Consider the following 110,540-nt stretch of genomic DNA (forward strand, 5'->3'; position numbering starts at 1 on the left):
CCCGGGGGTCTCGGAGGTCGGCGGGGCGATGCTCGCTCTGGGGGGCGGGGGTCGGGGCCCGGGGCCGCGGGTACCGCGCCCGGGCGGTCCGGCGGTGGGGGTGCCACTGCCGGACGGCGCGGAGGTCGGGGGTCACCGTCGACCCCCGGGGAGCGTCGACCCCACGGCGCACGTCCCCCCGTTACGGTGCCGCCCCGGCGCCGTGTCCCGCCGTCACGGCGCCGGGGCGGGCCCCGGTCAGGCGGGGACGGCCTGCCGTTCCTGCTCCCCGTCGGCGGTCTCGTCGTCGTGGCGGACGAGGCGGCTGGCGGGCAGCAGCAGGGCGGCCAGGGCGGCGAGCAGGTAGCCGGCGGCGCAGACCAGCGCTCCGGCCAGCAGCGCGGACTTCAGGACGCTCGGGTCGTAGCCGTCGTGGCTGCGGCCGAAGAAGACGACGCCGGTGACCGCGACCCCGAGGGCGCCGCCGAACTGCTGGAAGGTGCCGTAGACGCCGGAGGCGGCGCCGGCGTCGTGCACGTCCACGGTCGCCAGGGCGAGGTCGACGAGCGGTACCACGAGGAAGCCGAGCCCCAGGCCCGCCAGGGCCAGCGGCCACAGCAGGTCCCAGCCCGACAGGCCCGTGCCGTGGACGTCGACGACGTGGCGCAGCCAGAGGATGCCGCCGGTCTGCATCAGCGCGCCGGTGATGACGAGCGGCTTGCCGATCTTGGGGGCGAGCGGTGCGGAGACGCCCGAGCCGAGGAAGGCGCCGACGGTGAACGGCAGCAGGGCGAGTCCGGAGGCCATCGCGGAGAAGTGCAGGCCGAGTTGCAGGTAGAGGGCGAGGATCAGGAAGAAGCCGGCCATGGCGCCGGAGAAGCACAGCTGGACGATGCTGCCGGCGGTGAAGCCCCGGTCGGCGAACAGGTGCATCGGCGCCAGCGGCGAGCCGTCCCGGCGCATCCGGCGCCGCTGGTTGACCACGAAGGCGCCCAGGACCAGCGGGGAGGCGGCGAGCATGCCCAGGATCCACCCGGGCCACCCGGCGTCGCGGCCCTCGACCAGGGGGAAGACCAGCAGGAACAGCCCGGTGGAGACGAGCAGCAGGCCGGGGAGGTCCAGGCGCAGCGGCCGCGCGGAGCGGGTGTCGGGCACCAGGCGCCAGGCGGCGACGATCAGGGCGAGGCCGACCGGGAGGTTGATGACGAAGATGCTGCGCCAGCCGATGCCGAAGGCGTCGGCGGAGACGAGCCAGCCGCCGAGCAGGGGTCCGGCGACGGCGGCCAGGCCGGAGACGGCGCCGATGACGCCGAGGATCGCGGTGCGCTCCTTGGGCTTGTAGAGGGCCTGAACGGAGGCGAGGACCTGGGGGATCATCAGCGCGGCGAAGGCGCCCTGGGCCACCCGGGCGGCGACCAGCACGTCGCCGCTGTGCGCCAGTGCGGCGGCCAGGGAGGAGCTGGTGAAGCCGGCGACGCCGGTGAGGAAGATGGTCCGGCGCCCGACGATGTCGCCGAGGCGTCCGCCGGTGATCAGGACGACGGCGAAGGCGAGGGTGTAGCCGCCGACGACCCATTCGAGGTGGCCGGGGGTGGCGTGGATGTCCTGCTGGATGGCGGGCAGGCCGACGTTGACGATGGTGGCGTCCAGCAGGTCCATGAAGGACGCGACGATCAGGACGAGCATCGCCAGGGCGCGGTGGCGGTGGGCGGGCGGGGTGCCCGGGGAGGCGGCGGCGGGCGCCTGGGCCCCGTCGGGCGCGGGAGCGCGGTGCTTGGACGTCTTGGGCATGGCCTTCTTCGATCGCTTCGGAGGAATGGAGGGATCCCGGGCCGTCGGGGCGTGCGGGTGCCGTGGGGTGCGTGGTCGTCGGCCGCACCGGCCCAACTTGTTTCGTTCGGACGAAAGAACCATAGCAAGTAGTTCGGCCCGACGAAACAAGTACTTCGGCGAAGCGAAGCTTTTTGCTAGCCTGGGGGCATGACGACCACCGACAAGCCCTCGCGCGGCGAGCTCATCACCCGCCTCAACACGGCCGGGCGGGAGCTCAGCACGGCCGCGGTCATGTTCCACACCGCGCTCGCCCAGCTGCACGGCCTGAGCGGCACGGAGGAGAAGGCCGTCGATCTGCTCCAGCGGTTCGGCCCGCTGACCGCGCGCGAGCTGGGCGAGCACTCCGGGCTCGCCCCCGCCTCCGTCACCGGGCTCGTCGACCGGCTCCAGCGCAAGGGCTTCGCCCGCCGGATCCCCAATCCCGCCGACCGGCGCAGCGTGCTCATCGAGGCCGCCGAGGGCAGCTCCGAGGCCCTCGCCCCGTACTTCGCGCACTTCATGGAGGGCATGGAGCGGCTGTACGCGCGCTACGGCGACGCCGAGCTCTCCACGATCACGGACTTCCTCACCGCCGGCGCCGCCGTCCAGCACGAGGCGACCGCACGGCTGACCGCGACGCTGCCGGGCTCCTGGCCGCGCGGCGGTGGCGGCGGCGCGACGGTGCTCAACCGGAGCCAGAAGCTGACCGTCCAGACCGCCGCCCACGGCGTCGTCACCCTGATGGCCGCCGCCGACCCCGGGGCGTTCTCCTCCGCCCGCGCCGGCATGGCCGCCGGGAAGGCCCTCACCTCGGCCACCGGGCTGACCGGCCGCGTCCTCGCCGAGAAGCCCAAGGGCATGAAGCTCAACGGCAAGTCGACCGCCGCCCTCGCCGACCAGGTCTTCCCCGCCCTCGCCGCCGCCCTCACCCTGCTCGGGGAGATCGACCCGGCGGAGGCCGACAACTTCCGCTCCGTCATCCAGGTCGCCGTCGACGCCGCCGTGCACACCCGCGACAGCGCGAGCCCGGCCATGATCGCCATGGCGGACAAGATCGGCGCGGCGCTCGACAGCGTCTGAGCGGCGTCCGAACGGCGGGGGCCCGGGGCGGCGCGGTCAGCGGTGAGTCGTTGTCAGGCGCGGTCAGGCGCCGTCGTCGGGCGGGCCTCCGGCGCCCGGCCGCGCCGTCGTCGTCGGGAGCGGCGCGGGGTGCGGCAGGTGCACCAGCACCAGCGCCAGCCCCGCCAGGGTGACGTTGCGGATCGCCGCGTCCAGGCCGTTCCACGCCTTCGACTGCCACATGGCGAACCACTCGCCGCCGATCCCGATGAACCCGACGCCGAAGAGCAGCAGCATCAGCAGCAGGCCGAGGCTGCTGAGCCGGCGGGCCAGGTGCGGCCGCAGCCACCAGGCGAGCGTTCCCGCCGTCAGCACCAGGGCGCTCAGCGCCTCCCAGGCGATGATCGTGACGTACGCCGCGTTCTGCAGGGCCGGGGAGGTGACGGAGCGCCACATCAGCTGCCGGTCGTGGAAGGTGGTGTCCATCGCCAGCACGTGCTGGACGAACTGCTGGTTGGTGGCGAAGTCGGTGACGTTCCCGAACACCACGAGCAGCAGGTAGAGCGCGTTCGTCCCGGTGAGCACGGCCGCTGCGGCGGGCAGCGAGCCGAGCGCGAGCAGGCGGTCGCGGGCGGGGCGGCCCGGCCGGGCGGCGCTGGTGGTCGGCATGCGGAACAGGCTATCCCCTGGCGGGAGTTGGATGGTGCAACTCCCGCCGGGAGCCGGGCGCACCGGAGTTCAGGCCGCCGTGGCCAGGGTCCGGACGGGCCGGGTCTGCTCGTAGGCGTGGCCGACGCGCAGCAGGGTGGGCTCGCCGAAGGGGTGGCCGAGCAGTTGCATGCCGATCGGCAGGCCCGCCGTGTCGTGGCCGACCGGGACGGTCAGGGCGGGCAGCCCGGTGATGTTGGCGGGCGCGCACAGCCGCACGTAGGCGTCGGAGACGCCCTCGACCGTGCCGTCGGGCCAGGTGACCGTCGTCTCCTCGGCCCCGACCGCGGTCATCGGCACGCTCGGGGCGGCGATCACGTCGACGTCCTCCAGCATCCGGGCCCACGCGGCGCGCATCAGCGTGCGGGCGCGCTGGGCGCGCACGTAGTCGCCGGCGCCCATCAGCCCGCCGGCCTCCAGGAGGATGCGCACGTCCTCCTGGTACAGCTCGGGCGCGGCGCGCAGGGTGCTCTCGTGGTAGGCGGCGGCCTCCGGCACCATCAGGCCCCACTGGGTGGCCTGGATGTAGCGGGTCATCGGGATGTCGACCTCGACGAGCCGCGCGCCCAGGGCCTCCAGCTGTCCGACGGCGCGGCGGACGGCGGCCTCCACCTGCGGGTGGACCTGGTCGAAGTAGTAGCCGGCCGGCACGCCGACCCGCAGGCCCGTCAGATCGGTTCCGGGGCCGGGGCGGTAGTCCGTGGCGGGCGCGGACAGCGAGGCGGGGTCGCGGGGGTCGTGCCCGGCCAGCGCGGTCAGGACCAGGGCCGCGTCCTCGACGGTGCGGGTGAGCGGGCCGACGTGGTCCAGCGACCAGGACAGCGGGGTGACGCCGTGCCGGGAGACCAGGCCGTAGGTCGGCTTGAGGCCGACGACCCCGTTCAGCGCGGCGGGCACCCGGATCGACCCGCCGGTGTCGGTGCCCAGGGCGAAGGTCGCGGTGCCCGCCGCGACGGCGACCGCGGAGCCGCCGCTGGAGCCGCCGGCGACCCGGCCGTGGTCCCAGGCGTTGCGGGTCTGCGGGGTGGTCAGGCCGAACGCGAACTCGTGGGTGTGGGTCTTGCCGAGCAGGACGGCGCCGGCCGCGCCCAGCCGCGCGGCGACCTCGCTGTCCGCCGTCGCGCGGTGGTCGGCGCGGACCCGGGAGCTGGCCGTGGTGGCCATCCCGGCGACGTCGATCAGGTCCTTGAGGGCCATCGGGATGCCGTGCAGCGGGCCGCGGTGGCGGCCGTGCGCCAGCTCGTGTTCGGCCTCGCCGGCCGCCCGGCGCGCCTGCTCCGCGGTGACCGCGACGTAGGCGCCGAGCTGCGGTTCGACCTGCTCGACGCGGTCCAGGACGGAGTCGACCAGTTCCACGGGGGACAGCTGCCGGGTGCGGATCGCCTCTGCGGCGGCGGTGAGTGAGAGCTCATACGGTCGCATCGTGCTGCTCCTCGGTGGTGCGGTGGTCGGTGCTGCGGTGGTCGGCGGCGCGGTAGGCGGCGGCGGGTGTGACGTCGGCGAAGTCCAGCTCGCGCAGGAGCGAGACGACGCCGTGGATGTGGTCGGCGACCGCGGCGACCGCGGCGTGGCGCTCGGCGGGCAGGACGAGTCCGGCGCGGGCGGCCCAGCGGGCGGCCTCCGGCGGGGTCAGTTCGGTGGCGGGCACGGGGGTGCTCCTTCTCGGTCGGATTCTCTTCAGACGGCGGCCGGGAGTTCCCCGGCCGGCTCGGCGTGCAGCCGGTAGCGGCCGTCCTCCCGGCCGTCCTCCCGGCGGACGGTGCCGGCCGTGGGCCGCGGGAAGTGGGTGCCCAGGAGCAGGGCGTCGGTGTCGGCCAGGCCGCCGAGCAGCCGGGCCCGGGTGCGGATCGCCGCGGCGGGGTCGACGTCGACGCAGCTGTGCACGTGGGGGTGGGAGAGCTGGACGGGGTGGTGGATGCTGTCGCCGGTGATCAGCGCCCGGCGGTCGGCGCCGCGCAGTTCCACCGCGACCTGGCCCGGGGTGTGGCCGGGGGCGGGGACCAGCAGGACGCCGGGGGCGACCTCGTACCCGGGCCCGTCGGCGGGCACCGGCACCCGGGCGTACAGTCCGGCGTCGCGGACGGGGTGGACGGAGTCGCGGAACATCTGGGCGCGGGCCTCGTCGAGGTCGGTGGCGGCCCAGTGGTCCCATTCGGTGCGGCTGGCGAGGTAGCGGGCGTTGGGGAAGGTGGGGACCCACTCCCCGTCGACGAGGCGGGTGTTCCAGCCGACGTGGTCGGTGTGCAGGTGGGTGGTGATCACCAGGTCCACGGACTCGGGCGGGAAGCCGGCCGCCGTCAGGCGCTCCAGGAAGTCGGTGTCCAGGCCGTTCCAGGCCGGGTTGGCGCGGGGCTTGGCGTTGCCGATGCCGGTGTCCACGACGATCCGCAGGCCGCCGGCCTGCACCGCGAAGGCGTGGCTGGCCAGGCGGGGGACCTCGGCGTCGGCGAAGTCGGGGCGCAGCCACGGCGCCTGGTCGAGCACCTCCGGGGTGGCGGCCGGGAGCAGCCAGGGGCCGGTCTGCCGGGGCAGTTCGATCTCGTCGACGCGGTGGACGGTGATGTCGCCGAGGCTCCAGCCCGTGCTGGTGCGGGGGGCGGCCGGGTGGGACGAGGCGGTGCTCATCGGTGGGTCCTTTCGGCGGTGCGGTGCAGGTCGGTGCGGGGTGCTGCGGGGTGCTGCGGTGCGGGGTGCTGCGGAGCGGGAGAAGGGCGGTGCGGTGCGGTCAGGCGGTGCGCGGCAGCCGCAGGGTGCGGGCGAAACCGGCCAGGGCCAGCAGCAGGACGGTCGCGGCGTACGGGGTCAGGGCGGCCTGCAGGCCGTACCGGTCGGTCAGCAGGCCGGCGAGGACGGCGGGGACGCTCATGGCCAGGTAGCTGAGGACGTAGTAGGCGGCGAGCGTGCCGGCGCGTTCGGCCGGGGCGGCCGGGGGCAGCAGCAGGCGCAGGGCGCCCTGGGTGACGGCGCCGAAGCCCGCGCCCGCCGCGGCGGTGCCGGCGAACAGCGCGGCCAGGCTGTGCAGGTGGGGGGCGCTCAGGGTCAGCAGGGTCCCCGGGAGGAGGAGCGCGGTGCCGGCCAGGCTCGCGGTGCGGGCGGGCAGGGTCCGGGTGGCGTGGCCGGCCAGGGCGGCCGCGGCCGTCAGGGTGAGGAAGACCAGGCCGCCGGTGGCGCGGGCGGCGTGCGGGTCGATGAGCCGGGCGAGCGAGGGGCCCAGGGAGGAGTAGAAGCCGCCCAGCGCCCAGGCGGCGACGATGCCGGGGGCGGCGAGCACCATGGCCGGGCGGGAGGCGGGGGCGACGGCGACCGCGGGGCGCAGGGAGCGCAGGGCGCCGGGGTGGGGGCGGGCGGTCTCGGGGGTGCGCAGGACCGCGGCGGCCTGGAGGGCGAAGAGCAGGAGCAGCGGCAGGTAGACGGTGCGGGTGGGGGCGGGGGCGTACTGCGTGAGGGCGGTGGCGGCGAGCACGCCGATCGCCATGCCGGCCACCGGGGTGATGCCGTTGGTGGCCGTGGCCCGGCCCGGGCGGGCCGGGTCCTCGAAGTCGAGCAGGGCCGCTCCGGCGGCGCTGGTGGCGACCCCGGTGGCCAGGCCCTGCAGGATCCGGGCGGCGATCAGCGCGGGCACCCCTTCGGCGGTGGCGAAGGCGGCCATCGCGACGGCCTCGGCCAGCAGCGCCCCGGCGAGGACGGGGCGCCGGCCCAGGTGGTCCGAGAGGGTGCCCGCGGTCAGCAGGGCCAGCAGCAGGGCGAGCGCGTAGGCACTGAACACGACGGTGAGCGTCAGGGCCGAGAAGTGCCATTCGCCCTGGTAGAGCGCGTAGAGCGGGGTCGGCGCGCTGGAGGCGGCCAGCAGGGTGACCAGGACCGAGGCGTGCAGCCGGAAGGCGCCGCGGCGGCCCAGCGGGGACGGACGACGGACGCGGGGGCGGGCGGGCAGGGCGGTGACGCTGGTCATGGGAGCACCTCGAACCATTAAGGCAAACGCTTTGCGTTAAGCACTCTAGGCCCGCGGGCTCCCAAGACGCAAATATTTAGCTTTTAGGCCTCCGGCGGGGTCGCGGCGCCGCCGAGCGCCGCCGCCACCAGGCGGTCGGTGTAGGCCGCGGACAGGTCGGAGGGGCGGAACAGGATCCGGTACATCAGCGGGGCGACCACCACGTCCAGCAGGGTCTCCACGCCCGGTACCGCCTCCCCCCGCCCGGCCGCGCGCACGGCGACGGCCTTCAGCTGCTCGGCGGCGTAGTCGGAGCAGCGGACCGCGTTGCCCTGCTCGGGGTCGCCCAGCAGGGCGTCGCGGATGTACGTGCGCCCGGCGGTGGAGTCCATCTCCTCGGCGAACTGCACGGCCCAGGCCTCCAGGTCCGCCCGCAGGTTGCCGTGGTCGGCCGGCGGGACGTCGGGGCGCAGCCGCTCCACGGCCACGTCGGAGAGCAGTTCCCGCAGGTCCCCCCAGCGCCGGTAGACGGTGGACGGCGTCACCCCGGCGCGGGCGGCGATCAGCGGCACGGTGAGCGCCTCCCGCCCCACCTCCGCCTCCAGCTCGCGGACGGCCTGGTGCACGGACTGCTGGACGCGGGCGCTGCGCCCGCCGGGGCGTGTGGTCGGTCGGGACGTCATGGGGCCAGCTTAATGCTAAGGAGTTGCGTCTGGGCGGACACCGGCCCGGTCCCGCTCCGGGTCGGGCGCGGTACGGCCGGGGGCGGGGCGGGAGGTCGCCGTGCGGCCGGGGTCGGCGCGGGCGGCGCGGCGGGCCAGCGACAGCAGGTCGCGGGCCGGGCCCTGGGGGCGGTGGCCGGTGGGCCAGACCGCCCGCAGGGCCCGGCGCAGGTCGACCCCGGCGACGTCGACGACCACCAGCCGCCGGGCCCGCAGCTCCTCCTCGACCACGAGCCGGCTGAGCACGGCCGGCCCGCCCCCGCAGACGGCGGCGGCCTTCACGGCCGTCGAGGAGGGCAGCTCCAGCGCGGGGCCGGCCAGGCCGCCGTACGACGCCAGGACCGCCGCCAGGACCTGGCGGGCGCCCGACCCCGGCTCCCGCAGGACCAGCCGGGCGGCGGCCAGTTCCGCGGGGCGGACCCGGCGGCGGCGCGCCCAGGCGTGCTGCGGGGCGGCCACCACCACCAGTTCGTCCCGGGCCACCACGGCGGCGTCCAGCCCCGGCGGGACGGTGGCGCTCTCGACGAACCCGAGGTCGGCCTCGCCGCGGATCACCTGCTCGGCCACCGCCCGGGAGTTGCCGGCGCTCAACGAGACGGCGGTGTCCGGCCGTTCGGCCCGCAGGGCGACCAGCCAGCCGGGCAGCAGGTGCTCGGCCGGCGTCTGGCTCGCGGCGACCCGCAGCCGGTCGTCGCGCTCGCCGCGCAGCGCCTCGATCCCCGCGTCCATCGCCTCGGCCGCCTCCAGCACCCGGGCGGCCCAGCCGGTGACCAGGGCTCCGGCCGGGGTGAGGCGGGAGCCGTTGGGGGAGCGTTCGAGCAGGCCCGTCCCGATCCGCGTCTCCATCGTCCGGATCCGGGCGGAGGCGGCCGGCTGGCTGATGCCGGCCTCCTGGGCGGCCTTGCCGAGGCTGCCCAGCCGGGCGACCCCGAGCAGCAGTTCCAGGCTGGGCAGGTCGGGCACGCGGGGGGAGAGCGGCATCGCGGGTTCACAGACGTCGGGGCGGTCCCGGCGGGGAGGTGGGAAGGTGGGGAGGCGGACCGCACCTGCCCCGCCGGGGGTTCGGGTGGGGTCGGGCGTCAGTGCCGCCGGCGTCGGGCGCGGGCGACCCGGGCGGCGAGGACGACGGCCGAGCCCGCGCCGAGCGCGACGAGGCCGGCGACCAGCGGCGTGCCGACGGAGTCCGCGCCGGTGCGGGCCAGTTCGCCGCCCGGTGCCGGGGCGGCCGGGTCGGAGCCCTCCGCCCCGGGCCCGGTCCCCGCTCCCCCGCCGGGGGCCGGTGTCGCGGACGGGCTCGGGGACCCGGAGGGGCCGGGGCTCCCCGGGTCGCCGGTGGCCGTGGCCGTGGCCGTGGCCGTGGGGGACGGTTCCGGACCGCCGGTGGCGGTGGGGTCGGGGCTGGGGGTGCCGGTCGGCGTGGGGTTGCCGGTGGGCGTGGCGGTGGGACTGCCGGTGGGGGTGGGGGTGCCGGCTACGAGGCGGATGACCTTCAACGGCTGGATCCTCACGGCCTCGGTGGGGCCGAGGCCGGCGATGAGGCCGATGTCGATCCGGTCGGTGAGCGGGGCGTCCGCACGGAACTTCAGCCGGACCGGTATCTCGGTGACGTCCGCCGGGACCGGTCCCCCCTCGGCCGGGACCGGATAGTCCTGGAAGTGGTCCTCCGGGTCGTTGTCGGACGCGGTGGACCGCCACCGCCCGTCCTGGAAGTACTGGACCTCGATCTGGTCGACCTTCAGCCCCGCCGGCAGGATGTCGTGGACCTGGAAGAACAGTTCGTCGAACTGCCTCGCCGGGTCCCCGTGGTGCAGCACGGCGGTGAACTCCCGCCAGTCCCCGCCGGGCACGAACTCGCCGGGCAGGCCGCGCAGTTCCAGCGCCGGCTCCACCGCGGCCCGCGTCGGGGAAGCGCTCGGGGACGCGGAAGCGGTCGCGGAGGCGCTCGGGGACGGCTGCGCCGTCGCGACCGGGACGGCGGCCACGGCGACGATTCCGCTGACCCCGGCGGTGACGGCGGTGGCGGCGGCCATTCTTCTCAACTGCACGTGCTTCCCTCGTCCGTTGCTGGGTGGGTACGGAAGGAATCCTCCGTGCACCCACCGATCCCGGGTAGTACGCGGCTCCCTATGGGGTCATAGCCCGGGCCTCTGACCCGCCCCCGGGCTGACGGTCCGCAAGCCCCCGCACCGGCCCTTGGATAGGCTGCCGCAATGGCCTCCGACTCCCCCCGGCTGCTGCGCGCCGATGCCGCCCGCAATGCGGAGAAGATCATCCGGGCTGCCCGGGAGGTCTTCACCGAGCAGGGCCCCGACGCCCACCTCGACGAGGTGGCGCGCCGGGCCGGCGTCGGGGCCGCCACGCTGTTCCGCCGCTTCCCCGACAAGGCCGCGCTGCTGCGGGCGGTCCTGGACGCGCGCTTCGCCGAGCACGTGCGGCCCGTCATCCGGGCGGCCGCCGGGGACCCGGACCCCGCCCGCGCGCTGGCCCGGGTGCTGGAGACGGCGCTGGAGTCGGTGGCCGGCGACTTCAACGTGCTGACCGCCGCCCGCGCCGCGGGCGTGCTGACCCCGGCGACCGGCGAGGAGTTCTTCGCCGCCCTCGACGTCCTGCTGGCCCGCGGTCAGCGGGCGGGCGTGCTGCGCGCCGACCTCGTCCCCGACGACCTGCACCGCGTCGTCGTCATGCTGATGTCGGTGCTGTGGACGATGGACCCCCGCGAGGACGGCTGGCGCCGCTACCTGGGCCTGGTCCTCGACGGCCTCTCCCCCGCCGGGGCCCGCCCGCTGCCCTGCCCCGCCCCCGTGCTGCGCCGCCACACGTCCTGACCCGCCACGCGTCCTGACCCGCCGCCGGCCGTCGCCCGGAGCGAATGCGAACGGGTTTTCCCTTCATGGCGACCGGTTCGATTTCACGGCGAAAGAACCTGCCCCGGAAAGCCGATCTGTATAAAAACTGAGTTTTAATCAGAATGGCTATCGACTACGCGTTGGTCCAATTCTTTCGGCATTCCCTTATTTACCCTCGGCCTAACCACCCGGCATCCACGAAGGAGATGCAGTGACCAGAACCTTGGGAGTGCCCACCCCGTCCGGCGAGGTACGCCGATGAGAGGCGCTCGCCGCTGGGTCGGCCCGCTCATCGCACTCTGCCTGTCGGGCGGCGGCCTGCTGGCCGCCGCGCTGCCGTCCAGCGCGGAGGTGGACGCGCCCGCCCGGGCGACGTCCGCGAACCCGCCCGCCGCCGTGGCCCCGGCCGCCCCGGACGCCGCCCCCGCCGCGAAGGCCCCGGCGCCCGAACCGGCGCGCCCGGCCACGAAGGCCCTCGCCGCCGCCAAGCGTGACAACAGCGACCCGCAGTACTGTCACCTGCAGATCGTCAAGACCGCGGACCGGGACTACTACCTCCCGGGCCAGAAGATCACCTACACGATCAGCCTCACCAACGACGGCAACGTGCCGATCACCGGCGCGGTGGTGACCGACGACATCGGCGGCGACCTCGCCGACGCGGTCTACGACAACGACGCGACGGTCGGCACCGGCAAGCTGTCCTACGTCCAGCCCGTGCTGACCTGGGTCGGCGACCTGAACCCGGGCGACAGCACGAAGATCGTCTACACCCTGACGGCGAACAACCCCGACAACGGCCCGAAGATGCTGCGCGACGCGGTCACCGGACCGAAGTTCAGCAACTGCCCGACCGGCACCGAGCCGGGCTGCCACGTCGAACTCGGCTCGCCGCACTGGACGGTGGGCAAGGTCGAGGACCGCAGTGACGTCGAGGCCGGCGACACCATCCACTACACGATCACCGCGACCAACGACGGCACGGTCGACTTCGTCGGCGCCCGCCAGGCGGGCCTCGAGGACGACATGTCCCAGATCGTCGGCGAGTCCAAGTACGACGCGGACGCCCAGGCGAGCACCGGCACCATCGAGTACAAGGCGCCCTCCTTCGTGGTCTGGCGCGGCGACCTGCCGGCCGGCGCGACGGTGACCATCCACCTGTCGATCACCGCCGAGGGCCTCAAGCCCGGCAACACCGAGCTGGTGAACATCGTCCGGGCGCTCTACCCGCACCACGGCGGCACCGACCTGAGCAACCCGCTGCCCCCGGCGAACCGCTCCGGGCTGATCCCGGAGTCGTACCTGCGCGACCTGCCCCGCCCCGACGTGGCGCGGCACCGGGCCGGCAACGGTCAGATCACCGCCTGCACCATCGACCCGGCGACCGACGCCTGCTTCGTCGACGCCGACGAGCCCAACTTCGTGGTCGCCAAGACGGTGGACCACACCACCGCGAACCCGGGCGACGTCGTCACCTACACCGTCACCTACGCCAACACCGGCACCGACCAGTTCCCGGACGGCGAACTCCCCTCGGTCACCGACGACCTGAGCCAGGTGCTGCAGCACAGCACCTTCGTGGCCGGCTCGCTGAGCTCGACGGTCCCCACGGCGACCTTCGACCCGGCGGCGAAGACGATCACCTGGACCGGGCAGCTGACCTCGGGGCAGTACGGCAGCTTCACCTACCAGGTGAAGGTCAACAACCCGTACTCGGGTGACCAGTTCCTGGACAACCCGATCGTCTCGGCCAAGTCCACCGACTGCCAGGCGGGTTCCACCGACACGCGGTGCCGCGCGCACGTCGTCATCGTCGTGCCGGGCAGCGGCCCCAGCGGTTCGCCCTCGCCCAGCGGCTCCCCGTCGCCGAGCGGCTCGCCCTCCCCGAGCGGCTCCCCGAGCGGTTCGCCCAGCGGCGGCCCCAGCGGCTCCCCGTCGCCCGGCGGCTCGCCCTCGCCCGGCAGCACCCAGACCCCGTCCGGCGGACACCCGGGGCACGGCGTCCCGCCCGGCGGCGTGCTGCCGCACACCGGTGCCGGCACCATCGCCGAGATCGCCCTGGTGACGCTCCTGCTGGGCGCCGGTGGCGGGCTGTTCTGGCTCTCCCGGCGGCACGGCAAGCACTGACCCGCTGACCCGGACGCCCCCCGGGGCGTCCTGACAGCACCACGATGACGGCCGGACCCCCGTCTGCCCGACGGGGGTCCGGCCTTCGCCGTTCCCGTGCGGAGTCCCCGTCAGCCCGCCGGGCGCAGCCGCAGCGCCGAGACCGGGCACCGGGCGGCGGCCTCGCGGGCCTGGTGCGCCGCCGCTCCGACGGGCTCGGCGGTGAGCACCACGACCTGTCCGTCCTCGTCCTGGTCGAAGACCAGCGGCGCGGTCACCGCGCACTGCCCCGAGGCCACGCAGCGCGCGGCGTCGGCCTCCACCCGCTCCGTCCCGTTCACCACTGCACCGGGACCTCGCCGAGGCCGCCCGCCAGCCGTTCGGTCCGGTCGCGCAGGCTGTGCGGGTCCACCGCCAGGCGCAGGCCGGGGAAGCGGCGGAACAGCGCGGTCAGCGCGGTCTGCAGCTCGGTGCGGGCCAGCGCGTTGCCGATGCAGTAGTGGCCGCCGTAGCCGAAGGCCAGGTGGGCGTTGGGGGAACGCGACGGGTCGAAGGCGTCCGGCTCCTCGAAGGCCCGGGCGTCCCGGTTCGCGGCGTTGATCGCCACCAGCACCGCCTCGCCCCGCGCGATGTCCGTCCCCGCGACGGTGAGGTCCTCGCGGGCGAAGCGGGTCAGGCCCAGGCCGCCGGGCGCGGCCAGCCGCAGGACCTCCTCCACGGTCGCGCGGGCCGATCCCTGCGGGTCGGCGGCGAAGCGGTCCCGCCGCGCGGTGTCGCTCAGCAGGAACAGCACGCCCAGGTCGATCCGGCCCGAGGTGGTCTCGTGGCCCGCGAACAGCAGGCCCACCGCCAGCCGGGTCATCTCCTGCTCGGTGAAGGAGGGGTCCTGCGCCCGCACGGCCAGGATGTCGCTGAACACGTCCTCGCCGGGCTGCTTGCGCTTCTCCTCGGCGACGGCGGCCACGTACGCCTCGAACTCGGCCATCGCCGCGGCGCCGTCCTCCCCGCCGTAGAGCGCGGCGATCCGCTCCGACCAGCCGCGCAGCAGGTCGCGGTCGGCGATCGGCACGCCCAGCAGTTCGCAGATCACCATCACCGGCAGCGGGAAGGACAGGTGGTCGTGCAGGTTGACGGGGCGGTCCGGGTGCCGCGCGTGCTCGGCCTCCATCGAGTCCAGGCAGGATTCGGCGAGTTCGCCGATCCGCTCGCCGAGGCGGCGCATCCGGGGCGCGCTGAACGCGGGCGCCAGCATCCGCCGCATCCGCGTGTGCTCGCGGTCCTCCTCCTCGGGGGTGCCGGCGGGGCGGGTGTGCAGCGGCGACACCGAGATCCTCGGCGCGTCCTCGGTGTCGGGGCGCTGCCGGGAGAAGCGGGTGTCGCTGAGGACCTCCCGGGCTTCCTCGTAGCGGGTCACCAGCCAGGCCGGGTCGCCGGCGGGGGTGGTGACCCGGGCCATCGGGCCCTGTTCACGCAGCCGCGCGAACAGCGGTGCGAGGTCCAGGGCGTTGGGGCGCTCGAAGGGTAACCGTGGGGCGGGGGCGGTCATGGTCTCTCCTCATCGGCCCGGGGGCCACAAGAGCGTGAACGCTTGGCGGAGCCGCTCTCCCCTGGGTGTGCGGGCCGGGACGGCGAAGGGCGTCCCGGGCCGACAAGTGAGAGCTGACTCTCTTTTCCTCCGAGCGTAACACCGTCGGCACGCACCGTCAGCCGGGCCGCGGGGTTGCCCGGCTACCGGGTCGGCGGGGCCTCGTGCAGCCGGCCCGGATCCAGCCGCAGGAGGGACGGCAGGAAGCGCCCGTCGGGGCCGGGGACGGCCCGCCGGAATCCCGGATCCCCTGCTGGCTCGGCGAGTTGACCCCTGGACAGGGCGAGGACGTCGGCGGGCGTGTTCCGGCGGGGGCGGGCCTACGGGCCGGTGGGGGCGGGGCCGGCGTCGGGGCGGGGAGCGGCACCGAAGGGCCAGGCCTCGATGTCGCGGTAGTGGATCGGTCCCGGGCCGCGGCCGGTGTTGCTGCCGACCAGGTGGAGGCGTTCGGCCGGCCAGTGGCGGCCCCGGAAGCCGACCAGGCCGGCCGCGGCCCGCGGGACGCTGGTGGGGTCCCCGCGGCGGGCGCGGGCCAGGGTGAGGTGGGGGCGCAGCGGGCGGTCGGTGAACGCGATGCCGTGGGAGCGGACGAGGTCGCGGACGTCGTCGGCGAGTCGGTGCAGCCCGGTGAGGTCGCCGTCGACGCCGCTCCACAGCAGCCGGTCGTCGAAGTGGCCGCCGCCGCGCAGGCCCAGTCGCGGGGCGGGGTGCGAGGCGGCCAGGGCGGGCAGTTCGGACTGCAGCAACGGCACGGTGGTGGTGGGCAGTTCGCCGAGGAAGGCCAGGGTGATGTGCCAGTCCTCGATGCGGTTCCAGCGCAGCAGCGGGTAGCCGGTGCGGGCGGGCCGCAGGGCCCGGTCCAGTTCGTCCTTGGCGTCGTCGGGCGGGGCCAGCGCCACGAAGAGGCGCCGGGTCGCGGGCTGGGGGTGGTCGTTCACCAGGGCTTTCTAGCACCCGGGCGCCGGTCGGTGCGCCACCGGGGCGGCCGGGGCCGCCGGCCCCCGCGCGCCCCGGGAGGGGTGGGCGGGGGCCGGCGGGCGGTCAGCGGGGGCCCGGCGGGCGGGTGGTCAGTGGGCGACGATCTGGAGGTTGGCGGTCTGCCCGACGGTGCCGGTGACGTAGAAGGTGTGGCCGTCGGGGCCGAGGGCCAGGCCGGTGAGGTTGTCCTCGTCGAGGTCGCCGGCGCCGTCCGCGGGGACCGGGGCGCCGGTGGCGGTGTCGAGGGCGAGCACCGAGGCGGAGCTGGTGTAGGTGCTGTCGGTGAGGTAGATCCGGGTGCCGTCGGCGCTGACCTGCGGGCTCTCCAGGGCCTCGGCGCCGGCGCCGGCGTGGAAGGTGCCGGTGACGGTGTCGGTGGCCGGGTCGATGAAGGTGCTGGTGCCGCTGCCGATCTCGGCGAGGCCGAACAGGCGCTTGCCGTCGGGGGTGAAGGCCAGGTTGTAGTCCAGGGCGGTGGCGGTGCCCTGGACGGTGGCGGCCACGGCGGGCGCGGCGCCGGCCGTGGTCAGGTGCACCACGCCCTGGCTGGTGCCGACGTACAGGTCGCCGGTGCCCGGGCGGGCCGCGGGGGCGCCGACGTAGGGGGCCGGGATCTGCACCGAGGCGGTGAACGCCTGCTGCGCGGTGGCGAAGGCCAGGATCCGGCTCTGGCCGTTCTGCCGGTAGGCGGTCGGCCCGCTCTGGGAGACGTACAGGGTGGATCCGTCGGGGCTGAAGGCCAGTCCGGAGGTCGAGCCCTGGGTCCAGCCGGCCGGGCGGGGCTGGTCGGGCAGGGCGACGGTGGCGCGCAGGGTCAGCGTGGCGGTGTCCACCACGCTCAGGCGCTGGCCGTCGAGCACGTAGAGGCGGGAGCCGTCCGCGCTGAGCACGATGTGGGCGCCCCACTGGAGGGTGCCGAGGGCCAGCCGTGCGGTGACGGCCCCGGACTGGGTGTCGACCGCCTTGACGGTGGAGGTGTTGTCGGCCTCGGTCACCGCGACGTAGGCGGTGGCGCCGTCGGGGCTGACGACCGGTACGGCGTTGCGGGCGCCGACGGCGATGGTCGCCTCGCTGCCGGACAGCGGGGCGTCGGCCGCGGCGGCCGTGGCGGTGGCGGCGGTGCCGGTCAGGGCGAGCAGGACGGCGGCCGCAACGGCGGTGCGACGGAAGGCCGTTCGGACGGCCGGACGGGCGGCCGCCACAGGAGCGTGCTGGGACATCGGTTCCCCCTCTCGCACCGCGCGGTGCGGTGCCGGGGGCAGGCTAGTCGACGTGGATGACAATCCGGTCGACGGACGGGTGACCGTACGATGATCGCCTGCTGTTACAGGATGGTGACGATCCGTCCACAACCTGAGAGCGGGATGAGAGCGTCCTACCGGGGGACAGCGCCCGTACGGCACCGGCCGGGTCGGACGGGCGGGCGAACACCTCCCCTTGGAAGGGGTACTCCTGTGGTCATCTCCAAGCGGAACTCCCTGCGTCTGGCCGCCGTGGCCACCCTCGGCGCGCTCTCCCTCGGGCTGGCGGGCACCGCCATGGCGGCCGCCCCGGCCCCCGCGCCCGCCCTCACCCTCACCGCCTCCGCCACGTCCGCCGCGGCCTCCGGGCAGCAGGCCGCCGCGCGTGTCTCCATCACCGCCAAGCCCTCGGTCACCTCCGTCCGGGCCTGGCAGGACTTCCACGTCACCGGCACCACCACCGGCCTCAAGGCCGGGAGCACGGTGACCCTGCAGCAGAAGCAGCACGGCAAGTGGGTCACGCTGCCCGCCTCCGTGCGCACCGCCCGCAACGGCTCGTACGCGCTGCGCGTGGAGCTCGGCATCAAGGGCCTCAACGAGCTGCGCATCGTCAGCGGCAGCGCGGCCTCGCCGGTGTTCACCGTGACCGTGCGCTGACCCCGGTCCTCGCGGCCCTCGACGGCCCGTCCGCAGTCGCGGACGGGCCGTCGGGCGTTCGCCGGTGGGTGCGGCAGGCGTTCGCCGGCAGGCGGCTGTTCGGGCGGTTCTCCGCCGCCCCCACCGGTCGTGGAGCCCCCCGCTCCCCGGCCGCCGCCAGCATGGGGTGGCCGCAGCGGTCCTTCGCCCCCGGGAGCCGGGGGCGCCGCGGCGGCTCCAGGAGAGGAGAGAGTCCGATGCGCGCACTCACCCACGCGGGCCGGGCGGCGGTGGTCCTCGGTACGGCCTTCCTGCTGTTCGCCGGGACGGCGACCGGCGCCCAGGCCGCCACCGGAGCGTTCACCTTCGTGTCGCAGGACGGCACCAACGGCGAGATCTTCGACCCGCCCAACGGCCGCTGCCTGCCGATCTCCAACGGCGCCTCGTTCATCGACAACGAAACGGACACCCCCGCGTTCCTGTACCGGTCCTTCGGGTGCCACATCCTCTTCGACTCGATGGAGCCCCACACCACGAAGAGCTACCCCACCAACGGCGGCCCGTTCTTCGTCGAGTTCCTGTGAGCGGGCCCCGCTAGGGCCGTCCCGGGCGGTGCCGCGGCCCGACCCCCGAGCGGGCCGCGGCACCGTCTCCCCCGCACCCTCTCCCCCGCGCCGGGTCAGAGCAGGACGAGGAGCTTGGTGCCGGGGACCAGCTTGCGGTTGACCGAGGTGGACTGGACGAAGACGGTGTAGGCGGCGTTGTCGCCGGGCTTGACGACCGCCTCCGCCGCGGGCAGGCCGAGGAGCCGGCGGGCGGCCGGGCCGGAGAAGACCCGGCCGGTCATCCGGCCGGTGGCCGGGTCCTTCTCGGCGACGGCGAGCTGCTTGTTGCCCTGGATCTTCTCGCGCTTGGACAGCTCGTAGAAGGCGCAGCCGGTCTTGTAGGGGTGGCCGGCGCTGGTGACGAAGTCGCGGATCGGGCTCGCCTCGTCGACCGGGACCAGGATGTACTTGCCGGTGTCGAGGGCGTCGAGGTTGGCCTTGACGTCGGCGGTGTTGAGGTCCTGGCCCATGGCGAAGAGGTTCCTGGTGCCGCGCACGCCCTGTTCGCGGCCGCGCAGGAAGCTGGTGGCGGCGGACTTGACGGTGCCGATGGCCTCCTCGACGCCCTTGCTGGAGTCGGCGTCCCAGATCGCGATGTTGCCGGCCGGGAAGCCGTACTCCTGGGCGGTGCGCTTGGCCAGGGAGTTGGGGACCAGGATGGCGGAGGTCCAGTGGTCGGGGAGGGCGTCCATGGCGCCGTGGATGCGCTCGATCCAGCCGCGCAGGACGGCGCTGCCCTGGCCGCTGTTCATCCGGGTGTGCATCTGGCCGCTCTGGGAGCAGCCGGAGGCGTTCTCCTCGCCGTCGGTGACGACGACCTGGAGGAAGGAGTGCTCGCCGTAGCCCTCCCAGATGTTCTTGAGGTCGTCGACGGACTTCACGGCGGCCTCGATGAGGGCGGTGGCGCCGTTGGCGACCTCGTAGAGCCCGCGCAGGGAGGGCAGGTGCTTGACGTCCATGTCCCAGACCAGGTTCTGCACTTCGTGGTCGAAGGCGTAGAGGCTGATCCGGGTCTCGTGGCCGAGGCGGTCGGACTCCTCCTGCAGGCCCTTGACGAATTCGTCGACGACGCGGATGAGTTGGGACTGGTGCGGGCGCATCGAGCCGGACTTGTCGACCACGAGGGAGACGTGGTTGACCTTGTGCTTGATCCTGTTCGCGGACATGGCTCTCCCCTGGTTCCGGCGTCTTTTCGCGGTGGTTTTCCGCGCGCTTCCAGCGCGGTTCGCGAGGGGGTTCGCGGGTAATTCGCGGCGCCTTTCGGCGTTCCCTTCAGCGTGTTTCCACTCTAGGGGCGGGCACTGACAATCCGTCGTGGCCGCATTCCGTCGTGCCCGCGCTCCGTCGTGTCAGGGGGTGCGGGGCGGGCGGTCAGGGGGTGCCGTCGGGCGGGGCGGCGAAGGTGCGGCGGTAGGCCTGGGGGGTGGTGCCGAGGCGGCGGGCGAAGTGGTGGCGCAGGTTGTCGACGGTGCCGAAGCCGGTGCGGTGGGCGATCGCGGCGACGGGGTCGCCGGTGCTCTCCAGGTGGTGCTGGGCGGCCAGGACGCGCTGGCCGGTGAGCCACTGCAGCGGGGTGGTGCCGGTCTCCTGGCGGAAGCGCCGGGCGAAGGTGCGCGGGGACAGGTGGGCCCGGTGGGCCATCGCGGGGACGGTCAGTTCGCGGTCGAGGTTGGCCTCGATCCAGGCCAGGACCGGGGCCAGGGAGCCGGTGCGGCCCTGGGGCAGGGGGCGTTCGCGGTACTGGCGCTGGCCGCCGTCGCGGTGCGGGGGCGCGACCATGCGGCGGGCCACGGCGTTGGCGACGGCACTGCCGTGTTCCCGGCGGACCAGGTGCAGGCAGGTGTCGACGCCGGCGGCGGTGCCCGCGCCGGTGATGACCCGGCCCTCGTCGACGTACAGGACGTCCGACTCGACCCGGGCCAGCGGGTGGCGGCGGGCGAGCTCGTCGGCGTAGCGCCAGTGGGTGGTGCAGCGCCGGCCGTCGAGCAGCCCGGCCTCGCCGAGCAGGAACGCCCCGGTGCAGATGCTCACGACCTGCGCGCCGCGGTCCGCCGCCGCGCGCAACTGCTCGACCAGGAAAGGGGGCTGGCGAACCGTCAGGTCGTAGGCGGGGACGCAGACCAGGTCGGCCGCGGCCAGCCGTTCGGGGCCGTGCTGGGCGCGGACCTCGAAGCCGTGACGGGTGGGGACGCTGTCACCGGTGGCGGAGACGAGGGCGAAGTCGTAGCCGGGCAGTGCGTCCTGGCTGCGGTCGATGCCGAAGACCTCGCAGAACACGCCCAGTTCGAAGGCGTGGGCGCCGTCCAGGGCCAGCACGGCGACGTTGCGCAGCATCGGGCCGGTCTCCTCGGGGGCGGGGCAACGGGGCGGGACGGGTGGTGGACAGCGGTGGCAGGAATTTCAGCTTATCCGTCGTTTCTGCCACTGCCCGCGGGGGCCCTCCTTTGGCAGGCTCGCCGCCGTACCCCTCTTCCCCGTACGAACGGCCAGGCACCGCCATGACCCCGCACCCCGCTCCCGCCCCCTCCCCCGCTCCTGCCCCCTCCCTCTCCGACCTGTCCGCCCTCGCCGCCCTCGCCGACCCGTCCGCCGTCCCCGCGCAGGCCGCCCAGGTGCTGCGCGCCCTCGCGCTCGACGAGGACCTGAAGTGGCGCGTCCCCGCCGACCCGGTGCTGGGCCCGCCGGCCCGCCGGATCGCCCGGCGCTACGTGGCCGGCGAGACCCTGCCCGACGCGCTGGAGCGGGCGCGGGGGATCCTGGCCGCCGGGCACCGGGTGAACGTCGAGTACCTGGGCGAGAGCTGCCGCGACCCGCAGCGGGCCACTGCCGAGACCGAGGTCTTCCTGGCGGCCGCCCGGGCGCTGCCGCCCGGCTGCTCGGTCTCCCTGGACCTCTCCCACATCGGCCTGGCCGTCGACCCGGGGCTCGCGCTGGCCAATGCCGCCCGCCTGGCCCGCGCCACCGCCGCCACCGGGCGGGAGCTGATGATCTCCGCCGAGGGCTCCGGGCGCACCGACGCCGTCCTGGCCGTGCACCGCACCCTGTGCGAGGACTTCGACCACGTGGGCATCACCGTGCAGGCGCGCCTGCACCGCACCGTCGAGGACCTGCCGGAGCTGCTCACCCGGCCCGGGCGGATCCGCCTGGTCAAGGGGGCCTTCCTCGAACCGGAGCGGATCGCCCACCGGCGGGAGTCGCCGGCGCTGGCCGACGCCTACCTGGAGTACGCGCGCCTGCTGGCCGACTCCGGCCACCGCTGCTCCTTCGCCACCCACGACCGGGAGCTGGTCGAACGGATCGTCCGGCACCTGGAGGGGCGGGAACCCGCCGACGCCCCTTGGGAGTTCGAGACCCTCCTGGGGCTCGGCCCCGGCCTGCTCGACACCCTGGCCGAGCGCGGCCACCCCACCCGCGAGTACGTCGTCTTCGGCACCGAGTGGTGGCTCTACGTCTGCAACCGCCTCGCCGAGGACCCGCAGCGGCTGCTGCGGGCCCTGGTCGACGCCGCGGCGTGACCGGGGCGGCCGGCCCCTCCGCGCGGGGTCACTGCCCCTCGCCGCGGGGTCACTGCCCGTCGGCCCGGGAGAGGGCGTCGGTGATCAGGCGGGTGGCGAACTCCTGGTCGTCGCCGCGGACGCGGTTGACGTACTCCGCGAGCAGGGTGGCGGTGGCTTCCAGGGGGTTCATCTCCTCCTCGGTCCAGGGCCCGTACTGGGCGCGCCACAGGCTGGGGCTCAGGCCGCTGCCGGCGGCGACGAGCAGGCCGGCCATGGTGGGGACGACCTCGGGGCGGAAGGTCCTGGGCATCATCCGCATGGTGGCCACCAGGGTGGGGACCACGTACTCGATGACGTCCTTGCCCTGCTCCTCGCAGGCCGTCCGCAGCCAGTTCATGTACAGGTAGACCAGGGTGCAGGCGCCCTCCAGCAGGGCCGCAAACTCCTCCGGGCCCATGGACGCGGCGAGTTGGTCGACCATCCTGCGGTGTTCGGGGTCGGTCTCGGTCCGGCCGTCGTAGAGGGCCTTGAGCCGGGAGTCGATCACCATGAGCGCTGCGCTCACGTCGCCGGCGGGAGCGTACTGGGGGTCGCAGGGCGAGGACACGGGACTCCTTCTCCGGGGCGCGGCGACGGCGGGCTCCGCCGGTGCCTCCAGGAGAGCGGACGGCGGCCGGGCCCGGGGCGGGAACCGCCTCCGCGTCACCCGGACGGGAACCCCGCGCCGGCCGGGGCGTTGACGCCGGCCCGGGCGCGCCGCCCCGGTCAGGGCTTGCGGGCGACCCCGGCGTAGAAGGAGACCTGGGCGTCGGTGACGGTGTCCGGCAGCAGGCCGGCCGGGTCGTCGCCGGTGCCGTCCGGGTGCCAGCGGTGGGCGGGGACGATGCCCGGGTCCAGGAGGTCGAGACCGTCGAAGAGGGTGGCGAACTCGTCCTTGTGGCGCAGCTTCAGCGAGGTGCCGGCCCGGTTGTAGATCTCCTGGACCTGGCTGGCGCCGAGCGGGTCGAGCTCGGCGGTGGCGTGGGAGAGGACCAGGGCGGAGCCGGCCGGCAGGGGGTCCAGGAGCTGCTTGACGACGGCGTGGGCCTCGTCGAGGTCCGGGACGAAGTGCAGCAGGGCGACCATCGACAGGACCACCGGCCGGGTCAGGTCCAGGGTCTGCGCGACCTGGGGGGTGGCCAGGATCGTGGCGGGGTCGCGGACATCGCCGTGGACGTAGGCGGTGCGGCCCTGGGGGGTGCTGGTCATCAGGGCGCGGGAGTGGGCGAGCACGACCGGGTCGTTGTCGGCGTAGACGACGCGGGCGCGGGGTTCGACGGCCTGGGCGACCTCGTGGAGGTTGGGCGAGGTGGGGATGCCGGTGCCGATGTCCAGCCACTGGCGCAGGCCGCGCCGGGCCAGGGCGCGGGTGGCGCGGTGCATGAAGGTGCGGTTGGCCCGCACGGCGGTGCGCATGGTGGGGAAGACGGTCAGGACGCGGTCGGCGGCTTCGCGGTCGACGGCGAAGTTGTCCTTGCCGCCGAGGAAGTAGTCGTACATCCGGGCGCTGTGCGGGATGTCCTGGCGTATCCGCAGTCCGACCGGCTCGTCGGGGTCGGGCTCGGTCGCGGTCATCCAGGTTCCTCCCATGCGTATCCGTGTCCCTTCGTGATCAGATCATCGGACCGGGGCAGTCTAGCCAACTCGCCGATGGTGCGCGGGAAGTCGGTGGAGGTCCGCCCTCCGGGGCCGACGGCTGCCGACCGCCGGGCCACGGGGCTCGGCCGTACCGGGCAACTTCCGCCGCGTCGGGCGGCCGGTCGCGTGCGGGCGGCGCGGGGATGTGGCAGGCAGGAGGGCGGCGGGGCCGCCGCCCCGCCCGGTTCCCCACCGCCTTCGCCTCCCCCTCCCCCGACCGAACGGAGTCCCCGTGCGCCGACGCCGCGGAGTTCTGCTGACCACCGCCCTGCTGGCCCAGCTCGCCGCCGGGCCCTCGCACGCCGCGCCGGCCGACCCCGGGTGGGAGCAGGAGGGGCAGTGCGGGGTGGTGCGCAGCGGTGAGGTCCCGCTCGGCGGGGCGGAGGTGACGCTCTACCAGGCCGGGCGGGGCGGGGGCGGTCGGCCGCGGGTGCTGGCCCGGGCGCGCAGCGGGGCGGACGGGCGGTTCGCCCTGGACTACCGGCGCCCGCGCGACCCGCGGGCCGTGCTGTACGTGCTGGCCGATGTCGGCGGTCCGGCGGGCGGCGGGCGGTCGGCGGTGGTCCGGGGCGAACCGGACGGAGCAGGCGGGACGGGCGGGCCGGTGGTGCTCGCGGCGGTGCTCAGCGGCGCCGAGGCCCCGCCCGAGCTCGTCGTCAACGAGCGGACCACGGTGGCCACGGCCTACGCCCTGGCCCGGTTCACCGGCCCGGCCGGGGTGTCCGGCCCCTCCCCCGGGCTGCCGAACGCGGCGGCCGTCGCGCACAACCTGGCCGACACCGGCACCGGCGGCGTCGCCCCGCTGCTGGCCGCCCCGCCCAACGGCGCGCTCACCTCCACCCTGGCCGAGTTCAACACCCTGGCCAATCTGCTGGCCGCCTGCGTGGACAGCCCCGACGGCGAGGCCTGCGGGCGCCTGCTGGACCTGGCCCGCCGCCCCGGCCACGAGCGGCCGCGCGACACCCTGCGGGCCGCCGTGGACATCGCCCACGACCCGGGCCACAACGCCGCCGCGCTGTTCGCCCTGGCCGACACCGCCGTCCGCTACCGGCCCGCGCTGCCCGCCGCCCCCGACGCCTGGACGGTGGCGCTGCGCTACGACGGCAACGGCCACGAGCTGGACGGCCCCGGCAACCTGGCCTTCGACGCGCAGGGCAACGCCTGGGTGAGCAACAACTACCGCTACGGCCCGGACCCGACCGTCCCGGTCTGCGGCGGCGACACCGTGCTCAGGTTCACCCCCACCGGGCGGGACGCCCCCGGCGCCCCCTACCGGGGCGGCGGCCTGTACGGCGCCGGGTTCGGCGTCACCGTCGACCCGCGCGGCTCCGCCTGGGTCGCCAACTTCGGCTTCCAGGGCCGGGGTTGCCCGGTCGACCCGGCGCCGCTGGAGCGCAGCGTCGCGCAGTTCGCCCCGGACGGCACCCCGCTGTCCCCGCCCGGGGGCTGGCGCGGCGCCGGGATCCGCCAGCCCCAGGGGATGGCCGCCGACCGCTCCGGCACCGTGTGGGTCGCCAACTGCGGGACGGACAGCGTGGCCCGGATCCCGGACGGCGACGCCGCCCGGGCCCGGGAGATCGCGACTCCCGCCCTGCACAAGCCCTTCGGCGCCGCCGTCGACCCGGCCGGGCGGCTGTGGGTCACCGGCAACGGCAGCGACAGCGTCCAGGTCCTCGCCCCCGACGGGGCCTTGGAGCGGACCGTCACCGGCGCGGGCCTGCGCCGCCCGCTGGCGGTGGCCACCGACAGCCGGGGCAACGCCTGGGTGAGCAACAGCGGCATCCTCCCGGTGCCCTGCGGCGACACCACCGCGGAGGACCTCGCGGCCGCCCTGGCCGGTGAGGACGGCCCGCGCCCGGGCGCCTCGGTGACGATGATCGGGCCGGACGGGAGCACGCCGGCCGAACCCTTCACCGACGGCGGGCTGTTCCTGCCCTGGGGCGTGGCCGTCGACGGCGACGACACCGTGTGGGTGGCCAACTTCGGCGGTCACCGGATCGCCCGGCTGTGCGGCGCCGACCCGGCCGCCTGTCCGCCCGGGGTGCGCACCGGCGAGCCGATCTCGCCGCCCGGCACCGGGTACACGAGCGACGCCCTGGAGCGCAACACCGGTGTGCAGATCGACCCTTCGGGCAACGTCTGGCTGGCCAACAACTGGCGCACCGTCGCCGTGCCGGCCAATCCGGGCGGGCACGAGCTGGTCGTCCTGGTCGGGGCGGCGGCACCGGTGGCCGCTCCCCTGCTCGGCGGGGGCTGAGCCGTCCCGGACCGGGGCGTCCCGGGGCCGGCCGTCCCGGACCGGGGTGTTCCGGGGCCGTCGGGGCGACTACCCGCCGGTACGGATGGCCGGCCCCGCGCGCGCGGGAACACTGCGCCGATTCGGCGCACCACCGCGCAGGAGACCCCCGGGAGCCGTCCATGCCGCCGTCCGCCCGCCGCGTCCCCCCGGCCGCCGCGCCGCCGCCCGCCCGGCGTTCGGGCCTGCGCCGCCTGGGCGAGTGGTGCGCGCGCCACTGCGTGGTGGTGATCGTGCTGTGGCTCGTCGCCCTGGCCGGCGTCCAGGCCGCCAACCGGGCGTTCGGCGGCACCTACTCGGACGACTTCTCGCTGCCCGGCACCCAGGCCCAGCAGGGCCGGGACGTGCTCCAGGCGCACGAGCCGGCCGCCGCGGGCACCAGCTCGCAGGTGGTGCTGCACGACCCCGCGCAGCTGACCGGCTTCCAGCCGCAGATCGCCCAGGCCGTCGCCTCGCTCCAGCAGTTGCCGCACGTGCTGTCCGTGCAGAGCCCGCTGCCGCCGCCCGGGCAGAGCGCCCCGCCGGGCGGGCCGCTGGCCCCCGACGGGCTGACCGGGTACATCACCGTGCGCTTCGACACCATGCCCGCCCTGCTGGGCCACGACTACCTGGGCGGGGTGGACGCCGCCGTCGACCCGCTGCGCCGGGCCGGGGTGCAGGTGGAGTACGGCGGGCCGCTGGGCGAGCTGGCCCGGCCGGCGGCGGACGACCGCTCCAGCGAGGTGATCGGCTTCGCGGTGGCGGTGGTGGTGCTGCTGGTGGGCTTCGGCAGCGCGATCGCGGCCGGGCTGCCGCTGCTGACGGCGCTGATCGCGGCGGTGGTCGGGCTCGGGGCGCTGGGGCTGGTCGCGGCGCTGTCCACCTTCGCCACCGTCGCGCCGACCCTGGCGACCATGATCGGCATCGGGGTCGGCATCGACTACGCGCTGTTCCTGCTCACCCGTCACCGGCAGAACCTGATGGACGGCGTGGACCCGGTCGCCTCCGCCGGGCAGGCGGTGGCCACCAGCGGGCGCGCGGTGCTGGTCTCCGGCTGCACCGTGATCATCGCGCTGTCCGGGCTGTCGGTGTCGGGCGTCTCCTTCATCGCCAAGCTCGGCGCGGCGGCGGCCGTCACCGTGGTGTCGGCGGTGCTCGGCGCGCTGACCCTGCTGCCCGCGCTGATGGGGCTGATCGGCCCGCGGATGGACCGCTTCGCCGTGCGCCGGCCGATCGCCGAGGCCGGGGGCGGCGGCGAGGGCGGCGGCAGTTGGCACCGCTACGCCCGGCGGGTGGAGGCGCGCCCGTGGCGCTACCTGGTCGCCGGGGTGGTCGTGCTCGGGGTGCTGTCGATCCCGCTGTTCTCGATCCAGCTGGGCCACATCGGCGACGGCGCCGACCCGACGGGCTTCACCGACCGGCGCGCCTACGACCTGGTCTCCCAGGCCTTCGGCCCGGGCGCGAACGCGCCGCTGACCGTGGTCGTCGACCGGAGCGCGGTGCCCGCCGACTCCCGGGCGGGCGTGCAGAACGCCGTCCAGCAGGCCCTGGCCCAGTTGCCCGGCGCCGCGAGCACCACCCCGCTGCAGACCAGCCCGGACGGCGCGGTGCTGTTCGCCACCGTCCTGCCGGCCGGCGCCCCGCAGGACCGGGCCACCACCGACCTGGTCAACCACCTGTCGGACACCGTGCTGCCGGACGCGGTGGCCGGCACCGGCGCCAGGACGTACGTCACCGGCACCACCGCGGCCCAGGTCGACTTCCTCGACATCGTCTCCAGCCGGCTGCCCCTGATCATCGCGGTGGTGGTCGCGCTCGCCTTCCTGATCATCCTGGTGGTCTTCCGCGGCCTGCTCGTCGCCGTCAAGGCCGCGGTGCTCAACCTGCTCTCGATCGCGGCCTCGTACGGGGTCGTGGTGGCGGTCTTCCAGTGGGGCTGGGGCGGGCCCGCGCTCGGCGTCGCGGGCAAGGTCCCGATCGAGAGCTACGTGCCCATGATGATGTTCGCGATCGTCTTCGGGCTGAGCATGGACTACGAGATCTTCCTGCTCTCGCGCGTCCACGAGTCCTGGCTGCGCACCGGCCGCAGCCACGACTCCGTGGCGCACGCCCTGGAGATCACCGCCCGGGTGATCACCTGCGCCGCGCTGATCATGGTCAGCGTGTTCGCCGCGTTCATCGTCAGCGACAACGTGGTGATCAAGATGATGGGCCTGGGCCTGGCCGTCAGCGTGCTCGTGGACGCCACGGTCGTACGGCTGCTGCTCGTCCCCGCCGTGATGACCCTGCTCGGCCCGGCCGCCTGGTGGACCCCGCGCCCGCTCGACCGGATCCTCCCGCACATCGACACCGAGGGCACCGGCGAACGGCCCTGACGGTCGGACCGTCGGCGCTGGCGGGCCGACGGGCCGGCGGGCCGGCGGGCTGGACCAGGTGGGTCACGGCGGGGGGTCCGGCCGTTTCCCGGGGCCGCCGGGCGGTGATCCCTTGCCGCCGAGCCGTCCCCGTCACCGCACCGCCCCTCCGGAGGATCCGTCATGTCACCGCGCCCCCGCCGTTCACCGCGGCCCGCCGCCGTCGTCCTGCTCGCCGCCGCACTGGCGCTGGCCCCCGTCGGCGCCGCCGCGGCGGCCCACGGCCCGGACGGCGGCCCTTCGGACGACGGCGGGCGGGCGCTGCAGGCCCGCCTCCGGGAGCTGGTCGAGCGCCCGGACGGCCCGCCCGGCGCCATCGCCGTGCTGCGCGAGGACGGGCGGGTGCGGGTGTTCCGGGCCGGGACGGCCGAGCTCGGCACCGGCCGCGAGCCCCGGCCCGAGGACCACATGCGCCTGGCCAGCGCCGCCAAGGCGTTCAGCGGCGCGGTCGCCCTGCGGCTGGTGGACTGCGGACTGCTCGGCCTGGACGACACCCTCGCCGCACGGCTGCCCGACCTGCCCGCCGCCTGGGGCGCGGTGACCCTGCGCCAGCTGCTCCAGCACACCAGCGGGCTGCCGGACTACAGCCGGGCACCGGATTTCGGCGCGCTGCTCGACGCCGACCCGCACCACGTCTTCGACTCCCGGCACCTGCTGGACTTCGTCGCCGACCAGGGCCTGGAGTTCACCCCCGGCACCCGCTACCGGTACTCCAACTCCGACAACATCGCCGTCGCCCTGATGGCCGAGGCCGTCACCGGGCAGCGCTACGAGGACCTGCTCGCCTCCCAGGTCTACCGCCCGCTCGGCCTCACCCGCACCAGCCTGCCCTCCGGCTACCGGCTGCCCCGGCCCCAGCTGCACGGCTACGCCGTCGAGCCGCCCGCCCCGCCCCAGGACGTCACCACCCTGTACGGCGCCTCCGGCTCCTGGGCCTCCGGCGGCGTGGTCTCCACCCCCGACGACTTCAGCGCCTTCGCGGCCGGCTACGCGGGCGGCCCGCTGATCGGCGACGCCACCCGCGAACAGCAGCGGGCCTTCGTCCCGGGCGACTCCGAGCCGGCCGGGCCGGGCGCCAACCGCGCCGGGCTGGCGCTCTTCGAGTACACCACCCGGTGCGGCGTGGTCTACGGGCACACCGGCAACACCCCCGGCTACACCCAGCTCGGCGTGGGCACCCCGGACGGGCGGCGCGGCCTGACCGTCTCCGTCACCGCGCAGGTCAACCGGAGCGGCAACCCGGACCTGCTGGAGCACCTGCGGGCGGTCGAGGAGGATTTCGTCTGCGCCCTGCTGGCCCCCTGACCGGGGGGCATCGGTTACGGTCGTCGGTCCGGCCGGGCCGGGCCGGGCGGGGAGCCGGACACGAGGGAGGGACGGATGGTGGCCGCAGGGGCGGGGAGCGTCTTCCGGGGCGAGGGCGTGCCCGCGAAGGACCGGTTCGACTGCTGGCGGGAGCTGCTCGCGCGGACCCGGGCCAGCGAGATGACCAGCGCGCACGCCGACGACTTCCGGGCGGAGATGCGGCGTCTGGAGCTGGGGCCGGTCACCCTGCTGCGGTCGTCGTTCCCACCGACGCGGTTCCGGCGCACCGAGCGGATGGTGCGGCGCACGGACCCGGAGGTGTACCACCTGACGATGCCGCTGGACGGCGGGCTGGCGCTGACCCGCGGCCCCGGGGACCGGACCCGCACCTTCGGACGGGGCGACCTGTACCTGGTCGACAGCTCCACCCCGTACGACGTGCGGGCCCTGGGCGTGCACGCCCGCGGCCGCCCGGAGCGCCGGACCGAGGCGGTGGGGATCGACGTCCCGGTCGCCCTGCTGCCGCTGCCGCCGGAGCGGCTGCGCGAGGTGCTGGGCCGGGGGTTCTCGGTGCGGTCGGGTTCGGCCGCGCTGCTCTCGGACTTCCTGCTCGGCCTGGACCGGCAGGCCGCCGCCCTGGGACCGGCCGAGGCCGCCCGGATGGGCGCCGTCGTGGTCGACCTCGTCGCCGCCTGGGCCGCCCGCGAACTGGACGCCGAGACCGCCCTGCCCGACGAGGCCCGCCACCGCGCCCTCGCCCAGGGCGTCCGCTCCTTCGTCCGCCGCCACCTCCACGACCCCGACCTGACCCCCGCCGTCATCGCCGCCGCCCACCACGTCTCCGTCAGCCACCTCCACCGGGTCTTCACCCACCAGTCCCAGGGCCGCACCCTCGCCGCCTGGATCCGCGAACAACGCCTCGCCCAGGCCCACCGCACCCTCGCCGACCCCGCCCACCGCACCACCCCCGTCCACACCGTCGCCACCCGCTGCGGCTTCCCCCGCGCCGACGACTTCAGCCGCGCCTTCCGCACCGCCTACGGCCTCTCCCCCCGCGACCACCGCCGACAGGCCCTCACCACCGCCACGGAAACGGGCCCGGACGGGGCGTAGACGCATTGCCAAGGAAGCGGCGACGCAGTGCCAACCCGGCCGGGCGCCGTCCTGGCATCCTCCACGAGGAACACCGCGGTGCGCCCGGGCCGACCCGCCCGGACGCACCGCGGAACAGCCGGCGGCCCGGCACGCCACGGGGGAGCGTGCCGGGCCGCCGGCTGTTCGGTTCCGGGCAGGAGAGGTACTAGTTGCGGTAGCGGTAGCGGATCCGGCCGCGGCTGAGGTCGTAGGGGCTGAGCTCCACGAGCACCCGGTCGTGCGGGAGGATCTTGATGTGGTTCTTCCGGACCTTCCCGCTGATGTGGGCCAGCACGATGTGCCCGTTGGGGAGTTCCACCTTGAAGTTGGCGTTGCGCAGGCACTCGATGACGGTGCCCTCTACTTCGATGCCGTTCGCTGTCTTGGTCATGGTCTTCACCTCTTCTTCGTTCGATTGCGGTTCGGGTGGGCGTTCAGGGGCGGGCGGGGTGTCAACGGCGGACGAGTTCCAGGATGCTGCCCGTACGCCGGGCTCCGACGCCTTCGAGGAGCGCGAGGGCCGCTCCGTCGGACTCCGCCGCCTCGGCCTGGACGGTCCCGGTGCCACCGCGGTGCAGCGCGTCCAGGGCGTGGGCCAGCAGCGCCCGGGCGATGCCGCGCCGGTGCAGCTCGGCGCGCACCGCGAGCAGGCCGATCCGCGGCCGGCCCGGCGGGGTCACCCGGATCAGCCCCACGTAGCGGTCACCCAGACGGGCCACCGCGTACTTCGAGGGGTCCACGACCAGGGTCCCCGCCGGGCGGGGCAGCACCTGGGCCGGCACCGCCGACCACCCGGCGCCGGCCTCGATCTGCGCGTGGACGACGCGCTCCAGCTCCCGCAGCGGGCCCTCCTCGGCCTGCCCGGCGGGCACGATCACCACCCCGGCCGGGGGCCGCACCGCGCCCAGCCCGGTGGTCTCCGGGTCGGTGGGCACCAGATGGACCCACTCGCGGCGCCCGGCCGTGAAACCGGCCCGCCGCCAGGCGGACACCGCCTCGTGGTCGGCCTCGTCGGCCAGGGTGTGCAGGGGGCCGGGCAGGTCGGCCCGCAGCGCGGCGGCGAGCCGGTCGAAGGCCGCGTCGTGCCAGGCGTCGATGCTGACGAACAGCCGCCCGTCGGGCCGGCGCGACGCGTCGCCGCGGCCGACCACCAGGCCGTCCGCGACGGCCTGCCACTCGGTGTCCGAGACGCGCGTGACGGCGGGGGCGGGCGCGGGGTCGTGCTGGGGGGACTGCGCAGGATTCACGGTGTTGCCTTTCGGAAGTGCCTTGTCTGAGGCGCTCCCGGGCGACACCAACGTCAATCGCCCACCGTGACGACAAGGGGGAGCACCCACCCGGATACAGCCTTCATGGGTCTCACCTCCTCGCGTTCGTGGCACGGCTGCGCAGACCGTAGCAGCCGACCCCCCACCGGCCCAACCGGTTTCCCCGGGCAGGGTCAGCCCCGTGGTTCGGCGAGGACGGGCCGGAGCATGGACTCCAGGGCGTCGTAGGTCTGGCCGCCGAGGGCGCGGGCGGCGAGGCGGCCCCGGCGGTCGACCACCAGGGTGGTCGGGAGGAACTGCGAGTCGAGGGTGCCCTGGGGGAACTTCAGCAGCTGGGTGCCGTCCGGGTCGAAGATGCTGGGGAAGGTCAGGCCCCGTTCCTGTTCGAAGCGTTGGGCGTTGCGGACGTCCTGGTCGCGGGTGTTGACGCCGAGGAACTGCACGTCCTGGTCGCGGTAGGTCTGCCAGAGCTGTTCCAGGGAGGGGGCCTCGGTGCGGCAGGGGCCGCACCAGGAGCCCCAGATGGTGAGGACGACGACCTTGCCCCGGTAGTCGGAGAGCTTCGCCGGGCCGTCCGCCAGGGTCCGCCCGGACACCTCGGGGGCGTTCCGGCGCCGGTCGGCGGCGGCCCGCCCGATGCTGGTGCCCTTCTCGGTGACGAAGGCCGCGCCGTCCCCGGTGCCGGAGCACCCGGCGAGGAGCACGGCGGCGAGCGCGGCCGCGCCCAGGGTGGCGCTGCGGCGGCGGGGGTGCGGGTCGACTGGCATGCCCGAAGCCTCGCACGGCCTACGGGCGGGCGATCTTGAGGGGTGGTCAGGAGCGGCGGCGGGGTGTGGTGGATCATGGGTCGCGGGCGCTGCGGCGCCCCGTCGGTGTGCAAGACGCGCGAGCCGCGCACGACGCGGAAGCTGCGGAGACTGTGGAAGAGGTGGCCTGATGGTTCCCGTCGTGCCGGACCCGGGGGTGCTGCACCCGTTCCCCGAGCAGCCGCGGGTGGTGCTGCTGAAGCCGTTGGTGACCTCGCCGCTGATCGAGGTGGGCGAGTACTCGTACTACGACGACCCGGACGACCCGACGGCGTTCGAGACCCGCAACGTGCTGTACCACTACGGGCCGGAGCGGCTGGTGATCGGGAGGTTCTGCGCGTTCGCCGCGGGGGTGCGGTTCGTGATGAACGGCGCCAACCACCGGATGGACGGGCCGTCGACCTTCCCGTTCCCGATCATGGGCGGGGCGTGGGCGGAGCACGTCGACCTGCTGACCGGGCTGCCGGGGCGCGGGGACACGGTGGTGGGCCACGACGTGTGGCTCGGGTACCGGACGACGGTGCTGCCGGGGGTGCGGATCGGCCACGGTGCGATCGTCGCCGCCGGGTCGGTCGTCGCCGCCGACGTCCCGGACTACGCGGTCGTCGGCGGCAACCCCGCCCGGGTGATCCGGCTGCGCTACCCGGAGGAGGAGGTGGCGCGGCTGCTGGCGGTCGCCTGGTGGGACTGGCCGGTGGAGCACCTGACCCGCCATCTGCGCACCGTGATGTCCGGCGGCGTCGCGGAGCTGGAGGCCGCCGCGCCCGGGCGGTGAGGTGCGGCGGCCCGGGCGGGCGGGTGGCGCGGGACGGCGGGGCGGGTCAGTAGCGCAGGTCGGCGGCGATCCGGCCGGCGTCGGAGAGGGTGCCGTCGGGGACGAAGGTGACCCGGGCGCCGGTGTCCAGGGCCCGCTCGATGACCTCGTCGACGATGTCCTCGCGGGCGTCGGGCTCACCGGCCTCGGCGGGGACGAGGTGGTCGCCGTCGTCGCGGACGGTGGCGCGGTAGTTCTCCTCGACCACCAGCCAGGTGATCCGGCCCTCGGCCGCGACCTGCCAGACCTCGTCGAGGCCGGCCGCGAACGCGGAGCGGCCGCGGGCCTTGTCGAGCCGGGCGAGGGCGTCGGCGACCTCCTGCTCGGCGTGGGCGCGCACGGCGGGGTCGACGACCTTGCGGACGGTCTCGACGTCGGCCTGGGCGAGGCCGCCGTGCGGGATCTGGGCGGTGGCCTCCTTGGCGATCGGGCCGGCCGCGTCCAGCAGGGCCAGGGCGGGGGCGTCGCCGACCACGTACAGCGGGCGGGGGTCGGCGGCCAGGACCTTGCCGATCGCGGTGTCGGCCTGGCGCAGGAAGGTCTTGGTCTCCTCGTCGCGGAAGGTGCTGGGGGTGTCGCCGATGCGCTCGCGGCGTTCCGGGTCGGGGTTGTCGAAGGTGCGCACCAGCGGGAAGCCGTGGATGTTCTCCGCGGTGACCCGCTCCTGGTTGCCGCCCCACAGCACGGCCCGGTCGGCGGCGACGGCGAGCACCCAGTAGGGGCGCTCGGCGGCCTGGGCGGAGACCAGGTTGCGGGTGAGGAAGGTGTCGGACAGGACCACCCGGGCGGGGGCGGTGCGGGCGAAGGTCCAGATCCGGTGCTCGCCGGGCGCGGCGAGGATGGCCAGGCCGTCCTCGGCGTGCACGAGGTCGACCTCGGCCAGGGCCCGGTCGAGTTGCCCGACGACGTCGATCCGGTCGGCGCGGGAGACCTCGGGGTCGGCCTGGATCCGCTCCTTCGCCTCGGCCAGCAGGTTGCGCAGCCGCACCGGGTCCTGGGCGTTGTCCGGCTCGCGGCGGTGGGTGGTCATCAGGACGGAGACCGCCGGGTAGGGCCGGGGCCGGCGCAGTTCGGCGAGGACGGCGGGGCTGAGGGCGGGGTGCATGGGGACCCTTTCCGAAGGCGGTCGCCTTCTGGCGTGGACGCGCAGTGCCTGGCACAGCTGCTAAATGTCCCCAATGTAACGATTTGCACACCCGGTCGCCGGGTCGGCTCCGGCGCCGGGACCGCCCGTCCCCGCCCCTACCGGCGGGTACGGGGACGGTCGGCCCCGGCCCGGGGAGGGCGTGAGGCCCGTCAGCCGGCCACGGCGGCGGCCTGCGGCCAGGCCTCCTGGGCCGCGACCCGGGCGCGCAGCCCGCGCAGGGCCCGGGCGGCGGCGATGCCCACCGCGCCGGTGACCCGGCCGTCGCGCACGCAGGCGGCGGCGAAGCGGTGCTCGGCGAGGCTGCCGTCGACCACCTCGAAGCGCTCGGCGCCGCCGGGGCTGCCGAAGGCCTGCACCCGCAGGCCGTACTGGTCGGTCCACAGGTACGGGACCGGCCGGTAGTCCTGCCGGGCGCCGTCCGGGCCGGCCAGCAGGTCCCGGGCGGCGTGCAGGGCCTGCTCGGTGGCGTTGGTGCGCTGTTCCAGGCGCCGGCGCCGGCCGGTGTGCGGGTCGGGCCAGGCGGCCACGTCGCCGGCCGCCCAGACGCCGGGGCCGGCGGCGCAGTGGGCGTCGCAGGCCACCCCGCCGTCCGCCTCCAGCGGCACCCCGCTGCCGGCCAGCCACTCGGTGGCCGGGGTCGAGCCGATCGCCGTCAGCACGGCGTCGGCGGCCAGTTCGGAGCCGTCGGCGAGCCGCACGCCGGCCGCCCGGCCGCCGCGTTCGACCAGCGCGGCGGCCGCGCCCCGGTGGATCCGGACCCCGTGCTCGCGGTGCAGTCCGGTCAGCAGGGCGGCGGTGTCGGCGCCCAGCACGGCGGCCAGCGGGGCCGCGGCGGAGACCAGCCAGGTCACCTCGGCGCCGAGCCCGACGGCGGTGGCCGCCGCCTCGGCGCCGAGCAGTCCGCCGCCGACCACCAACAGCCTTGCTCCCGGCCGCAGTTCCTCGCGCAGGGCGAGGGCGTCGGCGAGCGTGCGCAGCACGTGGGCGCCGGGGAGGGGGGCTTGGGCGCCGGGGAGCCGGCGCGGGCGGACGCCGGTGGCCACGATGACGGCCTCGCAGCGGACTTGGCCGCCGCCGGCGAGGTGGACGGTGCGGGTGCTGCGGTCCAGGCGTTCGGCCGCCGCCCCCAGGCGCAGGTCGAGTTCCAGCTCGGCGAGCGCCTCGGGGGTGCGCAGGGCCAGTTGGTCGGGCTGCCACTGCCCGTCGAGCAGGTGCTTGGACAGCGGCGGCCGGTCGTACGGGGGTTCGTCCTCGGCCCCGACCAGGGTGAGGCGGCCGTCGTAGCCGGCCCGGCGCAGCGCCTCGGCGGCGTGCAGTCCGGCTGCGCCGGCGCCGACGACGGCCACCTCCCGCAGTGCGGTCACGCGAGTTCCAGGGTGATCGCGGCGGCGGGGCAGACCGCGGCGGCGTCCTGGACGGCCTGGTGGAGTTCGGCGGGCGGGCGGGCGTCGAGCAGGACGACGATGCCGTCCTCGTCGCGCTGGTCGAAGACGTCGGGGGCGGCGAGCACGCAGGACCCGGCGCCGCAGCACTTCTCCTGGTCGATCCGGACGAGCATGGGGGTTTCCCTTCGGGCGTGACCGGTCCGGGCCCCGGTGGGGCCCCGGCCGGGCGAACGGTGGTGGTGGGAAAGGCGGTTGGCGGCAGCGGTGGTGGTGACGGGGGCGGTGGTCGGCGCGGCGCGGGGCGGGCCCGCGCCGGGCCTGGTGTCACCAGCCGATGGGCAGCTCGTGGACGCCGTAGATGAGCATGTCGCCGCGGAAGGGGACGTCCTCGAACGGGACGGTCAGGCGCAGTTCGGGCAGGCGCCGCAGGACGGTGTCGAGGGCGATCTGGAGTTCCAGCCGGGCCAGGGGCTGTCCGAGGCACTGGTGGACGCCGAAGCCGAAGGCCAGGTGGCGGCGGGCGTCGCGGGTGACGTCGAGGTCCTCGCCGCCCGGGAACTCGGCCTCGTCCCGGTTGGCGGTGCTGACCATGCAGACGACGCCCTCGCCGGCCCGGATCAGCGTCCCGCCGATCTCGGCGTCCTGGACGGCGACCCGGGACAGGCCGGACTGGATGATGGTCAGGTAGCGCAGCAGTTCCTCGACCGCGCCGGGGATGGCCCCGGGGTTGCGGCGCAGGTGGTCGAGCTGCTCGGGGTTGCGCAGCAGGGCGAGGACCGACAGCGCGGTCATGTTGGCGGTGGTCTCGTGGCCGGCGACCAGCAGCAGCCGGCCCATCGCGCCGATCTCCTCGGTGTTGAGCTCGCCGCGCTCCACCAGGCGGCTGAGGATGCCGTCGTCGGGCTGGGTGCGCTTGGACTCGGTGAGCCGGATGAGGTAGTCGACCAGGCGGTCCTGGGCGGCGGTGACCTCCTCGACGGAGGACTCGCGGCTGAGCAGGACGCGGCTGCAGTCCTGGAAGAACTCGTGGTCCTCGTAGGGGACGCCGAGCAGCAGGCAGATGACCAGGGAGGGCAGCGGCAGGGCGAATTCGCGGACGAGGTCGGCGCCGGTGCGGCCGTCGGCGGTCATCCGGTCGAGCAGGTCGTCGGCGATGCGCTGGATCTCGGGGCGCAGCGCCTCGACCTTCTTGATCATGAATTCGCCGGTGAGCATCCGGCGCAGCCGGGCGTGCTCGGGGTCGTCCATCCGGATGAAGGTGCGCTGGCCGGTGTTGAGCTGCCGGATGCCGGCGGTGAGGAAGGGGAAGCCGGGGTTGGAGCCGTCGGCGCTGAAGCGGGCGTCGGCCAGGACCGCCTTGATGTCCTCGTGGCGGGTGAGCAGCCAGGTGGTGGTGCCGTCCCAGAGGGAGATGCGGCTGATCGGCTCTTCCTGCTGGGCCTGGGTGTAGGCGGGCGGCGGGGCGAACGGGCAGGTGCCGCGGGCGGCGGGGTGGGTGAAGCGGGGGGTCTGTGCGGCGGTGGCCATCAGGGGGCTCCCCTCTCGGAGCTGGGTGGGCCGGCGGTCGGGGCCGTACGGGTGTGCGGTGCCGTACGGGCAGGCCTGTGCGGCGTGGGGGTGTGCGGTGCCGTACGGGCCTGCGGTGCGGTGGAGCAGGCCCGGGGAATTTACGTGCCAAAAGCAACTAACTCATCGTCACGCTAACTCTCGGTTCGTGTCGGTGGAAGGGGACATCGGGCGGACGGCGAATCTGTCCGAAATCCGGTCACCGGTCGGCGCCGCAGCTGCGGTGGGCACCGGCTCGCTACAGTTCCCCCATGTCGGACGCCGCAGACGATCCCGCAGACGACCGGACAGCCACCGCAGACCTGGAGGCCGTCCTGGCCTCACTGGCGTACCTGCTGACCCGCTCCCAGGAGCACGAACGCCGCACCGCCCGGGCCGGCATCACGGCCGCCCGATCGGACGTCTACCTGCTGCGCGCGCTCGCCGAGGCGGACGGGGTCAGCCGGGTCGGCGACCTGGCCGCCCGGCTGATGGTCAAGCCCTCCCACGTGACCCGGCAGATCGACCGCCTGGAGAGCCAGCGCCTGGTGGAGCGCACTCCGGACGCGCTGGACCGCAGGGCCCGTCAGGTCGCGCTGACGGCCGACGGGCGGGTCGTGCTGGAGCGGCTGAAACAGGCCAACATCATCGGGCTGTCGGTCGCCCTGGACGGCGTTCCGGAGCCGGACGTGGCCGCGACGGTCGGCGTGCTGAACCATCTGATCGACCGGTACGTGCACCGGGTGCGCGGCGCCATGCTCGAGGAGGACGACCCCGCTCCCCCGGCGGACGGCACCGACCGGGCCCGCGAGGCGCACGGCCCGGCCGCGCCGGCGACGGGCCCGGCCCGGGTCGCGGGGGCCCGGCGGGTCGCCGCCGTCGCCCGGCGCACCGTGCGCGGCGCCGTCGAGTCCTGAGCCGCCGCGCGGGGCCGGGGGCGCGCGGGTCGACGGCGGTGCGCGGACCGACGGCGGCGCGCTGCTCAGACGGCGTGGACGGCGGCGGCGGCCTCGGCGATGTTGGCGTGGTGGGCGGCCTGGCGGGCGACGGGCAGCCAGGTGGGGCGGAAGCGGCGGCGGTAGTGGGCGCACCAGGTGCGCAGCAGTTCGGTGGGGCGGGGGTCGGGGGCGGGGGTGGCGCGGCGCAGCAGGGCGGCGGCGCGCACCGGGATGCGGTGGGCCCACAGGTCGATGCCGGCCAGGTGGGCGCGGGTGAGCGGGTGCGGGGGGTGGCCGGCGGGGGCCTGGTCCCAGGCGTCGGCGAGTTGGCGCAGTGCGGTCAGCTGGGTGTGGACGGCGCGCAGCAGCGGGGTGTCGTGGGGTGCGAGGGCGGCCGTCAGTTCGGTGAGTCGTCGGCCGCGTTCGCGCAGGTGCTCGGCGCCGGCGCGCAGGTGCCGTTCGGCGTCGTCGCCGGCGGGGGCGGGGTCGCCGAGCCGGTCGCTGGTCCAGGCGGGCACCTCGACGACGACGGTGCGGCCGCCGTGGCGCCCGGGGGCGAACCAGGTGGCGGCCCGGGCGCCGGGCGGGGCGCCGTCGGCGGGGGCGAGCATGCCGGTGGTGCTCTCCTGGTCGTCGATGTGGTGCGGCTCCATCAGGAAGACGCCGGGGGCGGCGGCGGGCAGCCGGTGGGTGTCGAAGGAGCCGGTCTCGACCGGGATGCCGAGGGCGGCGGCGGAGCGGGCGAAGGGCCCGGCCAGGGCGCTCGGGTCGGCGGTGGCCTGGAGGAAGGTGCCGCCCACGTCGGCGGTGTGCAGGGAGAGTTGGAGCGGGGGGCGGAGTTCGTCGATCAGGTCGAGCAGGATCCGGCTCTCCGGGAGGTCGCCGCCGATCGCCGGGGCCCATTCGGGCTGTTCGTCGGCGGCGGGGCGGAAGTAGCCGGCGAAGTAGGCGGGCAGGGTGCGGGCGAGCAGGCCGCCCCGGGCCAGGTGGGCGCCGTCGGGGTCGAGGCAGAGCAGGAAGTGCCAGGCCGTCGCCGGGGCGGACGGGCCCGAGGGGGCGGACGGGCCCGAGGGGGTGGACGGGCCCGAGGGGGACGGCGGGGCGGTGCGGGCCAGGGCGCGGTGGGCGAGTTCGACGACGGCGGCCCGGCCGGAGAACTCGTCGGCGTGGGCGCCGGAGACGACCAGGACGTGGGCGGCGGCGCTGCCGGGGCCGGGGCCGGGGTGGACGGACAGCAGGAGCAGCGGGCGGCCGGCCCGGGAGGTGCCGAGGGTGCGCAGCCGGCAGCGGTCGGGGTGGCGGGCGGCCAGTCGGCGGGCGGTGTCGGCGAGTTCCTCGAGGGTGGGGTAGCGGTCGTGGAGCAGCATCGCCCTGCCCGCGCTGGTCGAGGTGTCGGTCAGCATCAGGTCTCCCTGCCGTCGGCGTCCGGAGGTGGTAGTGGATCCGGTCGGGCGGGGGCCCGTCCAGGGGGCGCTCCGGGCCGGGGCGAACGGTGCGTCACCGAAGGATCGCCTACTGTCATATGCTTCTCGTATTTGCTGGTCACGGTGGGGGCACGGGTGGACTTCCGGTTGTTGGGCTCGGTGGCCGTGGTGGCCGCGGACGGGCGGGAGCTCGCGGTCGGATCGCCCAAGCGCCGGAGCCTGCTGGCGATGCTGCTGCTGCACCCCGGCCTGCCGGTCGGCGTCGACCGGCTGACCGAGGCGCTGTGGGAGGAGCAGCCGCCCCGGCACGCCCGGACCGTCATCCACAACCACGTCTCGGGGCTGCGCGCGGTGCTGGCCGCGCACGGGGCGGGCGCCGCCGGGGTCGAACTGGCCACCGACGGCAGCGGCTACCTGCTGCGGGCGCCCTGGGCGGCGGTGGACGCCGGGCGGTTCGAGCGGCTGCTGCGCTCCGCCCGCGCCGCGCGGGAGCCGGGCGTCGCGGTGGCGGCGCTGCGCGAGGCGCTCGCGCTGTGGCACGGGCCCGCGCTCGCCGGGACGGAACCCAGCCTGCCGCTGCTGTGCGCCGCCCAGTCGCTGGAGGAGCTGCGGCTGGCGGCCGTGGAGGAGCTGGCGCGCGCCCACGGGCGGCTCGGCGACCACGGCGCGGCCGCCGGGGTGCTGGCCGTCGAGGCCGCGCTGAACCCGCTGCGGGAGTCGCTGGTCGCCGCGCTGATGCTGGCGCTCGGGCGGGCCGGGCGGCGCTCGGAGGCGCTGGAGTGGTTCCGGCGCACCCGCCGCACGCTGGCCGAGCAGTTGGGGATCGACCCGGGGGCGGAACTCGCCGAGGCCCACGAGGTGCTGCTGCGCAGCGACCCGGCGCACCCGCTCCGGGCCGTGGCGGCGCCGGTGGCCGCGGCGCCGGTGTCTGCGGGGTCGGCGGTGCCGCCGTCCGCGGCGGCCGGGGCCGGGCCGGCGCCCGCGCCGTGGCCCTTCCCGCGCCGGCCCCGCGGGTTCTCCGGGCGGGAGGGCGAACTGGCCGCGCTGGACCGCACCGCGCTCTCCCCCGGCGCGATCGCCGTCGTCACCGGCGGGGCCGGGATCGGCAAGACGGCGCTGGCCGTGCACTGGGCGCACCTGCACCGGGCGGACTTCCCCGACGGGCGGCTGTTCGTCGACCTGTGCGGGCACAGTGCGCTGCCCGAGCGCCCCACCGGCGCGGTGCTGCGCGAACTGCTGCTCGCCCTCGGCCTGCCGGCCGAGCAGATGCCCTCCTCCCCCGAGGCGCTGGCCGCCCGCTACCGGGAACTGACCGCCGGGCGCCGGATGCTGATCGTGCTGGACAACGCCCGCCGCTCCGAGCAGGTGCGCCCGCTGCTGCCCGACGGGGACGGCTGCGTGACGCTGGTGACCAGCCGCGACCGGCTCGGCGGGCTGGTCGCCACGGACGCCGCGCGGCCCGTGCCGCTGGCCGAGCTGACCGCCCCGCAGTCCGTCACCCTGCTCGCCACCACCCTGGGCCCGGACCTGGGGCCCGACCTGGTCGGCGCCGAGCCCGAGGCCGCGGCCCGGCTCGCCCGGCTGTGCGACGGGCTGCCGCTCGCCCTGCGGCTGGCGGCGGCCCGCATCGCCACCAGCCCGCACCGGGGACTGGCCGCCCTCGTCGACGAACTCGCGGACGAGCAGGGCCGGTTGGGGCTGCTGGAGGTGGAGGACACCAGTGTCGCCGCCGCCCTGGCGCTGACCGTCCAGCACCTGTCCGCGCCGGCCCGCCGGATGTTTCACCGGCTCGGCACCCACACCGGCACCACCCTGGACAGCCGCACCGCCGCCGCCCTGGCCGGCTGCGAACTCCCGGAGGCGGCACGGGTGCTGGAGCAGCTGGCCACCGCCCACCTGGTCGTCGGGATCGACCGGGACGCCTACACCCTGCACGACCTCGTCCGCCTCTACGCCCGCAGCCTGCGTCCCGGGGCGGGCGAGGAGGACGCCGAGACGCTGCCCCGGCTGCTGGACCACCTGCTGAACACCCTGCTCGCGGCGAGCGCCGCCGCCGAGCCCGGCAGCGAACCGTGCTGCGAGCTGCCCGCCGACGCCCGGTTCCCGGTCGGGGTGCGGCCCTTCGCCGACCGGGCGGGCGCCCTCGCCTGGTACGCCGCCGAGCGCGACACGCTGCGCGGTGCGGCGCTGGCCGCGGTCGCCGCCGGGCGGCCCGACCGGGCCTGGCGCCTGGTGCTGCTGCAGTGGCCGCTGATCGTGTGGCAGGTCCGGGACGGCTGGGTGCCGCTGCTGGAGCACGGGCTGGCCGCCGCCGAGGCCGACCTCGCCCCCGGCGCGCAGTCCCGGGCGCGGGCCCTGCTGGGGTGGGTGCTGCTGGAGGAGGGCCGGCCCGAGGAGGCCCTGGTCCACCTGGAACGGGCGCCCGGCCTGGCCGCCCTGGCCGGCGACCGCAGCGCCCAGGCCGTCGCGCTGGTCAACCTGGCCGCCGCGCTCGCCCGGCACGGCGACGACGACGGCCGTCTGCCGTCCCGGGTACGGGAGTTGCTGGGGCGGGCGCTCGCCCTGGCGGAACGGGCGGGCCGCCCCGACCTGGTGGCCCTGGCCCGCCAGCACCTCGCCGACACCTGCCTGGACGGCGGCGACCCCGCGCAGGCCGCCCACCACGCGGCCCGCGGCCTCGCCCTCGCCGAGCCCCCGTTCCCCGCCGCCCGCCGGGTCGTCCTCCAGACCCTCTACGGCCGCGCCCTGGCCGCCACCGGCCGCCCCGAGGAGGCCGCCCACCACCTCGCCGCGGCCCTGCGCGCGGCCCGCCTCCACCACTACGGGGAGGGCGAGTCGGCGGCCCTGGCCGCCCTGGCCGCCCTGGCCGCCCTGGCCGCCCTGCCGGACCCCGACCTGCGCCCGGGCCGGCGCGGGCACCGCTGACGGCCGGCCCGGGCGGCGCGGGAGCGGCCCCCGCGGGCGGCGGCGGGTGAGCCCGCGGGCCCGTCGCCGTCAGCGGTAGAGCCCGGCCCCACGGTCCGGGCCGGCCAGGACGTTGGCGACGAAGAGGCCGAGGTCGAAGTGGTCGGGCTCGACGAACGGCGTCGGGTCGTCGGCCAGGCCGTACCACTCCGGCGGCACCGGGTAGCGCAGTTCGACGCTCCGGCCGACGGTCAGGACGCACTCCGGTTCGGCGATCCGGTGCCGGACCGGGGTGGCCGCGTCCAGCGGGAGGTCGTGCTCCCCCGCGCGGAGCCGCAGGCCGTCCGCGCCCCGGTAGAAGACCACGTCGGTGCGGCCGAGCCGGCCGTAGTGGCCGTGGACGGCCTCCGCGGGATCGACGGCCCTCCCGGAGCCGAGCCGGCCGGTCGCCGGGTCGAAGTCGGCGCCCCGCCCATACCTGTCGAAGTCGGCGATCAGCATCGCGGGCCCCCTTCTCGTGGCATGCGTCCCGGGCCGCATCCTCCCGGGGTCCGGCCCCCGGCGCGACACCGGGGGCCGGGCGCGCGCCGGGGCCCACCTGGGTACGGGGACTCAGGTGGGCCCGGGCGGTTACCCGTTCGGGTGGTGCGGGCCACCCGGGCGGGCCTTGCGGGGTGCCGGTCCCGAACGGGGGACGGGGCCGGCACCTGCTGGCGGGGGTCGCTCAGGGGGTGAGGACCCACTTCTGGTTGGCCAGGCCATTGCAGTCCCAGATGCCCAGCTGGGCGCGGTTGGAGGAGTCGAAGCCGAGCTCGTCCAGGCACTTGCCGGTGAGCACGTTCTTCAGCGAGCCGTCGGGCTGCGGGATCCACTGCTCGCCGGCGCTGCCGACGCAGGTGTAGACCTCGACCTTGGTGCCGTTGGGGCTGTCGGCGGTGCCGTAGGTGACGTTGAGACACACGCCGAGGGCGCGCACGGAGTTGTCGACGCCCAGGGTCCACCACTGGGCGGCGGTGCCGTTGCAGTCGTAGACCTGCACCGGGGTGCCCCGGTTGTCGCTGCCGTGGGCGACGTCCACGCACTTGCCGCCGTAGCCGACCAGGCGGCCCTGCTGGCCCTGCATGCCGAGGACCTGCGTGGTGATGGTGCTGGTGGCGTAGTTCCCGGGGTTGCAGTAGGCGGTGGAGGTGCCGTTGCCGGTGACGGTGGTGCCGTTGACCCAGTAGTTGACCGGCGTGGTGCCGACGGCGTAGAAGCAGACGGCCTGGGCGCGCCAGATGGTGCCGTTGGGCACGTTGTTGCAGGTCGCGGTGGCGACCGGGCCGCCGTGGCCGGTGCTGCAGTTGCCCGGGGAGTCGGCCTGGGCGACGGAGGGCAGGACGGCGACGCCCACCAGGGCGAGCAGGCCGGTGAAGAGGGTGGCGAGGGTTCGTCGCAGGCGCATACGAGGGGTCCCTTCGGGTCGGCGGGGCCCAACCGGATGTGTGGATCGTGTGGTTGGTGTCGCTTAGCGTGAGTGATGATATGAGGACACGTCAACTGTTGTGAATGCCTTGTCCGGAAACGATTCATGTCAGTTGCCTGCGGGCGGCGGGGCGGCGGCCGCCGTGAACGCGGGCTCCAGGGCGGCCAGCAGGGCCTGCGGGCCGACGGGCAGGGCCGCCGCCGACCGGCCGGTGTTGGCGGCGAACTTGGCCTCGACCTGGGCGCGGGTCAGCGGGCGGGCCGGGGAGCCGAGGGTGTCGGCGACGTGCAGGGTGCGGGTGGTGCCGTCGCGCAGGACGGCGTGCAGGGTGGCGCCCAGGTGCGCGGGGAAGGCGGCGCTCTCCCGGGCGCCGGGGCGGCAGTGCACCCGGGCGGCGAGGGCGAGCAGGGCGGGGTCGCGGACGGCGGCGTCGGGGAGGTCCTCCAGGGCGACGCCGAGCCCTCCCCCGCCGCGCAGCGCGACGGCCACCGCGAAGGGCGCCGAGAAGCGGGCGGCGTAGCCGTCGGCGGGCGCGGCCTTGGCGGCGGGCGGTTCGGCGACCGTGCGCAGGGTCGGTGCGGGCAGGTCGAGGCGGATGCTCTCGATGCGGTCGGGGCCGACGCCCTCGGCCCGCAGCCGGGTGGCGAGTTCGACGGCGGGGTGGGTGAAGCCGTTGGTCGGGTAGGGCTTGACGACGGTGTCGAGGCAGAGCCAGCGCCGGCCGAGCCCCTCGGTGAGCGCCTCGGGGCGGGCGGTGGGGCCGACGAAGGCGGCCAGGTAGCCGAACCGGCCCTCCAGGGCGGTCGGGGGGCCGGTGAGCCCGTGGGCGGCGAGGGAGGCCGCGGTGGTTCCGGCGGCGGCGGCCCAGCCGGCGTGCACGGGTTTGACGGTGCCGCCGGTGCGGTTGGCCTCCAGCAGGCCGCAGGCGAGGCTGGTGGCGATCGCCAGGGCGTGGGCGAGGCGCCCGGGGTCCAGGCCGCGCAGCAGTCCGGCGGTGACGGCGGCGCCGAGCGTCCCGCACAGCGAGGTCATGTGCAGGCCGCGCTCGAACAGCACGGAGTCGGTGCCGTCCAGCGCGGCGGCGCCGGCCCGCAGCGCGGTCTCGGCACCGAGCGCGGCCGCGCGCAGCAGTGGATCGGATTCCGTGGAAAGGGAGTTGGCGAGGGCGGTGGGGACGGCGACGGTGCCGGGGTGGACCATGGTGGGCAGTTGGGCGTCGTCGTAGTCGTGCGCGTGGGCGGCCGTGCCCAGCCACAGCGCGGCGTCCTGGCGCGGCAGTTCGCGCAGCGGGCGGCCGGGGTGCTCCTCGGCGAGGTGGCGGGCGACGGCCCGGGCGGGGTCGGTGGCCGCGCCGGCGGCGATGCAGCCGTAGGTGTCGAGCAGGGCGAGCGCGCTGCGCCGTTCGACCGCCTCGGGCAGGCCGCGCCGGTGGTGGTGGTCCGCGAACTCCGCCAACTCGGTGACCAGGGTCGGCACTTCACACCTCCACGACGGCGAGCGGGCGGACCGGGGAGCCGGTGGCGCCGAGGATCTTCAGCGGGACGAGGACGAAGAGGAACTCGCGGACGCCGTCGGCGGCCAGCTCCTCCAGGTCGAGCACCTCGACGATGTGCACGCCGTGCTCGACCAGCAGGCTGCGGTGGGCGGGCATCCGGGTGTGGCCCAGGCCCGGCCGGATGCGGTCGAAGGCGATGGTGTCGCTGCCGGCGGCGCGCACCCCGTGGGCGGCGAGCCAGTCGGCGGCCTCGCCGGTGAGGCCGGGCACGCCGGTGGCGTGGCCGACGTAGGCGGCGGGGTCGGCGTACAGCTGGGGCCAGCCGGTGCGCACCAGGGCGACGTCGCCGGGGTTCAACTCACCTCCGTCGAGGGCATGTTCGAGGTCGTCGGGGGTGATGCCGCAGCCGGGTTCCAGCCGGCTGGTGCCGTGCAGGGCGGGGATGTCGAGCAGCACGCCGCGACAGAGCATGGGCGCGACGGTGTCGACGCCGAGCGCGCGGTGGCGGCCGCCGAGGCTGTTCGCGGCGGCGTCCAGGCCGCCGTGCAGCCGGCCGTCGTGGGCGGCGTGGGCGAGGGCGTCGATGTGGGTGCCGACGTGGCCGCCGAGGGTGATCAGTTCGTTGGAGCCGGAGCCGCCGTCGGGGGTGGGGCGGTCGCCGTGGCGGCGGATCAGGGCGAAGTGGAAGCCGGGGTGGCTGGGCGAGCAGGGCATGCCGTTCTCCAGCGGCTGGGCCAGGTCGTAGACGCGGGTGCCGGCGGTCAGGGCGTCGAGCAGTCGCACGGTCGGGGTCCTCTCAGCGGGTCGGGGGTTCGGCGCGGTCCTCGGCGGCCTCGGCCTGGTCGGCCCGGTCCAGCAGGGCGCGGGCGCGGCGCACCACGGCGGCGTCGGTGAACCGTCCGTCGGGGCCGGTGCCTGCGCCGGTGCCGTGGGTGTCGGCGTGGGCCAGGACCGCGCGGGCGGCGGCCAGTTCGGCGGCGGTGGGCGCGAAGACGGCGTGGACGACGGGGACGTGGGCGGGGTGGATGACCGAGCGGCCGTGGAAGCCGCGTTCGCGCCCGCGGCGGGTGTCGGCGGCCAGGGCCGCCAGGTCGTGCAGGTCGGGGTGGACGCTCAGCGGCGGGCGGGGCAGCCCGGCGGCGCGGGCGGCGACCAGGACCCGCACGGCGCAGGCCGCGAGCACGTCCGGGTCGGTGGTGCCCAGGTCGGCGGCGAGGTCGCCGGTGCCGTACAGCAGGCCGCGCACCTGCGGGTGGGCGGTGGCGATCCGGTGGGCGCGCTCCAGGCCGAGGGCGCTCTCCACGGTCGGCCACAGGCCCACCCCGGGGGCGGCCGCGGCGACGGCCCGCACCTGCCGGGCGGACTCGACCTTGGGCAGGCGCAGCCCGGCCAGGCGGTCCGGATCCAGTGCGGTCAGGGCGGCGAGGTCCTCCCGGCCGCCGTCCTCCAGCGGGTTGATCCGGACGTGGAGGCCGGGCGGGCGGTGCTCGCGCAGGAAGGCGGCGGCGCTGCGGCGGGCGTACTCCTTGTGCGCGGGCGCGACGGCGTCCTCCAGGTCGATGACGACGGCGTCGGCGCCGGCGGCCAGGGCCTTGGGGTAGCGCTCGGGGCGGTCGCCGGGGACGTAGAGCCAACTGCGCGGCTCCGGGCGCCCGGTGGGCGTCGGGGCGGGCGTTGTGGCGGGCGTTGTGGCGGGTGTCGCGGCGGGTGTTGTGGCGGGCACTCAGACCACCCCGAGCCGGCGCAGTTCGGCCAGCTGCCCGGCACCGACGCCCAGCGCGCCGTAGACCTCGGCGTTGTCGGCGCCGCTGGGGCGCCCGGCCCAGCACAGCCGGCCGGGGGTCTCGGACAGCCGGGCGAGCGGGCCCTGGAGGACGAGGTCGCCGAGGTCGGGGTCGTCCAGGTGGACGATCGCGCCGAGGGCCCGGAACTGGGGGTCGGCGAGGATGTCGCCGGCGTGCTGGACGGGGGCGACGGCGGCCCGGGCCCGTTCGAAGGCGGCGATCACCTCGGGGGCGTCGCGCTCGGCGATCCAGGCGCCGACGGCGGCGTCCAGCTCCTCGACGTGGGCGGCGCGGCCGCGGCCGTCGGCGAACCAGGGCCGGGCGGCCAGGTCGGGGCGGCCGACCAGGTGCAGGACGCGCTCCGCGATGCTCTGGGCGCTGGTGGACACCGCCACCCAGCGGCCGTCGCGGCAGCGGTAGGTGTTGCGCGGGGCGTTGTTGACGGAGCGGTTGCCGACCCGTTCCTGGACGAGGCCGAGCTGCTGGAAGACCGTCAGCTGGGGCCCGAGGACGGCCAGGATCGGCTCCAGCAGGGACAGGTCGACCACCTGGCCGCGCCCGGTGCGCTCGCGGGCGCGCAGCGCGGCGAGCACGGCGAACGCCCCGGCGACGCCCGCGATGCCGTCGGCCAGGCCGAACGGGGGCAGGGTGGGCGGGCCGTCGGGCTGCCCGGTGCTGTAGGCGAAGCCGCTCATCGCCTCGGCGAGGGTGCCGAAGCCGGCCCGTTCGCGCATCGGGCCGACCTGGCCGAAGCCGGTCACCCGCAGCAGCACCAGGCGCGGGTTGGCCTCGGCGAGGGTCTCCGGGGCCAGGCCCCAGCGTTCGAAGGTACCGGGGCGGAAGTTCTCCACCACGACGTCCGCCTCGCGGGCGAGCCGCAGGAACAGCTCGCGGCCCCGGTCGGCGGCGAGGTCCAGGGTGACGGCGCGCTTGTTGCGGGCGACGGTCTTCCACCACAGCGACACGCCGCCGACCTGGGCGCCGTTGCCGCGGGCCGGGTCGCCGCGCGGGTGCTCGATCTTGACGACGTCCGCGCCGAAGTCGCCGAGCAGGCTCGCGGCGAGCGGGCCGGCGAACAGCGTGGCGGCGTCCAGGACCCGCAGTCCGGCCAGCGCCCCGGCCACCGGCCCGTCCGGCGGACCGGCCGATGCGCCGACCGTCGGCCCGTCGTTCCCGGGGTCGTTCTGCTCGTCGGGCATGGTGCGCCCCCTCTCTCCGTAAGCATTACCGTAAGGCTTACGGTCGGCCTTACGTTAGGCTGGCGCCGCACTCGACGCAAGGGAGTTGGTGAAGCGATGGCCGCCACAGACCCGGCACCCGCCGGCCGCACCGGGGGCCGACGGGCCCGCGGCGCCCTGACGGCCGACCTGATCGTCACCGCCGCCCTGGAGATCACCCGGCAGGAAGGCCTGGAGGCGCTCTCCATGCCCCGCCTCGCCCGGCACCTCGGCTGCGGCGTGATGACCATCTACGGCCACGTCGACGGCCGCGACCGGCTGCTCGGCCTGCTGTGCTCGCGCGTCCTCGGCGGCCTGGAGGCCGAGCGCGCCGACGGGATCGGCGGCCGCGAGGCGCTCACCCGCTTCGCCCTCGCCCTGCGCGGACGCATGCTGGAGCACCCGGCGCTGGCCCACCTGCTGACCCAGCGCAAGCTGTGGAGCCCGGAGCTCGCCGACCTCGTCGAGTGGGTGCTCGCCGAACTCACCGCCGACGGCCGCACCCTGGAGCAGGCCGTGACCGCCTACCGCCTGGCCCTCGTCCACACCCTCGGCTCGGTGCTCTACGAACTCCCGCGCACCGGCGCCGAACAGCAGGCCGAGTACGCCGCCTGGTGGCGCCACACCCTCGCCGACCTGCCCGCCGACCGCTACCCGCTGCTGCACGCCGCCGGCGACCACCTCGGCCGGGGGCCCGCCGACGACCGGTTCCGGGCCGGGCTGGACGCCCTGCTGGACGGCCTCGGCGCCCGCTGACCGACCCGCCCGGCCCGCCGACGGGCGGACGGGCGGCGCCGCGCGCCCGGGGCAGGAAGAAACCCGGCGGCAGAACCGCTGAGCACCACGTAGCACCGCATGACACCGAGCACCACGCGACGCCGAGCACCACGCGACGGCGGACCACCCGAGCGAACCGAGGACGGAACCATGGCCGAGCGGCCCCTGACGCTGATGGCAGTGCACGCCCACCCCGACGACGAGGCCACCGGCACCGGCGGCGTCCTCGCCCGCTACGCCGCCGAGGGCATCCGCACCGTCCTGGTCACCTGTACCGACGGCGCCTGCGGCGACGGCCCCGGCGGCGTCAAGCCCGGCGAGGAGGGGCACGACCCGGCGGCCGTGGCCGCGCTGCGCCGCAAGGAGCTGGAGGCCAGCTGCCGGGTCCTCGGCGTCGACCACCTCGAACTGCTCGAGTACGGCGACTCCGGGATGATGGGCTGGGCCGCCAACGACGCCCCCGGCTCGTTCTGGAGCACCCCCGTCGCCGACGGCGCCGCCCGGCTCGCCGAACTGCTGCACCACTACCGGCCCGACGTCGTCGTCACCTACGACGAGAACGGCTTCTACGGCCACCCCGACCACATCCAGGCCAACCGGATCACCATGGCCGCCCTGGAGCTGGCCCCCGGCGTGGCGCCCAAGGTGTACTGGACCACCGCGCCGCACTCGGCGATGAAGCGCTTCGGCGAGGCCATGCGGGAGTTCGGCACCGACTGGGACGAGGCCGCCGAGCCCGCGCAGCCGGACGGCGAGGCCCCCGCGGCCCCCGAGCTGCCCCCGATCGGGCTGCCGGACGACCAGGTCACCACCTGGGTGGACACCCACGCCTACGGCGGCCAGAAGTTCGACGCCCTGGCCGCCCACGCCAGCCAGGGCGAGAACATCTTCTTCCTGCGGATGGGCAAGGAGCGCTTCACCGAGCTGATGGGCACCGAGACCTTCGTGCGCGTCCGCGACACCACGGGCGCGGACCTGCCGGAGCAGGACCTCTTCGCCGGCCTGCGCTGAGCCCCCTTCCCGCCCCGGACGCCCGGACCGCTCCGGCCCCGCCCTGCCGTGCCCCGGCGCGTAGCGCCGCGCCGGCCGGACGCCGGGTCAGGCCCCCGGCGCGCCCGGGGCCGGGGCCGGGCCCTCCAGCAGGGCGCGGGGCGCCGGGGCCGGGGCCCGGCCGGTGAGGCGGTGGATCAGGGGGTTGACCGGGAGGGTGGCGGCCAGGGCCGTCAGCAGCAGGATGGTGAAGAACCGTTCGCCGATGATGCCCAGGTCGCGGCCGAGCGTCAGGATGAGCACCTCGCCCAGTCCCTTGGTGTTGAGCAGGACGGCCACGGTGGCGGCCTCGCGCCGGGGCACCCCGGTGAGGCGGGCGGCCAGCAGGGCGCCGGCGAACTTGCCGCCCCAGGTCAGGCCGAGCAGCACGGCGGCGGCCAGCAGACCGTCGGCGCCGATGCCGTGCAGGTCGACGGAGAGCCCGGTGAGCGCGAAGAAGACCGGGACGAGCAGCGCTCCGGCGTTGCGCAGCGGGAGTTGGACGGCCTGGCGCAGTTCCTCCCCCGCGTCGCGGGGCATGGCCAGGCCGAAGGCGAAGGCGCCGATCACCGCGTGCAGGCCGAGCAGGGAGGCCGTCCAGGCGGAGAGCAGGGCGCCGCTGGCGACGGCGAGCAGGATCAGCAGCGGGTGGTGGGCGAGCGCCCGCCGGGCGGGACCGAGCAGCAGGCGGCGCGCCAGCGGTCGGACCAGCAGGGCCAGGGCGGCGGCGTAGCCGGCGATGCGGGCCAGGGCGGGCAGCAGGCCGCCGTCGGCGGATCCGTGGGCGGCGGCGCTGACGGCGGCGACGGCGCACCACAGGGCGGTCTCGGTGAGGGCGCCGCAGGCGGTGGCGAGCACGCCGGTGCCCTCGGTGTGCAGCCGGTTCTCCTCGACGATGCGGGTCAGGACGGTCAGGGCGCTGGCGGACAGCGCGATGCCGAGGAAGACGGTGAACAGGGCCGGGGTGGCGGCCGCTCCGGCGAGGGCGGGGTGGCGGGCCAGCAGGACGGCGCCGAGGCCGGCGGCGAGGGCGAAGGGCAGCGCGACCGAGGCGGTGGTGACGGCCAGCACGGTGCGGACCCGGCCGGCCAGTCGGCGCAGGTCGAGTTCCCAGCCGGCGGCGAACATGAAGAGCGCGATGCCCAGTTGGGCGAGGACCGAGAGGTGGGCGCGGGCGGCGGGCGGGAAGAGCCGTTCGGTGGGGTCGCCGGGCAGCAGGCCGAGGACGCCGTGGCCCAGCAGCACGCCGACGGCGACCTCGCCGATCACCACGGGCTGGCGCAGCCGGGTGCGCAGCGGGGTCAGGGCGACGCCGGCGAGCAGGACCACCGCGACGTCGGCCAGCACGGTGGTGGCGGAGGTGCCTTCCATGGCGCCGTCCCCTTCCGGTGCCGGCCGGGGCGGTGCTGGCGCGGTGGGTTCGCGGCGGGCCCCGGGCGGCTTGTCGCACGTACACGGTCCACTGCATTGTGCGTGGTGGCGGTGCGGAATCCGTGCGGGTGGCGGGGGTCGGGCCCGGGCGGTCGGGGTGGGGCGCGGGCCGCGCGCCCCCGGTGTGCGGCGCCCGCCCCGGTCCGTGGGGGCACGGTCCGGGGCGGGCGGTGTTCGCACGTGTCGGTGTTCAACCGGTCAGGTGGGACTGGTCGGTTGGTGGTGGTGACGCCGGTTCGGGCGGCGCCGGGTCAGGCCGCGCCGGGTCAGGCCGGGACGATCGCGAAGGCGCCGTTGCTGAGCGGGGTCTGGGTGTACGGGCCGCTGTTGATGGACTGCGGCGAGTAGCTGTCGAAGACCTGGCCGTTGACGGTGACGCCGGAGAAGTCCAGCCGGCTGAAGGACGGGTAGCTCTGGCTCGGGGACTCGATGACGGCCTCGGCGCTGACGTTCTGCCCGTTGAGCTGCTGGACGGTGTTCTCGCTCCAGCCCTTGGTGGTGTCGGTGATCTGCAGGGTGTAGTTGGAGCCGCCGCTGTTGACCACCGAGGCGGTGAAGCTGTCGCCGGCGTCGACCGGGTCGTTGAAGTACTGCGGCGGGGCCGGGTACATCTCGTACCAGGCGGAGTAGACCGGGGAGCCGCTGGAGCAGTCGACCTGCACGCCGGTCTGCTCGACGGTCTGCGAGCCGTAGCCGTCGATGCCGACCCAGGGGGCGAACAGGTCGTTGGAGGTGTTGCACTGGACGGTGGGCATGGTCCAGGAGCCGGAGACGCTCTGGAAGCCGTTGCCCTGGGCGACGTAGCCGCCCCAGACGCCGCCGTCGTAGCGGGCGCCGTGGCCGTAGTGGTGGGCGCCGTAGACGTGGGCGGTGTGGGCGGGGGCGGCGCTGGCCGCGGGTGCGGCGACCGCGGCGGCCGGCAGGGCCAGCACGGCGGCGAGCACGAGGCGGCCGGTGCGGGAAAGGGCCATGGGGGGCTCCTTGGTTGGGCGTTGTGGGGGTGCCGCCCAGCTTGGGGGCGCCGCGGCCGGGCCGGGAAGGGAAGCGTGGGGACAGGAACCCGACATGGCGTAAACATGTCAAGGAGTCAATCCCTTGATTTCGGCCACCGGGTGGCGCACAGTCGCTCTGTTCCGCTGCCGGTGCGGGACGCGAGGAGGGTGTCGTGCCGGGGACGGGCATGCTCGGCGGGCTCGGGCTCGGCGCGCTGGAGGAGCAGCTCTACCTGCGGCTGCTGGGCCTCCCGGCGGCCGATCCCCAGCTGCTGGCGAGCCAGTTGAACCTGCGGGCCTCGATCGTGGTGGCCGCGCTGGCGGTGCTGGCCGAACTGGGGCTGGTGGAGGCGTGCGCGGCGGGGGCGTGGGCGGCGGTGCCGCCGGACGTGGCGCTGGAGGAGCTGCTGCTGCGGCGCGAGGTGGAGCTGCGGCGCGCCCGGGGCCGGATCGGGGAGTTGATGCGCACCTACCGGCAGGGCCGCCCGGATCCGGAGGCGGCCGGGCCGGTGGAGGTGATCAGCGGGCGCCGCTCGGTCGCCGACCTGTGGCGCACCCTGCAATTGGGGGTGCGCGAGCGGCTGCGGGTGCTGGACCGGCCGCCGTACGTGCGGCGCTCCGACCCGCAGACCGAACTCGCCCTGCTGGGGCGGGGGGTGGCGACCCGGGTGGTGTACCACAGCCGGGTGCTGCGCGATCCGGAGCGGCTGGCGGAGATCCGCACCTTCACGGCGGCCGGGGAACAGGCCCGGGTGCACACCGAGGTGCCGCTGAAGCTGGCCCTGCTGGACGACCGGTGGGCGCTGCTGCCGGTCAGCGCGGGCACCGAGCTGGAGAGCGTGCTGCTGATCCGGCCCTCGACCCTGCTGGACGCGCTGGCCGGGCTGTTCGAGCTGTACTGGGCGCACGCGATGCGGCTGCCGGAGCCCTCCGAGGAGCCTCCGGAGGACCGCCACCGGCAGTTGCTGACACTGCTGGCGGCCGGGCTGACGGACGAGTCGATCGCCCGGCAGCTGGGGGTGTCGACGCGTACGGTGCAGCGCTGGGTGCGGGAGCTGATGGACCGTTTCGGCGCCCGGACCCGCTTCCAGGCGGGCATCCAGGCGGCCCGGGCGGAGCTGCTCTAACCCCTCGGTGAGGGGGCGAGCAGGTCGGCGACCTCGGCCTCGTAGAGCCGGGCGGCGTCGAAGCCCATCCCGGCGAAGTGGCCGGCCAGCTCCAGGGACAGCACGCCGTGCAGGCGGGTCCACAGGGTCAGGAAGAGGTGCAGCGCCTCGGGCGGGGCGGGGTTGCCGAAGGTCCAGTCGCGGTGGTCGGCCAGGTGCGCGGCGAGCGGGGCGGGCTCCTGGCCGGGGGCCTGGCCGGCGAGGGCGGCGGCGCAGGCGTCGAGCAGGATCGTCATGATCTCGGCGGAGATCGCGGTGGTGTCCTCGGGCGCGTGGTAGCCGGGCACGGGGGTGCCGTAGACCAGGAAGTACCGCTGGGGGTCGGCCAGCGCCCACAGGCGCAGCGCGTGCGCCAGGGCGGGCAGGTCGGCGCCGCCCCCGGCGCCCACCGCCAGGGTGTCGGCGAGGCTGCGGTAGGCGTCCCGGACGAGTGCGGTGATCAGCTCGTCGCGGCCGGCGTAGTAGCGGTAGAGCGCGGGCCCGCTCAGGCCCATCTGCTTGGCGATGGCGTTGAGGGAGAGCGCGGAGGCCCCGGCCGTGGCGATCTGCTCCCGGGCGTGCCGCTTGATCTCCTCGCGCACCTGGGCGCGGTAGCGCTCCCTCGGGGTCTCCTCCGCCATGCTCCGACCGCCTTCCGCGCCGCTTCGGCTACAGCTTCAAGATTTAGTTAGAGGCTATCACTGAACCTGTTGACCCGGACCGGATCGAGGAGTTACAACTTCTCACGAAAGAAGGAGCATCTAGCGCTTCCTTCATCGGAGTCCAAGGGGACCACCATGTCCGGCATCCGCAGCACCCGTGCCGCCCGCACCGCCCTGTCCGCCGCCGCGCTCGCCGCCGCCCTGCTGGGCGCCGTCGCCGCACCCGCCCAGGCCGCCGACGCCCGTGCCACCGCCCGCGCCGGCTCCCCCGCTGCCACCACCACTGCCCCGCTCACCTGCCGCGGCCAGGGCGTCGACCCCGCCGCCCGGATCCGCTACCGCACCGAGGCCGTGATCCACGCCCCGCTGTCCACCGTCTGGCGGCTGCAGACCGACGTGGCCCGCTGGCCGTCCTGGCAGGGCGCCGTGTCGAGCGCCGAGCGCCTGGACCGCGGCCCGCTGCGGGCCGGCTCGGCCTTCCACTGGACCACCCCGCTGCCGCCCAACCCCGCCACCACCGCGACCGGTCTGGACATCACCTCCACCGTCCGTCAGCTCGTGCCGGGCTCCTGCATCCGCTGGACCGGCCCGGCCGACGCCGAGGGGCTGCACATCGACGGCGTGCACGTGTGGACCTTCACCCCGGTGCCCGGCGGCGTCCTGGTGCGCACCGAGGAGACCCACCGCGGGCCGCAGGTCGACGCGGACGTCCCGGCCGCCACCGCGATCCTGCGCCAGGGCCTGGACGCCTGGATGAGCGACCTCAAGGCCGCCGCCGAGGACTGCGGCTGACCGTCCGTCGACCCCGCACCGGCCCCACACCGGCCCCGCTCCTTGCGCGAGTGCGCAGGTCAGGAGCGGGGTCGGTGGCGCGCGCGGGGGCCCGGAGCCACCAGAATGGTGCGGACAGTCCCCCGAAAGTTCAGAAGAAGGACCCCCCACATGGATCTCGGCGTGCGCTGGAAGCTGCACGGTGACGGGCGCACGCCCGCACCAGGAGCGGTCGTCCGCCCCGACGAACGGCTCTCCTGGCCCCGCACGGCAGGGCTCGGCGCCCAGCACGTGGTCGCGATGTTCGGGGCGAGCTTCGTCGCCCCGGTGCTGATGGGGCTGGACCCCAACCTGGCGATCATGATGTCCGGCGTCTCGACCATGATCTTCCTGCTGGCCACCCGCGGCCGGATCCCCAGCTACCTCGGCTGCTCGCTCTCCTTCGTCGGGGTCGCCGCGGTGATCCGGGCCCAGGGCGGCACCAGCGCGACGGTGACCGGCGCGGTGCTCGTGGTCGGCGCGGCGCTGTTCCTGGTGGGCCTGGCGGTCCAGTACTTCGGCGCCCGGATCATCCACGCGGCGATGCCCCCGATCGTCACCGGCGCCGTCGTGATGCTGATCGGCTTCAACCTCGCCCCGGTGACCGCCTCGACGTACTGGCCGCAGGACCAGTGGACGGCGCTGCTGGTGATGCTGTTCACCGGGCTCGCGGTGGTGTGCCTGCGCGGCTTCTGGTCGCGGGTGGCGATCTTCCTGGGCCTGCTCTTCGGGTACGGGATCTCCTTCCTGTTCGACCGGGTCTTCGGCAAGATCCACTCGGTGGACGCGGGCGGACACCTGACCGACCACTGGCGCCTGGACCTGTCCGCCGTCGGCAAGGCGGACTGGATCGGCCTGCCGACCTTCCACGGCCCCTCCTTCCAGTGGTCCGCGATCCTGGTCGCGCTGCCCGTGGTGATCGCGCTGGTCGCGGAGAACGCCGGGCACGTCAAGGCCGTCGGCGAGATGACCGGGGCGAACCTGGACGACAAGCTGGGCACCGCGATCTCCGCGGACGGCGTCGGCTCGATGCTCTCCACCGCGCTCGGCGGCCCGCCCAACACCACGTACTCCGAGAACATCGGCGTGATGGCCGCGACCCGGGTCTACTCCACCGCCGCCTACTGGGCCGCGGCCTGCTTCGCGCTGCTGTTCGGCATCTGCCCGAAGTTCGGCGCCGTCGTGGCCGCGATCCCCGGCGGGGTGCTCGGCGGCATCACCGTCATCCTGTACGGCATGATCGGCCTGCTCGGCGCGCAGATCTGGATCAAGTCCGGGGTGGACCTGCGCAACCCGCTGAACCTGGTGCCGGCCGCCGCGGGCATCATCATCGGCATCGGCAACGTGACGCTGAAGTTCACCGACACCTTCAGCCTCAGCGGCATCGCGCTGGGGACGCTGGTGGTCATCACCGGCTACCACGCGCTGCGGGCGCTGGCCCCCGCGCACCTGAAGACGCAGGAGCCGCTGCTGGACGAGGGCACCTCCTCCTACGACGAGCCGTCGGCCGGCCCGGGGGAACGGCCCGCTCCGTAGGCGCGGTCGCAGGACAGGCAGATTTGACCTGCACATGACCTAAAGTTACTTCCGCCGGTCGATCCGCCTGGCCAGACGGACCGTCGGGTGGTCGAATCGCTCCCAGCGATCCGACCACCCGATCCCCCACTGGGAGTGGCATGTCCCCTCTGCCCCACCACCGCAGGCTCGCCGTCGGGGCCCTGGCCCTCGCCACCTTCGCGATCTCCTGCAGCTCGGCCACCGCCAGCACCAGCAGCCCGGCCGCGCCGTCCGCCTCGTCGGCGAAGGGCAAGGTGCTGTGGACCCCCAGCACCAAGACCGGCCCGTCCTCCTTCCGCGGCATCCAGTGCGCGGCCCCCGGCACCTTCGGCGTCGTCAAGGACCCGGTGAAGGGCGACGTGTGGAAGGCGTACCAGGCGGCGGGGGTGGAGCGCTGCGAGACGGTCGGCCCCGAGCTGGACGAGGGCGACACGTTCTACCTGGGCTGGTCGTCGAAGGTGGAGGTCGGCGACGACGCGGACCGCTACGTCTTCCAGCTCAAGTGCTCGCCGAGCACCGACACGGCGAACCACCCGATCGAGATCGACATCACCAACTCCCGGGTGCGGCTCCAGGAGTGGGACACCGACCACGTGGCGCACCCGCTGTGGACGGCGCCGGTGAAGAACGGCGAGTGGCACAAGTACGCGCTGAAGGTCCACCTCGGGCGCACCGACGGGACGATCGACTTCTGGTTCGACGGCAAGAAGCAGACGTTCAACACGGGTGCGGGCACCTTCAAGGGCACCACCTGGGACGGCGACACCGATTACCTCAAGTGGGGCTCGTACCACCAGAACCCGGGCGACGCGACGAACACGTTCACCAGCCCGGTGATGGCGACCACCCTGGAGACGGCCACCGCCGGCTCGTAGGGGGATGAGGATGAGGGCCCGGACCGCAGCCACTGCGGTCCGGCCCTGTTGGTGTTCTCAGACGTCGCCGAACTCCCCGCTGCGGACAGCAGCGACGAACGACTTCCAGGCCTCGGACGGGAAGACGAGCGCGGGCCCCTGAGGATCCTTGGAGTCGCGAACCGGGGCCAGGCCGGGGAAGTCGGGAGCCACCTCGACGCAAGACCCGCCGTTGTTGCTGTAACTGCTCTTGAACCATGCGGCGTCGGACAGATCTACGTGGTCAGCCACGATGCTCCTCTCACACCTCACCGAACTCGCCGCCATGGACAGCCGCAACGAACGACCTCCAAGCCTCGGCCGAGAAGACCAGAGCCGGACCCTGCGGATCCTTCGAGTCACGCACCGGCACCAGGCCGGGGAAGCCTGAAGCTACCTCGACACACTGCCCGCCGTTGCCACTGCAGGAGGACTTGAACCACTGGGCGCCGGACAGATCTACGTGGTCAGCCACGATGCTCCTCTCAGACCTCACCGAACTCACCGCTGCGGACAGCAGCGACGAACGACTTCCAAGCCTCGGGCGGAAAGATCAGGACCGGGCCGCCGGGATCCTTGGAGTCACGGACCTTGCCCGGGCGCGCATCATCGACCTCGATGCAACCACCCCCACCATTGCTGTAGGTGCTCTTGCGCCACGCGGCGCCCATCGGGTCATGCACGGTCCAACCCCCTCCAGGCTTTGGCTCAGGCCTCACCGAACTCGCCACCATGGACAGCCGCAACGAACGACCTCCAAGCCTCGGCCGAGAAGACGAGAGCCGGGCCCTGGGGGTCCTTTGAGTCGCGCACCGGTGCGAGGCCGGGGAAGTCCGCTGTCACCTCGACGCAGTTGCCCCCGTTATTGCTATAGGAGGACTTGAACCATGCGGCGTCGGACAGGTCTCCACGGTCGGCCATGGCGCTCTTCTCAGAGCTCACCGAACTCGCCGCTGCGCACAGCGGCGACGAACGACTTCCAAGCCTCGGACGGGAAAACCAGAGCCGGGCCCTGAGGGTCCTTCGAGTCACGCACCGGCGCCAGGCCGGGGAAGTCCGCTGTCACCTCAACGCAAGTACCGCCGTTGTTGCTGTAGGAGGACTTGAACCACTGGGCATCAGCCAGGTCTACGGGGGAAATCATGACATTCCTCTCACGCCTTGCTTGCGGATCTTCTCCAGCGACGCAGCCTTCGACAGTGCTTCCACCTGAAGCTGGTGGTAGTCCCGCTCCCAGGCCTGGGCAGTCTCGGCATCTCGCGCGAGGAAGCCACGCAGCTGGCACTCCGAGTATGCCAGGAGTGTTCGATCAGCCAGGGTCAGCAGCGTAACAACCATCGTGAACGGCAGCTCTTCCGCAAGCGAGAAGGGCGCCACCTGGATGGTGATGTTCGGACGGCTCGCGAGGTCTTCGAGGTGCGCCAACTGCCGTGCCATGACCTTGGTTCCGCCCACCGTCCGGAGCAGGGCGCCTTCGTCCAGGACGAAGTGCAGGCGCGGCGCCGAGGCCCGGTCGAGCAGCTTCTGACGCGTGGCCAGGAAATCGAGCCGGTCCGCGGCCTGCTCCTCGGTGATGCTGCCGCGCCGAACGGCTGCGGACGCGAAGGCCCCGGCGTACTCCATGGTCTGGGCCAGCCCGGGCACGATGCCCAGCTCGAAGTGGGCGATGCCCTGGGCTTTCGCCTCCTGCTGCGCGTACTCGGGGAAGCCTTCCAGCAAGGACGACCTACTGAGGCTCCAGTACGTCAGTTCCAATGTTCCACCGGTATCGAGCGCCTTGTCGGCACTGCGGACCCAGTCAAGTGTGGGATTGCGGGTCCCTCTTTCGAGGTTCGAAATCTGACTATCACTCAACTGCGTCCGCTCGCCGAGTTCGATCTGCGTCAGGCCTGCCGCCTTGCGCAGCCTGCGCAGTTGGGCACCGAACGCCTTGAGGGGTGATGCCGATGGGTCCAGCTGTGTCTCACGCATCGTCAGACCTCCGCCACTGTAAGGATCCCACCCAGGGAAACTGTCAAGTGGGAAAGCCTTCCGATCGTAGGGCCTGCACCCCCACCATGGCTACATCCGGTGATTCCCCGGATGCACAGCGCAACCTGCGGAGACTCCCATGCCCGACACGCAGCCCCCTCCCCCTCCCTTCCAACTCCACGAAGTCGTCCGGGACTTCAGCCGCCTGGAGGACGGGAAACCCCGCGAGGGAGTCTTCGTCGAGCTGATGCTCGGGAAGGTGGTACTCCGGCCCCTCGGGGAGACCGGGCCCGAGTGGTGGGCCGATCCGGCCCGGCTCCGGGCCCTCGACCCCCGGGAGACCGCGCCCGGCACCTGCGGGCAGCCGCGTCGGCGGCCGCTGTGACCGACCGTCACCACTCCCCCACCCCTGGAGCAGAGTTGAGCAGGACCCGCCTCATGGCCCGTCCCCCCGCCCGCCGTTCGGGCCATCAAGCCCTCGTCCTGCGCCAGGACCCCGACCGGGCGGACGACTTCGCCGTCCTCCTGGTCGACCCCGCCTACCGGGAGGGCCTGACCCTGCCCGGCGGCAGCGCCGAGCAGGACGAACTCCCCCACCTCGCCGCGCGGCGCCACCTCGAGACGGAGACCGGGCTCGTGCTCGCCCTGCGCACGATCCTCACCGTCGACTACGTCCCCGCCGCCGAGTTCCCCGAGGGCGTCGACTTCGTCTACGCGGGCGGCCTGCTCACCCACCGCCAGGCCGACGCCGTCGACCGCCACCAGGCGCCGCCGGACGTCCGCGGCCTCCACTGGATCCCCCGGTCCCGCCTGCGCGAGGTCATGGCGGACGACCAGTACCACCGCGCCGAGGACGCCTGGGACGCTTGGGAGCACGGCGCCGGCCTCCCGCTCCTCATCCGGGGCGTCCCGGTGCCGGTCGGCTGACCGGCCCCCGCTCCGCTCCGCGCCGGGCGACGACAACACCCTCACCAAGGTTTTGCGCCGCGTTCCCCGCCCCCGCACCCTCGTCCGGGGAGACCCAACTTCCCAGCAAGGAAAGGAAGTTGGCGTAATCCGAGCCCCTCCCCCGGATCTTCGGTTGACCGCCCGCACCGCCCGGGGATTGGCTCTCCCCGATGCCCGCCGTCCGGAAGCGGCGGGCGGTCGACCCGGGGAGGACACTCCGTCATGCATCCCGTCCGACGCCGCTTCGCCGGCCCCGCCACCGCCCTCGCGGCCGCCGCCGCACTGGCCCTGACCGCCGCCCCCGTCCAGGCCCAAGCAGGCCAGGACGCCCGCCGGTTCGCGACCGTCCCGGTCAGCGTCGCGCCGGGCGGGGCCGAGGCGAACAGCCAGTCCCAGTCCGGGGCCGTCAGCGCCGACGGCCGCTTCGCGGTGTTCACCTCCGGGGCGACCAACCTGGTCGCCCAGCCGTCGAAGGGGGGCTACGACGCGTTCCTGCGGGACTTCACCGACGGCCACACCGAGCGGGTGAACCTCGCCGACGACGGCTCCGCGCTCGACGGCGTCACCGTCGACGTGGCGGTCAGCGCCGACGGCCGCTACGTCGCCTTCGACAGCACCGCCGCGCACGTCGTCCCCGGCGTCCCCGCCCCGGGGCGGGCGAACATCTACGTCCGCGACCGCCTCACCGGGCACACCCGGCTGGTCAGCGCTCCGCAGGGCACCCCCGACCCCGTCACCAGCCACAGCACCTCGGCGCCGTCCATGAGCGCCGACGGCCGCTACGTCGTCTACACCTCCAACCGCACCGACCTCGTCGCCCCCGCCCCGACCCCGGCGACCCCGGCGACCGCCGGCGAACAGCTCGCCCGGCCGAACTTCGACTCGAACATCTACCTCACCGACCTGTGGACGCACACGACCCGGGTGGTGTCCGCCACCGCCGCCGGCACCGCCTCCCAGAGCCAGTCCGTCAACCCGACGATCAGCGCGGACGGCCGCACCGTCGGCTTCCTCTCCAACGCCTCCGACCTGGGCGTCACCACCACCGCGCGACGGGCCGACCCGCCCCCGCCGCTGCCCGGGGGCAAGATGCGCACGGGCACCTTCTACACCTACGACGTCCGCTCCCGCGCCATCGCCCCGGCCGGCTACGACCCCTCCGGGCAGGTCAGTTCCGACGCGGGCCTGGACGCCACGCTCAGCCCGAGCGGGCGGTACGCCGTCTACGGGCTGACGGTCCCCGTCGGCGCCCCCGGCAGCAACCAGTACCAGGACCAGGTCTTCGCCCGGGACCTGCACAAGGGCACCCTGATCCCGCTCACCGCCGGGCTGCCCGGCACGGTCTCGACCGCCTCCTCCGACGAGCCCCAGGTGACCGGCGACGACCACTGGGTGTACTTCGACTCCTCCGCCGCCAACCTGGTGCCCGGCCCGCAGCACCAGCACTGGGACGTCTACCGCTACGACCTGCACACCGGCCGCGTCGAACGGCTCACCGACGCCGCCGACGGCTCGCTCGGCAACGGCGACTCCATGACCCCGCACGTGGACGCGCACGGCGGCACCGTCCTGTTCCAGTCCTCCAGCCGCAACCTGGTGGCGGGCCCGAGCGGCCCGCCCGAGCCCGCCGACTACCAGGTCTTCGCCCGGCGCCCGGCACACTGACGCCCCCGCCGCCCGCACCGCGCCCAGGGGGCGGCGCGCCCCCGGCGCGGCCGGACGTCGTCGGCTCCGCCTAACGGCCCCGTGTCCGCGTGATCTCGATCCGCAGGGGCACCGGGAACCTCTCGCTGAACGCCTCCACGCTGCCGAACGCCCGGGCCGCGCTGTCCCCGTACTTGGCGAGCCACCTCTGGTTCTCGTGCGGCGGGGGAACGTCATCCACGCGGCGCGCGGTGCCGGTGAAGACCACGATGTCGCCGCCGTCGCCGTCGCCGTCGAAATGCAGGGCGACCCGGGGCCGGTCGGCGACATGGCCGATCCGGTTCGCCCGGACCGCGTTGTAGATCAGGATCGAGTGGTCGTCCTGGAGCAGGAACCCGACCGGGTTCGGCTGCGGAGTGCCGTCCTTGCCGACCGTGGTGATCCAGATGACCTGCTCTTCGCGCAACCGGCGCCGGACCCGCTCCCCGAACGGGGTGCCGGGATCGGGAAGCGTACTCTCCGTCATAATCCCCCACCCTAGACCGCACGTCGGCCGCGGGTGAGGGATCGTCAGAACGATCGCACCGCTTCGGACAAGGCCCTTGCGGCTGCCCGGCGGCCGGGGCGAGCACGCGGCCGGTCCGGGGCGCACCGAGCACGGCCCGGATCAGCCCTCCTCGCCGGCTACGACGCCGGGCCGGCCGACCCCACCGGCTCCCGCGCCGCGGTCCACCAGGCCAGGAGCGCGCACAGGAAGGCCGCCGCCGCGAAGACCAGCGGCCCCGCGAGGGCGTCCTCCCGCGCACCGGCGGCGAGCGCGCCGACCGCGGACAGGCCGAACGCGACGGCCCGCAGCGCGCGGGGACCGGACGTTCGACCCGGGGCGACCCCGGACGGGGCGACCGCGCCCGGGGCGACCCCGGACGGCGGCAGCAGCCGGGCCGCGAGGCCGTAGCAGGCGCAGCCCAGCAGGGTGGCTCCCAGCACGTCGCTGGGCCGGTGGTGGTAGAGGGCCTGGACGGCGCCGGCGGTGACGGCGAGCCAGAGCATGCCGGCCGCGACGAGGTGGGGGCGCACGCGGGGGGAGACGACGAGGGCGGCGCCGAGGACCAGGGCGACGGGGACGGCCGCGTGCCCGCTGGGGAAGCTCGCCTCCGTGAGCATGGCGGGGGCGCCCACCAGGTCGGGGCGGGGCAGGGCGATCTTGCTGAGCACCTCGGTGCCCCCGAAGGTGGCCAGGACGACCCCGACCGCCGCGCACCCCGCCCACCAGCAGCGCCGCAGCACGGCGACGGCCACGATGGCGGCCGTGCCCACGAGCAGGGTGGGCAGGGCGGTGAACTCCAGCGGCGGCATGGCCCCCGAGTCGAAGGCCGATCCCGACCAGGGGTAGATCCACGCCGGTTCGCCGCCGTTGTGGTTCATCAGGCCGTTCTCCGCCCGCTGCCCGAACGGGGTGCAGACGGCGACCAGGTAGACCGCCGCCAGCCCGAGGATCGGCAGCAGGACGGGTTTCCACGGCCGTCCTGCCCGCGCGGGGCGCCGTCCGGCCGGGGTTCCGCGGACCGGGCCGGTGGCGTCCGGCCGGTGCGGGGCCTGGTCCAAGTGGTGGTGCCGGGTCATCGTCGTCCCTCTTCTGCGTCCCGCCGCGCGGACTGCGCCCCGGGTCCTTCGTACCGGGCGCCACGGAGGCGGCGCCGACCGGGGCGTCCGCTCACCGGACGGCCCCCTGCACTGGACGGGACGTCCGCCCGGGGCCGACGGGTTCACCGACCGCTCCGCTTCACCGGCCGCCGTTCTGGACTTGTGGGTCCATTTTCGGCTGCCTACCGTGCTGGACGTTCCCTCCGAACGAACCCCACCCGCAACCCGTACCGCAGGAAGGTGGCACCCCCATGCACGCGATCCGGATCGAGGAGCACGGCGGCCCCGAGGTCATGCGCTGGACCGAACTGCCCGACCCCGTGCCCGGCCCCGGCGAGGCCGTGGTGCGCGTGGCGGCGGCCGGGGTCAACTACCTGGACGTCGGCGCCCGTTCGCAGGGCGGCGGCGGCTGGGACGCGCCCGCGGTGCTCGGCGCCGAGGGCATGGGCTACGTCGCCGCGCTGGGCGAGGGGGTGACGGAGGTGGCCGTCGGCGACCGGGTGGCCTGGTTCTACCACCCGGGCAGCTACGCCGAGTTGCTGGCGGTCCCGGCGGCCGCGCTGGTGCCGGTCCCCGACGGCATCGACGACGTGACGGCCGGCGCCGTGCTGATGCAGGGCCTGACGGCCAACCACCTGAGCACCGAGACCTACCCGGTCGGCCCCGGCGACACCGCGGTGGTGCACGCGGCGGCCGGCGGGGTGGGCCTGCTGCTCACCCAGTTGGTCAGGGCCCGCGGCGGCCGCGTGATCGGCCTGGTCTCGCGCGAGGAGAAGGCCGCCGCCGCCCGGGAGGCCGGCGCCGACCACGTCCTCGTCCACTCCGGCCCCGGATTCGAGGGACGGGTACGGGAGTTGACCGGCGGCCGCGGGGCCGACGTGGTCTACGACGGCGGCGGCGCCGACACCTTCGCGTCCTCCCAGCTGGCCCTGCGCCCGCACGGGGTGCACGCCTACTACGGCCCCTTCATGGGCGTGCCGACCCTGCGCCCCACCGACCTGCCGAACAGTATCCTGCTGACCTACCCGGTGGTGCACCACCACGTCCCCACCCGCGAGGCCCTGCTGCGGCGCGGCGCCGAGGTGTTCGCCCTGGTGCGGGACGGACGGCTGACCCAGCGGGTCACCGGCCGCTACCCGCTGGCCGGGGCCGCCCGGGCGCACGCCGACCTGGAGTCCCGCCGCACCACCGGCAAGCTGGTGCTCCTGCCCTGAGGCGCTCAGACCCCGGCCGGGGCGGCGCAGCCGCGCAGGAGTGCGGTCAGGATGCCGGTGAGGCGGGGCTCGACGTCGACGACGGCGTGCGCGAGTTCGGGGGTGTCCTCGTAGAAGCGGCGCAGTGCGGTGCCGGGCGCGGCCATCTGCCACAGGGCGCCGGCCATGGCGGTGGCGGTGGCGACGGCGTCGCGGCCCTGGCCGGGGGTGAGCGGGAGGGCTGCGCACAGGGCCGCGGCGACGGCGTCGGCCTCGGCGGCGGCGAGGGCCTTGAAGGCGCGGACGGCCTCGAAGGAGACGCCGCGTTCGAGGTTGAGGGGGGTGTGGGCGAGCAGGTCGCAGAAGAGCGGGCGGGCGACGAGCGTCCGGGCGAGGGCTGCGGCGGCCGCGGCGAACCGGTCTTCCGGGTCGTCCGTGCCCTCTTCCGCCGGCCGGTCGAGCCGGTCGCGGGCCTCCCGGGACCACTGCTGCCAGCCGCTCCCGGCCAGTCGCAGGAAGATCTCCTCCCGCGTCTCGAAGTAGCGCAGCATCGCCGACTTGTGCATGCCGACGGCGGCGGCGATGTCGGTGAGGGTCACCGCCCGGACGCCGCGCTCGGTGGCCAGGCGGGCGGCGGCGGCCAGGATCGCGGTCTCGCGGATGCGCTTGGCCTCGGCACTGCGGGCGCGCTCGAACTTCGGCTGGGTCACCCGCCCACCCTAGCGCAACCGTGTTGCACTATTATCGCAATGATGCTCCCCCGGGCGGCGGTGGCGCCGCCCGCCGGGGGCTTCGACGGGCACCGACAGCCGCACCGGGGAGGGGACGTGACGCTGACCCGCAAGGGCGCCGCGACCAGGCAGCGCATCGTGGAGGGCGCGGCCGGGCAGATCCGCGCGGAGGGGGTGTTCGCGCTGCGGCTGGAGGACGTGATGGCCCGCACCGCGACCAGCAAGAGCCAGCTGTTCCACTACTTCCCCGGCGGCAAGGACGACCTGCTGCTGGCGGTGGCCCGGCACGAGGCGGACCGGGTGCTGGACGACCAGCAGCCGGAGCTGGGCGCGCTGACCTCCTGGGAGGCCTGGCTGCGCTGGCGCGGGAAGGTGGTCGACCGCTACCGCGCCCAGGGCGTGAACTGCCCGCTGCACACGGCGCTGTCCCAGCTGGGCCCGACCACCGACGCGGCGCGGGCGGTGGCCGCCGGGCTGCTGGAGCAGTGGCAGGGGCAGTTGGCCGCGGGCATCCGCCACCTCCAGGCCGGCGGCGAGGTCACCGCGGCCCTGGACGCCGACCGGGAGGCGGCGGCGCTGCTGGCCGGGGTGCAGGGCGGGGTGCTGATCCTGCTGACCACCGGCTCCACCGCCCACCTGGAGGCCGCCCTGGACTCCGGCCTGGCCCGGCTGCGCGAGGCCCGCCCCGGCCGCTGAACCGCCGCCCGCCGCGCGGGCCTTCCCCGCCCGCCGGTCCGGACCAGCGCCCCCAAACGTGGCCCTTCCCACACCCCGCCGCCCCGGACGTGACCAGGGTCACCCGCGGCGCCCGCACGGGGGAACGGACGGCGGCCGGGCCCGCGAGAACTGGGAAGGGCGCCGATCGGCACGGGCCGAGGTCCTGTCCGCTTCGGGACCTTGGTCACGAATCCGGCCGACCTTCGACCCGGTGGTCACCACGCCGGACCCGGGCAACCGTGGACGGTCGCCCGGTGTGATCGGGCGATGGCGCCGTCCGGCACACGGGCGGCGCCGTTCCCTGCCGTCTACCCGGCGCACGGCCCGTGTGAAGAGCGCGCGGCCGTACGCTCCGGAGGACCCCGAAGCCCATGTCCCAAACGATCGACAACGCCCCGTATACCGCCTTCCACCGGAGGCTGGCCCTGGCCTGTTCCGGTGGCCCGCTGCTCGACGGCTACATCCTGTCCATCGTCGGCGTCGCCCTGATCGGGATGCGCCCCGACCTCGGCCTGTCCACCGCGGAGGTCAGCCTGATCGGCGCCGCCGCCCTGGTGGGCATGTTCGTCGGCGGCGCCCTGTTCGGCGTGCTGACCGACAAGATCGGCCGGGAGGTGATGTACACCGCCGACCTGCTGGTGATGGTGGCCTGCTCGGTGCTCTCGTTCTGGGTCGACTCGGTGTGGGCGATCACCGTGCTGCGCTTCGTGCTCGGCATGGCCGTCGCCGCCGACTACCCGATCGCCACCTCCCTGCTCGCCGAGTGGCTGCCCGCCAAGCACCGCGGGCGGCTGCTCGGTCAGCAGATCGTCGCCTGGTACGCCGGCTCGGTGCTCGCCTACATCGTGGGCTACCTGTTCCTGGAGCTGGCCGGACCGGGCAGCTGGCGGTGGATGCTGGCCAGTTCGACGGTGCTGTGCGTGGTGTTCCTGGTGATCCGCCGCGGCTCCCCGGAGTCGCCGCGCTGGCTGGCCGCCAACGGGCGGGTCGGCGACGCGGTGCGGGTGGTGGAGAAGCACCTCGGGGTGCGCGTCGACGGCCGCGAGCTGATGCCCGACCCGGCCGGACGCGCCCGCAGCGCGGCCGGGCTGCGCCTGCTGATGACCCCGCCCTACCGGCGCCGCACCCTGTTCTGCGGCCTGTTCTTCCTCTGCCAGGTCGGCCCGCTGTTCGCGATGCTCACCTTCGGCCCGCAGATCCTCTCCTCCTTCGGCATGCCCGGCGGCACCGTGATGGAGACCCTGGGCACCGGGCTGATCAGCCTGGTCTTCCTGCTCGGCTGCTACCCGGCGCTGCGCCTGATCGACACCAAGGGCCGACGGCCCGTCATCATCTGGTCCTTCGCCCTGATGACCGTCCCGCTGGCGCTGCTGGGCGTGTGGCCCACCGCCCCGGCCGCGATCGCGCTGACCGCGCTGTGCGCGTACGCCTTCCTGTGCGGCGGGCCGAACGTGCTCGACTGGACCTACCCCAACGAGCTGTTCCCCACCGAGATCCGGGCCACCGCCGTGGGCGTGGCCACCTCGGTCAGCCGGATCGGCGCCGCCATCGGCACCTACCTGCTGCCGCTGTCCCTGACCGGCCTCGGCACCGGCCCCACCATGCTGATCGCCGCCGGTGTGACGGCGCTGGGCCTGCTGGTGTGCGTGCTGTGGGCGGAGGAGACCCGCGGCACCGCGCTCGGCGCCGCCCCGGCCGAACCCCGCGCCGCCCAGGCCCCGGGCGTCCCGACCCAGCGCGTCCCGCAGACGGTGCGCTGACGGCTTCCGGCCACGACACGAGCGGCGCCGCCCGGGATCCTCCCGGGCGGCGCCGTCGTCGTCCACCGGCCGCCCGCCGGCCCCGGACCGGGGTCGGCGGGCGGGGTTGTCAAGTGCGTACCGGAGCCGTCCGATCGGCAGTAGCCTCGGCCCTCTGCGACGACGGCCCGGGTGGGGCGAAGGGGAGGCGGCGGTGGCCGATGGCGAGGCCGGGGGCAGCGGCGGGGCCGGGCGGGACGGCGACCCGCTGCACGAGCGGGAGGCCGAACTCCGCTCGGCGGCACAGGCGGTCGGGGCGCTGACCCGGCCCGCCGGCACCGGGGTCGGGGAACTGCTGCTGTACACCGGCGCGGCCGGGCTGGGCAAGACCGCGATGCTGACCGAGGTGCGGCGCGCGGCCAGGAACGCGGGCTGCACGGTGCTGTTCGCCCGGGGCGGGCAGCGGCAGTGCCACGAACCGTTCCACGTGGTGCGCCAGTTGGTGCGCCCGGTGCTGTCGGCCCTGTCCGACGACGAGCGGGCGCAGGTCTTCGGGCCGTGGGAGGACGTCGTCGGCCCCGCGGCGGGGCTGCTGCCGCCCGGCGGGCAGCTCGACCCGCAAGGGGTGCGCGACGGGCTGGACTTCGTCCTCACCCGCCTCGTGCAGCTGCGTTCGCCGCTGGCCGTGCTGGTCGACGACCTCCACTGGGCCGACCCGGAGTCGCTCGGCTGGCTGGCGGGCTTCGCGGTGCGCGCCCGGGAGTTGCCGGCCCTGCTGGTGCTCGCCTGCCGCGACGAGTTCCCCGACGACGCGCTGGCGCTGCAGCGCGCCCTCGCCGACCGGGCCGACCGCCGGCACGAACTGCGCCCGCTGCGGCCCGACTCGGTCGCGCACCTGGTCCGCGCGGCCCTGGGCGCCCAGGCCGAGGACGCCTTCTGCCGCCACGTCTGGGCGGTCACCGCCGGGAACCCGTACGAGACGGCCACCCTGCTGGGCGAGGTGGCCGACCAGCGGCTGGAGCCGGTGGAGGAGAGCAGCGGGCTGCTGCGCGAGATCGCCGCCACCGCCCGGGGGATGACGCTGCGGCACTGGCTGGACCGGATCGGGCCCACCGCGCTGCGCTTCGCCTGGGCGGCGTCGGTGCTGGACACCGACATCCGCCCCGAACTCGCCGCCGCCATCTGCGCGCAGGGGCCGGAGGCCGCCGCCCAGTCGGTCCGGGAGCTGCGCCGGCACCGGGTGCTGAGCAGTGCCCCGACGGGCCGGCTGGAGTTCGTCCACCCGCTGGTCGCCACCTCGGTCTACCAGTCGATGCCGCCCGCCGCCCGCACCGGGATGCACGGGGTGGCCGCCGTCGAGATCGAGAACGCCGGCCTCGGCCTGCTCGCGGCCTCCCGGCACCTGCTGGAGATCCTGCCCGAGGGGGACGGCCGCATCGTCGCCAAACTGCGCCTGGCGGCCCGGGAGCACCTGGCCATCGGCGCGCCCGAGGCGGCGCAGCGCTGCCTGCGCCGCGCCATCAGCGAACCGCCCGAGGACGAGGACCGGGCGACGGTCCTCTACGAGCTGGGCTGTTCGGCCCTGCTCACCGACCCGGCGACCACGGTCAACCAGCTGCGGCTGGCGCTCGCCGACCCGTACGGGCTGACTCCGGGGCTGCGGGTGGACGCGACGTTCCGGCTCGCCCAGGCGCTGGCCCACAGCAACCGCCTCGGCGAGGCCGCCGCGCTGTGCGCCGAGGAGGCCGGGCGCACCTCGCCCGGTCCGGGGCGGCTGCGGCTGGAGGTCGCCCACTTCATGTTCGCCGCGTTCCAGTCCGAGGACGCGGACGGCCCGGGCCGCTCCCGGCGGCTCGCGCAGTTCCACCGGATGCTGGCCACCGTGGGCCTGGCCTTCAGCGACGTCGGCGCCGATCCGGCGGCACCGGGCGAGACCGTGTTCGAACGTGACGGCCTGGCCCACGCGGTGGCCGTGCTGCGCTGCTGGGACCTCACGCTGCGCGGTGTGGACCGCACGCGGGCGCTCGCGCTGGCCGAGTCCGCGCTGCCGCAGGGCCGGCTGCCCGGCAGCCTCGGCTGGACCAACACCACCTGGGGGTTCGAACTGCCCGGGGTCCTGGGCCTCAGCTACCTGTACGCCGACCGCGTCGACCGGGCGGAGGAGCTGTTCACGGAGGCGGTGCGCGCCTACGAGGTCGCCGGGTGGAGCGGCGGCCACCTCGGCTTCGCCTACCTGCTGACCGGCATGCTGCGGTTCCGCTGCGGTGCGCTGGCCGAGGCGGAGGACTACCTGCGCCGTGCGCTGCGCAGCGCCGCCCGGATAGGGCCGGGCACCCCGCTGCACTGGGACGCGGTCGGGGCGCTGGCCGAGACGCTGGCCGCGCGCGGCCGGGTGGCGGAGGCCCTGGAGCTGGCGGGCGAGCACGGCTTCGCCCCGCCGTTCCCGACGGTGATGGTGCTGCCGGACGCCCCGACGCTGTACGGCCGGCTGCTGCTGGCCCGGGGCGACGCGGCGGGCGCGGCGAAGGTGCTGGCCGCCGCCGGGGCGACCCTGGACGCGCGGGGGTGGCGCAACACGGTGTGGGCGCCGTGGCTGGGGCACCTGGCGCGGGCGGTGGCCCCCGGGCAGCCGGACCGGGCCCGTGAGCTGGCCGAGGAGGGGGTGCTGCGGGCCCGGGAGTCGGGGACGGACTCGGCCGTGGGCAGCGCCCTGCGGCTGTGTGCGGCGGTGCACGAGCCGCCGCGGGCGGTCGGGCTGCTGGCGGAGGCCGTCCGGTGCCTGGAGCGTTCGCCGGCCCGCTACGAGCACGCCCTCGCCCTGGTCGACCTCGGCGCGGCGCTGGGCCGTGCCCCGCGGGCCGACGCCGCGCTCGCCCGGGGGCTGGAGCTGGCCGTGCGCTGCGGTGCCGACGGCCTGGCCGCCCGGGCCCGGGCCCTGCTGGACGGCGGCCTCAGCGGATAGCGCGCGCCGGGGAGCGCCGGAAGCACTGGGGAGCACTGGGGAGCACCGGGATAGCACACCGGCGAAATATACGGCTCTTGCAACTTAATCTGCGCGCAACTATTGTGGAGGTGCATAAAGGTCATCCGCAATCAGCTGCGCGCCGCCCGCCGCCGGACCCTCCCGGCGGCCACCGGCTGCCGCCCACCCCACCGGGGAGTCCGCCATGAGCACCACCCTCTTCACCCCGTACACCCTGCGGGAGCTCACCGTCCCCAACCGGGCCTGGATGCCGCCGATGTGCCAGTACAGCGCCGCGCCGGCCGGGGAGGGCGCCGGGGCGCCCAACGAGTGGCACTACACCCACCTCGCGGCGCGGGCCGCCGGCGGCACCGGACTGATCATCGTGGAGGCCACCGCGGTCAGCCCCGAGGGGCGGATCAGCCCGTACGACCTCGGCCTGTGGAACGACACCCAGCGCGACGCCTTCCGCCGGATCACCGCCTTCCTCAAGGAGCAGGGCGCCGTCCCGGCCATCCAGCTCGGCCACGCCGGGCGCAAGGCCTCCACCGAGCGGCCCTGGGTCGAGCGCGGGCGCGCCCTGGCCCCCGAGGAGGAGCACGGCTGGACCCCGGTCGCCCCCAGCGCCGTCGCCTTCTCCCCCGGCCACACCACCCCGGACGAGCTGACGGTCGATCAGATCGGCGCCATCGTGCGGCAGTTCGCCGACGCCGCCCGGCGCGCGCTGGAGGCCGGCTTCCAGGCCGTCGAACTGCACGGCGCCCACGGCTACCTGATCCACCAGTTCCTCTCCCCCCAGAGCAACCGCCGCACCGACGGCTACGGCGGCTCCTTCGAGGGCCGCACCCGCTTCGCCCTGGAGGTCGTCGACGCGGTGCGCGCGGTGTGGCCCGAGGAACTGCCGCTGTTCTTCCGGGTCTCCGCGACCGACTGGCTCACCGAGAACCCCGAGGACGACCGCGAGGGCTGGACCTCCGAGGACACCGTCCGCCTGGCCAAGGAGCTCCAGGCGCACGGCGTGGACCTGCTGGACGTCTCCACCGGCGGACTGGTGCCCGACGCCCGGATCGAGGCCGCGCCGGGCTTCCAGGTGCCCTTCGCCGAGGCGGTGCGCAACGAGGCCGGCCTGCCGGTGGCGGCCGTCGGCCTGATCACCGACCCGGCCCAGGCCCAGGCCGTCCTCGCCGAAGGCCGGGCCGACGCCGTCCTGATCGGCCGCGAGCTGCTGCGCAACCCCTTCTGGGCCCGCCACGCGGCCGGCGCCCTGGGCGGCGAGGTCCACTCCCCGATCCAGTACCACCGCGCCTGAGCACCCGGCGGGCCGCCCGCCGTGCGCCGTCCGCCACCGTCCGCACCGGGCGGCGGCGGACGGCCGTCGACGGCCCGTCCGGAGGCGCCGCAGGCGATGGGCCGTTGCGGTGAAGGCCCGTTGACGCCCTCCCCACCGCCCTCTACAACGGAGCACAGGCCCCCGCTCCCGGCGGCAGCGCACCGCGCCGGACCCCCGGCAGGGGCACCCCGACCGACTCCGAGGAGCAATCCCATGGCTCCGGACGAACCCCGCTGCCCCGTACTCGACATGACCGCCCGCACCCTGCACCGGCAGAACGCCGAACTCCGCGCCGCCGGACCCGCCGTCCGGGTCGAACTGCCCGACGGCATCATCGCCTGGTCCGTCACCCGCAGTTCGGTGATCCGCGCCCTGGCCGGCGATCCGCGCATCTCCCGCGACCCGCGCAGACACTGGCCCGCCCTGGCCGAGGTGCCGCAGGGCTGGCCGATGGGCCCGATCGCCTTCCAGCAGAACTTCTTCAACCGCTACGGCGACGAACACCGCTCGGCCCGGCGCCTGATGGCCCCCTCCTTCTCGCCCCGCCGGGTCTCCGCGCTGCGCCCCGGGATCGAGGCGACCGCCGCCGCCCTCGTCGACGCCTTCCGCACCCTCGACCCCGGCGAGGCCGTCGACGTCCGCCGGGCGCTGTCCCTGCCGCTGGCCATGACGGTGATCTGCGACCTGTTCGGCGTCCCCGCCGCCCTGCGGCCCCGGATCGGCACCGCGATGGACGCCCTGCTGATCACCACGGCGGCGAACGAGGAGATGCTGGCCGCCCGGGCGGACATGGACGTGCTGCTGGCCGAACTGCTGGAGCTCAAACGGCGCGAGCCCGCGCCCGACCTCGCCGGCGACGTCGCCGCCCTCCCCACCGGCGAGGACGGCGGCCGCACCGAGGAGGAGTCCCGCGACACCCTCTTCCTGATGCTCGGCGCCGGCTACGAGACCGCCGTCAACCTCATCACCAGCGCCGTCCAGGCCCTACTCACCCACCCCGGCCACCTGGCCGCCGTCCGGGCCGGCACCCTCGGCTGGGCGGACGTCGTCGAGGAGACCCTGCGCCACGAGGGCCCGGTCATGCACGTCCCGCTGCGCTACCCGCTGGAGGACGTCGACCTCGGCGAGGGCGTGGTCATCCGGCAGGGCGAACCGATCCTGCTCGGCTTCGGCGCGGCCGGCCGCGACCCCGACGCCCACCCCGACCGGCCCGACGACTTCGACCCGGCCCGCCCCGACAAGGACCACCTCGCCTTCGGCTACGGCCCGCACTTCTGCCTCGGCGCGCCGCTGGCCCGCCTGGAGGCCGAAGTCGCCCTGGCCGGCCTCTTCGACACCTACCCCGACACCGTCCTGGACCCCTACGGCCCGCCGCCGGCCCGGCTGGAGTCCGTGATCATCAACGGCCCCGCCGAACTGTGGATCGTCCCGACCCCGGCCCCGGCGTGACACCCGCCCCGCACGCACACCGGCCCCTCACCCCCGCGCAGGGGTGAGGGGCCCGGGGGCGGGACGGGTCAGGCCAGCAGGTCGGACTGGAGGGTGACGACCTGACGGAAGGCCGCGGCCGGCACGCCGCGGGGGTTGGTCATGGTGACGACGGCCATCACGTCGGAGGCCGACACGTAGGCCACCCGCGTGGTCGGCACGTCCTTGGCGCCGGTCTCCCGGGAGTCCTTGCGGGTCAGCTCGATGCCCTCGGGGATGCCCCAGTCGCCGTACTGCACGGTCTTCGCGTCCGGCGCGACCTTGAGCTGCGCCTCCGAGCGCAGCCGGGAGAAGGTGCTCCAGGCCTCGGCCGAGGAGCCGAAGCGCAGCAGCCGGATCCGGGTGCGGGTGCCGTCGGAGGCGGTCCACTCCCGGACGGTGGCGCCGCGGCAGACGTACTGCAGCAGCAGTTCGCGCAGCCGGGCCGGGTTCTGCAGGTCCCCCGTCATCGCGTCGCAGGGCACCCAGTCGGCCGGGGCCGCGCCGGCGGGGGCGGAGGCCGAGGCGGCCGGGCCCGCCGAGGGGGTGCCGGACGCGGTCGCGGAGGGCGCGGCGGAGGCCGAGGAGGACGCCGAGGGGGTGGCCGAGGAGGTGGCCGAGCCGGTCGGGGCCGGGAAGGACGGCGGGTTGACCGAGCCGCCGGCCTCCTTGGGGGCGGGCAGCAGCAGTTGGCGCAGGTCCGCCTGGTGGGAGCCCTTGCCCTGGTCCGCGCCGTGGCCCGAACCCTTGTCCTTCAGGTCCGGCGCGGCCTTGCCCGAGGGCAGCGGAGGCAGCGTCAGGGGCGGGAAGGTGTAGCGGCCGTCGCTCGCGGTGGCCAGGCCGGGGAGGTCGGTGCGCTCGGGGGCGGTGACGGCCAGCGCGGTGCCGGTGCCGGCCAGGGCGAACACCAGGGCGGCGCAGCTCCAGCGCACCGCGGCCCGGCGGCGCCGGGTGCGGCGGGCGGCCCGCTCCTCCTCGCTCTCCGCGCTCTCCTCCGGAGCGGCGGGCCAGCCCTGCGGACCGTCGGCGGCGTGGGCGGCGTCGGCGTGGGCGGCGTCGGCGGCCCACGGGTTGTCGGGGGCCCACGGGTTCTCGGGGGCCGGGGGCTGGTCCCCCGGCCGGGGTGCGGCGGTGTGGTCGGTCATACGGACGCTCCGGGGCGGGCGAGGCGGTCGAGCTGCAGGGTGAGGAGGGCGACGATGGTGTCCTTGGGCAGCGGTGCCACGCCCTCGACGCTCATGACCACCAGGAGGTCGCCCTCGGCGGCCGAGCACTCCAGGTAGTCGATCGGCGCGGACGGCGGCGCGGGCATCAGGTAGCAGTGCGCCTCGGGGTGGTTGGGGACCTGCGGTCCGGTGCGGAAGATGCCGGTGTCGCCGGTGAACACCGCCGTGTACTCGTTGATCCGCTGCACCTCCTGCTGGTTGAACTGGCGCAGCCGCAGTCCGACCACCAGGTCGTTGCCGCTGTTGCGGTAGCTGCGCACGCCGGTGCCCTTGACGTGCAGGCCCTCCCAGTAGGAGCGGAGCTTGTCGCGCTTGTCCTTGGGGATCTGCTGGAGTTCGGCGTCCAGTTCGTCGGAGATCTCCCCGGTGCCGAGCTCGCTGTCGTTGCCGTAGCCGCCCTGGTCGGGGCCCAGTTCGTAGCCGGCCGGGACGGGCAGCAGCAGGTCGCGCAGCGAGCCGAAGTGGCTGCCGTTGGACTTGGCGCCGAACGGGGTGGGGGTGGCCGTCGGGGCGGGGGCGCCGGTGGGGCCGGCGGCGGCCGCCGGGGCGGGGTCGTCGTACTGGGTCCTGATGATGCCCACACCGATGACGACGCCCACCAGCGCGGCGGCGACCGTCGCGGCGCCCGCGCGCAGCAGGCGGCGGGAGGCGGGGCGCGGCGCGGCGGTGCCGGGCGCGGTCCCGGTGCCGGGCGCGCTCTCGGCCCCGGCCCCGGCCCCGGCCCCGCTCTCGGGCGCGTGCTCGGGCGCGTGCTCGGCGCCGTGCTCGGTCCCGGCGGTGAACTGCGGTGCGGGACCGGCGGGTTCGGGCGTCGCGGTCACGGATTCGTCGCTCATACCAGCCGCTCCCACTGCTGCTTGGCGAGGGCCTTGAGGTCCCCGGAGTCCACCGGCTTGGGGCTGAAGACCTCCACGGTCATCAGCACCGTGCCGCGCTGGGCGGCGGCGCGCCCGTAGTAGTACGGCTCCTTGGTGTCGGACCATTGGTCGGGCTCGCTCTCCACCCGGACGCCGCCGTTGGCGTCCTCGGCGAAGGAGTCACCGTGGAAGGCCTCCGCCTTGTCGAGGTGCTCGGGCGTGTACTGGGTGAGCGTCACCCGGTAGCGGATGTCGTCCTTCTTCCAGTCGACCTCGGCGGCGCGCCGGAAGCCGGTCGAGGCCAGGTTCTTGAAGACGTGGGCCGAGTCGCTCTTGCGCTCGGCGAGTTCGCCGATCGACGTCCAGCTCGGGTGGTCCGGGTAGTCGGCCCAGGCGGCGCTGCCCGAGGGGGCGCTGATCAGCAGCTTGGTCAGGTCGCCCTCGACGGCCGGCGGCGCGGGCTGGCCGGCGGCGAAGGCGGCCGGGTCGACCGCCTCGGCCGGGTAGGACGGCAGGGCCACCTGGAGCGGCGGCAGCGGCGTGGGCGGGCGCTGGGCCTGGATCCCGTAGCCGACGGCGGTGCCGGCCAGGGCGCCCGCGACCAGGGCGCAGACGGACAGCAGCACCGGGCGGGGGCGGCGCGGGGCGCGCGGGGCGGCCTCGGGGCCGGCCGAGAGGACGTCGGCGTAGGGGTTCTGGTACGCCGTCGGTTCGGCGGGCTCGGCCGCGGCGAACGGGACGGGGGGTACCGGGGGCACCGGGGGGACCGGGGGCGCGGGCGGTGGTGGCGGGACGGGCGGGACCGGGGGCAGCGGCGGTTCGGCGGCCGCGGTCGGTTCGGCGGCCGCTGCCGGCGGCTGCTCGGGTTCGGTGGTCACGGAAGTGGCTCCAGAGGAGGAAGGGAGGACGACGTCGTGGGGCGGGCGCGGGCGCGGGCTCAGCCGCCGGAGGCGAGCCACTCGCGCTGGCGCTTCATCAGGTCGTTCAGCAGGGCCTTGTCCGGCGTGCCCTTGACCTCGACCTCGACGGTGTACTGGACGTCGCCCTGGCTGGAGATGCCGGTCATCGAGCCGGTGTAGGCCTCGTGCTTGGGCTTCTGGCGGAAGCCGTGGGCGCTGGGGTCGCCGTCGATGTCGATCGACTCCTGCGAGGCGATCGTGTAGCCCTGGAGGAACCTGCTCGCCAGGTCGGTGGAGCCGAAGTGCAGCAGGGTGACGGTGACGATGGCCTTGCCGTCGGCGGTGCGGTAGGTGCGGCCGGCGCCGTCCCGGTAGCCGAGCCGGTTGAGGATGGTGTCGATGTCGTCCGACTTGCCGAACATGTCGGCGACGTCGTCGCGGGTCATCGGCATCCCGTCCGCGGGGCCGTAGGACTCGCCGCCGGCCGGGATCGGGAGCAGGAAGTAGCGCAGGTCGCCGTCGTGCCTGCCGCCGCTGACCGTGCCCTTGACGGTGCTGGCCGGGGCGGGCTCGGTCGGGACGGCGGTCGGCACCGGGACGGGTGCGGCGGAGGGCGTGGCGCTCGCGCCGGTCGAGGCGGTGGCGCCGGCGGTGGCGCGCGGGGCGGGCGCGGCGGCCGGGCGGCCGTCCGGCTTGCCGACCGCGACGGTCACCGCGGCGCTGGCCGCGGTGACGGCGAGCAGTCCGGCGGTGGCCAGCGCGACGCCGACGGCGCGCGGCAGGCGGCGCGGGGCCGGGTCGGCCGCGGGCTCGGGCGCAGCGGGGGGCGCGGGTGTGGCAACCAGCTCGGGTGCGGCAACCGGCTCCGGCGGCGGTTCGGTGAACGCGGCGCTCTCGTTCTCGGGCGCGGACAAAGGACTCCCCCCATGGGAATGATCGGAATTTCGCACGCGAGCCACCGTCGGAATCCGCTCCCCCTGCGGCCTTCCCGGACCGTCCATCACGTGTCTCAGCAGGCATTTTGACATCCTCCCCGCGCTATTGCACAGGGATTCCGGTCACGTTTGCGGCACGGGGCTTGCGCCCTGGCCGGCTGGCGTTCCGATGGGTTCCTGTTTCAACGGGCTGTGCCTGGCGTGGGATTGCCACACCGGGTCTTACCGGCCCTCCGCAGGCGTTTAGCCTGTCCGCCCGTCCGGCGGCCAGGATGTTCCGAGCGGCGTTGAGGTCACGGTCATGGAGTACACCGCAGGCGCTACAGGCCCACTCGCGGATCGCAAGTGGTTTGGGTCCGTCGCGATGCCCGCACTCCGAGCAGAGCTGGGAGGACGGGAACGCGCGAGGCACGATGCCGACGGTGCGCCCGTACCGGGCCGCCTTGTACTCAATCAGGCGCCGGAAGGTGGCCCAGCCGGCGTCGTGGACGGACTTGGCCAAACGGCCACGGCCAAGACCGCGCACGTTCAGATCCTCCAGGTAGACGGCTTGGTTTTCGCCGATCAACCTGGTGGTCTGCTTGTGCATCCAGTCCATGCGACTGTCGGCCACCCTCGCGTGCGCCCTGGCGACCTTCCGCCGGGCCTTCGCCCGGTTCTTCGACCCCATTGCCTTCCGGGACAGTTCCCGCTGTGCGGCCTTCAGCCGGCGCTCCGCCTTCCGCAGGAAGCGCGGGTTGTCGATCACCGTGCCGTCCGACATGACGGCGTAGGTGGTCAGACCGAGGTCGATGCCAATCTCGGTGTCCAGCTCGGGCAAGTACCCGGGTTCGACGTCCACGACGAAACTGGCGCGGTACCGGCCGGACGGGTCCAGCACGATCGTCACCGACGACGGATCGGCGGGCAGTGGCCTGGACCACCGCACCCGCACGTCGCCGATCCTGGCCAGGTTCAGCTTTCCATTGCCCCGCAACCGGAACCCGTTGCGGGAGAACCGCAACGACTGCCGACTGTCCTTCCTCGACTTGAACACCGGCAGCCCGACCGGGTGACCAGCCCGCTTGCCGGATTTCGAGTCGAAGTAGTTCCGATACGCGGTATCCAGATCGCGGAGGGAGGACTGCAACGCGTCCACCGACACCGACCCCAGCCACGACCGGGCATCCGTCTTCTTTGCATCGGTGATCACCGACTTGGCCAGGGCACCGGTCGGGATCTTCGACCTGTCCGCCTTCCACGCGGCCTTCCGCAGGGCAAGCGCATCGTTGTACACCACCCGCGCGCACCCGAACGTACGGGCCAGCGCTTGCTGCTGACTCTTCGTTGGATAGATGCGACAGGAGTATCTGAGATGCACGGAATCAACCTACCGGCGGGCACTGACAATCAGATGTGGCCCACCTGCACAGCGGCCCGCCCTGACGGCGAAACGTGACCACTTGCCCTGCCCTGCGGGCAGTCCGCTTTTCCCCCGGCTAAAGCCAGGAGTATCCACGGAGGTCTCACCAACGAAACAATCACCGCACTCCCGCCAATACCCGATGATTCGGACACTCCGTGACCCAACCGCAACAGTTAGCGGCGCGGGGTCGTGCGGCGGGGTGTTCCGGCCCCGGCTTGAGTTGGAGTGCACTCCAAGTCCTACGGTTCCTTCCGTGGTCAGGGCCGGTCGGTCGGGCCTCGGCACGAGAACAGTACGAGGAGAGGACCGGGACATGAGTATTTCGGAGCAGGGGGCCGCGCTGCGGCAGGAGCGGTTCGAGCGGGGCATGGAGACCCTCACCCGGGTCGACGGCGAGGGCGGGCAGCGGGTGGTGGACGCGCTGGCCGACATCCACCCCGAGCTGGCCCACCAGGTCGTCGCCTGGGGCTTCGGCGACATCTACAGCCGCCCCGAACTCGCCCCGCGGGACCGCCAGTTGGTGACCCTGGGGATGCTCACCGCGCTCGGCGGCTGCGAGCCGCAGCTGGAGGTCCACCTCAACGCCGCCCTCAACGTCGGCCTCTCCCCCACCGAGATCACCGAGGCCCTGCTGCACGCGGCCGTGTACTGCGGCTTCCCCAAGGCGCTGAACGCGACCTTCGTCGCCAGGAAGGTCTTCGGCGAGCGCGGCCTGCTCCCGGTCACGACGGCCTGACCCGCCCCGCCGCGACCGGTGCCCGACCCGGCGTCAGTGCTGGGACTCGTAGGCGAAGATGGTCTTGCCGACGGCGTCGTGCAGCGGGCTCAGCAGGCGGACGAGCTGCTGGCGGTCGGTGGAGCGGCCGTCGGACCACTGGCCGAGGGCGACCAGCATCGCGCGGCCGCCGCTGCCGAACTCCTGGACCATGCCGCTGTCCGGCGGGAGGGTCACCAGCCCGGAGGCGGGCGGCGGGGCCTGCGCACCCACCTCGAAGTCCTCGAAGTCCCCGGACAGCCGGGTGGCCAGGTCGATCGCGTCCAGCGGGTCCTTCATGGTGAACACGGCCAGGTTGTACTGGTTGTTCCGGGCGTCCTTGTAGAGGGCGACCTGCTCGCCCACGCAGCCCTTGCCCGCCTTGATCATGGCGATCAGCGCGGGGGCGACCGAGTCCGCCTCGGTGCACGAGGGCAGGACGACGGAGGCGACCCTGGTGTAGACGGCGCCCTCGGGCGACGTCACCTCCGCGGGGAAAACCCGGTCCAGCGGGATCGGTGCCAGGCCCGCCGCCGGGGCGCCGGCGGCGGCAGCACCCGTGGCGGGGCCGGCCGCCGGGTCGGGGCCGGTGCGGGCGGCGGCCGGGGCCACGGCGGTGGCGGTCGGCGCGGCCGCCGGGGCGGCGGCCGGGTCCGGGGCGGGCTGCAGGAGCTTGGCACCGGCCAGGGTCACGGCGGCGGCGCCCAGGGCCAGCGCGGTGTTGCGCGGCCAGACCCGCTTGACCGGCGGCTCGGCGGCCCGCAGCTGCGCCTCCCGCTCCGCGGCCACGGTCTTCACGAGCTCGTCCCACTGGTCGTCATCGGACTTGTCCCGGCCCCGGCCCGGATCGTCGTTTCGCATACCGACACACGGTAGTGACCAGGGCTGACACATCCGGTCGCCGGACCATCACATCTTGATCAACTTGTCGGCGTCCGGGGCCGCCCACCGGGGCCGGGCCGGTGCGAGGATGCGGCCATGACGTTTTCCGCTGCACGTGACGCGTTGGAGGGCCTGGCACTCGGGGACGCTTTCGGGGAGCGGTGGTTCCCGCTCTTCCGCAAGCCCAAGCTGGCGTTCACCCAGATCCGGGCCCGGCAGGTGCCGCTGGAGTCGCCGTGGCACTGGACCGACGACACCGCGATGGCGCTGTCGGTGTACGGGATCCTCACCGCCTACGAGGCGGTGCACCAGGAGCGGCTGGCGCAGGCCTTCGGGGCGACGTACCTGGCCGACGCGTACCGCGGCTACGGCAACGGCATGAGCCTGCTGCTGCCCGAACTGGCCGAGCGGCCGTCGAGTTGGCGCGAGGAGTCGCGCAAGCTGTTCGGCGGCCAGGGGAGCCTGGGCAACGGCGCGGCGATGCGGGTGGCGCCGCTGGGGGCCTGGTTCCACGCGGACCTGGACGAGGCGGCGGAGCAGGCCGCGCTGTCGGCGGAGGTGACCCACGCCCACCCGGAGGGGGTGGCCGGGGCGGTGGCGGTGGCCCTGGCGGCCGCGCTCGCCGCACGCGGGCGCACGGGCGCCGGGGCGCGGCCGGGGCGGGCGGAGGCGCCGGCCGGGGCCGCGCTGCTGGCCGCGGTGGCCGGGCGCACGCCGGCGGGGCCGGTGCGCGAGGGGCTGGAGCGGGCCGCCGAACTGCCCGCGGACACCGAGCCCTGGCGGGCCGCGGACCTGCTGGGCAACGGGCAGAAGGTGCGGGCGGGCGACACCGTGCCGTTCGCCCTGTGGTCGGCCGCGCACCACCTGGACAGCCTCACCGACGCGCTGTGGACCACCGCGGAGGGCCTGGGCGACGTGGACACCACCTGCGCCGTCACCGGCGGCGTGGTCGCGGCCCGCACCGGGGTGGGCGGCCCGGCCGCGCCGTGGCTCGCCAGGCGCGAGCCGCTGCCGGACTGGGTGGCCCGGGCCGAGGACGAGTCCCCGGCCCGGCACGGGAGTTGAGCCGGGGCGACCGGCCGGCGCCGGGCGCCGGCCCCCGGGGAACGGGCGGTGCCGGGCGCGCGGCCGCCGCTACGGCTGGGGTGACCGCGGCCGCTACGGCTGGGGTGACGGGGGCGGCGGCGCGGGCAGGGTGAGGGTGGCGTGCAGGCCGCCGTCCGGGGCGGGGGCCAGGCGCAGGTCGCCGTGGTGGGCCTCGGCGATGGCGGCGACGATGGCCAGGCCCAGTCCGTGGCCGCGGCGGGCGGGGTCGCGCTGGGCGGTGCGGCCGCGCCCGCGCAGGAACGGTTCGGTGAAGGTGGCGACGGCCTCGGGGGTGAGCTGTGCACCGGTGTTGGTGACGGTCAGCCGGGCGGCGCCGGTGGCGGGGTCGGTGCCGGTGGTGACGGTGGCCCGGCCGCCGGCGGGCAGGTTGTGGCGCAGCGCGTTGTGCAGCAGGTTGACGGCGGCCTGGCGCAGCAGGACGGGGTTGCCGGTGGTGGGGGCGGGGTGCAGGTCGGCGGTGAGGGTGATGCCGTGGGTGCGGGCCTCGTCGTGGACGGCGCCCAGGGCCTGGGCGGTGGTGTCGGCGAGGTCGGTGGGGCGGGTCTCGGGCGGGGTGTGGCCGAGGTCGGCGAGTTGGAGGAGGGCTTCGCTGATCTCGATGCCGCGCTGGTTGGTGTCCTGGAGGCGGGTGACGAGGGTGGCCCAGTCCTGGCCGGCCGGGTCGGCGGCGGCGACCTGGAGCATGGTGCGGGTGATGGTGAGGGGGGTGCGCAGTTCGTGGGAGGCGTTGGCGGCGAAGCGCTGCTGGGCCTCGAAGGAGCGTTGGAGGCGTTCCAGCATCTCGTCGAAGGCGTCGGAGAGGTCGGTGAACTCGTCGCGGGGGCCGGTGAGGGCGATGCGGTGTTCGAGTGCGCCGCCGGCGGCGCGGTGGGCGGCGCGGGTGATGTCCTGGAGGGGGCGCAGGACGCGTCCGGCGATCAGCCAGCCGCCGGCCATGCCGACGGCGGTGAGCAGGGCGAGGGCGTAGCCGCTGGCGTTGAGCAGGGAGTCGAGGATCTCCTGCCGGGAGGGGGCGTCGGAGCGGTAGCGGGGGTTGGCGGAGGTGAGCGGGTAGTTGGGGACGTACTTCATGCCGACGTAGACGACGGCGAGGGAGAGGGCACCGGCGGTGACGGCGAAGAGGGTGTAGCTGAGGGTCAGGCGCAGGCGGGCGGTGAGGCGGCGCGGGCGCGGGATGCGGCTCATTCGGGGGTCCCGTCGCCCGGGGTCCCGTCGCCCAGGCGGTAGCCGACGCCGGGCACGGTGTGGATCAGCCAGGGGTCGCCGAGGCGTTTGCGCAGGCCGGAGATGGTGATGCGGACGGCGTTGGTGAAGGGGTCGGCGTTCTCGTCCCAGGCGCGTTCGAGGAGTTGTTCGGCGCTGATGACGCCGCCGCGGGCGGTCATCAGGACTTCGAGGACGGCGAACTGCTTGCGGGAGAGGGCGACGTAGCGGCCGTCGCGGTAGACCTCGCGGCGGAAGGGGTCCAGGCGCAGTCCGGCGTGTTCCAGGACGGGCGGGGTGCTGTGGGCGGGGCGGCGGGCCAGGGAGCGCAGGCGGACGACGAGTTCGGGCAGGTCGAAGGGTTTGGTGAGGTAGTCGTCGACGCCGAGTTCGAAGCCGGCGACCTTGTCGCCCAGGCGGGCGGCGGCGGTGAGCATCAGGACGCGGCAGCCGAGGCGGCGCTCGACGATGGTGCGGCAGACGTCGTCGCCGTGGGTGCCGGGGATGTCGCGGTCCAGGACGACGACGTCGTAGTCGTGGACGGCGAGGCGTTCCAGGGCGTCGTCACCGTCGGTGACGACGTCGCAGGCGATCGCCTCCAGGCGCAGGCCGGCCTGGACCGCCTCGGCGAGGTAGATCTCGTCCTCCACCACCAGGACCCGCACGCGCTGTTCTCCCTGCTCGTTTCCGTGTGTGCCGTCGCCGGACGCTGCCGGCTGTCTCCATTGGACCCGATGGGGCCTATCGAAAACGTATCGGCCTGCGCAGACGTCCTCGCAACACCGGGTTTCCTCCAATGGTCCGGCAAGGCAGATCGGACGCCGGGAGGCAGTGGTGAAGAGGATGAGCAGGTTGAGCAGCACGGCGAAGTGGCGGCTGGCGGTGGGCGCCGGGGCGGTGGTGGTGCTGGCGCTGGCCGGCGTGGCCTCGCCGACCGGTCTGGCGGGCGCCCTCTCGCCCGCCCCGTCCCGGGTTTCCGGGGCGGACGCCCTCTCGCCCGCCCCGTCCCGGGTTTCCGAGGCGGACGGCCGGGTGCCCGACGGCGTGACGCTCAGCCCCTTCGACACCGAGGCCCCGGCGGTGCGCAACCTGGACCCGGCCCTGCTGGCGGCGGTGCGCAGCGCGGCCGGCGACGCGCGGGCGCAGGGCATCGGGATGAACGTGACCTCCGGCTGGCGCAGCAAGGCCTACCAGCAGCGGCTGCTGGACCAGGCGGTGGAGAGGTACGGGAGCCTGGAGCGGGCCCGGCAGTTCGTGAACACGCCGGAGAAGTCGGCGCACGTCGCGGGCAAGGCGGTGGACCTGGGCCCGACGAACGCCGACTACTGGCTGATCCAGCACGGTGCGAAGTACGGGCTGTGCCAGGTGTACGGCAACGAGGTGTGGCACTTCGAGCTGCTGACCTCGCCGGGCGGGACGTGTCCGGCGCTGCTGCCGGACGCGGCGGGGTAGGGCGCCGCGTCCGGCCGGACGGGGGGGTGCTCGGGCCTTGCCGCGTCCGGCCGGATGGGGGGTGCTCGGGCCTTGCCGCGTCCGGCCGGGCGGGGGGGTGCTCAGGCCACCGGGGCCGCGGTGGCCAGCCCCGAGGCGGCCAGGGCGGCGGCGGCCGCGTCGCCGAGCCCGTCGGTGGTGTCGGTGCGCCAGGCGAGGTGGCCGTCGGGGCGGACCAGGGCGGCGGTGGCGGTGTCCCAGGCGGGGTGGGGGCGGGTGAGCGGGGCGCTGTGCAGGGTGAGGCCGGGGCCGGCGAGGTGGTCGAGGCGGGTGGAGCCGGTGAGGTCGAGCAGGACGGGGTGGCCGGGGCGCAGCAGGGTGAACAGGGTGGTGCCGGCCGGGTGGAGGTCGGGGGCGCGGGTGCCGGTGAGCGGGTGGGCGTCGGGGTCGGCGGCGGGGTAGCGGACGGCGAGGCCGGCCGCGCGTTCGGCCAGGTTGTCGCAGAACTGGTCGACGCCGTCGATGAGTTCGGCGAGGAGGTCGCGCAGGGCGAGGACCTCGGGGCTGTGGTCGACCATCAGGCCGCTCTGGGCGCGGGTGCTGCGCAGCAGGTCGGCGCCGACGGGGTGGCGTTCGGCGTGGTAGCTGTCGAGGAGGGTGTCGGGGGCGGTGCCGTGCAGGACGCGGGCGAGCTTCCAGCCGAGGTTGAAGGCGTCCTGGAGGCCGACGTTGAGGCCGGGGCCGCCGGCCGGGAAGTGGGAGTGGGCGGCGTCGCCGGCCAGCAGGACGCGGCCGAGGCGGTAGCGGGCGGCCTGGCGGGCGGCGTTGCCGAAGGTGGAGAGCCAGCCGGGGTCGCGCATGCCGTAGTCGGTGCCGGCGATGCGGCGGACCTTGGCGCGCAGTTGGTCGAAGCTGGGCGGGCCGTCGGGGCGGGTGCGGCTGGTGGCGGTGTCGTTGCCGACGACGCGGTGGATGCCGCCGGGCAGCGGGAAGACCATCAGGCTGCCGTGCTCGTTGGTGAGGGCGGGGGTGCGGGGCGGGGCGTCGAGGACGACGTCGCCCATCCAGGCCCAGAAGGTGGCGGGGGTGCCGGGGAAGTCGATGCCGGCGGCCCGGCGCACGGTGCTGCGGGAGCCGTCGCAGCCGACCAGGTGGGCGGTGCGCAGCCGGTAGGGGCCGTCGGGGCCTTCGGCGTGGACGGTGACGGCTTCGTCGTCCTGGGTGAGGCCGGTGACGCGGTGTCCGCGGCGCAGGTCGGCGCCGGCGGCGCGGGCGTGGTCGGCGAGCAGTTCCTCGGTGCGGGCCTGGGGCAGGCCGAGGGTGTAGCGGTGGGGGGTGTCGAGGCGGCTGTAGTCGAGGCGGGCGGGCAGGGCGGCGAAGTGGCCGCCGGGGACGTGGACGCCTTCGGCGAGGAAGGGCGCGGCCAGGCCGCGGGAGTCGAGCATCTCCAGGGTGCGCGGGTGCAGGGAGGTGGCGCGGGAGTGCGGGTCGGGTTCGGTGCGCTCCTCCAGGACGGTGACGTCGATGGCGTGCAGGCGCAGTTCGGCGGCGAGCCAGAGTCCGACGGGGCCGGCGCCGGCGATGACGACCTGGTGCGTGGGCGTGCTGACGTGCGTGTTCATGGGTGTCCCCTCCACAGTTCTTGGTCACTGACCAAGGAGCCTTGCCTCCAGTAGACTAGGTCAGTGACCAAGAAGCAAGCTCCGCCCACCGGCAAGGCCGGACTCGACACCGCCACCGTGGTGCGCGCGGCCCTCGACCTGCTCGACGACAAGGGCGCCGGCGCGGTGTCGGTGCGCGGCGTCGCCGAGCGCCTGGGCGTCCGGATGAACACCGTGCTGTGGCACGCCAAGACCAAGGGCCGGCTGCTGGAGCTGATGGCCGACGCGATCGTCGACGGGGCCCGGCTGGACGCGCTGCCCGGCCCCTGGCGCGAGCGGGTGGTCGAGCTGGCCCACCGCTACCGCCGCGCCCTGCTGGCCCACCGCGACGGCGCGCTGATCGTCGCCGGGACGTACGCCGCCGAACCGGCCACCCTGCGCTACGCCGACGCCGTGCTGGCCGCGCTGCTGGAGGGCGGGCTGGACGAGCGGCGCGCGGCCTGGACGTTCTGGAGCGTCCAGTACCTGGCGCTCGGCCTGACCCAGGAGGAGCAGGCCCTGGCCGCCCTGGACGGCGAGCACTCGCTGGCCGGGGCGCTGGCCGACGGCACCTACCCGGCGCTGGGCCGGGCGGTGCGGCACATGGAGGGCGAGGACTTCGACGGGCGGTTCGCCTTCGCCCTCGACCGGCTCCTCGGATAGCCCGGCGACGGAGGCCGGCCCCGCCGGACCGCCGCAGCCGTGTCGCAGCCCTGTCACCGTACGGGGGAAGGCCTGGTCACGGGGGCCGGAGCGGCCCCAGGATCGGGCGGGGGCCCCGGCGGCGGGGCCGCGACGTCGGGGGGCGGGACGGATGGCCGAGCAGGTGGCGGGCGGGGCGGGCGGCCGGGAGCGGTGGTGCCTGGCGGCGGCGGTGGCGGCGGTGGCGACACTGGCGACGGCCGGCTCGGCGGCGGTGTGGCGCTGGTCCCAGGACGACCCGGTGGCCGGGTGGCTGTGGTGGCTGTGCGCGGGCGCGGCGGCGCTGGCCCTGATGGCCTCCGCCGGACTGCGCGGGCGCGACCGGCAGGCACCGGCGGGCACGGGCGCCCGGGCGCTGACGGCCCTGCTGCTGGCCCTGGTCGCGGTGTTCCTGGCCGCGCAGGTCGCCGGGACGGTGCGGGAGCGGCTGAGCAGCCCGCGCAGCACGACGGCCCGGGTGACGGACTGCCGGGTGTCCGGCCAGCGGCCGGGCGTGGATGGCAACGGCCTGGGCGAGAAGACCTACGAGTGCACCTTCCACTGGAGCGCGGACGGACGGGAGTTCAGCGCGCGGCGGCCGCAGGGGCCGTACCCGGAGGGCCAGCAGGTCACGGTGTGGCTGGACGACCGGGGGCGGATGAGCACCGGGCGGCCGAGCTGGCTGTCGGTGCCGCTGTTCGCCCTGCCCGTCCCGTTCGCCCTGTACGGCGCGGTGTTCCTGGGCCGCTGGGCGGCCACGGACACGGCGGGGCGCTGGCGCCGGGCGGCGCGGGCCTGAACGGGACTGCCCGGCAAGGGACTTCGAGCGGGACGACGGAACGACGGGACGTCGGCGAGAGGCGGCGACGAGGGACGGCGGCAGGCCCGGGCACGGCCCCGCACCCGCCCCCGATAGGCCGTACATCGACATATGTCGCCTGACTGCCTATTGTGGGTGCGGCGACGCGCCATCACGCGCCGTCGCCTCCCCGTACCCGCACGCGAGAGGACCGCCGTGCCCCAACATCCGCGTACCGCACGCGCGTTGGCCGTCGCCGCCGCCACCGTGGCGCTGGCCCTGACCGCGCCGACCGCCCTGGCCGCCCCGGCGCCGGGCCCCGACGCCGACCCGGTGCCCGCCCTGGTGGAGGGCCAGGACACCGCCGCGCCCCAGCTGGTGACCGGCCTGGCCGACCCCGCCCCCGGCGACCCGGCCCAGGCCGCCCGGGCCCACCTGGCGGCCCACCCCGAGCGCTACCACGTCGACACCGGCGAGCTGACCGAACTCGCCTCCACCCCCGGCCCGGACGGCCGGCGCACCGTCAGGTTCGAGCAGCGCCACGGCGGGATACCCGTCCTCGGCGGCCAGTACCTGGTGCACCTGGCCGGCCGGGGCGCCGCCCAGCACGTCGAGTCGGCGGGCGGGCGCTACTACACCGGCCTGACCGCCCCGACCACCCCCGCCGTCCCCGCCGACGCCCTGCGCCGCGCCGCGATCGACGCGCTGAGCGACCCCCGGCAGCGCACCGGCGCCACTGCCGAGGACCTCGGCGCGGTCGTCCTGCCCGGCGGCCCGGGCCGGCTGACCGAGCACTACACCGTGCGCCCCGCGGCCGGCACCGCCCGCGAGGTGTACGTGGACGCCGTCTCCGGCACCGTCGCCGCCGCGTTCGACGCCCGCGCGCCCCGCCCCGCCCCGGCACCGGCCGCCCCGACCGGCGGCGCCACGGCCCGAGCCGACGGCCTCAAGCCCGCCACCGGCACCGCCCCCGACGCGCGCGGGCGCAGCACCGCCGTCAACATCGCCGAGCGCCCCGACGGCAGTTACCAGCTCACCGACCTCACCCGGCCCGCCGCCATCACCACCTACGACGCCGGCGGCCGCGACGAGGGCGACTTCGACCACGTCATGCCCTCCGACGCCGCCCCCGTCTCCTCCCCCACCCCCGCCTTCCCCGCCGCCACCGGGGACCACGGCGCCACCGACGCCCACGTCAACGCGGGGATCGTATACGACTTCTACCACGACCGCCTCGGCCGCGACGGCCTGGACGGCAAGGGCGGCCCGATCGTCTCGGTGGTCAACGTGTCCGACGGCGGCAAGCCGTACCCGAACGCGTTCTGGGACGGCCACAAGATGATCTACGGCGCCGCCCCCGGCCACTACCCCTACTCCGCCGCGCTGGACGTCTCCGGGCACGAGATGACCCACGCGGTCATCACCGCCACCGCCGGCCTGAACTACTTCGGCCAGTCCGGCGCCATGGACGAGGCGCTGGCCGACTACTTCGGCAACGCCATCGAGGTCACCGCCCGCGGCATCGCGATGGACGACCCCACCGCGCCGCTGCTGGGCGAGAGCCTGTGCCCCACCGGCACCCCGCAGGAGTGCGCGACCCGCCGCCTGGACGACCACCGCACCACCGTCGACGACTTCGTCGGCACCCTGAACGTCGACAACGGCGGGGTGCACCTGAACTCCACCATCTTCGGCGGCGCCCTGTGGGACGTACGGCGCACCCTCGACCCGCTCACCGCCGACCGCCTCGTCTACCACGCCCTCACCGACTACCTCACCCCCAACGACGACTTCCTGGCCGGGCGCGACGCGGTGCTCGCCGCCGGCCGCGACCAGGGCCTGGACAAGCGTCAACTGCGCGCCGTCGCAGCAGCCTTCGACGCCCACGGGATCCGGACCGGCTGGCAGCAGCGGATCGGCCTGGACGCCCGCACCCTGCTGACGAAGATCCCCGGCAGCATGTCCGTCCCGGTCGCCGCCGGCGGCCACTGGCTGATCCTGGCCGACGGGCCGGACGGCAACGGGCTGTACACCGGCACCCTCGACGGCCGCGGCGGGCCGGTCCGGCTCAGCCCCCAGGACGGGCGCTTCCACAGCTGGGCCGCCACCGACGGCACCACCGCCGTCTGGATCGCCCAGGGCGGCTCCCAGGGCCCGGGCGCGGAGATCCTCACCGCCCCGCTCAGCGGCGCCGGCCCGGTGCGCAGCCTGCTGCGCACCACCGAGGACGTCGGCGCCGTCCAGGTCTCCGGCCCGGACACCGCCTACCTGCTCTCCGACCGCACCACCCACCGCAGCCGGCCCTACCTGCTGCACGGCGGCGCCCCGGCCGTCGAACTCCCGCTGCCCGAGGGGCACTCCGCCACCGGCCTGACCGTGCGCGACGGCCTGCTCGGCTGGACCGAGAGCTGGCAGGACGGCGACCGGACGGTGTACGCGCCGACCGTGTACTCCGTCGCGGCCGGGAAGGTCACCGCCCAGTACACCGCGCACGCCCCGGCCGGCTCCGGGCCCAGCCGCACCGGCTCCACCCTGCTGGCCGGCGGGCGCCTGGTCTGGCTGGACACCCCTGTCGACCCGGCCGCGCCCGGCACCATCCGCTCCGGGGCGGCGGACGGCTCGGGCATCGTGGACGTGGTGTCCGCGGACTCCCCGCAGGCCCCCCGGTGGGACTCCACGCTGACCGCCTCCGACCAGGCCGTCAGCTACCAGCTGACCCCGCCGAGGCCGGCCGGCGAGTGGACCAACGCCGCGATGCCCAAGGTGTGGCAGGTGCCGCTGGCCGGCGGCACGCCGCAGCGGGTCTCCTGCGACCGCGGCGGCCAGTACTCGGTGGCGGCCGACCGGGGCACCCGGGTGGTGTGGCTGGACGCCACCGGTGGCCGGGCCGACCTGGTGACCCGTGAGCGCCCGGCGGGCCGCTGCTGACCGCTTCCCGCCCTGCGGGGCCGTGGGGCCGTGGGGCCGTGGGGCGACCGTGCCCCGCGGCCCCGCGGGCGTCAGGCGTACGTGATCTCGACCTTGTTGACCACCACGTCCTCGACCGGGCGCTCGCCGTCCACGGGGGCGGCGGCGATCGCGTCCACCACGGCCTTGGAGGCGGCGTCGGCGACCTGGCCGAAGATGGTGTGCTTGCGGTTGAGGTGGGCCGGGGTGCCCACCGTGATGAAGAACTGCGAACCGTTGGTGCCCGGGCCGGAGTTGGCCATGGCCAGCAGGTAGGGCCGGGTGAAGAACAGCTCCGGGTGGAACTCGTCCGCGAAGGCGTAGCCCGGGCCGCCGGTGCCGGTGCCGGTCGGGTCGCCGCCCTGGATCATGAAGCCCTTGACCACCCGGTGGAAGGTCGTGCCGTCGTAGTACGGGCCGCTGCCCGCCCCGCCGGTCCGCGGGTCGGTGTACTCCCGCTGCCCCTCGGCGAGTTCGACGAAGTTGCGGACCGTCTTCGGCGCGTGGAACGGGAACAGTTCCAGCCGGATCGGGCCCGCGGTGGTGTGCAGGATGGCGAACCGGGCGTTGGCCACGGGTGTCTCCTTCTTCGTAGCGGCTGCTGCGGTGGTCGGACGGCATCCTGGCACATGGGATGATTCGCAGCCGAACCGGCCGGGCTGAGCCGCCGGGCGGACGGGAAGGGGTGGCTGTGGTGGTCGGAGCGGTGCTGGTCGGGCTGCTGGTACTGGTGCTCGCGGGGTGCGGGTGCGTGGTGTGGGCGCAGCGGGGCGGGCCGCGCTGGGCGCGCGTGGTCGCGGCCGTGACGCTCGGCGCGGGCGAGCTGCTGCGCGGCGCGGCGCGCAGCCGGCGTCGGCGGGAGCGGCGGGATCCGCCGTTCCTCGGCGGGGGCGGGGGCGGCGACGGCGGGGGCGGCGACGGGGCCTGAGACCGGACGGGGCGGGGGCCGGGCGGTGACGGAGGACCGGGTGACGGAGGAGCAGCAGCGGCTGCGGCGGGTCTTCGAGGCGGCGCTGGCCGACGCCCTGGCCGGGCGCGGCGTGCCGGACTGCCTGGGCCTGGACGATCCGACCGACCGGGCGCTGTGGGCGGTGTACGACGCGGCGATCGGCTACGGCGCGCGGCGGCACACGGATGAGGAGCTGGTGGCGGACGCCCGCCGGGCCTTCGCGGGGCAGTTGGACGGCAGCAACGCGGCCCGGTGGCGCGAGGAGCTCGCGCGCAGGTTCGCCGGGGGCTGATGCCGTGGCCCCGGCCGCCGTGGGGTGCCACGGCGGCCGGGGACGCGCCCGGGTGTCGGCGCTCCGGTGTCGGCGCTCCGGTGTCGGCGCTCCGGTGTCGGCGCCCGGGTGTCAGCGCTCGGGTGTCAGCGCTCGGCGGAGCGGCGGCGGGAGGCGACGACCATGGCCGCGCCCGCGGCCAGGGCCGCGGCGGCGCCGCCGGCCTCCCAGCCGAGGCCCTCGGCCCCGGTGGCGGCGAGCGAGCCGGCGCCGGTGCCCGTGACGGCCGTGGTGGTGCCGGTGCTGCCGGTGCTACCAGTGGTGCCGGTCAGCGCGGCCGGCTGGACGGTCTGCGGCTGCTGGGCGCCCTGGCCCTGCTGCCCGGCACCCTGGTCGGCGGGCTTGTCGGCCGGCTTGTCCGCGGGCTTCCCGGCGGCCTCGTCGGCGGCGCGGGCCGTGGCCCAGCCCTCGGCGAGGAACTTCGCGATGTCGGCGTCGCTGCCCTCCATCGCCTTGCCCGCCGCCGCGCGCACCGCCGGGCCGCCGGTCTCCATCAGCTGGGAGACCTTGATCCGGTTGTCCGAGGCGCGCAGCTTGGGCAGCTCCTCCAGGAAGGCGGCGACGTCGGCCGGGGTGCCGGTGAGCGCCTTCTTGGCCCCCTCCAGGACGCGCGGGCCGGTGTTCTTGTCCGCCAGGGCGACGAACACCGCGACGCGGTCGTCCGAGGCCTTGGCGGCCGGCCAGCCCTCGGCGAGCCACTTGGCGACGTCGGCGTCGCTGCCGTCCAGCGCCTTCTGGGCGCCCTCGCGCGCCTCGCGGCCGCCGTTGGCCAGGATCTGGGAGACCTTCACCCGGTTGTCGTCGCCGCGGTTCTTGGCGAGCTCGACCTCCAGGAAGTGCCGCAGCTCGGCGGCCCCGCCCTTGAGCGCCTTCTCAGCCGCCGCGCGCACCCCGGGGCCGGTGTCCTTGTCGGCCAGGATCTTCTCGATCGCGGCCCGGTCGGCGTCCTCGGCCTGGGCGGCGGCCAGGCCCTCGGCCATGAACTTCACGACGGCCGCGTCGCCGTTGTCCAGCGCCTTGCTGCCCCCCGCGCGCACGGCCGGGCCGCCGACGTCCATGGCCCGGAGGAGCTCCACCCGCAGGTCGTCCATCCGGATCCTGGGCAGGCCGACCGTCAGGAAGCGCCGCAGATCATCCGCGCCGCCCTTGAGCGCCGCCTCGGCCCCCTCGCGCACGTAGCGGCTGGAGTTCTTGTCGGCCAGGATCTTCTGGACCTCGGCCCGGTCGCGCTGCTCCTGCCCGTCGGCCTCGGTGCCGGTGCCGGTGCCGGTGCCGCCGGCGGGGGCCACGTCCGGCGCGGAGCCGGAGGCGGTGTCAGGGCCGGAGACCCCGCCCGGCTGAGGGGCTTCGGCGGCCGAGGCGGAGGAGGGGAACAGCACGGCGGGGGCCAGAACGGCGGCCGCGACGACGGCGGACACCTTGGGCAGCTTCATGCAGCGGGACCTGGGTCTTCCTGTGAAGAGATCATGAACGCCGCACAGCATAGATCGTTTTTTACGTTCGCCATACCAGATATTTGCCGCCCGCCCCAGACCCTCCGCAAGCACGTCACACCCGGTCGGGAAACGCCCTAGGGTGGGGCGGGTGAGCTTCCATCTGGTCGTCGGACACGGGCCCGCCGGGGCCGCCACCGCCCGCCTGCTGGCCGGTCAGGGCCACGAGGTCCGGGTCGTCACCCGCACCGAGCACCCCGTCGCCCCCGTCGACGGCGTCGAACACCTCGCCCTCGACGCGAGCGACCCCGCACAACTGACCCCGGCCGCCCGCGGCGCCGCCGCCATCCACGGCTGCGCCGCACCGCCGCTGCCCCGGTGGGCCGACGACTGGCCCGCCCTCGCCGCCTCGCTGTGCGCGGCCGCCGAGGACAGCGGCGCCGTGCTGGTGATGCTCGGCAACCTCTACGGCTACGGCCCGGTCGAGGGCCCGCTCACCGAAGGCCTCCCGCTCGCCGCCACCGGCCCCAAGGGCCGTGTCCGCGCGGCTGTTTGGGAACAGGCCCGGGCCCTGCACGAGGCCGGGCGGATCCGCGCCGTCGAGGTGCGCGCCTCCGACTTCTTCGGCCCCGGCGTCACCGACGGCGGCCACCTCGCCTCCCGCGCGGTGCCCGCCCTACTGAAGGGCCGTCCGGTCTCCGTCCTCGGCGACCCGGACGCCCCGCACAGCTGGACCTACCTGCCGGACGTGGCCCGTGCGATGGCCGAAGTCGCCGCCGAGGAAACCGCCTGGGGCCGCCCCTGGCACGTCCCCACCGCCCCCGCCCTGCCCGTGCGCACCATGGTCGAGCGCCTCGCCGCCGAAGCCGGCACCGGCCCGGTCGCGGTGCGCCGCCTCTCCCCCGCCACCCTCGCCGTGGCCGGCCTGTTCTCCCCGCTGCTGCGCGAACTGCGCGAGACCCGTTACCAGTTCGACCGCCCCTTCGTCGTCGACTCCACCGCCTACGAGGCCGCCTTCACCGTCCGCGCGACCCCGCTGGCGGAGCAGCTCGCCGCCACCGTCGCCTGGTGGCGCGAGCGGTCCTGACCCCTGGCGCCCCTCTCGCCCAACACCCGCTCCCTCAGTGCCCCTTGAGGCCGTCCGCGCCCCGGTACCCGGCCGGCACACCCTCGGCGAGGACCACGTCGGCCACCATGTGCCGGGTGCGCAGCGGCAGGATCTCCCGGTAGGCGGGCGAGTCGTACCAGGCGCGGGCCCGCCCGTAGTCCGGGAACTCGATCAGGATCAGCCCGAGCGGGCCCCAACTGCCCTCCAGCGCCTCGAACTTGCCGCCGTGCACGACGAAGCGGCCGCCGAACGCGTCGAGGGTGGCGTCGATCCGCTCCAGGTACTCGACGATGTCGGGGCACATCTGGGCGGAGTGGACCTGGGCCAGGGCGTAGGCGGTCATGGCTGCTGCTCCCGTGGGGTCGTGGCGGGCGGTTCCCGCCGACCCCTCCGACGGTAGGCGGCCGCAGGGCCCGGCCGAATCCGTCACGTATCGGCAGGGGGTGACGTAGCCGCCGGGGGCAGGGGGTGCGGCGCGGGTCCGAGAAAGCTCGGATACCAACGGGTGACAGGCCCCTGACAGAGTGGGTGCCGGTCGGCCGGCCGTACCGCCCCGGCCCCGCTCCCCTCGACCCCCTCGACCCTCTCGACCCCCTCGACCTGGAGATCCCTTGCGCGCTCTCATCCGACGCATCGTCCTGTCGGCCGCACTCGCCCTGGGCGGCCTGGCCCTCGCCCCCGGCGCCGCCTCGGCGGACACCCCCGCGACGGTCCTGTTCAACCAGGCCTCCGAACGCTGTCCCGACGGCCGGGTGTGGGACACCCAGGACATGCACCCCTGCGCGCCCTCCAACAACCCGGGCAAGTGGGTGTTCACCCCGGTCCCGGGCTGGAGCGGCTTCTACACGATCAACAACGACGCCGACCGGCGCTCCTGCCTGACCGCCTCCGACGACCGCCCGAGCGGCACCCAGTGCTACGCGAACGTGACCAGCCAGATGTGGCGGATCACCCCGTACACGGCGGCCGGCCAGACCGCGAAGTACGACATGGTCGGGGTGCGGATCCAGAACGTGGCCAGCTCGCTGTGCCTGGACAACACCGCGAAGAACTTCGGCGGTTGGAAGCTCTACATGTTCGGCTGCAACGACGGCGCCTACCAGCAGTGGAACATCTACCGCAGCAGCTACGAGGCCCTGTTCGGCCCGGTCGGCGCCCACAAGGGCATGACCTGGGCGAACCTGGAGCAGCGCGCCGACAACGTGGTGCACGTCGGCAACGACGCGTCGAGCAACGCCTACCAGGGCGACACCCCGGCCGGCACCCAGCTGCCGGTGCTGTGCCTGCGCAAGGACGGCCGCCCCGCCCCGGCGGGCGTGCCCACCAGCGGCTTCCACAGCTGGGCCGGCGGCGAGGTGAAGGCCACCGCGCCGGTGGCCGGCACCCAGCTGGGCAGCCGGGCCGCCGCCGACCAGCTGTGCGCGACCTCCTTCGGGTCGGGCTTCCGGATGACGGAGTTCCACGACGCCTCCGGCTGGGGCCTGTGGGCCAACGGCACCCTGCCCACCCAGACCCGCTTCTGGACCGCGATCGACGACCAGCCGGCCAACCCGTGGAACTGACCACCCTGACGGCACACCACCACTGACCGACCACCCGGGGGCGGGCGCCGACCGACGGCACCCGCCCCCACCCGTTCGCCCGCACTCCTGACGGTTCGTATAGCATCCGTCCAGCTCGAACAGGTGACCAGGTGAACGGGGTGGAACGGATGCCACAGGACGACGGCAGAACGAAGCGGCGCCGACAGGCCCTGGCCGTCACGGCGGGGGCGTGCGTCCTCGGTGCGGCCGGGCTCGGCGGGGCGCTGCTGCTCACCGGCACGACGGGCACCACCCCGGCCGCACCGGACGCGGCGGCCACGTCGAGCCCCAGCCCGGCAGCCGCCCCCACCGCCTCGCCGTCGGCCTCCCCGTCCGCCGAGGCGCCGACGCCGACCGCTCCGGCCGAACTCCCCTCCGAGACGCCCACGGTGGCGCCGGCCGCCGACGAGACCGGGCCGGAGACCGAAGCCGCGCCCGAGCCCGCCGCCCCCAAGCCCGCCCCGCCCCGCCCGCGCGCCACCAACACCCCCGCGGCTCCGGCGGCTCAAGCCGCTCCGGCGACCAAGCAGCCCGCGGCCAAGCAGGCGGCCCCACCGCCGCACTTCGACCCGACCGTCCCGCCCCGGCCGGTCCCGGAAACCCCCAAGCCGGTCCGGACCGACACCCCCTGCCCACCCGGCCAGGCCATCACCTGGGACGGCTGCCGCCCGATCGGCCCCGTCATCACCCTCGGCCCGGTCACCCCACACGGCTGACCCACCGGCCCGCCGGGATGACCGTGCGTCATCCCGGCGGCAGGTCCTCCCCTACTCGTCCCGCCAGTGGACGAACCGGGGCGGCCGCTCTCCCCACGCGACGACGGCGCCGACCGGGCTCGGACTGATCCCGCCCGAGACCAGTCCGTGGAGAAACTCGACCATCCCCGCGGCGAAGACCCGGGCCGCACCGCCGTCCCGACTGAGGACAAGGACCGGCCACGCGTCGGGGTCGTCACCGACCGTCAACCAACCGAGGACGTCGGCGGTACAGGAACCGCCCCAGGCAACGATCTGCCCGGCGGAGCGCACCTCCTCGGTGGGCTCCCCGCCCTCCTCGAAGAGCCAACGCGCTTCCTCCGTCATGCCGCGCATGCCCGGCTGCGGGGCACCCGCCGGCATCAGCTCGTCGGGGGCGAACACGGCGAGGGACCGGTCGATCTCCCCCTGCCCGTACCGGGTGATGAACTCGGTGTAGTCACGCGGGAACCGGAAGCCCCACGCCTGCTCCACCGCCGCCCAGTCACCGGCCTCACCGGCCCCCTCGTGCGGGGGCATGAGCCCGATCAACCTGTTGATGTCGAAGTTGCCTGCCACGGGACCCATCCTCCACTCCGGTCCGGGCACCACGGAAACGCCGGTTCCACTTCACGGACCGTTCCGGGCTACCGCGACCGCCACTGGGGAACGGACGGGTTGATCATCTCGCGGGCATCGGGGAATTCGCCCGTCAGGAGAGCGGTGAGGAAATCGGCCATGCCACCCTCGAAGGGGATCAGCTCACTGGTGTCGAAGCGCCACACCACCACCGGCCATTGTTCGGGGTCTCCGACCGAAGTGTCCCAGCAGAAGTAGTCACACATGGTGTTGTTGGCCCAGGCGAGCAGACAGCCCTCCTTGGGGAAAGGCTCCTACGGGCGGCCGAGCTCTGGATTCCACTCGTACCATCCCCCCGCCCAGTCCACCTCCGAGCGCTCACGCCCGGGATCACCCATGATCTCCGCGAGCCGACCGATACCGCTCGTCCTCTCCTCACCCCCCTCCACATCACAGCCCGCCTGCTACTCCACCCAGTTCCAGTCACCCTGGCAACGCAACAGCGGCTCATCGGCGCCGGGCGGCGCCACTTCGTCCGTGTACGCGTACGTACCGTCGACGACGGCGAGGAGAAAGGCCGCGAAGCCGCCGTCGAAGCGGTCCCATTCCTCCAGGCTCCGGTAGAACGCCACCACCGGCCAAGCGTCCGGATCGTCGCCCTCAGTCAGCCAGAAGAACTGGTCCGCGTTGAGGTTGGACCCCCAGGAAAGCAGCCCACCAGGCTCCGGGTGGACGGGGTACGGGCAGCCGTCGTCAGCGGCCAGTTCCGCGGCGATCCCCTCCGTGGTCAGACACACGAAGCCCGGGAAACCGACGATCGACCCACCGTCGTAGGAACGCAGAGTCGGCACCGCGACGGACAGCTCGCCGTTGATCCGCACGCACCCGTACCGGTCCACGAACTCCCGGTAGTCCGAGGGGAAGGCGAAGCCGACTTCCTCGACCGACCGCTCCCAGGGGGTCGTGGCAGGCCTTCGCACCGGCTCCCCGAGGATCTCCGACAGACAGACGAGCTCCACACTCATGTTCCTTCTGACGACCTGGTGGGGTCGCCCCTCCGAATCCCCTCGAACTCACCGGACCTGGATGATCGTATCGGCGGTCATGTCCCGCTCCCCTGGCGTCGAAGGGCAGCTCCGGGGTGTGTCAGTTCCTCGGCGCGCCGGTCAGCGGGTCGAGCCTGTCGCGCCTCCGCTGCCGTTCCAGCCGCCAGTGGACGAACCGGGGGGACGCACAACCCCAGGCGTCGGTGATGCCGACGGGGCACGGGTCGATCTCCGCTCTGAGCATCGCGCGGAGGAACTCCACCATCCCCATGTCATAGACCCTGGGTGCGCCGCCGTTCCGGCCGAGGACCAGCACCGGCCACGCGTCGGGGTCGTCACCGGTCGTCAGCCAGCCCAGGGTGTCCGCGGTGCAGGAACCTCCCCAGGCGACGATCTGCTCGGCCGACCTCACCTCGTCGGTCGGCTCGCCGTCCTCCTCGAACAGCCAGCGCGCCTCCTCCGTCATGCCGCGCATGCCAGGCTGCGGGGCATCCGGTGGCACCAGCTCGTCAGGAGCGAGGACCGAGATGCAGTCCTCAATGCCTCCCTGCCCGTACCGGGTGATGAACTCGATGTAGTCACGCGGGAACCGGAAGCCCCACGCCTGCTCCACCACCGCCCAGTCACCGGCCTCACCGGCGCCCTCGTGCGGGGGCATGAGCTCCAGGAGTCCATCGATGTCGAATGTGGCTGCCATGGGCCCTATCCTCCCCTCCGGCTCGGGCCCCGCGGAAACGCCGGTTCCGCTTCCCGGACCGTTCAGGGCGAGCGCGAGAGCCACGCGTCGGCGCTCATCGACCGGTCGATCAGCTCGTCGGAGTCGGGGAACTCGCCCGTCAGGACAGCGGCGAGGAAGTCGGTCATGCCGCCGTCGAACCGGACCCACTCACTGATGCCGAAACGCCACACCACCACCGGCCACTGATCGGGCTCCCCGGCAGAGGTGTCCCAGCAGAAGTAGTCGGAGGAGGTGTTGTTCGCCCAGGCGAGCAGACACCCCTCCGCCGGAAACGGCTCGTACGGACGACCGTCCACCCCGTCCCAGCCGTACCACTCCTCCAGCATCTCCCCGACGTCCCTGTTGAACTGGTGGAGGCCGTCGAACCTCTCCCCGTCCGCAACCCCGGCCCTGAGCGACGGCGCGACCACCAGGAGGTCACCCGAGTACTCGACCCGCCCGCACCGCTCCACGAACTCCCGGAAATCCGCAGGAAGTTCGATGCCGAGCCGCTCGACGGACCTCTCCCACGGCACCTCGACGCGATCCCGCCCCGGGTCGCCCATCAGCTCCCCGAGCCGGCCGAGGGTGCTGCTCATCCCTCCGCCCTTCCCGGTCAGTCCCACCAGAAGTGCCACTGGTGGGAGTCGACCAGCAGTTCGGCATAGGCGGTGAGGGTGGGGGCGCCGTGCTGGATCTGGTCGGGGCACAGGGCGACGTGCTCGGCGGCCAGGGGCAGGGCCTCCGCGAGATTGGTGGGCGGAACCGGGACGCTCAACTGGAGGGTGTCGAAGCCGACTTCGACGACCTGGGCGCCGAAGCGGCGCTCCCAGTCGGCGAGTACGGCGGCGATCTTGGCGGTGTCGCCCACGTGGTTGGCCGGGCCGCTCCAGCCGCACACCGCCAGCGCCTCGGCGCCGCTGCGGGCCCGCACCAGGCCCAGCCGCACGTCCTTGACAGAGCACAGCGCCCCGGCCAGGCCGCGGGCCTCGGCGCCGGCCGCGCCGTCCGGGAGGGGGACGGCGGGGGCGGTGCCGGGCCAGCGCAGGCCGTAGGGGGCGAGGGCCTCGGCGAGTTCCCCGTCGTCGTCGCCGTACTCGTCGTCGTCCTCGCCGCCCGTCTCCCACCAGGTGCGCAGCAGGGCGGCCGGGTTGTACCACTCGAAGTCGGAGACCAGCTCGGGGTACAGCTCCCCGGACAGCCACGGCCGGAACGCCGGGTCCGCGTCGTCCAGCGGGCTCAGCAGCAGCGGCCACAGCCCGCTCTGCGGGTGCGCGCGGTGCAGTTGCTCCCACAGGCCGACGGGCGCCGGCCCGTCGCTGATCCACAGCAGCGGCCTCTCGTCGGCGAGGACGGGACGGCCGGGCGGCAACGGGACGGGCGGGGCGACGTCGAAAGGCCAGGTCATGCCGCCCACCGTAGGAGTGGGCACTGACACCTGCCTGTCAGTCGGGGCGTTGGCCGTGTTGGAGGAGGGGCAGGGTGCGGCCGGCCAGGGCTTCGGTGACACGGGCGGCCTGGGAGGGCGCCATCTGGCGCGGGAGTTCGCGCACGGGCACGAAGCGGGCGCCGTGCAGGCGGCTGCGGTGCTGGGGCGGAACGGTGACGGGGTGCTCGTCGCGCACGGTGCCGCCGTCGAAGACCAGGGCCAGGCGCTCCAGGTTGCGGTCGGCCGGGTTGTAGTCCAGGGCCGTGACGTGGGTGAGGCGGGCGATGATGCCGGTCTGGGCATGGAGGTGGCGGGCGGCGGCGCGGTGCGGGGGCTCGTTGGCCTTGCCGGGACCGCCGGGCAGGATCATGCCGTCCAGGTAGTCGGGGTCGACGAGCAGGACGTCGCCGCGCTGGTTGCGCAGCAGGACGAGGCAGCCGAGGCGGCAGATGGGGGGCTTGGCGAGCAGACGGGGGTCGTGCATGAGGGGGTTCACTTTCTGAGGGCACAGAGGAGGACGACGCCGAACGCGGCCAACCAGGCGATGCGCGCGAGGAGTTCAGTCGTCATAGGTGAGGCGCTCGTAGCGCAGGCCCTTGCGCAGCAGGTCCACGACGCGCAGCAGGTCGAGGGGCCGGGCGGTGAGGTGGAGCAGGTACTCGCAGCTCTGGCGGCCGGTGTCCCAGTCGACCTCGAGGGTGGGGAGTTGGACCCGGCCGAGCGCGAGGACGGTGGTCAGGTCGTCCAGGACGGCGGCGGCCTGCCGGCGCTGCTCGGCCGTGATCCGCGAGAGGGTCACCGCTCCCCCGGCCGCTTGTGGATTTCGAAGCAACGCCACGCGCTGAAGGCCGCGTTGAAGGAGGAGTAGCGGGCACGCTCGCCGGTGGCGGCGTCCAGCAGCCACTCGTCGGTCATCTCGTTGCGCACCCGGTAGCAGCGGTCACCGGTGTCCCACAGGACGCCGTAGCCGTGGAGACGGGGGACTTGGGCATGAGCCATGGCAGTCGAACTCTCTGCGATCGTAGTTTCACGTTCTGTTGCACATGGTGGCCCGGAGTCACCTAGCATCGGAAGTGGAATTGGACTTGTCCTTCAGGGCATCCAAGTTGGAGCACCCATGGTGAACATCAAGGAAATTGACCCGGAGTCAAGCCGCTGGGCCCCCTTCGGAGTGCTGCTCCGCAGGTCACGACGGGCGGTCGGCCTCACCCAGAAGCAGCTCGCGAGGCGCATGGGCTGCCACCCGTCCACGGTCTCCGTCGCTGAAACTGCCACGAAGCAGGTGTCGAGACTCTTCGCCGAGAAGGCGGATGAAGTCCTCGGCACCCACGGCTCACTGACGCTGATGTGGCTGCAGGCCTCCAACAGCGCCGGTCTCGCCGAGGGATTCGCCGAGTTCACCAAGCACGAGGCCCAGGCCACGGAGATAAGGCTGTTCGAAATCGGCGCCATCCCAGGGTTGTTCCAGACCCGGGCCTATGCCGAGGCCGAGTTGGCGGGCGCCGTGGAGCTGGGCGAGGTCACCGCCGAGCAGGCCGAGGAACGTCTCAACTACCGGATGACCAGGCAGAAGCTCCTGGAACGCGCATCTCCGCCCTTGATCTTCGTCGCCCTCGACGAGAGCGCTCTGCGCTGGCAGCTCGGCGGTCCCTCCGTAATGGCCGAACAGCTCCAGTACCTCGAAGACTTGGCCCACCGGATGCCGAACGTCCTGCTGCAGGTCGTCCCCTTCACCATGGGCGTCCACCGGTCGTTCCGCTCGGCCGTCACACTGCTGACCGTCGGAGAGGGAACCCAGATCGGATACACCGAGACCCTGCACCGGGGCTTCCTCGAACGGGATCGGGCCACTGTCGTGACGTGGCGCAGGAGATACGATCGCCTCCAAGTAGACGCGCCGCCCAGGGTCGAGTCCCTGGGCATGATCGGAAGCATCCGGAAGGAACTGGCACCATGAGCTCCAGCCTCGATCTGTCCTCCGCACGCTGGGTCAAGTCCTCCCACAGCACCGACGGGGGTCAGTGCATCGAGGTCGCTCCTGGCTTCCCGAACGTGATGCCCGTCCGCGACTCCAAGGACCCCTCCGGCCCCGCCCTCGTCTTCCCCGCCGCCGCCTGGCAGTCCTTCGTCGCCGCCGTCCGCACCGGTGAATTCGACGCCCGCTGACCGCAGTTGACGGCGCTGCCGCCCCGAGCCGGGGCGGCAGCGCCATCTCCAGCTCCTCCAACACCGAGACCAGGGTTGGTGAACCGTGCTCCTGCCCTCCCTCCTCCAGTCGAACGTCAAAACCGGGCACGACCGGGAGGTGTTCGCCGTCTACCCGTACCGCTCGGCCTGCCCCCGGTCGGTGTGGGCGCAGCTGATCGCCGAGGCGCGGTCCGACATCTTCCTCGCCGGATACACCAACTACTTCGTCTGGCTGGAGCAGCCCGCGCTCGTGCAGACCCTGCGCCGCAAGGCCGGGAGCGGCTGCCGGGTGCGCTTCCTCCTCGGTGACCCGGCATCCGACACGACGCGTCAGCGTGAGCAGATCGAGGACGTGACCCTCACCGTGTCCACCCGGATCGGGGTCACGCTGGAGAACCTGGCCGAGCTCTCCGGCACCGCGGGCGTCGAAGCCCGGTTCAGTGACCCGGAGGACGGTCCGAACCATGTCGGCCTGTCCGTCTTCCGCTTCGACGAGCATGCCCTCGTCACCCCGCACCTGGCCCGCACGGTCGGCCATGACTCCCCGCTCATGCACCTGCGGCGCAGCGCGGAGGGCGGCATGTTCGACCGCTTCGCCGGGCACATCGAGGAACTCTGGTCCCGGGGCCGCGACATCCACTCCACCCCGGCCCCCGCATAGAAAGTCGACCCTGCCGACTTCCTACTCCCCCAGGAGGCACGTCATGGCCAACGGCAAGCCGGGTGTACCGGTGCAGGTGGATCCCGCCCCGACGGGCGAGGACCACTGCGGAGTATGGCTGAGCAGCTACGAGTTCTTCAGCAGCGGCCGCGACAGCACCTTCACCGGCCTGCACCATGTCGTCCTCACCCAGCACGGCAACCGCATCACGGGCCGTTCGCTGCCCGGCGCGTCGTCCAACCCCGGTTCCCCGCTCTCCTTCGACCTGACCGTCGACCGGAACATCGTCACCGGTACCTGGGTCGAGCAGACCGCGCCGGACGGCTACTACCGGGGCGCCCGCTACCACGGGGCCGTTCAGCTGCTGGTCGATCCGACCGGTCGGCGCATGGCCGGCCAATGGGTCGGCTTCGGCAAGGAGTTCGACGTCAACACCGGCCCTTGGGACCTCCGGCTCCTCGACAGGTCCACGGCTGGCGAGACCCTGGCCCGGTACAGCACGCCGCCCTCTGAGTAGCCGGTCGCCCCCGCACAGGAAGTCGGGCCCGCCGACTTCCCACTCCGCCCCCGCCCGCCGGACGCGCCCGGTGGGGCAGGGGAATGCGCTTGTGGTGCACGGCTGTTCGCTCGTCCGGAAGCGGCCGCGTCGAAGGACGGCGCGGCGAGATCAGCGGGTCGAGGAGGAGCGTCATGGCAGGAGCAGTGGTCATCGGGGCCGGGCCGGGGATCGGGCAGGCGGTGGGCCGTCGTTTCGCCCGGGAGGGGCTGCCGGTCGGGGTCGTCGCCCGCACCGACGCGACGGCCGGGGCCGCCGCCGAGGCCGTCCTGCGTGCCGGTGGCGGCGGCGCGGTCGCGGCCCGTACGGCGGACAGCACCGACGAGGCCGCCCTGCGCGCCGCCCTGGACGGCCTGGCCCAGGAGTTGGGGCCGCCGGACGTCCTGGTCTACAACGCCGCGCTGATCCGGCCGGACACCGTCGGGGAGTTGTCCGCGCGCGAGCACCTGGACGCCTGGGCGGTCAACGTGGTGGGCGCGCTGACGGCCGCCGCGCACGTCGCCCCGGGGATGGCCGGGCGCGGCCGGGGCACGGTCCTGGTCACGGGCGGCATGCCCGACCCCAAGCCGGCGTACGTCAGCCTCTCCCTCGGCAAGGCCGGCGTGCGCGCGCTCGTGACGCTGCTGGACCAGACGTACGGCGCCTCGGGGGTCCACGCGGCGAGCGTGACGGTGGACGGGCCGGTCGCACCGGGCACGGCCTTCGACCCCGACGTCATCGCCGAGCACTACTGGCGGCTGCACACCCAGCCGCGGGAGGCCTGGGAGCACGAGGTCGTGCACCGCGGCTGAACCGACACCACCGGCCCACCGGCCCACCGGCCCGGCGGCACGACCGGCCCGGCGGCCCGGTCAGCCGAGCAGGTTCTTGTACACGCGGCCGTCCTTGATGATGACGGCGAGGTTCCCCTCCGGGTCCCCGAGTACGCCGAGGTCCCGGGTGGGGTCGCCGTCGACGAGCAGGACGTCGGCCCAGGCGCCCTCGGTGATCTCGCCGAGCCGGGCCGCCTTGTAGGGGTCGCGTTCGCCGGCGAGGCGGAAGAGCGCGGCGTTGCCGGAGGTGGCGGTCCGCAGCGCCTCGGCGGGCGGGAAGCCGAAGGTGGTGGACAGCCGGGTGAGCATCTCGTTCTGCCGGCCGGCCTTCTCGGGTTCGAGCAGCAGGTCGGTGCCGAAGGCGACCTTGGTGCCCTCGCTCCGGGCCCACTCGAAGGTGCGCGCGACGCCTTCGCAGACCTGCCGGTTCTGCTCGGCGCCGTCCGGGTCGGGGAGTTCGTGGTCGCTCTCGACGAAGGGCTGGGTGCTCAGCCACACGTCCTCGTCCGCCATCAGCCGCAGGGTCTCGCGGCCGGCGGCGAGGTGGCCGTGTTCGATCGACCTGACCCCGGCGGCGACCGCGCGGCGGATGCTCTCGTCGGTGTAGGCGTGCGCGCAGACGTAGGTGCCCCAGTCCGCGGCGGCCTCGACCGCGGCCCTGAGTTCGTCCGGCGTGTACTGGAGCGCGTCCAGCGGGTCGTAGGGGGAGGTCACCCCGCCGCCCGCCATGACCTTGATCTGGGCGGCGCCCCGCTTGAGTTGCTCGCGCACGGCCGCGAGCACCTGGTCGCGGCCGTCGGCGACCCGCAGGAAGCCGATCTGTTCGGCGCGGGAGTTCACGCCGCAGGAGAAGGTCTTCGCGTCCTCGTACACGTGGGAGAAGTCGCCGTGCCCGGAGGTCTGGGAGATCGCCGCCTGGCTGGGGTAGATCCGCGGGCCGGGGAAGACCCCCGCGTCCAGGACCTGCCGCAGCGAGGCGACGTCGCCCGCCATGTCCCGGACGGTGGTGAAGCCGCGCAGGAGCATCCGCTCGGCCTCGGCGAGCGCGCGGTAGTAGCCGGTGCCGGTGGGCCCGGCGGTCAGGCCCAGGGCGGTGTTGCCGGCCGCGAAGAGGTGCACGTGCGCGTCGGTCAGGCCCGGCATGAGGACCCGGCCGCCGCCCGCGATGACGACGGTGTGCCCGGCCGGCGGGGTCACCCGGCCGATCGCGCTGATCCGTCGGTCCTCGATGAGCACCGACGTCGGCCCGGTCAGGTCGGGGCCGGGGCCGACGGCGTCGAAGACGCGCACGTTCTCGATCAGGATCGGCGCCGGGGGCTGCTGTGGGGACACGCTCTTCCTCTCGTGGCCGGACGGCACGCGGCGGTACACGGCGGCACGCGACGGCACGCGACGGTGCGAGCCGCTCGGCGCCGGCGGGAGGGGAGGCGTGCCCGCCTGCGAGCACGACCGTGTCCGGGGAGCACAGCGTGTCGTGGCCGGGCGGGGCGGTCGACGACGTTGCTCCGAACGCGGCGTGTCCCGCCCCGCGGTCACGGGCCCCGGGTGCGCTCAGGCCCAGGGCAGCGCGGAGCGGGTGCGCCAGTAGGCGTCGGCGGGCTCGGCCATGGGGGCGAGGGCGGCGAGGTCCTCCGGCGTGAGGGGGATCCGCTCCGCGGCGAGGTTGGAGGTGAGCTGGTCGAGGGTGGCGGCGCCGGACAGCACGACGTCGGCCCAGGGCTGGGCGGCGGCCGCGGCCAGGGCGAGGGCGTCGGGGGCGGCGGCGGTGCGGGCGGCGAGGGCGCGCAGGGCGGCGGTGTCCGGACCGGTGGCGTTGCGCCCGGCCAGGCGGCCGTTGGCCATGCCCTCCTTGACCACGACCAGCCGGCCCGCCCGGTGGGCTTCGGCGAGGGCGGGGGCGGCGGAGGTCTCCAGCAGGTTCCAGGTGGCCTGGACGGCGGTGAACAGCGGGCGGCCGTCGGCCGTGACGGCCAGCGCCCGGCGGATGGTGTCGGCCTGGGCGGGGCCGCTGGTGGACAGGCCCACCCGGACGCCCTCGGCGGCGAGCGCGGCCAGGCGCCGGTGCAGCGCGGGGTCGGTGAGGGCGGGGCTGTCGGGGGTGACGGAGTGGACCAGGTAGACGTCCAGGCGCGGGCCGAGCAGAGCGCGGCTCTCGCCGATCTGACGGTCGTACACCGCCGTGCTGTGCTCCTTGACCTCGTGCGCCTCGACGCCGGTGGTGCGCCAGTCGGCGGTGTAGGTGTAGCCCCACTTGCTGCCGACCGTCACCTCGGCGGCCGCCTGCGGGTGTCCGGTGAGCCACTGGGCGAGGAACTCCTCGGCCCGGCCGTAGGAACGGGCGGTGTCGAAGTAGCGCACACCGGCCGCGAACGCGGCGTCGAGCAGGGCGTGGGTGCGCTCGCGCAGGGCCTCGACGGTGCGTTCGGCGGGCAGGTCGCCCGCGCGGCCGAGGGTGATGTAGCCGGGCCGGCCGACCGCCGCGGTGCCGAGGCCCAGGCGCGCGGCGTGCGGGCGGGCGGGGGCCGGGGTGGCGGGTTCGGTCTGCATGGTGGTTCTCCTCGGCCGGGCGCGACGGTGCTCACCTGCGACTTTAGGGGACTACCGGGAGCGGGGCGGCGGCGGGACCGGCCGCCGGGGCCGCTGCCGGCGTCCCGGGGTCGACGGCCTGCTCCAGGCGCAGCACGAAGTTGACGTAGGCCGGCGGCTTTCCCGGCCAGTGGCAGTCGTTGCTGGTGAGCAACCGGCTGCGCACGCCGTCGCGTTCGGTGAGCGGCCCGGGGGTGGTGCGCAGGTTGGGCCGCCAGGTGCGGCCGCGCGGGCGGTGTTCGAGGGTGAGGGTCCAGCTCTCCTCGTCCACCTCCAGGACGGCGCCGGGCCGGCCGGGCAGGATGCGGGTGCGGTGCGGGCCGCGGACGACGGCCCGCGGGTCGAAGTCGGCGTAGCGGCCGACCACGGTGATCCGCCACGCGCCGTGGAACCTGAGCACGTTCGCCCTCCCGTCCTCGCGGCGCGCCGCGAGTCGGACGCGCCCCTCGTCGGGGTCAACGGATGCGGGGCGTACGGAGGATCAGCGGATCAGGCGGAGGGCGAGCGGGTCGCCCCGGGCCGTGCCGACGCGGGGGCGGACGCGGGGGCGGTGCCGGGGGCGACGGCGGTGGCCGACGCGGGGGCGGTGCCGGGGGCCGGGGCGGGGGTGGCGGTGGGCCGGGCGAGGGCCGGGTAGCCGTGCGCGATCAGGACGAGGTCGGCGTAGCGCGGGTCCTCCAGCGGGACGCCGTGGCGGCGCAGCAGGTCGAACAGCTCGGCCAGGGCGCGGGGTTCGGTGCCGCGGGGCAGGCCGTCGGGGGTGGTGCCGAGGATGCCGAGGACCGGTCCGTGGACGCGGGCCGCGCGCTCGGCGGATGCGGAGCCGGCCGTCCGGACCGTCCGGGCCGTGCGGGCGGCCCGGACGGTCCGGGCGGGGACCAGGCGCAGCAGGAGGACGAGCCGGGCGGCGCCGGAGTCGGGGTCCTCGTCGGCCTCCATGGTGAGGCCGACGATGTCCTGCCAGCGGTAGCGGCGCGGGACGAAGGCCCGTACCAGGGTGAGGCCGTCGGGGTCGGCGCGCAGCCAGAAGCCGTACGGGACGGGCAGGGCGATGCCGAGGACGGCGGTGCCGGAGAGCAGGAGGGCGGGGACGGCGCCGAGGCGGCCGGCGACGCCGGTCTGGGCGAGCACGACGCCCATGGCGAGGGCGAGGACGCAGCCGACGGGTGCCCCGGCGGCCCGCCAGAGGAAGGCCAGCCGGACGGACCGCGGTTCCGGCCGGAACGGCGGCGCGGGGCGGCCGGGCCGTGTCCCGCCCGGTTGTGTCCCGGCAGGCGGCGCGGGGCGGCCCTGCGGCACGGGGCGGCCCTGCGGCGGGACGCGGCCGGGCGGCGCGGTGTGCGCGGGCGGCGCGGTGTTGGCGGGCGGTGCGACGTCCCCGGGTGGTGTGGTGTCCACGGGTGCCCCCTTCTCACGTCGTGCCGTCGGGGGTGCGGCCGGTCGGGCCGTCCCCGGCGGGCGGCGGTGCGGCGGTGCAGCGGTTCGGCGGTGCGACACGGTGCGGCACGGTGCGGTGGGTGTGCGGTGGCTGCCCGGGTCCGGTGTGTCGACGGCGTGCGGTGTCACGGGAGTCGGCCCTCCCCGACCGGGGCCCCGAGGTCGTTCGGGCGGTCCGGTGGAAACGTCGGGCGCTGCCGGGGCGATGTGAGGTGAGGGCGCGTCAGCTCGGCTCGGCGGCGCTTGCGGGCCTGCCGGTCCAGGATGTCAGCCGACGCTACGCGGGTCAACTGGCGTTGATTACGGGTATCTTCGGATCCATGCCAGCTGATGCCGTTCGGCTATCGTGACCTGGCCGGCCCTACCCGTCCATCGAGGTCGCGGCGTGGAGGGCCCGGGCGTGAGGAAGGTGGGGAATGACGGAGTCGACGGGGGACGGCGTTCAGGTGGAACCGGAGGGCGCTCCACCCGAGCTGAACGGGCGTCCGGGCGGCGAGCCGGGCCCGGACCCGGACGGCGGTCCGGACGGCGGTCCGGACGGGCAGCCGGGCGGTGCGGCGGGCGCCGAGGCGACCGGCCTGGCGGCCCGGATCGAGGCGCTGTTCCACACCGTCCGCCGTCCCGACCGCGAGCAGTACACCAACGAGGAGGTGGCCCGGGCCTGCCGCGAGGCGACCGGGGAGTCCTTCTCCACCACCTACCTGTGGCAGCTGCGCACCGGGCGCCGGGACAACCCGACCAAGCGCCATCTGGAGGCGCTGGCCCAGTTCTTCCAGGTCCCGCCCGCGTACTTCTTCGACGAGCGGCAGGGCGCGGAGATCGCCAAGGAGCTGGCGCTGCTGGGCGCGCTGCGCGACGCGGGCGTGCGCAGCCTGGCGCTGCGGGCGGTGGGGCTGTCCCCGGAGGGCCTGGACACCGTCAGCGAGCTGGTCGACGTGATCGCCCGCCGGGACTCGGCGCGCAAACGCCCCTCGCCCTGACCGCGGGCCGGGCCCCGGTCGTCCGACGGACGGTCACGGCCCGGACCACCGGAGGCCCGGACCACCGGGGCCCGGGAGGCGCAGGACCGCCCGGGGCCGGGGCCACCGGAGGTCGGGGCCGGGCGCAGGACCGGGCCGGGCGCAGGACCGCCGGACGCACGTGCGGATGCGTCGGCGATGGAACCGTAGGGGCGCGGTGGGGAGGGGAGCATCGGCTTTGTGGGGTGACTTGAGGGGTGGCCGGGACTACCGGTCCACGCTGAGGCGCTGTCGCCGGATGGCCGAACAGCTGGAGCTGCCGA

113 protein-coding genes and 1 pseudogene (1 of these 114 running past the window's edge) are annotated in these 110,540 nt (G+C 75.0%); 46 read left to right on the forward strand and 68 right to left on the reverse strand.

What is annotated here, in order from left to right:
* Positions 1-237 precede the first annotated feature (237 nt).
* Positions 238-1,770 (reverse strand): MFS transporter, encoded by a 1,533-nt coding sequence (locus AB0O91_RS16145; protein ID WP_363432780.1) that lies wholly within the window; start codon positions 1,768-1,770, stop codon positions 238-240.
* A gap of 189 nt (positions 1,771-1,959) precedes the next feature.
* On the opposite strand from AB0O91_RS16145, the gene AB0O91_RS16150 reads away from it, so the two are divergent.
* A complete protein-coding gene (locus AB0O91_RS16150) occupies positions 1,960-2,871 on the forward strand; it encodes a MarR family transcriptional regulator (RefSeq protein ID WP_363432783.1) in 912 nt (303 codons plus the stop codon).
* A 63-nt stretch (positions 2,872-2,934) separates the two neighbouring features.
* Here the strand turns inward: AB0O91_RS16150 and AB0O91_RS16155 are convergent, their stop codons facing one another.
* The 8 genes from AB0O91_RS16155 to AB0O91_RS16190 all read right to left on the reverse strand — a co-directional run bounded on the left by AB0O91_RS16155 (position 2,935) and on the right by AB0O91_RS16190 (position 10,256).
* On the reverse strand, positions 2,935-3,519 hold the full coding sequence (locus AB0O91_RS16155; RefSeq protein WP_363432786.1) for a DUF2165 domain-containing protein: 585 nt from the start codon (positions 3,517-3,519) through the stop codon (positions 2,935-2,937).
* A gap of 69 nt (positions 3,520-3,588) precedes the next feature.
* Positions 3,589-4,980, reverse strand: a complete 1,392-nt coding sequence (locus AB0O91_RS16160) for an amidase (RefSeq protein WP_363432789.1) — start codon at positions 4,978-4,980, stop codon at positions 3,589-3,591.
* A complete protein-coding gene (locus AB0O91_RS16165; protein ID WP_363432791.1) occupies positions 4,967-5,206 on the reverse strand; it encodes a hypothetical protein in 240 nt (79 codons plus the stop codon). The genes AB0O91_RS16160 and AB0O91_RS16165 overlap by 14 nt, the downstream gene beginning before the upstream one ends.
* A gap of 29 nt (positions 5,207-5,235) precedes the next feature.
* A complete protein-coding gene (locus tag AB0O91_RS16170) occupies positions 5,236-6,183 on the reverse strand; it encodes an MBL fold metallo-hydrolase (protein WP_363432794.1) in 948 nt (315 codons plus the stop codon).
* Positions 6,184-6,283: 100 nt separating this feature from the next.
* Complete coding sequence (locus AB0O91_RS16175; protein ID WP_363432797.1) at positions 6,284-7,510, reverse strand: MFS transporter; 1,227 nt, start codon at positions 7,508-7,510, stop codon at positions 6,284-6,286.
* A gap of 83 nt (positions 7,511-7,593) precedes the next feature.
* The gene (locus AB0O91_RS16180; protein ID WP_363432800.1) at positions 7,594-8,172 is read right to left on the reverse strand and encodes a TetR/AcrR family transcriptional regulator; all 579 of its coding nucleotides are present in this window, start codon (positions 8,170-8,172) and stop codon (positions 7,594-7,596) included.
* 15 nt (positions 8,173-8,187) lie between these two features.
* The gene (locus AB0O91_RS16185) at positions 8,188-9,192 is read right to left on the reverse strand and encodes a LysR family transcriptional regulator (protein WP_363432803.1); all 1,005 of its coding nucleotides are present in this window, start codon (positions 9,190-9,192) and stop codon (positions 8,188-8,190) included.
* A 98-nt stretch (positions 9,193-9,290) separates the two neighbouring features.
* Complete coding sequence (locus AB0O91_RS16190) at positions 9,291-10,256, reverse strand: hypothetical protein (RefSeq protein ID WP_363432806.1); 966 nt, start codon at positions 10,254-10,256, stop codon at positions 9,291-9,293.
* Positions 10,257-10,421: 165 nt separating this feature from the next.
* Here AB0O91_RS16190 and AB0O91_RS16195 point away from each other — a divergent pair, with 165 nt between their 5' ends.
* Positions 10,422-11,036, forward strand: a complete 615-nt coding sequence (locus tag AB0O91_RS16195) for a TetR family transcriptional regulator (protein ID WP_363432809.1) — start codon at positions 10,422-10,424, stop codon at positions 11,034-11,036.
* A gap of 279 nt (positions 11,037-11,315) precedes the next feature.
* Positions 11,316-13,184: a hypothetical protein gene (locus tag AB0O91_RS16200; protein WP_363432812.1), complete on the forward strand. Its 1,869-nt coding sequence runs from the start codon at positions 11,316-11,318 to the stop codon at positions 13,182-13,184.
* Positions 13,185-13,294: 110 nt separating this feature from the next.
* Here AB0O91_RS16200 and AB0O91_RS16205 read toward each other — a convergent pair whose 3' ends face one another.
* The 4 genes from AB0O91_RS16205 to AB0O91_RS16220 form a co-directional block, all read right to left on the reverse strand.
* Complete coding sequence (locus AB0O91_RS16205) at positions 13,295-13,507, reverse strand: ferredoxin (RefSeq protein WP_363432815.1); 213 nt, start codon at positions 13,505-13,507, stop codon at positions 13,295-13,297.
* The gene (locus AB0O91_RS16210; protein WP_363432818.1) at positions 13,501-14,709 is read right to left on the reverse strand and encodes a cytochrome P450; all 1,209 of its coding nucleotides are present in this window, start codon (positions 14,707-14,709) and stop codon (positions 13,501-13,503) included. Before AB0O91_RS16210 ends, AB0O91_RS16205 begins: the two co-directional genes overlap by 7 nt.
* A 359-nt stretch (positions 14,710-15,068) precedes the next feature.
* Entirely contained in the window at positions 15,069-15,686 is a 618-nt protein-coding gene (thpR, locus tag AB0O91_RS16215) for an RNA 2',3'-cyclic phosphodiesterase (protein ID WP_363432821.1), read from the reverse strand.
* A gap of 129 nt (positions 15,687-15,815) precedes the next feature.
* Positions 15,816-16,946 carry a YncE family protein gene (locus tag AB0O91_RS16220; protein WP_363432824.1) on the reverse strand — a complete coding sequence of 377 codons (1,131 nt, stop codon included), beginning with the start codon at positions 16,944-16,946 and terminating at the stop codon, positions 15,816-15,818.
* Between the two features lie 234 nt (positions 16,947-17,180).
* Between AB0O91_RS16220 and AB0O91_RS16225 the strand changes: the two genes are divergently transcribed.
* A complete protein-coding gene (locus AB0O91_RS16225) occupies positions 17,181-17,624 on the forward strand; it encodes a hypothetical protein (RefSeq protein WP_363432827.1) in 444 nt (147 codons plus the stop codon).
* A 236-nt stretch (positions 17,625-17,860) separates the two neighbouring features.
* Positions 17,861-18,187 (forward strand): hypothetical protein, encoded by a 327-nt coding sequence (locus AB0O91_RS16230; protein WP_363432830.1) that lies wholly within the window; start codon positions 17,861-17,863, stop codon positions 18,185-18,187.
* A gap of 95 nt (positions 18,188-18,282) precedes the next feature.
* On the opposite strand, the gene AB0O91_RS16235 is transcribed toward AB0O91_RS16230, so the two are convergent.
* Both AB0O91_RS16235 and AB0O91_RS16240 read right to left on the reverse strand, forming a co-directional pair.
* Positions 18,283-19,374, reverse strand: a complete 1,092-nt coding sequence (locus tag AB0O91_RS16235; protein WP_363432833.1) for a vWA domain-containing protein — start codon at positions 19,372-19,374, stop codon at positions 18,283-18,285.
* Between the two features lie 205 nt (positions 19,375-19,579).
* Entirely contained in the window at positions 19,580-20,542 is a 963-nt protein-coding gene (locus tag AB0O91_RS16240; RefSeq protein ID WP_363432836.1) for a helix-turn-helix domain-containing protein, read from the reverse strand.
* 164 nt (positions 20,543-20,706) lie between these two features.
* Between AB0O91_RS16240 and AB0O91_RS16245 the strand changes: the two genes are divergently transcribed.
* Positions 20,707-21,723, forward strand: coding sequence for a proline dehydrogenase family protein (locus AB0O91_RS16245; protein ID WP_363432839.1), 1,017 nt, complete (start codon positions 20,707-20,709; stop codon positions 21,721-21,723).
* A gap of 49 nt (positions 21,724-21,772) precedes the next feature.
* On the opposite strand, the gene AB0O91_RS16250 is transcribed toward AB0O91_RS16245, so the two are convergent.
* Together AB0O91_RS16250 and AB0O91_RS16255 are read right to left on the reverse strand one after the other, a co-directional pair.
* Entirely contained in the window at positions 21,773-22,312 is a 540-nt protein-coding gene (locus AB0O91_RS16250; protein ID WP_363432842.1) for a hypothetical protein, read from the reverse strand.
* A gap of 158 nt (positions 22,313-22,470) precedes the next feature.
* The gene (locus AB0O91_RS16255; RefSeq protein ID WP_363432845.1) at positions 22,471-23,319 is read right to left on the reverse strand and encodes an SAM-dependent methyltransferase; all 849 of its coding nucleotides are present in this window, start codon (positions 23,317-23,319) and stop codon (positions 22,471-22,473) included.
* 295 nt (positions 23,320-23,614) lie between these two features.
* Between AB0O91_RS16255 and AB0O91_RS16260 the strand changes: the two genes are divergently transcribed.
* The 4 genes from AB0O91_RS16260 to AB0O91_RS16275 all read left to right on the forward strand — a co-directional run bounded on the left by AB0O91_RS16260 (position 23,615) and on the right by AB0O91_RS16275 (position 30,489).
* Entirely contained in the window at positions 23,615-25,639 is a 2,025-nt protein-coding gene (locus AB0O91_RS16260) for an NHL repeat-containing protein (protein ID WP_363432848.1), read from the forward strand.
* A gap of 161 nt (positions 25,640-25,800) precedes the next feature.
* On the forward strand, positions 25,801-28,032 hold the full coding sequence (locus AB0O91_RS16265; RefSeq protein WP_363432851.1) for an MMPL family transporter: 2,232 nt from the start codon (positions 25,801-25,803) through the stop codon (positions 28,030-28,032).
* Between the two features lie 162 nt (positions 28,033-28,194).
* On the forward strand, positions 28,195-29,376 hold the full coding sequence (locus AB0O91_RS16270) for a serine hydrolase domain-containing protein (RefSeq protein ID WP_363432854.1): 1,182 nt from the start codon (positions 28,195-28,197) through the stop codon (positions 29,374-29,376).
* Between the two features lie 75 nt (positions 29,377-29,451).
* Positions 29,452-30,489 (forward strand): AraC family transcriptional regulator, encoded by a 1,038-nt coding sequence (locus AB0O91_RS16275; RefSeq protein ID WP_363432856.1) that lies wholly within the window; start codon positions 29,452-29,454, stop codon positions 30,487-30,489.
* Between the two features lie 187 nt (positions 30,490-30,676).
* On the opposite strand, the gene infA is transcribed toward AB0O91_RS16275, so the two are convergent.
* From infA to AB0O91_RS16290, 3 genes are all read right to left on the reverse strand, one after another.
* On the reverse strand, positions 30,677-30,901 hold the full coding sequence (gene infA / locus AB0O91_RS16280; protein ID WP_363432859.1) for a translation initiation factor IF-1: 225 nt from the start codon (positions 30,899-30,901) through the stop codon (positions 30,677-30,679).
* 61 nt (positions 30,902-30,962) lie between these two features.
* Positions 30,963-31,757 (reverse strand): GNAT family N-acetyltransferase, encoded by a 795-nt coding sequence (locus AB0O91_RS16285; RefSeq protein ID WP_363432862.1) that lies wholly within the window; start codon positions 31,755-31,757, stop codon positions 30,963-30,965.
* Positions 31,758-31,951: 194 nt separating this feature from the next.
* The gene (locus AB0O91_RS16290) at positions 31,952-32,545 is read right to left on the reverse strand and encodes a TlpA disulfide reductase family protein (RefSeq protein ID WP_363432865.1); all 594 of its coding nucleotides are present in this window, start codon (positions 32,543-32,545) and stop codon (positions 31,952-31,954) included.
* Positions 32,546-32,714: 169 nt separating this feature from the next.
* On the opposite strand from AB0O91_RS16290, the gene AB0O91_RS16295 reads away from it, so the two are divergent.
* Positions 32,715-33,359 (forward strand): CatB-related O-acetyltransferase, encoded by a 645-nt coding sequence (locus AB0O91_RS16295; RefSeq protein ID WP_363432868.1) that lies wholly within the window; start codon positions 32,715-32,717, stop codon positions 33,357-33,359.
* Between the two features lie 46 nt (positions 33,360-33,405).
* Here AB0O91_RS16295 and AB0O91_RS16300 read toward each other — a convergent pair whose 3' ends face one another.
* From AB0O91_RS16300 to AB0O91_RS16315, 4 genes are all read right to left on the reverse strand, one after another.
* Positions 33,406-34,503: a chemotaxis protein gene (locus AB0O91_RS16300; RefSeq protein WP_363432870.1), complete on the reverse strand. Its 1,098-nt coding sequence runs from the start codon at positions 34,501-34,503 to the stop codon at positions 33,406-33,408.
* 191 nt (positions 34,504-34,694) lie between these two features.
* The gene (locus AB0O91_RS16305; RefSeq protein ID WP_363432873.1) at positions 34,695-35,909 is read right to left on the reverse strand and encodes an FAD-dependent oxidoreductase; all 1,215 of its coding nucleotides are present in this window, start codon (positions 35,907-35,909) and stop codon (positions 34,695-34,697) included.
* On the reverse strand, positions 35,906-36,103 hold the full coding sequence (locus AB0O91_RS16310; protein ID WP_363432875.1) for a ferredoxin: 198 nt from the start codon (positions 36,101-36,103) through the stop codon (positions 35,906-35,908). Before AB0O91_RS16310 ends, AB0O91_RS16305 begins: the two co-directional genes overlap by 4 nt.
* Positions 36,104-36,254: 151 nt before the next feature.
* Positions 36,255-37,457: a cytochrome P450 gene (locus AB0O91_RS16315; RefSeq protein WP_363432877.1), complete on the reverse strand. Its 1,203-nt coding sequence runs from the start codon at positions 37,455-37,457 to the stop codon at positions 36,255-36,257.
* A 290-nt stretch (positions 37,458-37,747) separates the two neighbouring features.
* Here AB0O91_RS16315 and AB0O91_RS16320 point away from each other — a divergent pair, with 290 nt between their 5' ends.
* Positions 37,748-38,392: a MarR family transcriptional regulator gene (locus AB0O91_RS16320; protein WP_363432879.1), complete on the forward strand. Its 645-nt coding sequence runs from the start codon at positions 37,748-37,750 to the stop codon at positions 38,390-38,392.
* 65 nt (positions 38,393-38,457) lie between these two features.
* Here AB0O91_RS16320 and AB0O91_RS16325 read toward each other — a convergent pair whose 3' ends face one another.
* Entirely contained in the window at positions 38,458-39,816 is a 1,359-nt protein-coding gene (locus AB0O91_RS16325) for a M14 family zinc carboxypeptidase (RefSeq protein WP_363432882.1), read from the reverse strand.
* Positions 39,817-39,948: 132 nt separating this feature from the next.
* Here AB0O91_RS16325 and AB0O91_RS16330 point away from each other — a divergent pair, with 132 nt between their 5' ends.
* Positions 39,949-42,762 carry an AfsR/SARP family transcriptional regulator gene (locus AB0O91_RS16330; RefSeq protein WP_363432885.1) on the forward strand — a complete coding sequence of 938 codons (2,814 nt, stop codon included), beginning with the start codon at positions 39,949-39,951 and terminating at the stop codon, positions 42,760-42,762.
* A 69-nt stretch (positions 42,763-42,831) separates the two neighbouring features.
* Here AB0O91_RS16330 and AB0O91_RS16335 read toward each other — a convergent pair whose 3' ends face one another.
* From AB0O91_RS16335 to AB0O91_RS16360, 6 genes are all read right to left on the reverse strand, one after another.
* Complete coding sequence (locus AB0O91_RS16335; protein ID WP_363432888.1) at positions 42,832-43,242, reverse strand: hypothetical protein; 411 nt, start codon at positions 43,240-43,242, stop codon at positions 42,832-42,834.
* 223 nt (positions 43,243-43,465) lie between these two features.
* A complete protein-coding gene (locus tag AB0O91_RS16340; protein WP_363432890.1) occupies positions 43,466-44,185 on the reverse strand; it encodes an RICIN domain-containing protein in 720 nt (239 codons plus the stop codon).
* Between the two features lie 129 nt (positions 44,186-44,314).
* Entirely contained in the window at positions 44,315-45,682 is a 1,368-nt protein-coding gene (locus AB0O91_RS16345) for an MmgE/PrpD family protein (protein ID WP_363432892.1), read from the reverse strand.
* 1 nt (position 45,683) lies between these two features.
* Positions 45,684-46,484 (reverse strand): cyclase family protein, encoded by an 801-nt coding sequence (locus tag AB0O91_RS16350; protein ID WP_363432895.1) that lies wholly within the window; start codon positions 46,482-46,484, stop codon positions 45,684-45,686.
* A 13-nt stretch (positions 46,485-46,497) separates the two neighbouring features.
* Positions 46,498-47,424 carry a CoA ester lyase gene (locus AB0O91_RS16355; RefSeq protein WP_363432897.1) on the reverse strand — a complete coding sequence of 309 codons (927 nt, stop codon included), beginning with the start codon at positions 47,422-47,424 and terminating at the stop codon, positions 46,498-46,500.
* On the reverse strand, positions 47,425-48,684 hold the full coding sequence (locus tag AB0O91_RS16360) for a CoA transferase (RefSeq protein ID WP_363432899.1): 1,260 nt from the start codon (positions 48,682-48,684) through the stop codon (positions 47,425-47,427).
* 96 nt (positions 48,685-48,780) lie between these two features.
* On the opposite strand from AB0O91_RS16360, the gene AB0O91_RS16365 reads away from it, so the two are divergent.
* Together AB0O91_RS16365 and AB0O91_RS16370 are read left to right on the forward strand one after the other, a co-directional pair.
* Positions 48,781-49,458, forward strand: a complete 678-nt coding sequence (locus AB0O91_RS16365; RefSeq protein ID WP_363432902.1) for a TetR/AcrR family transcriptional regulator C-terminal domain-containing protein — start codon at positions 48,781-48,783, stop codon at positions 49,456-49,458.
* Between the two features lie 171 nt (positions 49,459-49,629).
* Complete coding sequence (locus AB0O91_RS16370) at positions 49,630-50,490, forward strand: PIG-L family deacetylase (RefSeq protein ID WP_363432904.1); 861 nt, start codon at positions 49,630-49,632, stop codon at positions 50,488-50,490.
* A gap of 87 nt (positions 50,491-50,577) precedes the next feature.
* Here AB0O91_RS16370 and AB0O91_RS16375 read toward each other — a convergent pair whose 3' ends face one another.
* Both AB0O91_RS16375 and AB0O91_RS16380 read right to left on the reverse strand, forming a co-directional pair.
* On the reverse strand, positions 50,578-51,879 hold the full coding sequence (locus AB0O91_RS16375) for a cation:proton antiporter (protein ID WP_363432907.1): 1,302 nt from the start codon (positions 51,877-51,879) through the stop codon (positions 50,578-50,580).
* 326 nt (positions 51,880-52,205) lie between these two features.
* A complete protein-coding gene (locus AB0O91_RS16380; RefSeq protein ID WP_363432909.1) occupies positions 52,206-52,910 on the reverse strand; it encodes a G1 family glutamic endopeptidase in 705 nt (234 codons plus the stop codon).
* 194 nt (positions 52,911-53,104) lie between these two features.
* Between AB0O91_RS16380 and AB0O91_RS16385 the strand changes: the two genes are divergently transcribed.
* Positions 53,105-54,058 (forward strand): LuxR C-terminal-related transcriptional regulator, encoded by a 954-nt coding sequence (locus tag AB0O91_RS16385; RefSeq protein ID WP_363432911.1) that lies wholly within the window; start codon positions 53,105-53,107, stop codon positions 54,056-54,058.
* Here AB0O91_RS16385 and AB0O91_RS16390 read toward each other — a convergent pair.
* Positions 54,055-54,717 carry a TetR/AcrR family transcriptional regulator gene (locus AB0O91_RS16390; protein ID WP_363432913.1) on the reverse strand — a complete coding sequence of 221 codons (663 nt, stop codon included), beginning with the start codon at positions 54,715-54,717 and terminating at the stop codon, positions 54,055-54,057. The two genes, AB0O91_RS16385 and AB0O91_RS16390, sit on opposite strands and share 4 nt — an antisense overlap.
* 156 nt (positions 54,718-54,873) lie before the next feature.
* On the opposite strand from AB0O91_RS16390, the gene AB0O91_RS16395 reads away from it, so the two are divergent.
* From AB0O91_RS16395 to AB0O91_RS16405, 3 genes are all read left to right on the forward strand, one after another.
* A complete protein-coding gene (locus tag AB0O91_RS16395; RefSeq protein ID WP_363432915.1) occupies positions 54,874-55,530 on the forward strand; it encodes an SRPBCC family protein in 657 nt (218 codons plus the stop codon).
* Between the two features lie 150 nt (positions 55,531-55,680).
* A complete protein-coding gene (locus AB0O91_RS16400) occupies positions 55,681-57,084 on the forward strand; it encodes a solute carrier family 23 protein (RefSeq protein WP_363432918.1) in 1,404 nt (467 codons plus the stop codon).
* A 140-nt stretch (positions 57,085-57,224) separates the two neighbouring features.
* The gene (locus AB0O91_RS16405; protein WP_363432921.1) at positions 57,225-57,980 is read left to right on the forward strand and encodes a heparin lyase I family protein; all 756 of its coding nucleotides are present in this window, start codon (positions 57,225-57,227) and stop codon (positions 57,978-57,980) included.
* 57 nt (positions 57,981-58,037) lie between these two features.
* Here the strand turns inward: AB0O91_RS16405 and AB0O91_RS16410 are convergent, their stop codons facing one another.
* From AB0O91_RS16410 to AB0O91_RS16435, 6 genes are read right to left on the reverse strand one after another with little or no spacing between them, the layout of a single operon-like run.
* Positions 58,038-58,250, reverse strand: a complete 213-nt coding sequence (locus tag AB0O91_RS16410; protein WP_363432924.1) for a DUF397 domain-containing protein — start codon at positions 58,248-58,250, stop codon at positions 58,038-58,040.
* Between the two features lie 10 nt (positions 58,251-58,260).
* Positions 58,261-58,473: a DUF397 domain-containing protein gene (locus tag AB0O91_RS16415; protein ID WP_363432927.1), complete on the reverse strand. Its 213-nt coding sequence runs from the start codon at positions 58,471-58,473 to the stop codon at positions 58,261-58,263.
* A 10-nt stretch (positions 58,474-58,483) separates the two neighbouring features.
* Complete coding sequence (locus AB0O91_RS16420; RefSeq protein WP_363433215.1) at positions 58,484-58,669, reverse strand: DUF397 domain-containing protein; 186 nt, start codon at positions 58,667-58,669, stop codon at positions 58,484-58,486.
* A gap of 37 nt (positions 58,670-58,706) precedes the next feature.
* Entirely contained in the window at positions 58,707-58,919 is a 213-nt protein-coding gene (locus AB0O91_RS16425) for a DUF397 domain-containing protein (RefSeq protein WP_363432930.1), read from the reverse strand.
* 10 nt (positions 58,920-58,929) lie between these two features.
* Positions 58,930-59,142 (reverse strand): DUF397 domain-containing protein, encoded by a 213-nt coding sequence (locus tag AB0O91_RS16430; protein WP_363432933.1) that lies wholly within the window; start codon positions 59,140-59,142, stop codon positions 58,930-58,932.
* The gene (locus AB0O91_RS16435; RefSeq protein WP_363432936.1) at positions 59,139-59,969 is read right to left on the reverse strand and encodes a helix-turn-helix transcriptional regulator; all 831 of its coding nucleotides are present in this window, start codon (positions 59,967-59,969) and stop codon (positions 59,139-59,141) included. Before AB0O91_RS16435 ends, AB0O91_RS16430 begins: the two co-directional genes overlap by 4 nt.
* Before the next feature lie 139 nt (positions 59,970-60,108).
* Here AB0O91_RS16435 and AB0O91_RS16440 point away from each other — a divergent pair, with 139 nt between their 5' ends.
* The 3 genes from AB0O91_RS16440 (at position 60,109) to AB0O91_RS16450 (ending at position 62,582) form a co-directional block, all read left to right on the forward strand.
* Positions 60,109-60,354 carry a hypothetical protein gene (locus tag AB0O91_RS16440; RefSeq protein ID WP_363432938.1) on the forward strand — a complete coding sequence of 82 codons (246 nt, stop codon included), beginning with the start codon at positions 60,109-60,111 and terminating at the stop codon, positions 60,352-60,354.
* A gap of 53 nt (positions 60,355-60,407) precedes the next feature.
* Positions 60,408-60,896 carry an NUDIX hydrolase gene (locus tag AB0O91_RS16445; protein WP_363432941.1) on the forward strand — a complete coding sequence of 163 codons (489 nt, stop codon included), beginning with the start codon at positions 60,408-60,410 and terminating at the stop codon, positions 60,894-60,896.
* A 243-nt stretch (positions 60,897-61,139) separates the two neighbouring features.
* Positions 61,140-62,582: a hypothetical protein gene (locus AB0O91_RS16450; protein WP_363432944.1), complete on the forward strand. Its 1,443-nt coding sequence runs from the start codon at positions 61,140-61,142 to the stop codon at positions 62,580-62,582.
* A 70-nt stretch (positions 62,583-62,652) separates the two neighbouring features.
* Here the strand turns inward: AB0O91_RS16450 and AB0O91_RS16455 are convergent, their stop codons facing one another.
* Positions 62,653-63,087, reverse strand: coding sequence for a TIGR03667 family PPOX class F420-dependent oxidoreductase (locus tag AB0O91_RS16455; RefSeq protein ID WP_363432947.1), 435 nt, complete (start codon positions 63,085-63,087; stop codon positions 62,653-62,655).
* A 158-nt stretch (positions 63,088-63,245) separates the two neighbouring features.
* Complete coding sequence (locus AB0O91_RS16460; protein ID WP_363432950.1) at positions 63,246-64,184, reverse strand: phosphatase PAP2 family protein; 939 nt, start codon at positions 64,182-64,184, stop codon at positions 63,246-63,248.
* 272 nt (positions 64,185-64,456) lie between these two features.
* Here AB0O91_RS16460 and AB0O91_RS16465 point away from each other — a divergent pair, with 272 nt between their 5' ends.
* Entirely contained in the window at positions 64,457-65,419 is a 963-nt protein-coding gene (locus tag AB0O91_RS16465; protein WP_363432952.1) for a quinone oxidoreductase, read from the forward strand.
* A gap of 5 nt (positions 65,420-65,424) precedes the next feature.
* On the opposite strand, the gene AB0O91_RS16470 is transcribed toward AB0O91_RS16465, so the two are convergent.
* Positions 65,425-66,108 carry a TetR family transcriptional regulator gene (locus tag AB0O91_RS16470; RefSeq protein ID WP_363432954.1) on the reverse strand — a complete coding sequence of 228 codons (684 nt, stop codon included), beginning with the start codon at positions 66,106-66,108 and terminating at the stop codon, positions 65,425-65,427.
* Positions 66,109-66,225: 117 nt separating this feature from the next.
* Between AB0O91_RS16470 and AB0O91_RS16475 the strand changes: the two genes are divergently transcribed.
* The 5 genes from AB0O91_RS16475 to AB0O91_RS16495 all read left to right on the forward strand — a co-directional run bounded on the left by AB0O91_RS16475 (position 66,226) and on the right by AB0O91_RS16495 (position 74,326).
* A complete protein-coding gene (locus AB0O91_RS16475; protein WP_363432956.1) occupies positions 66,226-66,825 on the forward strand; it encodes a TetR family transcriptional regulator in 600 nt (199 codons plus the stop codon).
* Positions 66,826-67,217: 392 nt separating this feature from the next.
* Entirely contained in the window at positions 67,218-68,606 is a 1,389-nt protein-coding gene (locus AB0O91_RS16480; protein ID WP_363432958.1) for an MFS transporter, read from the forward strand.
* Positions 68,607-68,799: 193 nt separating this feature from the next.
* The gene (locus AB0O91_RS16485; RefSeq protein ID WP_363432960.1) at positions 68,800-71,547 is read left to right on the forward strand and encodes an AAA family ATPase; all 2,748 of its coding nucleotides are present in this window, start codon (positions 68,800-68,802) and stop codon (positions 71,545-71,547) included.
* A 205-nt stretch (positions 71,548-71,752) separates the two neighbouring features.
* The gene (locus tag AB0O91_RS16490) at positions 71,753-72,856 is read left to right on the forward strand and encodes an NADH:flavin oxidoreductase/NADH oxidase (protein WP_363432963.1); all 1,104 of its coding nucleotides are present in this window, start codon (positions 71,753-71,755) and stop codon (positions 72,854-72,856) included.
* Between the two features lie 234 nt (positions 72,857-73,090).
* The gene (locus AB0O91_RS16495) at positions 73,091-74,326 is read left to right on the forward strand and encodes a cytochrome P450 (RefSeq protein ID WP_363432966.1); all 1,236 of its coding nucleotides are present in this window, start codon (positions 73,091-73,093) and stop codon (positions 74,324-74,326) included.
* Between the two features lie 68 nt (positions 74,327-74,394).
* Here the strand turns inward: AB0O91_RS16495 and AB0O91_RS16500 are convergent, their stop codons facing one another.
* The 5 genes from AB0O91_RS16500 to AB0O91_RS16520 all read right to left on the reverse strand — a co-directional run bounded on the left by AB0O91_RS16500 (position 74,395) and on the right by AB0O91_RS16520 (position 79,621).
* Positions 74,395-75,489: a hypothetical protein gene (locus AB0O91_RS16500; RefSeq protein WP_363432968.1), complete on the reverse strand. Its 1,095-nt coding sequence runs from the start codon at positions 75,487-75,489 to the stop codon at positions 74,395-74,397.
* Complete coding sequence (locus AB0O91_RS16505) at positions 75,486-76,406, reverse strand: hypothetical protein (protein WP_363432970.1); 921 nt, start codon at positions 76,404-76,406, stop codon at positions 75,486-75,488. Before AB0O91_RS16505 ends, AB0O91_RS16500 begins: the two co-directional genes overlap by 4 nt.
* Positions 76,403-77,305 (reverse strand): hypothetical protein, encoded by a 903-nt coding sequence (locus AB0O91_RS16510; RefSeq protein ID WP_363432972.1) that lies wholly within the window; start codon positions 77,303-77,305, stop codon positions 76,403-76,405. The genes AB0O91_RS16505 and AB0O91_RS16510 overlap by 4 nt, the downstream gene beginning before the upstream one ends.
* A 59-nt stretch (positions 77,306-77,364) precedes the next feature.
* A complete protein-coding gene (locus AB0O91_RS16515; RefSeq protein ID WP_363432975.1) occupies positions 77,365-78,240 on the reverse strand; it encodes a hypothetical protein in 876 nt (291 codons plus the stop codon).
* 124 nt (positions 78,241-78,364) lie between these two features.
* Entirely contained in the window at positions 78,365-79,621 is a 1,257-nt protein-coding gene (locus AB0O91_RS16520) for an RNA-guided endonuclease TnpB family protein (protein WP_363432977.1), read from the reverse strand.
* 358 nt (positions 79,622-79,979) lie between these two features.
* Here AB0O91_RS16520 and AB0O91_RS16525 point away from each other — a divergent pair, with 358 nt between their 5' ends.
* On the forward strand, positions 79,980-80,402 hold the full coding sequence (locus AB0O91_RS16525; RefSeq protein ID WP_363432979.1) for a carboxymuconolactone decarboxylase family protein: 423 nt from the start codon (positions 79,980-79,982) through the stop codon (positions 80,400-80,402).
* Positions 80,403-80,435: 33 nt separating this feature from the next.
* On the opposite strand, the gene AB0O91_RS16530 is transcribed toward AB0O91_RS16525, so the two are convergent.
* The gene (locus AB0O91_RS16530) at positions 80,436-81,281 is read right to left on the reverse strand and encodes a hypothetical protein (RefSeq protein ID WP_363432982.1); all 846 of its coding nucleotides are present in this window, start codon (positions 81,279-81,281) and stop codon (positions 80,436-80,438) included.
* A gap of 117 nt (positions 81,282-81,398) precedes the next feature.
* On the opposite strand from AB0O91_RS16530, the gene AB0O91_RS16535 reads away from it, so the two are divergent.
* Entirely contained in the window at positions 81,399-82,367 is a 969-nt protein-coding gene (locus tag AB0O91_RS16535; RefSeq protein ID WP_363432984.1) for an ADP-ribosylglycohydrolase family protein, read from the forward strand.
* 93 nt (positions 82,368-82,460) lie between these two features.
* On the opposite strand, the gene AB0O91_RS16540 is transcribed toward AB0O91_RS16535, so the two are convergent.
* The gene (locus AB0O91_RS16540; protein ID WP_363432987.1) at positions 82,461-83,594 is read right to left on the reverse strand and encodes a HAMP domain-containing sensor histidine kinase; all 1,134 of its coding nucleotides are present in this window, start codon (positions 83,592-83,594) and stop codon (positions 82,461-82,463) included.
* Positions 83,591-84,277, reverse strand: a complete 687-nt coding sequence (locus AB0O91_RS16545; protein ID WP_363432990.1) for a response regulator transcription factor — start codon at positions 84,275-84,277, stop codon at positions 83,591-83,593. Before AB0O91_RS16545 ends, AB0O91_RS16540 begins: the two co-directional genes overlap by 4 nt.
* 187 nt (positions 84,278-84,464) lie before the next feature.
* On the opposite strand from AB0O91_RS16545, the gene AB0O91_RS16550 reads away from it, so the two are divergent.
* Positions 84,465-85,064 (forward strand): M15 family metallopeptidase, encoded by a 600-nt coding sequence (locus AB0O91_RS16550; RefSeq protein ID WP_363432992.1) that lies wholly within the window; start codon positions 84,465-84,467, stop codon positions 85,062-85,064.
* Between the two features lie 101 nt (positions 85,065-85,165).
* Here AB0O91_RS16550 and AB0O91_RS16555 read toward each other — a convergent pair whose 3' ends face one another.
* Complete coding sequence (locus tag AB0O91_RS16555) at positions 85,166-86,665, reverse strand: FAD-dependent monooxygenase (protein ID WP_363432994.1); 1,500 nt, start codon at positions 86,663-86,665, stop codon at positions 85,166-85,168.
* Positions 86,666-86,728: 63 nt separating this feature from the next.
* Between AB0O91_RS16555 and AB0O91_RS16560 the strand changes: the two genes are divergently transcribed.
* From AB0O91_RS16560 to AB0O91_RS16570, 3 genes are all read left to right on the forward strand, one after another.
* A complete protein-coding gene (locus AB0O91_RS16560; protein ID WP_363432997.1) occupies positions 86,729-87,346 on the forward strand; it encodes a TetR/AcrR family transcriptional regulator C-terminal domain-containing protein in 618 nt (205 codons plus the stop codon).
* Between the two features lie 151 nt (positions 87,347-87,497).
* Positions 87,498-88,163, forward strand: a complete 666-nt coding sequence (locus tag AB0O91_RS16565; RefSeq protein WP_363433000.1) for a DUF3592 domain-containing protein — start codon at positions 87,498-87,500, stop codon at positions 88,161-88,163.
* Positions 88,164-88,409: 246 nt separating this feature from the next.
* Entirely contained in the window at positions 88,410-91,091 is a 2,682-nt protein-coding gene (locus AB0O91_RS16570; protein ID WP_363433003.1) for a M4 family metallopeptidase, read from the forward strand.
* Positions 91,092-91,162: 71 nt separating this feature from the next.
* Here the strand turns inward: AB0O91_RS16570 and AB0O91_RS16575 are convergent, their stop codons facing one another.
* The gene (locus tag AB0O91_RS16575) at positions 91,163-91,684 is read right to left on the reverse strand and encodes a peptidylprolyl isomerase (protein WP_363433006.1); all 522 of its coding nucleotides are present in this window, start codon (positions 91,682-91,684) and stop codon (positions 91,163-91,165) included.
* 119 nt (positions 91,685-91,803) lie between these two features.
* Between AB0O91_RS16575 and AB0O91_RS16580 the strand changes: the two genes are divergently transcribed.
* Together AB0O91_RS16580 and AB0O91_RS16585 are read left to right on the forward strand one after the other, a co-directional pair.
* Positions 91,804-92,037, forward strand: coding sequence for a hypothetical protein (locus AB0O91_RS16580; protein WP_363433217.1), 234 nt, complete (start codon positions 91,804-91,806; stop codon positions 92,035-92,037).
* Positions 92,038-92,077: 40 nt separating this feature from the next.
* On the forward strand, positions 92,078-92,350 hold the full coding sequence (locus AB0O91_RS16585) for a hypothetical protein (RefSeq protein WP_363433008.1): 273 nt from the start codon (positions 92,078-92,080) through the stop codon (positions 92,348-92,350).
* A 125-nt stretch (positions 92,351-92,475) separates the two neighbouring features.
* Here AB0O91_RS16585 and AB0O91_RS16590 read toward each other — a convergent pair whose 3' ends face one another.
* A complete protein-coding gene (locus AB0O91_RS16590; protein WP_363433011.1) occupies positions 92,476-93,822 on the reverse strand; it encodes an ALF repeat-containing protein in 1,347 nt (448 codons plus the stop codon).
* A gap of 151 nt (positions 93,823-93,973) precedes the next feature.
* Here AB0O91_RS16590 and AB0O91_RS16595 point away from each other — a divergent pair, with 151 nt between their 5' ends.
* Positions 93,974-94,909 (forward strand): NAD-dependent epimerase/dehydratase family protein, encoded by a 936-nt coding sequence (locus AB0O91_RS16595; RefSeq protein ID WP_363433014.1) that lies wholly within the window; start codon positions 93,974-93,976, stop codon positions 94,907-94,909.
* 34 nt (positions 94,910-94,943) lie between these two features.
* Here AB0O91_RS16595 and AB0O91_RS16600 read toward each other — a convergent pair whose 3' ends face one another.
* Positions 94,944-95,273, reverse strand: a complete 330-nt coding sequence (locus AB0O91_RS16600) for a DUF1330 domain-containing protein (RefSeq protein ID WP_363433016.1) — start codon at positions 95,271-95,273, stop codon at positions 94,944-94,946.
* A 268-nt stretch (positions 95,274-95,541) separates the two neighbouring features.
* On the opposite strand from AB0O91_RS16600, the gene AB0O91_RS16605 reads away from it, so the two are divergent.
* Both AB0O91_RS16605 and AB0O91_RS16610 read left to right on the forward strand, forming a co-directional pair.
* On the forward strand, positions 95,542-96,492 hold the full coding sequence (locus tag AB0O91_RS16605) for an RICIN domain-containing protein (RefSeq protein ID WP_363433018.1): 951 nt from the start codon (positions 95,542-95,544) through the stop codon (positions 96,490-96,492).
* Between the two features lie 149 nt (positions 96,493-96,641).
* Positions 96,642-97,229, forward strand: a complete 588-nt coding sequence (locus tag AB0O91_RS16610; protein WP_363433020.1) for a hypothetical protein — start codon at positions 96,642-96,644, stop codon at positions 97,227-97,229.
* Positions 97,230-97,280: 51 nt separating this feature from the next.
* Here the strand turns inward: AB0O91_RS16610 and AB0O91_RS16615 are convergent, their stop codons facing one another.
* The 9 genes from AB0O91_RS16615 to AB0O91_RS16655 form a co-directional block, all read right to left on the reverse strand.
* Complete coding sequence (locus AB0O91_RS16615) at positions 97,281-97,826, reverse strand: SMI1/KNR4 family protein (protein WP_363433023.1); 546 nt, start codon at positions 97,824-97,826, stop codon at positions 97,281-97,283.
* Positions 97,827-97,894: 68 nt separating this feature from the next.
* Positions 97,895-98,092, reverse strand: coding sequence for a hypothetical protein (locus AB0O91_RS16620; protein ID WP_363433026.1), 198 nt, complete (start codon positions 98,090-98,092; stop codon positions 97,895-97,897).
* A gap of 198 nt (positions 98,093-98,290) precedes the next feature.
* Entirely contained in the window at positions 98,291-98,851 is a 561-nt protein-coding gene (locus AB0O91_RS16625) for a hypothetical protein (RefSeq protein ID WP_363433029.1), read from the reverse strand.
* Between the two features lie 121 nt (positions 98,852-98,972).
* Positions 98,973-99,569 (reverse strand): hypothetical protein, encoded by a 597-nt coding sequence (locus AB0O91_RS16630; protein ID WP_363433031.1) that lies wholly within the window; start codon positions 99,567-99,569, stop codon positions 98,973-98,975.
* Positions 99,570-99,631: 62 nt separating this feature from the next.
* Entirely contained in the window at positions 99,632-100,189 is a 558-nt protein-coding gene (locus AB0O91_RS16635) for an SMI1/KNR4 family protein (protein WP_363433034.1), read from the reverse strand.
* A 17-nt stretch (positions 100,190-100,206) separates the two neighbouring features.
* Positions 100,207-100,998, reverse strand: a complete 792-nt coding sequence (locus AB0O91_RS16640) for a DUF4253 domain-containing protein (protein WP_363433036.1) — start codon at positions 100,996-100,998, stop codon at positions 100,207-100,209.
* Between the two features lie 37 nt (positions 100,999-101,035).
* Positions 101,036-101,503 carry an NUDIX domain-containing protein gene (locus AB0O91_RS16645; RefSeq protein ID WP_363433038.1) on the reverse strand — a complete coding sequence of 156 codons (468 nt, stop codon included), beginning with the start codon at positions 101,501-101,503 and terminating at the stop codon, positions 101,036-101,038.
* 75 nt (positions 101,504-101,578) lie between these two features.
* On the reverse strand, positions 101,579-101,818 hold the full coding sequence (locus AB0O91_RS16650) for a hypothetical protein (RefSeq protein WP_363433040.1): 240 nt from the start codon (positions 101,816-101,818) through the stop codon (positions 101,579-101,581).
* Complete coding sequence (locus AB0O91_RS16655) at positions 101,815-102,018, reverse strand: hypothetical protein (RefSeq protein ID WP_363433043.1); 204 nt, start codon at positions 102,016-102,018, stop codon at positions 101,815-101,817. The genes AB0O91_RS16650 and AB0O91_RS16655 overlap by 4 nt, the downstream gene beginning before the upstream one ends.
* A gap of 118 nt (positions 102,019-102,136) precedes the next feature.
* Here AB0O91_RS16655 and AB0O91_RS16660 point away from each other — a divergent pair, with 118 nt between their 5' ends.
* The 5 genes and pseudogenes from AB0O91_RS16660 to AB0O91_RS16680 all read left to right on the forward strand — a co-directional run bounded on the left by AB0O91_RS16660 (position 102,137) and on the right by AB0O91_RS16680 (position 105,214).
* Positions 102,137-102,976, forward strand: coding sequence for a helix-turn-helix transcriptional regulator (locus AB0O91_RS16660; protein WP_363433046.1), 840 nt, complete (start codon positions 102,137-102,139; stop codon positions 102,974-102,976).
* Entirely contained in the window at positions 102,973-103,185 is a 213-nt protein-coding gene (locus AB0O91_RS16665) for a DUF397 domain-containing protein (RefSeq protein WP_363433049.1), read from the forward strand. Before AB0O91_RS16660 ends, AB0O91_RS16665 begins: the two co-directional genes overlap by 4 nt.
* An 85-nt stretch (positions 103,186-103,270) precedes the next feature.
* On the forward strand, positions 103,271-103,867 hold the full coding sequence (locus tag AB0O91_RS16670) for a DUF5919 domain-containing protein (protein WP_363433051.1): 597 nt from the start codon (positions 103,271-103,273) through the stop codon (positions 103,865-103,867).
* A gap of 100 nt (positions 103,868-103,967) precedes the next feature.
* Positions 103,968-104,384, forward strand: a pseudogene (locus AB0O91_RS16675) (hypothetical protein); the annotation flags it as partial.
* Between the two features lie 173 nt (positions 104,385-104,557).
* On the forward strand, positions 104,558-105,214 hold the full coding sequence (locus tag AB0O91_RS16680; protein ID WP_363433054.1) for an SDR family NAD(P)-dependent oxidoreductase: 657 nt from the start codon (positions 104,558-104,560) through the stop codon (positions 105,212-105,214).
* Between the two features lie 60 nt (positions 105,215-105,274).
* Here AB0O91_RS16680 and AB0O91_RS16685 read toward each other — a convergent pair whose 3' ends face one another.
* From AB0O91_RS16685 to AB0O91_RS16700, 4 genes are all read right to left on the reverse strand, one after another.
* Complete coding sequence (locus AB0O91_RS16685) at positions 105,275-106,567, reverse strand: amidohydrolase family protein (RefSeq protein ID WP_363433056.1); 1,293 nt, start codon at positions 106,565-106,567, stop codon at positions 105,275-105,277.
* 219 nt (positions 106,568-106,786) lie between these two features.
* A complete protein-coding gene (locus AB0O91_RS16690) occupies positions 106,787-107,782 on the reverse strand; it encodes an aldo/keto reductase (RefSeq protein WP_363433059.1) in 996 nt (331 codons plus the stop codon).
* Between the two features lie 43 nt (positions 107,783-107,825).
* Complete coding sequence (locus AB0O91_RS16695; RefSeq protein WP_363433061.1) at positions 107,826-108,221, reverse strand: hypothetical protein; 396 nt, start codon at positions 108,219-108,221, stop codon at positions 107,826-107,828.
* 89 nt (positions 108,222-108,310) lie between these two features.
* Positions 108,311-109,219 (reverse strand): hypothetical protein, encoded by a 909-nt coding sequence (locus AB0O91_RS16700; RefSeq protein ID WP_363433063.1) that lies wholly within the window; start codon positions 109,217-109,219, stop codon positions 108,311-108,313.
* Between the two features lie 455 nt (positions 109,220-109,674).
* Here AB0O91_RS16700 and AB0O91_RS16705 point away from each other — a divergent pair, with 455 nt between their 5' ends.
* Together AB0O91_RS16705 and AB0O91_RS16710 are read left to right on the forward strand one after the other, a co-directional pair.
* The gene (locus tag AB0O91_RS16705; protein ID WP_363433066.1) at positions 109,675-110,238 is read left to right on the forward strand and encodes an XRE family transcriptional regulator; all 564 of its coding nucleotides are present in this window, start codon (positions 109,675-109,677) and stop codon (positions 110,236-110,238) included.
* Positions 110,239-110,515: 277 nt separating this feature from the next.
* Positions 110,516-110,540: the 5' portion of a ParH-like protein gene (locus AB0O91_RS16710; RefSeq protein WP_363433068.1), read on the forward strand. The gene runs 572 nt beyond the window's last position; 25 of the gene's 597 nt are visible here — the first part of the coding sequence; the start codon lies at positions 110,516-110,518; the stop codon falls past the right edge of the window.

This window comes from Kitasatospora sp. NPDC089797 (assembly GCF_040684795.1).
Taxonomy (GTDB): domain Bacteria; phylum Actinomycetota; class Actinomycetes; order Streptomycetales; family Streptomycetaceae; genus Kitasatospora.

Coding starts and splice junctions, on each gene's coding strand:
- AB0O91_RS16145 (WP_363432780.1), bottom strand. CDS start 1,770: ATGCCCAAGACGTCCAAGCACCGCGCTCCCGCGCCCGACGGGGCCCAG.
- AB0O91_RS16150 (WP_363432783.1), top strand. CDS start 1,960: ATGACGACCACCGACAAGCCCTCGCGCGGCGAGCTCATCACCCGCCTC.
- AB0O91_RS16155 (WP_363432786.1), bottom strand. CDS start 3,519: ATGCCGACCACCAGCGCCGCCCGGCCGGGCCGCCCCGCCCGCGACCGC.
- AB0O91_RS16160 (WP_363432789.1), bottom strand. CDS start 4,980: ATGCGACCGTATGAGCTCTCACTCACCGCCGCCGCAGAGGCGATCCGC.
- AB0O91_RS16170 (WP_363432794.1), bottom strand. CDS start 6,183: ATGAGCACCGCCTCGTCCCACCCGGCCGCCCCCCGCACCAGCACGGGC.
- AB0O91_RS16175 (WP_363432797.1), bottom strand. CDS start 7,510: ATGACCAGCGTCACCGCCCTGCCCGCCCGCCCCCGCGTCCGTCGTCCG.
- AB0O91_RS16180 (WP_363432800.1), bottom strand. CDS start 8,172: ATGACGTCCCGACCGACCACACGCCCCGGCGGGCGCAGCGCCCGCGTC.
- AB0O91_RS16185 (WP_363432803.1), bottom strand. CDS start 9,192: ATGCCGCTCTCCCCCCGCGTGCCCGACCTGCCCAGCCTGGAACTGCTG.
- AB0O91_RS16195 (WP_363432809.1), top strand. CDS start 10,422: ATGGCCTCCGACTCCCCCCGGCTGCTGCGCGCCGATGCCGCCCGCAAT.
- AB0O91_RS16200 (WP_363432812.1), top strand. CDS start 11,316: ATGAGAGGCGCTCGCCGCTGGGTCGGCCCGCTCATCGCACTCTGCCTG.
- AB0O91_RS16210 (WP_363432818.1), bottom strand. CDS start 14,709: ATGACCGCCCCCGCCCCACGGTTACCCTTCGAGCGCCCCAACGCCCTG.
- AB0O91_RS16220 (WP_363432824.1), bottom strand. CDS start 16,946: ATGTCCCAGCACGCTCCTGTGGCGGCCGCCCGTCCGGCCGTCCGAACG.
- AB0O91_RS16230 (WP_363432830.1), top strand. CDS start 17,861: ATGCGCGCACTCACCCACGCGGGCCGGGCGGCGGTGGTCCTCGGTACG.
- AB0O91_RS16235 (WP_363432833.1), bottom strand. CDS start 19,374: ATGTCCGCGAACAGGATCAAGCACAAGGTCAACCACGTCTCCCTCGTG.
- AB0O91_RS16240 (WP_363432836.1), bottom strand. CDS start 20,542: ATGCTGCGCAACGTCGCCGTGCTGGCCCTGGACGGCGCCCACGCCTTC.
- AB0O91_RS16245 (WP_363432839.1), top strand. CDS start 20,707: ATGACCCCGCACCCCGCTCCCGCCCCCTCCCCCGCTCCTGCCCCCTCC.
- AB0O91_RS16255 (WP_363432845.1), bottom strand. CDS start 23,319: ATGACCGCGACCGAGCCCGACCCCGACGAGCCGGTCGGACTGCGGATA.
- AB0O91_RS16265 (WP_363432851.1), top strand. CDS start 25,801: ATGCCGCCGTCCGCCCGCCGCGTCCCCCCGGCCGCCGCGCCGCCGCCC.
- AB0O91_RS16270 (WP_363432854.1), top strand. CDS start 28,195: ATGTCACCGCGCCCCCGCCGTTCACCGCGGCCCGCCGCCGTCGTCCTG.
- AB0O91_RS16275 (WP_363432856.1), top strand. CDS start 29,452: ATGGTGGCCGCAGGGGCGGGGAGCGTCTTCCGGGGCGAGGGCGTGCCC.
- infA (WP_363432859.1), bottom strand. CDS start 30,901: ATGACCAAGACAGCGAACGGCATCGAAGTAGAGGGCACCGTCATCGAG.
- AB0O91_RS16290 (WP_363432865.1), bottom strand. CDS start 32,545: ATGCCAGTCGACCCGCACCCCCGCCGCCGCAGCGCCACCCTGGGCGCG.
- AB0O91_RS16295 (WP_363432868.1), top strand. CDS start 32,715: ATGGTTCCCGTCGTGCCGGACCCGGGGGTGCTGCACCCGTTCCCCGAG.
- AB0O91_RS16300 (WP_363432870.1), bottom strand. CDS start 34,503: ATGCACCCCGCCCTCAGCCCCGCCGTCCTCGCCGAACTGCGCCGGCCC.
- AB0O91_RS16310 (WP_363432875.1), bottom strand. CDS start 36,103: ATGCTCGTCCGGATCGACCAGGAGAAGTGCTGCGGCGCCGGGTCCTGC.
- AB0O91_RS16315 (WP_363432877.1), bottom strand. CDS start 37,457: ATGGCCACCGCCGCACAGACCCCCCGCTTCACCCACCCCGCCGCCCGC.
- AB0O91_RS16320 (WP_363432879.1), top strand. CDS start 37,748: ATGTCGGACGCCGCAGACGATCCCGCAGACGACCGGACAGCCACCGCA.
- AB0O91_RS16325 (WP_363432882.1), bottom strand. CDS start 39,816: ATGCTGACCGACACCTCGACCAGCGCGGGCAGGGCGATGCTGCTCCAC.
- AB0O91_RS16335 (WP_363432888.1), bottom strand. CDS start 43,242: ATGCTGATCGCCGACTTCGACAGGTATGGGCGGGGCGCCGACTTCGAC.
- AB0O91_RS16340 (WP_363432890.1), bottom strand. CDS start 44,185: ATGCGCCTGCGACGAACCCTCGCCACCCTCTTCACCGGCCTGCTCGCC.
- AB0O91_RS16360 (WP_363432899.1), bottom strand. CDS start 48,684: ATGCCCGACGAGCAGAACGACCCCGGGAACGACGGGCCGACGGTCGGC.
- AB0O91_RS16365 (WP_363432902.1), top strand. CDS start 48,781: ATGGCCGCCACAGACCCGGCACCCGCCGGCCGCACCGGGGGCCGACGG.
- AB0O91_RS16370 (WP_363432904.1), top strand. CDS start 49,630: ATGGCCGAGCGGCCCCTGACGCTGATGGCAGTGCACGCCCACCCCGAC.
- AB0O91_RS16375 (WP_363432907.1), bottom strand. CDS start 51,879: ATGGAAGGCACCTCCGCCACCACCGTGCTGGCCGACGTCGCGGTGGTC.
- AB0O91_RS16380 (WP_363432909.1), bottom strand. CDS start 52,910: ATGGCCCTTTCCCGCACCGGCCGCCTCGTGCTCGCCGCCGTGCTGGCC.
- AB0O91_RS16390 (WP_363432913.1), bottom strand. CDS start 54,717: ATGGCGGAGGAGACCCCGAGGGAGCGCTACCGCGCCCAGGTGCGCGAG.
- AB0O91_RS16395 (WP_363432915.1), top strand. CDS start 54,874: ATGTCCGGCATCCGCAGCACCCGTGCCGCCCGCACCGCCCTGTCCGCC.
- AB0O91_RS16400 (WP_363432918.1), top strand. CDS start 55,681: ATGGATCTCGGCGTGCGCTGGAAGCTGCACGGTGACGGGCGCACGCCC.
- AB0O91_RS16405 (WP_363432921.1), top strand. CDS start 57,225: ATGTCCCCTCTGCCCCACCACCGCAGGCTCGCCGTCGGGGCCCTGGCC.
- AB0O91_RS16420 (WP_363433215.1), bottom strand. CDS start 58,669: ATGGGCGCCGCGTGGCGCAAGAGCACCTACAGCAATGGTGGGGGTGGT.
- AB0O91_RS16425 (WP_363432930.1), bottom strand. CDS start 58,919: ATGGCCGACCGTGGAGACCTGTCCGACGCCGCATGGTTCAAGTCCTCC.
- AB0O91_RS16430 (WP_363432933.1), bottom strand. CDS start 59,142: ATGATTTCCCCCGTAGACCTGGCTGATGCCCAGTGGTTCAAGTCCTCC.
- AB0O91_RS16435 (WP_363432936.1), bottom strand. CDS start 59,969: ATGCGTGAGACACAGCTGGACCCATCGGCATCACCCCTCAAGGCGTTC.
- AB0O91_RS16440 (WP_363432938.1), top strand. CDS start 60,109: ATGCCCGACACGCAGCCCCCTCCCCCTCCCTTCCAACTCCACGAAGTC.
- AB0O91_RS16445 (WP_363432941.1), top strand. CDS start 60,408: ATGGCCCGTCCCCCCGCCCGCCGTTCGGGCCATCAAGCCCTCGTCCTG.
- AB0O91_RS16450 (WP_363432944.1), top strand. CDS start 61,140: ATGCATCCCGTCCGACGCCGCTTCGCCGGCCCCGCCACCGCCCTCGCG.
- AB0O91_RS16455 (WP_363432947.1), bottom strand. CDS start 63,087: ATGACGGAGAGTACGCTTCCCGATCCCGGCACCCCGTTCGGGGAGCGG.
- AB0O91_RS16460 (WP_363432950.1), bottom strand. CDS start 64,184: ATGACCCGGCACCACCACTTGGACCAGGCCCCGCACCGGCCGGACGCC.
- AB0O91_RS16465 (WP_363432952.1), top strand. CDS start 64,457: ATGCACGCGATCCGGATCGAGGAGCACGGCGGCCCCGAGGTCATGCGC.
- AB0O91_RS16480 (WP_363432958.1), top strand. CDS start 67,218: ATGTCCCAAACGATCGACAACGCCCCGTATACCGCCTTCCACCGGAGG.
- AB0O91_RS16490 (WP_363432963.1), top strand. CDS start 71,753: ATGAGCACCACCCTCTTCACCCCGTACACCCTGCGGGAGCTCACCGTC.
- AB0O91_RS16495 (WP_363432966.1), top strand. CDS start 73,091: ATGGCTCCGGACGAACCCCGCTGCCCCGTACTCGACATGACCGCCCGC.
- AB0O91_RS16500 (WP_363432968.1), bottom strand. CDS start 75,489: ATGACCGACCACACCGCCGCACCCCGGCCGGGGGACCAGCCCCCGGCC.
- AB0O91_RS16505 (WP_363432970.1), bottom strand. CDS start 76,406: ATGAGCGACGAATCCGTGACCGCGACGCCCGAACCCGCCGGTCCCGCA.
- AB0O91_RS16525 (WP_363432979.1), top strand. CDS start 79,980: ATGAGTATTTCGGAGCAGGGGGCCGCGCTGCGGCAGGAGCGGTTCGAG.
- AB0O91_RS16530 (WP_363432982.1), bottom strand. CDS start 81,281: ATGCGAAACGACGATCCGGGCCGGGGCCGGGACAAGTCCGATGACGAC.
- AB0O91_RS16535 (WP_363432984.1), top strand. CDS start 81,399: ATGACGTTTTCCGCTGCACGTGACGCGTTGGAGGGCCTGGCACTCGGG.
- AB0O91_RS16540 (WP_363432987.1), bottom strand. CDS start 83,594: ATGAGCCGCATCCCGCGCCCGCGCCGCCTCACCGCCCGCCTGCGCCTG.
- AB0O91_RS16555 (WP_363432994.1), bottom strand. CDS start 86,665: ATGAACACGCACGTCAGCACGCCCACGCACCAGGTCGTCATCGCCGGC.
- AB0O91_RS16565 (WP_363433000.1), top strand. CDS start 87,498: ATGGCCGAGCAGGTGGCGGGCGGGGCGGGCGGCCGGGAGCGGTGGTGC.
- AB0O91_RS16590 (WP_363433011.1), bottom strand. CDS start 93,822: ATGAAGCTGCCCAAGGTGTCCGCCGTCGTCGCGGCCGCCGTTCTGGCC.
- AB0O91_RS16600 (WP_363433016.1), bottom strand. CDS start 95,273: ATGACCGCCTACGCCCTGGCCCAGGTCCACTCCGCCCAGATGTGCCCC.
- AB0O91_RS16610 (WP_363433020.1), top strand. CDS start 96,642: ATGCCACAGGACGACGGCAGAACGAAGCGGCGCCGACAGGCCCTGGCC.
- AB0O91_RS16620 (WP_363433026.1), bottom strand. CDS start 98,092: ATGTGTGACTACTTCTGCTGGGACACTTCGGTCGGAGACCCCGAACAA.
- AB0O91_RS16625 (WP_363433029.1), bottom strand. CDS start 98,851: ATGAGTGTGGAGCTCGTCTGTCTGTCGGAGATCCTCGGGGAGCCGGTG.
- AB0O91_RS16630 (WP_363433031.1), bottom strand. CDS start 99,569: ATGGCAGCCACATTCGACATCGATGGACTCCTGGAGCTCATGCCCCCG.
- AB0O91_RS16635 (WP_363433034.1), bottom strand. CDS start 100,189: ATGAGCAGCACCCTCGGCCGGCTCGGGGAGCTGATGGGCGACCCGGGG.
- AB0O91_RS16640 (WP_363433036.1), bottom strand. CDS start 100,998: ATGACCTGGCCTTTCGACGTCGCCCCGCCCGTCCCGTTGCCGCCCGGC.
- AB0O91_RS16645 (WP_363433038.1), bottom strand. CDS start 101,503: ATGCACGACCCCCGTCTGCTCGCCAAGCCCCCCATCTGCCGCCTCGGC.
- AB0O91_RS16655 (WP_363433043.1), bottom strand. CDS start 102,018: ATGGCTCATGCCCAAGTCCCCCGTCTCCACGGCTACGGCGTCCTGTGG.
- AB0O91_RS16660 (WP_363433046.1), top strand. CDS start 102,137: ATGGTGAACATCAAGGAAATTGACCCGGAGTCAAGCCGCTGGGCCCCC.
- AB0O91_RS16665 (WP_363433049.1), top strand. CDS start 102,973: ATGAGCTCCAGCCTCGATCTGTCCTCCGCACGCTGGGTCAAGTCCTCC.
- AB0O91_RS16680 (WP_363433054.1), top strand. CDS start 104,558: ATGGCAGGAGCAGTGGTCATCGGGGCCGGGCCGGGGATCGGGCAGGCG.
- AB0O91_RS16690 (WP_363433059.1), bottom strand. CDS start 107,782: ATGCAGACCGAACCCGCCACCCCGGCCCCCGCCCGCCCGCACGCCGCG.
- AB0O91_RS16705 (WP_363433066.1), top strand. CDS start 109,675: ATGACGGAGTCGACGGGGGACGGCGTTCAGGTGGAACCGGAGGGCGCT.